This is a genomic window from Enterobacter cloacae complex sp. SHL020 (genome assembly GCF_049236945.1).
Classification (GTDB): domain Bacteria; phylum Pseudomonadota; class Gammaproteobacteria; order Enterobacterales; family Enterobacteriaceae; genus Enterobacter; species Enterobacter dykesii.
Genome location: NZ_JBMKJF010000007.1, coordinates 111,695 through 192,716, shown reverse-complemented (window position 1 = coordinate 192,716; position 81,022 = coordinate 111,695). Strand labels below are relative to the sequence as shown.

Annotated in this window: 80 protein-coding genes, 1 tRNA gene, 1 pseudogene and 1 riboswitch (1 of these 83 only partly in view); of the genes and pseudogenes, 43 read left to right on the top strand and 39 right to left on the bottom strand. The window is 57.5% G+C overall.

Going from position 1 to position 81,022, the window contains the following annotated elements:
- From ACOTZB_RS17655 to ACOTZB_RS17640, 4 genes and pseudogenes are all read left to right on the top strand, one after another.
- Window positions 1-453, top strand: a pseudogene (locus ACOTZB_RS17655) (phage tail tape measure protein); the annotation flags it as partial.
- Window positions 454-464: 11 nt separating this feature from the next.
- Window positions 465-929 carry a phage tail protein gene (locus tag ACOTZB_RS17650; RefSeq protein ID WP_029741758.1) on the top strand — a complete coding sequence of 155 codons (465 nt, stop codon included), beginning with the start codon at window positions 465-467 and terminating at the stop codon, window positions 927-929.
- The gene (locus tag ACOTZB_RS17645) at window positions 926-2,080 is read left to right on the top strand and encodes a phage late control D family protein (protein ID WP_421627953.1); all 1,155 of its coding nucleotides are present in this window, start codon (window positions 926-928) and stop codon (window positions 2,078-2,080) included. Before ACOTZB_RS17650 ends, ACOTZB_RS17645 begins: the two co-directional genes overlap by 4 nt.
- Window positions 2,081-2,147: 67 nt before the next feature.
- Entirely contained in the window at window positions 2,148-2,348 is a 201-nt protein-coding gene (locus ACOTZB_RS17640) for an ogr/Delta-like zinc finger family protein (protein ID WP_023309230.1), read from the top strand.
- A gap of 68 nt (window positions 2,349-2,416) precedes the next feature.
- Here ACOTZB_RS17640 and ACOTZB_RS17635 read toward each other — a convergent pair.
- Window positions 2,417-2,492: transfer RNA gene (locus ACOTZB_RS17635), tRNA-Ile, on the bottom strand.
- 125 nt (window positions 2,493-2,617) lie between these two features.
- Between ACOTZB_RS17635 and mug the strand changes: the two genes are divergently transcribed.
- Entirely contained in the window at window positions 2,618-3,124 is a 507-nt protein-coding gene (mug, locus tag ACOTZB_RS17630; RefSeq protein ID WP_006812011.1) for a G/U mismatch-specific DNA glycosylase, read from the top strand.
- Window positions 3,125-3,225: 101 nt separating this feature from the next.
- Here the strand turns inward: mug and rpoD are convergent, their stop codons facing one another.
- From rpoD to rpsU, 3 genes are all read right to left on the bottom strand, one after another.
- Window positions 3,226-5,073: an RNA polymerase sigma factor RpoD gene (gene rpoD, locus ACOTZB_RS17625; RefSeq protein ID WP_023309228.1), complete on the bottom strand. Its 1,848-nt coding sequence runs from the start codon at window positions 5,071-5,073 to the stop codon at window positions 3,226-3,228.
- A 153-nt stretch (window positions 5,074-5,226) separates the two neighbouring features.
- Entirely contained in the window at window positions 5,227-6,972 is a 1,746-nt protein-coding gene (gene dnaG / locus ACOTZB_RS17620) for a DNA primase (protein ID WP_047650069.1), read from the bottom strand.
- A 115-nt stretch (window positions 6,973-7,087) separates the two neighbouring features.
- On the bottom strand, window positions 7,088-7,303 hold the full coding sequence (gene rpsU / locus ACOTZB_RS17615) for a 30S ribosomal protein S21 (protein ID WP_001144069.1): 216 nt from the start codon (window positions 7,301-7,303) through the stop codon (window positions 7,088-7,090).
- 236 nt (window positions 7,304-7,539) lie between these two features.
- On the opposite strand from rpsU, the gene tsaD reads away from it, so the two are divergent.
- The gene (gene tsaD / locus ACOTZB_RS17610) at window positions 7,540-8,553 is read left to right on the top strand and encodes a tRNA (adenosine(37)-N6)-threonylcarbamoyltransferase complex transferase subunit TsaD (RefSeq protein ID WP_032650276.1); all 1,014 of its coding nucleotides are present in this window, start codon (window positions 7,540-7,542) and stop codon (window positions 8,551-8,553) included.
- 44 nt (window positions 8,554-8,597) lie between these two features.
- Here tsaD and ureG read toward each other — a convergent pair whose 3' ends face one another.
- The 9 genes from ureG to ACOTZB_RS17565 form a co-directional block, all read right to left on the bottom strand.
- The gene (gene ureG / locus ACOTZB_RS17605) at window positions 8,598-9,215 is read right to left on the bottom strand and encodes an urease accessory protein UreG (RefSeq protein ID WP_014071813.1); all 618 of its coding nucleotides are present in this window, start codon (window positions 9,213-9,215) and stop codon (window positions 8,598-8,600) included.
- A 9-nt stretch (window positions 9,216-9,224) separates the two neighbouring features.
- Window positions 9,225-9,899 (bottom strand): urease accessory protein UreF, encoded by a 675-nt coding sequence (locus tag ACOTZB_RS17600; protein WP_421627950.1) that lies wholly within the window; start codon window positions 9,897-9,899, stop codon window positions 9,225-9,227.
- Complete coding sequence (locus tag ACOTZB_RS17595) at window positions 9,899-10,438, bottom strand: HupE/UreJ family protein (protein ID WP_059347631.1); 540 nt, start codon at window positions 10,436-10,438, stop codon at window positions 9,899-9,901. The genes ACOTZB_RS17600 and ACOTZB_RS17595 overlap by 1 nt, the downstream gene beginning before the upstream one ends.
- Window positions 10,439-10,447: 9 nt before the next feature.
- A complete protein-coding gene (ureE, locus tag ACOTZB_RS17590) occupies window positions 10,448-10,912 on the bottom strand; it encodes an urease accessory protein UreE (protein WP_421627959.1) in 465 nt (154 codons plus the stop codon).
- Window positions 10,913-10,921: 9 nt separating this feature from the next.
- Window positions 10,922-12,625, bottom strand: a complete 1,704-nt coding sequence (gene ureC, locus ACOTZB_RS17585) for an urease subunit alpha (protein WP_421627947.1) — start codon at window positions 12,623-12,625, stop codon at window positions 10,922-10,924.
- A complete protein-coding gene (locus ACOTZB_RS17580; RefSeq protein ID WP_421627946.1) occupies window positions 12,618-12,932 on the bottom strand; it encodes an urease subunit beta in 315 nt (104 codons plus the stop codon). The genes ureC and ACOTZB_RS17580 overlap by 8 nt, the downstream gene beginning before the upstream one ends.
- A 10-nt stretch (window positions 12,933-12,942) precedes the next feature.
- Window positions 12,943-13,245: an urease subunit gamma gene (locus tag ACOTZB_RS17575; RefSeq protein WP_006811999.1), complete on the bottom strand. Its 303-nt coding sequence runs from the start codon at window positions 13,243-13,245 to the stop codon at window positions 12,943-12,945.
- Window positions 13,246-13,255: 10 nt separating this feature from the next.
- Window positions 13,256-14,083 (bottom strand): urease accessory protein UreD, encoded by an 828-nt coding sequence (locus ACOTZB_RS17570; protein WP_421627944.1) that lies wholly within the window; start codon window positions 14,081-14,083, stop codon window positions 13,256-13,258.
- A gap of 145 nt (window positions 14,084-14,228) precedes the next feature.
- Entirely contained in the window at window positions 14,229-15,242 is a 1,014-nt protein-coding gene (locus ACOTZB_RS17565; protein WP_045404053.1) for an alpha/beta hydrolase, read from the bottom strand.
- 147 nt (window positions 15,243-15,389) lie between these two features.
- Between ACOTZB_RS17565 and ACOTZB_RS17560 the strand changes: the two genes are divergently transcribed.
- On the top strand, window positions 15,390-15,812 hold the full coding sequence (locus ACOTZB_RS17560; protein WP_126329317.1) for a MarR family winged helix-turn-helix transcriptional regulator: 423 nt from the start codon (window positions 15,390-15,392) through the stop codon (window positions 15,810-15,812).
- A gap of 40 nt (window positions 15,813-15,852) precedes the next feature.
- Here the strand turns inward: ACOTZB_RS17560 and ACOTZB_RS17555 are convergent, their stop codons facing one another.
- Together ACOTZB_RS17555 and plsY are read right to left on the bottom strand one after the other, a co-directional pair.
- On the bottom strand, window positions 15,853-17,319 hold the full coding sequence (locus ACOTZB_RS17555; protein WP_421627942.1) for an MFS transporter: 1,467 nt from the start codon (window positions 17,317-17,319) through the stop codon (window positions 15,853-15,855).
- Between the two features lie 84 nt (window positions 17,320-17,403).
- Entirely contained in the window at window positions 17,404-18,024 is a 621-nt protein-coding gene (plsY, locus tag ACOTZB_RS17550; protein ID WP_023309216.1) for a glycerol-3-phosphate 1-O-acyltransferase PlsY, read from the bottom strand.
- A gap of 107 nt (window positions 18,025-18,131) precedes the next feature.
- Here plsY and folB point away from each other — a divergent pair, with 107 nt between their 5' ends.
- The gene (folB, locus tag ACOTZB_RS17545; RefSeq protein ID WP_421627939.1) at window positions 18,132-18,500 is read left to right on the top strand and encodes a bifunctional dihydroneopterin aldolase/7,8-dihydroneopterin epimerase; all 369 of its coding nucleotides are present in this window, start codon (window positions 18,132-18,134) and stop codon (window positions 18,498-18,500) included.
- Between the two features lie 106 nt (window positions 18,501-18,606).
- Complete coding sequence (gene bacA / locus ACOTZB_RS17540; protein WP_008502957.1) at window positions 18,607-19,428, top strand: undecaprenyl-diphosphate phosphatase; 822 nt, start codon at window positions 18,607-18,609, stop codon at window positions 19,426-19,428.
- A 10-nt stretch (window positions 19,429-19,438) separates the two neighbouring features.
- On the opposite strand, the gene ACOTZB_RS17535 is transcribed toward bacA, so the two are convergent.
- Complete coding sequence (locus tag ACOTZB_RS17535; RefSeq protein WP_421627937.1) at window positions 19,439-20,680, bottom strand: multifunctional CCA addition/repair protein; 1,242 nt, start codon at window positions 20,678-20,680, stop codon at window positions 19,439-19,441.
- A gap of 60 nt (window positions 20,681-20,740) precedes the next feature.
- A complete protein-coding gene (locus ACOTZB_RS17530; RefSeq protein WP_024906484.1) occupies window positions 20,741-21,361 on the bottom strand; it encodes a TIGR04211 family SH3 domain-containing protein in 621 nt (206 codons plus the stop codon).
- Window positions 21,362-21,590: 229 nt separating this feature from the next.
- Between ACOTZB_RS17530 and ACOTZB_RS17525 the strand changes: the two genes are divergently transcribed.
- The 3 genes from ACOTZB_RS17525 to hldE are packed head-to-tail and all read left to right on the top strand — an operon-like array spanning window position 21,591 to window position 27,240.
- Window positions 21,591-22,892: an inorganic triphosphatase gene (locus tag ACOTZB_RS17525; protein ID WP_421627935.1), complete on the top strand. Its 1,302-nt coding sequence runs from the start codon at window positions 21,591-21,593 to the stop codon at window positions 22,890-22,892.
- Between the two features lie 21 nt (window positions 22,893-22,913).
- The gene (gene glnE / locus ACOTZB_RS17520) at window positions 22,914-25,769 is read left to right on the top strand and encodes a bifunctional [glutamate--ammonia ligase]-adenylyl-L-tyrosine phosphorylase/[glutamate--ammonia-ligase] adenylyltransferase (protein WP_421627933.1); all 2,856 of its coding nucleotides are present in this window, start codon (window positions 22,914-22,916) and stop codon (window positions 25,767-25,769) included.
- Between the two features lie 40 nt (window positions 25,770-25,809).
- Entirely contained in the window at window positions 25,810-27,240 is a 1,431-nt protein-coding gene (gene hldE / locus ACOTZB_RS17515) for a bifunctional D-glycero-beta-D-manno-heptose-7-phosphate kinase/D-glycero-beta-D-manno-heptose 1-phosphate adenylyltransferase HldE (protein ID WP_214576948.1), read from the top strand.
- Window positions 27,241-27,336: 96 nt separating this feature from the next.
- Here the strand turns inward: hldE and ubiK are convergent, their stop codons facing one another.
- Window positions 27,337-27,633: a ubiquinone biosynthesis accessory factor UbiK gene (ubiK, locus tag ACOTZB_RS17510; protein WP_266179029.1), complete on the bottom strand. Its 297-nt coding sequence runs from the start codon at window positions 27,631-27,633 to the stop codon at window positions 27,337-27,339.
- A gap of 119 nt (window positions 27,634-27,752) precedes the next feature.
- A riboswitch (FMN riboswitch) is annotated at window positions 27,753-27,903 on the top strand.
- Between the two features lie 106 nt (window positions 27,904-28,009).
- On the opposite strand from ubiK, the gene ribB reads away from it, so the two are divergent.
- Window positions 28,010-28,663, top strand: a complete 654-nt coding sequence (gene ribB / locus ACOTZB_RS17505) for a 3,4-dihydroxy-2-butanone-4-phosphate synthase (protein WP_023309208.1) — start codon at window positions 28,010-28,012, stop codon at window positions 28,661-28,663.
- 32 nt (window positions 28,664-28,695) lie between these two features.
- Here ribB and zupT read toward each other — a convergent pair whose 3' ends face one another.
- Entirely contained in the window at window positions 28,696-29,469 is a 774-nt protein-coding gene (zupT, locus tag ACOTZB_RS17500) for a zinc transporter ZupT (protein WP_024906487.1), read from the bottom strand.
- Window positions 29,470-29,665: 196 nt separating this feature from the next.
- Here zupT and ygiD point away from each other — a divergent pair, with 196 nt between their 5' ends.
- On the top strand, window positions 29,666-30,454 hold the full coding sequence (gene ygiD, locus ACOTZB_RS17495; protein WP_421627931.1) for a 4,5-DOPA dioxygenase extradiol: 789 nt from the start codon (window positions 29,666-29,668) through the stop codon (window positions 30,452-30,454).
- A gap of 92 nt (window positions 30,455-30,546) precedes the next feature.
- On the opposite strand, the gene ACOTZB_RS17490 is transcribed toward ygiD, so the two are convergent.
- The 3 genes from ACOTZB_RS17490 to tolC form a co-directional block, all read right to left on the bottom strand.
- The gene (locus ACOTZB_RS17490) at window positions 30,547-31,707 is read right to left on the bottom strand and encodes a glutathionylspermidine synthase family protein (protein ID WP_421627929.1); all 1,161 of its coding nucleotides are present in this window, start codon (window positions 31,705-31,707) and stop codon (window positions 30,547-30,549) included.
- Between the two features lie 2 nt (window positions 31,708-31,709).
- Entirely contained in the window at window positions 31,710-32,378 is a 669-nt protein-coding gene (locus ACOTZB_RS17485) for a DUF1190 family protein (protein WP_023309204.1), read from the bottom strand.
- 160 nt (window positions 32,379-32,538) lie between these two features.
- Window positions 32,539-34,017 (bottom strand): outer membrane channel protein TolC, encoded by a 1,479-nt coding sequence (gene tolC, locus ACOTZB_RS17480; RefSeq protein ID WP_063439524.1) that lies wholly within the window; start codon window positions 34,015-34,017, stop codon window positions 32,539-32,541.
- Between the two features lie 204 nt (window positions 34,018-34,221).
- On the opposite strand from tolC, the gene nudF reads away from it, so the two are divergent.
- Genes nudF through parE form a run of 5 tightly spaced genes read left to right on the top strand, consistent with a single transcriptional unit; the run spans window position 34,222 to window position 38,630 of the window.
- Window positions 34,222-34,854 (top strand): ADP-ribose diphosphatase, encoded by a 633-nt coding sequence (gene nudF, locus ACOTZB_RS17475; protein WP_421627927.1) that lies wholly within the window; start codon window positions 34,222-34,224, stop codon window positions 34,852-34,854.
- Window positions 34,851-35,273 carry a DUF1249 family protein gene (locus tag ACOTZB_RS17470; protein ID WP_003862516.1) on the top strand — a complete coding sequence of 141 codons (423 nt, stop codon included), beginning with the start codon at window positions 34,851-34,853 and terminating at the stop codon, window positions 35,271-35,273. The genes nudF and ACOTZB_RS17470 overlap by 4 nt, the downstream gene beginning before the upstream one ends.
- 27 nt (window positions 35,274-35,300) lie before the next feature.
- The gene (gene cpdA / locus ACOTZB_RS17465) at window positions 35,301-36,128 is read left to right on the top strand and encodes a 3',5'-cyclic-AMP phosphodiesterase (RefSeq protein ID WP_421627925.1); all 828 of its coding nucleotides are present in this window, start codon (window positions 35,301-35,303) and stop codon (window positions 36,126-36,128) included.
- Window positions 36,128-36,709, top strand: coding sequence for an esterase YqiA (yqiA, locus tag ACOTZB_RS17460; protein ID WP_421627924.1), 582 nt, complete (start codon window positions 36,128-36,130; stop codon window positions 36,707-36,709). The genes cpdA and yqiA overlap by 1 nt, the downstream gene beginning before the upstream one ends.
- A 28-nt stretch (window positions 36,710-36,737) precedes the next feature.
- Window positions 36,738-38,630 (top strand): DNA topoisomerase IV subunit B, encoded by a 1,893-nt coding sequence (gene parE / locus ACOTZB_RS17455; protein ID WP_029740698.1) that lies wholly within the window; start codon window positions 36,738-36,740, stop codon window positions 38,628-38,630.
- Window positions 38,631-38,716: 86 nt separating this feature from the next.
- On the opposite strand, the gene ACOTZB_RS17450 is transcribed toward parE, so the two are convergent.
- Window positions 38,717-40,858: a TonB-dependent siderophore receptor gene (locus ACOTZB_RS17450; RefSeq protein WP_368525364.1), complete on the bottom strand. Its 2,142-nt coding sequence runs from the start codon at window positions 40,856-40,858 to the stop codon at window positions 38,717-38,719.
- Window positions 40,859-41,244: 386 nt separating this feature from the next.
- Between ACOTZB_RS17450 and ACOTZB_RS17445 the strand changes: the two genes are divergently transcribed.
- From ACOTZB_RS17445 to ACOTZB_RS17425, 5 genes are read left to right on the top strand one after another with little or no spacing between them, the layout of a single operon-like run.
- Window positions 41,245-42,057, top strand: coding sequence for an ABC transporter ATP-binding protein (locus ACOTZB_RS17445; protein ID WP_337280571.1), 813 nt, complete (start codon window positions 41,245-41,247; stop codon window positions 42,055-42,057).
- Window positions 42,054-43,037 carry a FecCD family ABC transporter permease gene (locus ACOTZB_RS17440; RefSeq protein WP_421627923.1) on the top strand — a complete coding sequence of 328 codons (984 nt, stop codon included), beginning with the start codon at window positions 42,054-42,056 and terminating at the stop codon, window positions 43,035-43,037. The genes ACOTZB_RS17445 and ACOTZB_RS17440 overlap by 4 nt, the downstream gene beginning before the upstream one ends.
- Window positions 43,034-44,074: a FecCD family ABC transporter permease gene (locus tag ACOTZB_RS17435; RefSeq protein ID WP_421627921.1), complete on the top strand. Its 1,041-nt coding sequence runs from the start codon at window positions 43,034-43,036 to the stop codon at window positions 44,072-44,074. Before ACOTZB_RS17440 ends, ACOTZB_RS17435 begins: the two co-directional genes overlap by 4 nt.
- 9 nt (window positions 44,075-44,083) lie before the next feature.
- Window positions 44,084-45,034: an iron-siderophore ABC transporter substrate-binding protein gene (locus ACOTZB_RS17430; protein WP_126329435.1), complete on the top strand. Its 951-nt coding sequence runs from the start codon at window positions 44,084-44,086 to the stop codon at window positions 45,032-45,034.
- Window positions 45,031-45,918 carry a MurR/RpiR family transcriptional regulator gene (locus ACOTZB_RS17425; RefSeq protein WP_033146656.1) on the top strand — a complete coding sequence of 296 codons (888 nt, stop codon included), beginning with the start codon at window positions 45,031-45,033 and terminating at the stop codon, window positions 45,916-45,918. Before ACOTZB_RS17430 ends, ACOTZB_RS17425 begins: the two co-directional genes overlap by 4 nt.
- 84 nt (window positions 45,919-46,002) lie before the next feature.
- On the opposite strand, the gene ACOTZB_RS17420 is transcribed toward ACOTZB_RS17425, so the two are convergent.
- The 4 genes from ACOTZB_RS17420 to qseB all read right to left on the bottom strand — a co-directional run bounded on the left by ACOTZB_RS17420 (window position 46,003) and on the right by qseB (window position 49,040).
- Window positions 46,003-46,317 (bottom strand): putative quinol monooxygenase, encoded by a 315-nt coding sequence (locus tag ACOTZB_RS17420; RefSeq protein WP_023309193.1) that lies wholly within the window; start codon window positions 46,315-46,317, stop codon window positions 46,003-46,005.
- Between the two features lie 31 nt (window positions 46,318-46,348).
- A complete protein-coding gene (locus tag ACOTZB_RS17415; RefSeq protein ID WP_134867152.1) occupies window positions 46,349-46,930 on the bottom strand; it encodes an NAD(P)H-dependent oxidoreductase in 582 nt (193 codons plus the stop codon).
- A 104-nt stretch (window positions 46,931-47,034) separates the two neighbouring features.
- Complete coding sequence (gene qseC, locus ACOTZB_RS17410; protein WP_313149460.1) at window positions 47,035-48,384, bottom strand: quorum sensing histidine kinase QseC; 1,350 nt, start codon at window positions 48,382-48,384, stop codon at window positions 47,035-47,037.
- A complete protein-coding gene (qseB, locus tag ACOTZB_RS17405) occupies window positions 48,381-49,040 on the bottom strand; it encodes a quorum sensing response regulator transcription factor QseB (RefSeq protein WP_313149461.1) in 660 nt (219 codons plus the stop codon). The genes qseC and qseB overlap by 4 nt, the downstream gene beginning before the upstream one ends.
- A gap of 139 nt (window positions 49,041-49,179) precedes the next feature.
- On the opposite strand from qseB, the gene ACOTZB_RS17400 reads away from it, so the two are divergent.
- From ACOTZB_RS17400 to ftsP, 4 genes are all read left to right on the top strand, one after another.
- Window positions 49,180-49,581 (top strand): YgiW/YdeI family stress tolerance OB fold protein, encoded by a 402-nt coding sequence (locus ACOTZB_RS17400; protein WP_193805633.1) that lies wholly within the window; start codon window positions 49,180-49,182, stop codon window positions 49,579-49,581.
- Between the two features lie 118 nt (window positions 49,582-49,699).
- Complete coding sequence (parC, locus tag ACOTZB_RS17395; RefSeq protein ID WP_421627919.1) at window positions 49,700-51,958, top strand: DNA topoisomerase IV subunit A; 2,259 nt, start codon at window positions 49,700-49,702, stop codon at window positions 51,956-51,958.
- Window positions 51,959-52,121: 163 nt separating this feature from the next.
- Window positions 52,122-52,859 carry a 1-acylglycerol-3-phosphate O-acyltransferase gene (plsC, locus tag ACOTZB_RS17390; protein WP_023309187.1) on the top strand — a complete coding sequence of 246 codons (738 nt, stop codon included), beginning with the start codon at window positions 52,122-52,124 and terminating at the stop codon, window positions 52,857-52,859.
- A gap of 58 nt (window positions 52,860-52,917) precedes the next feature.
- On the top strand, window positions 52,918-54,330 hold the full coding sequence (gene ftsP, locus ACOTZB_RS17385; protein ID WP_023309186.1) for a cell division protein FtsP: 1,413 nt from the start codon (window positions 52,918-52,920) through the stop codon (window positions 54,328-54,330).
- 30 nt (window positions 54,331-54,360) lie between these two features.
- On the opposite strand, the gene ACOTZB_RS17380 is transcribed toward ftsP, so the two are convergent.
- Complete coding sequence (locus tag ACOTZB_RS17380; RefSeq protein WP_421627917.1) at window positions 54,361-55,836, bottom strand: TrkH family potassium uptake protein; 1,476 nt, start codon at window positions 55,834-55,836, stop codon at window positions 54,361-54,363.
- Between the two features lie 199 nt (window positions 55,837-56,035).
- Here ACOTZB_RS17380 and ACOTZB_RS17375 point away from each other — a divergent pair, with 199 nt between their 5' ends.
- On the top strand, window positions 56,036-58,210 hold the full coding sequence (locus tag ACOTZB_RS17375; RefSeq protein WP_421627916.1) for a YgiQ family radical SAM protein: 2,175 nt from the start codon (window positions 56,036-56,038) through the stop codon (window positions 58,208-58,210).
- Between the two features lie 141 nt (window positions 58,211-58,351).
- Window positions 58,352-58,726: a carboxypeptidase regulatory-like domain-containing protein gene (locus tag ACOTZB_RS17370; RefSeq protein WP_421627915.1), complete on the top strand. Its 375-nt coding sequence runs from the start codon at window positions 58,352-58,354 to the stop codon at window positions 58,724-58,726.
- Window positions 58,727-58,767: 41 nt separating this feature from the next.
- Here ACOTZB_RS17370 and dkgA read toward each other — a convergent pair whose 3' ends face one another.
- Both dkgA and yqhD read right to left on the bottom strand, forming a co-directional pair.
- Window positions 58,768-59,595, bottom strand: coding sequence for a 2,5-didehydrogluconate reductase DkgA (gene dkgA / locus ACOTZB_RS17365; RefSeq protein WP_421627914.1), 828 nt, complete (start codon window positions 59,593-59,595; stop codon window positions 58,768-58,770).
- 105 nt (window positions 59,596-59,700) lie between these two features.
- Complete coding sequence (gene yqhD, locus ACOTZB_RS17360) at window positions 59,701-60,864, bottom strand: alcohol dehydrogenase (RefSeq protein ID WP_421627913.1); 1,164 nt, start codon at window positions 60,862-60,864, stop codon at window positions 59,701-59,703.
- A 195-nt stretch (window positions 60,865-61,059) separates the two neighbouring features.
- On the opposite strand from yqhD, the gene ACOTZB_RS17355 reads away from it, so the two are divergent.
- Window positions 61,060-61,959, top strand: a complete 900-nt coding sequence (locus ACOTZB_RS17355; RefSeq protein WP_047650129.1) for an AraC family transcriptional regulator — start codon at window positions 61,060-61,062, stop codon at window positions 61,957-61,959.
- 46 nt (window positions 61,960-62,005) lie between these two features.
- Here ACOTZB_RS17355 and yghB read toward each other — a convergent pair whose 3' ends face one another.
- Window positions 62,006-62,665, bottom strand: coding sequence for a DedA family general envelope maintenance protein YghB (yghB, locus tag ACOTZB_RS17350; protein WP_126329362.1), 660 nt, complete (start codon window positions 62,663-62,665; stop codon window positions 62,006-62,008).
- Between the two features lie 143 nt (window positions 62,666-62,808).
- Complete coding sequence (metC, locus tag ACOTZB_RS17345) at window positions 62,809-63,996, bottom strand: cystathionine beta-lyase (RefSeq protein WP_325760632.1); 1,188 nt, start codon at window positions 63,994-63,996, stop codon at window positions 62,809-62,811.
- Window positions 63,997-64,247: 251 nt separating this feature from the next.
- Here metC and exbB point away from each other — a divergent pair, with 251 nt between their 5' ends.
- The gene (gene exbB, locus ACOTZB_RS17340) at window positions 64,248-64,979 is read left to right on the top strand and encodes a tol-pal system-associated acyl-CoA thioesterase (RefSeq protein WP_126329366.1); all 732 of its coding nucleotides are present in this window, start codon (window positions 64,248-64,250) and stop codon (window positions 64,977-64,979) included.
- Window positions 64,980-64,983: 4 nt separating this feature from the next.
- On the top strand, window positions 64,984-65,409 hold the full coding sequence (gene exbD, locus ACOTZB_RS17335) for a TonB system transport protein ExbD (protein ID WP_023309173.1): 426 nt from the start codon (window positions 64,984-64,986) through the stop codon (window positions 65,407-65,409).
- Window positions 65,410-65,450: 41 nt separating this feature from the next.
- Here the strand turns inward: exbD and ACOTZB_RS17330 are convergent, their stop codons facing one another.
- Together ACOTZB_RS17330 and ACOTZB_RS17325 are read right to left on the bottom strand one after the other, a co-directional pair.
- Window positions 65,451-65,900, bottom strand: coding sequence for a cytoplasmic protein (locus tag ACOTZB_RS17330; RefSeq protein WP_421627911.1), 450 nt, complete (start codon window positions 65,898-65,900; stop codon window positions 65,451-65,453).
- A 1-nt stretch (window position 65,901) separates the two neighbouring features.
- Window positions 65,902-66,306, bottom strand: a complete 405-nt coding sequence (locus tag ACOTZB_RS17325) for a hypothetical protein (protein WP_047650136.1) — start codon at window positions 66,304-66,306, stop codon at window positions 65,902-65,904.
- Window positions 66,307-66,409: 103 nt separating this feature from the next.
- On the opposite strand from ACOTZB_RS17325, the gene ACOTZB_RS17320 reads away from it, so the two are divergent.
- From ACOTZB_RS17320 to ACOTZB_RS17305, 4 genes are all read left to right on the top strand, one after another.
- Window positions 66,410-66,913 (top strand): ESA_00282 family adhesion-associated protein, encoded by a 504-nt coding sequence (locus ACOTZB_RS17320; protein WP_023309170.1) that lies wholly within the window; start codon window positions 66,410-66,412, stop codon window positions 66,911-66,913.
- A gap of 81 nt (window positions 66,914-66,994) precedes the next feature.
- The gene (locus ACOTZB_RS17315) at window positions 66,995-67,483 is read left to right on the top strand and encodes a TIGR00645 family protein (protein ID WP_023309169.1); all 489 of its coding nucleotides are present in this window, start codon (window positions 66,995-66,997) and stop codon (window positions 67,481-67,483) included.
- A gap of 305 nt (window positions 67,484-67,788) precedes the next feature.
- Window positions 67,789-69,336, top strand: a complete 1,548-nt coding sequence (locus tag ACOTZB_RS17310) for a methyl-accepting chemotaxis protein (protein ID WP_193805637.1) — start codon at window positions 67,789-67,791, stop codon at window positions 69,334-69,336.
- Window positions 69,337-69,428: 92 nt separating this feature from the next.
- Entirely contained in the window at window positions 69,429-69,683 is a 255-nt protein-coding gene (locus ACOTZB_RS17305) for a hypothetical protein (protein WP_421627908.1), read from the top strand.
- A gap of 107 nt (window positions 69,684-69,790) precedes the next feature.
- On the opposite strand, the gene ACOTZB_RS17300 is transcribed toward ACOTZB_RS17305, so the two are convergent.
- Both ACOTZB_RS17300 and yghU read right to left on the bottom strand, forming a co-directional pair.
- The gene (locus ACOTZB_RS17300; protein ID WP_029740720.1) at window positions 69,791-70,123 is read right to left on the bottom strand and encodes a hypothetical protein; all 333 of its coding nucleotides are present in this window, start codon (window positions 70,121-70,123) and stop codon (window positions 69,791-69,793) included.
- 152 nt (window positions 70,124-70,275) lie between these two features.
- Window positions 70,276-71,142: a glutathione-dependent disulfide-bond oxidoreductase gene (gene yghU / locus ACOTZB_RS17295; protein WP_421627906.1), complete on the bottom strand. Its 867-nt coding sequence runs from the start codon at window positions 71,140-71,142 to the stop codon at window positions 70,276-70,278.
- A gap of 245 nt (window positions 71,143-71,387) precedes the next feature.
- Between yghU and ACOTZB_RS17290 the strand changes: the two genes are divergently transcribed.
- The 6 genes from ACOTZB_RS17290 (at window position 71,388) to gss (ending at window position 78,748) form a co-directional block, all read left to right on the top strand.
- Entirely contained in the window at window positions 71,388-72,977 is a 1,590-nt protein-coding gene (locus ACOTZB_RS17290; protein WP_421627905.1) for an ABC transporter substrate-binding protein, read from the top strand.
- Window positions 72,978-73,022: 45 nt separating this feature from the next.
- Window positions 73,023-73,976 (top strand): ABC transporter permease, encoded by a 954-nt coding sequence (locus ACOTZB_RS17285; RefSeq protein WP_421627903.1) that lies wholly within the window; start codon window positions 73,023-73,025, stop codon window positions 73,974-73,976.
- Between the two features lie 5 nt (window positions 73,977-73,981).
- On the top strand, window positions 73,982-74,827 hold the full coding sequence (locus ACOTZB_RS17280) for an ABC transporter permease (protein ID WP_028014404.1): 846 nt from the start codon (window positions 73,982-73,984) through the stop codon (window positions 74,825-74,827).
- Window positions 74,820-75,797 carry an ABC transporter ATP-binding protein gene (locus ACOTZB_RS17275; protein ID WP_421627901.1) on the top strand — a complete coding sequence of 326 codons (978 nt, stop codon included), beginning with the start codon at window positions 74,820-74,822 and terminating at the stop codon, window positions 75,795-75,797. The genes ACOTZB_RS17280 and ACOTZB_RS17275 overlap by 8 nt, the downstream gene beginning before the upstream one ends.
- Window positions 75,794-76,795 carry an ABC transporter ATP-binding protein gene (locus ACOTZB_RS17270; RefSeq protein WP_421627900.1) on the top strand — a complete coding sequence of 334 codons (1,002 nt, stop codon included), beginning with the start codon at window positions 75,794-75,796 and terminating at the stop codon, window positions 76,793-76,795. The genes ACOTZB_RS17275 and ACOTZB_RS17270 overlap by 4 nt, the downstream gene beginning before the upstream one ends.
- Window positions 76,796-76,882: 87 nt before the next feature.
- Window positions 76,883-78,748: a bifunctional glutathionylspermidine amidase/synthase gene (gss, locus tag ACOTZB_RS17265; RefSeq protein WP_421627899.1), complete on the top strand. Its 1,866-nt coding sequence runs from the start codon at window positions 76,883-76,885 to the stop codon at window positions 78,746-78,748.
- Between the two features lie 173 nt (window positions 78,749-78,921).
- On the opposite strand, the gene pgaD is transcribed toward gss, so the two are convergent.
- The 3 genes in view from pgaD to pgaB are tightly spaced (each overlapping or abutting the next) and all read right to left on the bottom strand, a layout consistent with a single transcriptional unit that may run on beyond the window.
- Entirely contained in the window at window positions 78,922-79,356 is a 435-nt protein-coding gene (gene pgaD / locus ACOTZB_RS17260; protein WP_421627898.1) for a poly-beta-1,6-N-acetyl-D-glucosamine biosynthesis protein PgaD, read from the bottom strand.
- A complete protein-coding gene (pgaC, locus tag ACOTZB_RS17255; protein ID WP_368525342.1) occupies window positions 79,356-80,684 on the bottom strand; it encodes a poly-beta-1,6-N-acetyl-D-glucosamine synthase in 1,329 nt (442 codons plus the stop codon). Before pgaC ends, pgaD begins: the two co-directional genes overlap by 1 nt.
- Window positions 80,677-81,022, bottom strand: the end of a protein-coding gene (pgaB, locus tag ACOTZB_RS17250; RefSeq protein WP_421627896.1) for a poly-beta-1,6-N-acetyl-D-glucosamine N-deacetylase PgaB. Its footprint extends 1,592 nt past the window's final position; 346 of the gene's 1,938 nt are visible here — the last part of the coding sequence; its start codon lies beyond the right edge, outside the window; it ends in the stop codon at window positions 80,677-80,679. Before pgaB ends, pgaC begins: the two co-directional genes overlap by 8 nt.

The following is an 81,022-nucleotide window of genomic DNA, read 5'->3' as shown; positions in this document are numbered from 1 at the left end:
ATTACGCCGATCAAGGCGACGCAGGAAACGCTGGATGGCTGTAAAAACGCTGGCGTGATTTTTGGTCAGGCGCTGGGCGATGCGTTAATGGCACCGCTTGATCTCTTTAATAGCCTGAGCGGCAAGGCCAGCTGGCTGCTGGAGAAGCTCGGCATTATCAAAAACGAGTCGGGCGATCTCGACGCCGCTGCGGCAAAAGCAGAAGCGGCATCCTCACCGTCGGGCAGCGCTTATATTCCAGGCGCGGGGATCTCTGGCGGCAGCCTGGAGTATCAGCCGACCATCGCTACTGGAGGACGCTCTTACGTCGATCAGAGTAAAAGCGAATATAACATCACGCTGCAGGGGGGCACGGCCTCCGGAACGGATCTGACGCGTCAAATCCGGGAGACGATAGATAATATTGAACAGGATAAAGCGAGACGGCAGCAATCCAGCTTTATGTATAGTTGAGGAGAGAGAAAATGTTAATGGTGCTGGGTCTGTTTGTCTTTGAGCGACGAACCTTACCCTATCAGTCAATGATATTCACAAAAGACTACCGCTGGGCATCCAGCGCTCGCATCGGGAAACCCAAAGCCTGGCAGTACCTTGGCGAAGGTGAGACATCCTTTAGCCTCTCCGGCTTACTTTACCCGGAACTCACGGGAGGGCGGCTTTCCCTCAAGGCGGTTGAGCTGATGGCAAATGAAGGGAGGGCATGGCCGTTGATAGACGGTACCGGCATCATTCACGGCATGTTTATCATTGATAAAGTCACGCACACGCATTCGGATTTTTACAGTGACGGTACCGCCCGAAAAATTGAGTTTACCCTGTCGCTAAAACGCGTGGACGAATCGCTGATGACGACGTTTGGCGACCTGCGAACGCAGGCCTCAGAGCTGGTGGAAAGCGCACGGAATAGCATTGGAGGGCTGGTGGGATGATCGCCGAAATGAATATCCGGGCGGGTGGAAAAATCGCCCCTGATTTTATGCTTAAGCTTGACGATCGTGATATCACGCAAAATTTCAGCCATCGTCTTATCAGCCTGACCATGACCGACAAACGGGGGCTGGAAGCCGATCAGCTGGATATTCTGCTGGATGATTCCGACGGGCTGCTGGACTTGCCTGCCCGGGGGGCAAGGCTGTCCTTATGGCTGGGATGGGAGGGAACCCCGCTCCAGCCGAAAGGGGACTTTACGATAGATGCGATTGAATTCCGGGGTGCGCCGGACACGCTGACCATCCGGGGATGCAGCGCAGATTTTCGTGGGAAGCTAAACGTGCGGCGCGAACAGTCTTGGCATGACACGACGATTGGCGCGATAGTCGATACCATTGCTCAGCGTAACCAGTTGACCGCCAGCGTCGCGGCGGGGCTTGCATCCATCGCCATCTCTCATATTGACCAGTCTCAGGAGACTGACGCGGCGTTCCTCTCCCGCCTTGCTGAACGTAATGGAGCATTTGTTTCAATCAAAGCCGGGAAGATTATCTTTATGAAAGCGGGCCAGGCCGTGACGGCCAGCGGCACTCCGCTTTCCTTAATGATGATTGAGCGTGGGGATGGCGATCGGCACCTTTTTTCCGTCGCTGACCGTGAAAATTATTCCGGCGTAACGGCCAAATGGCTGCAAACGCGTGACCCCAAACAACAAAATCCTCAATTGAGTATTAATCATCAGTCCGGAGGGCAGCAGACAGAAGCACTGCAGCACCCGGATGCCGCCGCACCGGTAGCGGGAGCAGGAGGCAAGGAGCAGAAACCGCAAGAGAGGCTGGTGGGATCGGCGGAAAACGTATTTGAGCTCACTACGGTTTATGCTTCTGAAGAGCAGGCGCTCAGGGCCGCAGAGGCGAAGTGGCGCGCGCTTCAGCGGGGAACCGTAGAGTTTTCCATCCAGCTTGCGCTGGGACGCGCCGATCTGTTCCCTGAAACGCCGGTGCTGGTAAACGGTTTTAAACGCGTCATCGACGAGCAGGCGTGGATCATCAGCGAGGTGGTGCATACCCTCAACGATAGCGGATTTACCACGCAGCTTAAGCTTGAGCTGAACGTCAGCGACGAAAAATTTACTGTTGATAGTGAGTAATGTAGTTGCTATTGGTTTTATTTTGGGTATTATTAATTCACAAAATGTGAATTAAATGGAGGGGTACATGTTTCATTGTCCTAAGTGCAAGCACTCTGCGCATGCGCGTACCAGTCGCTATCTAAGTGAAAATACCAAAGAGCGCTATCACCAGTGCACCAATGTGGACTGCAGCTGTACGTTCGTGACGATGGAGTCCGTGGAGCGCCTGATTGCGACCCCTGGCGCCTCTGAGCGTGTCCAAACGGCTTCGCTGAACCACGGTTAGCTGCTCAAAAAAACCAATAAAAAAGCCACTCAGTCGAGTGGCTTAATTATATGATTCTAAAAAAAAATTGGTGGCCCCTGCTGGACTTGAACCAGCGACCAAGCGATTATGAGTCGCCTGCTCTAACCACTGAGCTAAGGGGCCGTGGCGGTGAATTATAAAGTAACTCCCCGCAGCAATCCAGCCATTCACACCTGCCTGCTGTTTTTATAAACAACGCATAATCAATCCTTTATACTTCCCTGACGATGTATCAAGCGGGAGTAGAGATGATCAACGATATTCTGGCCCCAGGCCTGCGGGTGGTGTTCTGCGGAATCAACCCGGGTAAGTCCTCGGCGCACACCGGTTTTCACTTTGCCCATCCGGGGAATCGCTTCTGGAAGGTGATCTACCAGGCCGGGTTTACCGACAGGCTACTCAAGCCCGAAGAGGAACAGCATTTGCTGGACACGCGCTGTGGAATTACCATGCTGGTCGAGCGGCCTACGGTGCAGGCAAGTGAGGTCAACCTGCATGAGCTGCGCAGCGGCGGGCGGGAGCTGGTGAAGAAAATTGAAGACTACCAGCCGGCCGCGCTGGCGATCCTCGGCAAGCAGGCCTACGAGCAGGCGTTTAGCCAGCGCGGGGCTAAGTGGGGTAAGCAGAACATTACTATCGGTGTGACGCAGGTGTGGGTGCTGCCGAACCCGAGCGGGCTCAACAGAGCAACGCTGGATAAGCTGGTGGAGGCGTATCGCGAGCTGGATGAGGCGCTGATGGTGCGGGGGCTGTAATCCTCTGCGGCCTGATGCCCTCACCCTGACCCTCTCTCACAGGGAGAGAGAGTTCACAAAAAAAAGCTCCCGATTGGGAGCTTTTTCACTGTCAGGACAGATTAGTCGTCCAGGAAGCTACGCAGCACTTCAGAGCGGCTTGGATGACGCAGCTTACGCAGCGCCTTCGCTTCGATCTGACGGATACGTTCGCGGGTAACGTCGAACTGTTTACCCACTTCTTCCAGCGTGTGGTCGGTGTTCATATCAATACCGAAACGCATACGCAGGACTTTTGCTTCACGGGCGGTCAGGCCGGCCAGAACGTCGTGCGTCGCAGCGCGCAGGCTCTCGGTAGTGGCAGAATCCAGCGGCAGCTCGAGGGTGGTATCCTCGATGAAATCACCCAGATGCGAATCTTCATCATCACCGATTGGTGTTTCCATTGAGATTGGCTCTTTGGCGATCTTCAGCACTTTACGGATCTTGTCTTCCGGCATCAGCATGCGCTCGGCCAGCTCTTCCGGCGTCGGCTCGCGGCCCATCTCCTGCAGCATCTGGCGGGAAATACGGTTGAGCTTGTTGATGGTCTCAATCATATGCACCGGAATACGGATGGTGCGCGCCTGATCCGCGATAGAGCGGGTGATAGCCTGACGGATCCACCAGGTTGCGTAGGTGGAGAACTTGTAACCACGACGGTATTCAAACTTATCTACCGCTTTCATCAGACCGATGTTGCCTTCCTGAATCAGATCCAGGAACTGCAGGCCACGGTTGGTGTATTTCTTGGCGATAGAGATAACCAGACGCAAGTTAGCTTCAACCATCTCTTTCTTCGCACGGCGGGCTTTCGCTTCACCGATGGACATACGACGGTTGATGTCTTTAACCTGCTCGATGGTCAGGCCGGTCTCTTCTTCAATCTGATGCAGTTTCTGCAGGCCGCGATGCACATCGTCCTTCACGTCGTGCAGTTTTTCAGACCACGGCTTGTTCATCGCGATAGCCGCGTTGAACCAGGTTTCGCTGGTTTCGTTGCCGGTGAAGAGGGTGATGAAGTTCTTCTTCGGCATTTTGCACTGCTCAACGCACAGCTTCATGATGATGCGTTCCTGGGTACGTACGCGATCCATCATCACGCGCATGCTGTTCACCAGGTAGTCGAACTGTTTTGGCACCAGGCGGAACTGTTTGAATACTTCTGACAGCTTCAGGATCTCTTCCTGAGCGGCGGCATGGCTGCGGCCTTTCGCTTTGATGGTGTCACGCGTTACTTCGTACTGGGTACGCAGCTCGGCAAACTTCTCACGCGCCAGCTCCGGGTCGATGCTGTTGTCATCGTCCGCGGTGTCGTCATCGCTCTCTTCCTCATCTTCGTCTTCGTCATCATCCATCTCTTCCTGAGACAGTTCAGAACCGACGTGAGTGGCGGTAGGAGCCATATCTTCTTCAGCGTTCGGGTCGACAAAACCGGTAATCAGGTCAGACAGGCGCGCTTCTTCCGCTTCAACGCGATCGTACTGCTCCAGCAGATAGGTGATCGCTTCCGGGTACTCGGCAACAGAGCACTGAACCTGGTTGATCCCGTCTTCGATGCGTTTTGCGATGTCAATTTCGCCTTCGCGGGTCAACAGTTCAACGGTACCCATTTCGCGCATGTACATGCGGACCGGGTCAGTGGTACGCCCGATTTCAGATTCCACGCTGGACAGTACCTGTGCAGCAGCTTCTTCCGCATCTTCGTCAGTGTTGTTGGAGGTTTCAGCCAGCAACAGATCATCGGCATCCGGTGCTTCTTCCATCACCTGAATGCCCATGTCATTGATCATTTGGATGATATCTTCGATTTGATCTGAATCGACGATATCTTCCGGCAGATGGTCATTGACCTCGGCATAGGTCAGATAGCCTTGCTCCTTACCACGTTGGACAAGAAGTTTCAGCTGTGACTGCGGGTTTTGCTCCATAAGACGGTATCCACACTTAATTCGTTTGATTGGTGTCGGCGATGGGGCTGCCAACCTTTAAAGCGAGGGCGTACTTATATTTTTGCCGCTGCCTCTCAGTGCGGCTGCCGGGGGCTTCCCGATCGATATTCGGCACTTAAGCCGTTAAATTTTTTATTTCTTCGCCAGTTCCTGGTTAATCATCCAGAGCTCCCGGCGTTCTTCGCTGCTTAAACCGTGTGTGCGCTCGCGAGCAATCAACTCTTCCTGGCGCAGCTCAAGCATCGAATCAAACATATGGTTGAGTGAGTCGGTGAACGTTTTTTCTGCAATGTCCTTATCTGCTATATCGTCCCACATCGACAATTTTTCAAGGGTAGCGGCCTCTTTTGTGCCGCGATAATGCTCTAAAAGTTGTCCGGTGGTCAGACCTGGCTGAGACAAACACGTGTTGACCAGTTCTGAAAATAAGCCAAGTCCGGGCAGTTTTTCGTGGTTTAAACCCGCCAGCGACGGCACCTGCGGTGCGAGCTCGGGGTTTTGGACCAGCAACCCTATCAGTATACGCATGGTTGTGCGTTTTAGCTGAGGCGCGGGGCGAACCGCACCGTTTTCAGCCTGTTTTGGCATTAAACGTTCAAGCTGGCTGTCATCCAGAATGCCGAGCTTGTTGCCTAACTCCTGACGCAGATAGATGCGCAGCGTTTCGCCGGGCACCTGGCTGATTAACGGCAGCGCCAGCGTACTGAGCTGCGCGCGCCCGTCAGGGGTACTCAGATCGACCTGCGGCATCAGGCTGTTAAACAAAAACGTGGAGAGCGGCTGAGCCTGCTCCATCCGCGCTTCAAACGCCGCTTTGCCCTCTTTACGCACCAACGTATCCGGGTCTTCACCGTCGGGCAGGAACATAAAGCGCAGCTGGCGTCCGTCGGTCATATAGGGTAGCGCGGTTTCCAGCGCACGCCAGGCGGCGTCGCGTCCTGCGCGGTCACCGTCGTAACAGCAGATGACGTTGTTGGTCACCCGGAACAGCAGTTGAATATGATCGGCGGTGGTGGACGTACCTAACGACGCAACCGCGTAGTTGATGTCGTACTGCGCCAGCGCCACGACGTCCATATAGCCTTCGACGACCAGAAGACGCGGAGGTTCCGCGTTATCCTGCTGCGCCTCATAAAGACCGTACAGCTGGCGGCCCTTATGGAAAATATCGGTTTCCGGGGAGTTGAGGTACTTCGGCAGGGCATCACCCAGCACGCGACCACCAAAACCAATTACCCGGCCTCGCTTGTCGCGGATTGGGAACATCACCCGTTCGCGGAAGCGGTCGTAGCTTCGTCCCTGGTCGTTGGTGACCAGCATGCCTGCATCGATGAGAGACTTACGATCTTCGCTATTGCCGCCAAAACGCTTTAACACGTTGTCCCAGCCGGGCGGGGCGTAACCAATAGCGAAACGCGCAATGACATCGTCGCTCAGTCCGCGCTTGTTCAGATACTGACGCGCAGGCTCAGCCGCAGATTGCTTAAGAGACTGTTGGTAAAACGAATTCAGGCCATCCATCAGTTGATACAGCGTTTGCCGTTGATGGCGCTCGATCTGACTTGGCCCACTGCCTGCTTCATACGGCACTTCAAGATTATGCATTGCCGCCAGCTCTTCGACGGTTTCAACAAACTCGAGCTTGTCGTAGTTCATTAAAAAATCAACGGCATTACCGTGAGCACCACAGCCGAAGCAATGGTAAAACTGCTTTTCACCGTTTACGGTGAAGGAGGGGGTTTTTTCGTTATGGAACGGACAGCACGCATGGTAGTTCTTGCCCTGTTTTTTCAGCTTTACCCGCGCGTCGATGAGATCGACGATGTCGGTTCTGGCAAGCAGGTCATTGATGAAAACGCGTGGGATTCTTCCGGCCATATGCCCCAAAATTTTAAGCGACTTATAAACGAAAACAAGCCGCGCATTCCTTCCGGAAGCACGGCCTTACGACTATTACTCTGTCTGTCAATTGAGGGCTGAGGCCCTCAACCAATTAGTACAGACGAGTACGGCGTGCGTTTTCGCGAGCCAGTTTCTTCGCGTGACGTTTCACAGCGGAAGCTTTAGCGCGCTTACGTTCGGTCGTTGGTTTTTCATAAAACTCACGACGACGAACTTCAGCCAGAACACCTGCTTTCTCGCATGAACGTTTGAAGCGACGCAGTGCTACGTCGAACGGCTCGTTTTCACGTACTTTAATTACCGGCATGTAACTCTCACCTTTAATAAATTCGGTTTGCCGCTGGCATCAACGCCAGCTTATTTCAAAATGGTGCGGAATTTTACTGCAAATGCTGCTGCTTTGTAAAGCACCGATGCGATTTTGAAAGGGACTTTAATAAGGGTGAGGAGTATACACGAGCCTTCTTCCTGGGGCGAACAAAGTTTTACATCAACCCGCCCAGGCTCTACACTGCGCGGTATTGAAACGAGGTAAAACAAGTCATGCGTGTACTGGGTATTGAAACATCCTGCGATGAAACCGGCATCGCCATTTACGACGACGAAAAAGGACTTCTGGCCAACCAGCTGTATAGTCAGGTGAAATTGCACGCTGACTACGGCGGCGTCGTACCTGAACTGGCCTCTCGTGACCACGTGCGTAAAACGGTTCCCCTGATTCAGGCGGCGCTGAAAGAAGCGGGATTAACGGCAAAAGAGATTGATGCAGTGGCGTATACCGCTGGCCCGGGCCTGGTCGGCGCGCTGCTGGTCGGCGCGACGGTTGGCCGTTCGCTGGCGTTTGCGTGGGATGTGCCGGCGATCCCGGTTCACCATATGGAAGGGCATCTTCTGGCGCCGATGCTGGAAGAGAATCCGCCTGAATTCCCGTTTGTGGCGCTGCTGGTCTCCGGTGGCCATACGCAGCTGATTAGCGTAACGGGGATTGGCAAGTACGAGCTGCTGGGCGAATCGATCGACGACGCCGCCGGGGAAGCGTTCGATAAAACCGCCAAGCTGCTGGGCCTGGATTATCCGGGCGGCCCGATGCTGTCCAAAATGGCGTCGCAGGGAACAGAAGGGCGCTTTGTCTTCCCGCGTCCGATGACCGACCGTCCAGGGCTGGATTTCAGCTTCTCCGGGCTGAAAACCTTCGCGGCGAATACGATTCGCAATAACGATGACAGCGAGCAGACCCGCGCCGATATCGCCCGCGCGTTCGAAGATGCGGTGGTGGACACGCTGATGATCAAGTGCAAGCGCGCGCTGGATCAGACCGGCTTTAAGCGTCTGGTGATGGCCGGTGGCGTGAGCGCTAACCGCACGCTGCGCGCGAAGCTCGCCGAGATGATGCAAAAGCGTCGCGGGGAAGTGTTCTATGCGCGTCCGGAGTTCTGCACCGACAACGGCGCGATGATCGCTTACGCGGGAATGGTGCGCCTGAATGCGGGCGCAACGTCCGACCTGAGCGTGTCCGTGCGTCCGCGCTGGCCGCTGGCGGAACTACCGGAGGCGTAATTCCTCACCCTAACCCTCTCCCAAAGGGAGAGGGGATCGTTTGATTACACCCGCAGCATCCCTTTCTCTTCCAGAAACGCAATAATCGTCGCTAACCCGTCACCCGCCTTCAGGTTGGTAAACGTCCACGGGCGCTCGCCGCGCATGCGGTTGGTATCGCGCTCCATTACCTCCAGCGACGCGCCGACGTACGGCGCGAGGTCGGTTTTGTTGATCACCAGGAAATCGGATTTGGTGATCCCCGGCCCGCCCTTGCGCGGGATTTTTTCCCCTTCGGCCACGTCGATCACGTAAATAGTCAGATCCGCCAGCTCAGGGCTGAACGTCGCGCTCAGGTTGTCTCCGCCGCTTTCAACGAAGATCAGATCCAGATTGCCGAACTTCTCGCTTAACGCCTCCACCGCCGCCAGGTTCATCGACGCATCTTCACGAATGGCGGTATGCGGACAGCCGCCCGTCTCCACGCCCACGATGCGTTCTGGCTCCAGCGCGCCCGCCTCGGTCAGGATGCGCTGATCCTCTTTGGTGTAGATATCGTTGGTCACCACCGCAAGGTGATACGTGTCGCGCATCGCCTTGCAGAGCGCTTCCAGCAGCGCGGTTTTGCCCGACCCTACCGGGCCGCCCACGCCCACGCGCAGGGGATGTTTGTAATCAGCCATGTTGACTCCTCAGGAACGGAATAGTCGTGAATATTGGGTTTCGTGGCGCGCGGAAGCGATGGCGGACAGCGGCGTTGCTGCCCCCAGCGCGTCGTCGCTAAGCAAAAATGCCTGTTCAAGCCCGGCGGCGTAATGGTCGCCCAGTTCGATAATCAGCTGCTGCGCGGCCTGTTGCCCAAACGGCACCAGCTTGACGCCCGCCATCACCGCGCTCTCTATCCAGCTGTAGCCAAGGCTCAGCGCCAGCTCGCGCGCGCTAATGCCCCAGCGCACGCCGAGCCAGGCCATGCCGCAGAGCTGGCTTTGCATAAACAGCGGCAGCCATTCGGGCGGACAGTCAGGTTCCCAGCTCTTAATCAGCCGCGTAAACGCCGCCCCGCGGTTGCGCTCCTCTTCGCGCAGCTCGCGCGTTTCCCGACAGGCGAGAAGGTATGCCGTCCAGCGTTTGGCCATCGGCAGATCCTGCTGCTCGCAGGCTCGGAATAGCCGAATAAACAGCGGCAGGTCGACGCAGAAAAAGCTCTGCTCCATCTGCTGGATTTGCCAGCGTTTGAACGCGTCGGCGTTGGTGACCCAGCCTGCCTCAACGGCCCATTCCAGCCCCTGCGACCAGGTAAACGACCCGACCGGCAGGCTGCTGCTGGAGAGCTGCATCAGGCGCAGCCTCTGGCGGGCGTGCTCCATCAGCTCATCAGCGCCAGCAGGGCAGAGACGATCAGCCCGCCGCCGAAGGTTTTACGCAGGCCGTCGTGACGGCGCAGCAGCAGCCCCGCGGCAAAGCTGGCGCACAGCACCGTGGCGCTGGCGAGCATAAAGCCGCTGGTGAAGAGCCAGAAGCTGTGGCCGGACATCTCCACGCCGTGCGCCCAGCCGTGGAACATCGCCAGGGCAGGCACCGCCAGCAGCAGACGGTTTTCAGTTTTAAACATCATCACGCCGGATACCGCCAGCGAGGCGATAATCAGCATCTCCATACCGCTAAAACTGCCGAGCAGGCTGCCCGCAATGGCGCCGACAAGCATCATCCCGAGGGTGGCAAACGGCAGCAGGAGTTTGCGTCCGCTCAGCGCAGAGAGCACGCCCGCACCGGTCAGCATCAGCAGATGATCGAGCCCGGTCAGCGGATGGAGAAAACCGGCCTGAAAGCTGTCGGTGCCGTGGCCGGGGTGGGCGAGCGCCGGAACGGAAAAGGCCAGAAGCAGCAGAGGTAAATACTTACGCATGATTAATCCTTAATGTGAATGGGCGTGAGAGTGGCTATGACTATGGGCATCGCTGGTGTAAGCGCCCGCTTCCGGTTCAAACGGCAGGCTGGCGTAGGCCACTTCCAGCCCGAACTGGCGCAGCATGTCGTCGAGAACGTGGTCGTGGTGATAGCGCAGCTCGCCGGGCATGATCTGCAGCGGCACGTGGCGGTTGCCCAGGTGATAGCAGGCGCGGGCGAGCAGGAACGGATCGGCGCAGCGCACCACGGAAACCGACTCCGGGGCGGCGATAACCTCGACAACTTCGCTGCCGTCTTCGGTAGTCAGCAGGTCGCCCCCGCGCAGCAGCAGGCCGCGCGGCAGCATCAGTCCGGCTTCGCGGCCGTCGTTCAGCGATACGCGAGCGCGGCTTTTCACCCGTACGTCAATCGGCAACGTGACGCTGGCGGTGACGGGGTGGGCATGGTCCAGACGTTGGGTTAAATAGATCATCATCACTCCTCAAAACAGGAAATAGCGTTGCGCCATCGGCAGAACGTCAGCCGGTTCGCTGGTTATCAGTTCACCGTCGACGCGCACCTCGTAGGTTTGCGAGTCGACGGTAATATTCGGCTGCAGGCCGTTGTGGATCATGTCCGCCTTTTTCACCGTCCGGCAGCCTTTCACCACCGCGGTGGCGCTCTTCAGGTTGAGCTGCTGAGGGATGCCGTTCGCACTGGCGGCCTGCGAGATAAACGTCATTCGGGTGGCGTGGCGCGCGGCGCCCAGCGATCCAAACATCGGGCGGTAATGCACCGGCTGCGGCGTAGGGATCGAGGCGTTGATATCGCCCATCGGCGCGCAGGCGATCATCCCGCCCTTGACGATAGTGGCGGGTTTGACGCCAAAGAACGCCGGAGACCAGACCACCAGATCCGCCAGCTTGCCCGCCTCAATCGAACCGACTTCATGGGCGATGCCGTGGGTGAGCGCCGGGTTAATAGTGTATTTGGCGACATAGCGCTTCACGCGGAAGTTGTCGTTATCGCCTGTCTCGTCCGGCAGCGCGCCGCGCTGGACCTTCATGCGGTGCGCCACCTGCCAGGTGCGGATAATCACTTCCCCGACGCGGCCCATCGCCTGTGAATCTGACGAGGTGAGCGAGAACGCGCCGATGTCGTGGAGCACGTCTTCCGCGGCGATGGTCTCCCGGCGAATGCGGGATTCGGCAAACGCCACGTCCTCGGCGATATCCGGATCGAGGTGATGGCAAACCATCAGCATGTCGAGATGCTCGTCGATGGTGTTCACCGTGTAGGGCAAGGTCGGGTTGGTGGAGGAGGGCAGAATATTCGGGTGCGCGCAGGCGGTGATGATATCCGGCGCGTGGCCGCCGCCCGCGCCTTCAGTGTGGAAGGTATGGATGGTGCGCCCAGCGATTGCCGCCAGCGTGTCTTCGACAAAACCGGACTCGTTCAGCGTGTCGCTGTGCAGCGCCACCTGAATATCCATCTCGTCAGCCACCTCCAGCGAGCAGTTAATTGCCGCGGGCGTCGCGCCCCAGTCTTCGTGGATCTTCAGCCCGATGGCGCCCGCGGCGATTTGTTCGCGCAGGGCGTTCGGGTTGGAGCCGTTACCTTTGCCGAGCAGGCCAATATTCACCGGCAGCGTTTCGGCAGCCTGCAGCATGCGGGCGATATACCACGGCCCCGGCGTGCAGGTGGTGGCGTTGGTGCCCGCCGCCGGTCCGGTGCCGCCGCCGATCATGGTGGTGACGCCGGAGACCAGCGCTTCTTCCGCCTGCTGCGGGCAGATCCAGTGGATGTGGGTGTCGATCCCGCCGGCGGTGACGATCTTCCCCTCGGCGGCAATCACCTCCGTTGCCGCGCCAATCGGGATCGTCACGCCGGGCTGAATGTCCGGGTTCCCGGCTTTGCCGACGGCGAAGATCCGCCCGTTCTTGATGCCGATATCGGCCTTCACGATCCCCCAGTGATCGACGATCAGCGCGTTGGTGAGAACCAGATCCACGCAGCCGTCTGCGGTCATCTGCCCCTGACCCATGCCGTCGCGGATCACCTTTCCGCCGCCGAACTTGACCTCTTCGCCGTAGACCGTGAGATCGTCTTCCACTTCGATCCACAGCTCGCTGTCGGCAAGCCGCACTTTATCCCCGGTAGTGGGGCCGAACATATCGGCATAAGCCCGGCGTGAAATCTCAGCCATGTTTCACCTCTCCCATCACCTCGCCGCGAAAACCGAAAATGCGCTGCGCCCCGGTGACCTCAACCAGCGTCACTTCCCGCTTCTGACCGGGCTCAAAGCGCACGGCGGTGCCCGCCGGGATGTTCAGTCGGAAGCCTTTGGTGGCTTCCCGGTCGAACTTCAGGGCCGGGTTGACCTCGTAAAAGTGGTAGTGCGAGCCGACCTGGATCGGCCTGTCGCCGTGATTTTCGACAACCACGCGTTGGGTTTCACGCCCGACGTTGAGGGCAATCGTTCCGGGCTGGATCTGGTATTCACCTGGGATCATCACGCGCTCCTTAGACGATCGGGTTGTGGACGGTGACGAGCTTCGATCCGTCCGGGAAGGTGGCTTCGACCTGAATATCCGGGATCATCTCCGGGACGCCCTCCATTACCTGGTCGCGCCTCAGGACGTGGCGGCCCGCTTCCATCAGCGAGGCGACGGTTTCGCCATCGCGCGCGCCCTCCATAATGAAGGCGCTGATCAGCGCGACCGATTCCGGGTAATTGAGCTTTACCCCGCGCGCAAGGCGGCGTTCGGCAACCAGCGCGGCGGTGAACAGCAACAGCTTGTCTTTTTCTCTGGGGGTCAGTTCCATAACGTTTCTCTTATGTCTGCCAGATACGCGGCGAACAGGCGTTTTTGGTGGTGAGAAGCGGGCGAAGCGACTGCCAGATGTCGCGCATCACCCGCTGGCAAATCAGGTTGTCGTCGGAGAGAAAACGCACCGAAAGCAGATCGTCAGCGAGCGTTGCACCTGCATAATTTTCCAGCGGGGCGAGCCGTTCGCGCACCGCGTCGAGATGTTCTTCTTTGGCCGGATAGAACAGCAGCGTGCCAAGCCACGGATGTCCGGCGACGGGCGTGAGATCGCCGTCGCTAAGATGCTGACGCTCGATCAGGCGCGGTTCGTTTTCAACCCAGATTTCAAGGCGGCTCTCCAGCGTGCCGTGGCTGAAGGTCTCACCGATCACCGGGCGACCCAGACAGTACAGCTCCCACGCCAGCAGCGTGCTGGAGGCCTTCAGATGGAAGACGGAATGCAGCGCGGCATTCGCGCCGGGGAAGATAATGGTGTCCTGCGGCAGCCACTCCAGCGTGGAATCTTCGTCGAGGTAAAAGTGCTGGTTAAGACGCGCCTGCGGGCCGCTGCTGCGATAGAACTTGCTCGCCCCGGGCATGGTGATAAGCGCGTGGCTTTTGGCGTCCAGCCGAACGGAAATGTCCAGCGTATCGCCGCCCACAATCCCGCCGGGCGGGTGCAGCAGGTAAAGGTGGCAGGTTTCCCCTTCGGGGTAAAACGGACGTTGAACGGTGAGCGGCCCGACGTGGTGGGCGGAGTGCAGGAGGGTTTTCTCAGGGGTGTGACAAAACTGCAGGGCAAGCGACGCCTGCCAGCCTTTATACGTATTATCAGTGACCTGAGCTGCTAACATGCTGCATCCATTTCCACACCATCGGGATACGTTTCAGTATGCCCTGGCGGAAATGAAGCCTGTCATACGAGTCGCTTATGGATGGCCAGGCAGGAGAAATAAAAAAGCACGGCCGGGGCCGTGCTCTGTATTAAGAATGACGATCCTACTTCAGGTGTTCATGCAACGCTGCACCTGCCTGCTCAAGGGCAACTTTAACCGTTGGCTCCTGGCTCAGCGGGTTAAGCAGGCCGTAGTCGTGGATCATGCCGTTATAGCGCGTGACGGTCACCGGGACGCCAGCCGCATCCAGTTTACGCCCGAATGCTTCACCTTCATCCCGCAGAACGTCCAGCTCAGCCGTCTGGATCAGCGTCTCGGGGAAGCCTTTCAGCTGCGCGGTGCTGGCGCGAAGCGGAGAGGCAAGGATATTGTTGCGATCGGCAGCGCTGGTGGTGTAGTTATCCCAGAACCATTTCATCATGTTTTTCGACAGGAAATAGCCATTTTCGAACTGGTTATACGAGGCAGTATCAAAGTTCGCATCGGTAACCGGCCAGAGCATGACGTTGTAGCGAATCTTTGGCCCATTGAACTGTTTGGCCTGCAGCGCCACCGAAGCCACCATGTTGCCGCCGACGCTGTTACCCACCAGACCCAGACGGCTACCGTCCACGCCAATTTCCTGACCGTGCTCGGCGACCCATTTTGTCGCTTCATAGGCCTGATTAATGGCCACCGGGAAATGGGCCTCAGGTGACGGGGTGTAATCGACGTAAACCGCAGCGGCACCCGAAGCGCGAACGAGGTCGCGGATTAAGCGCTCGTGGGTAGGGAAGTCACCCAACACCCAACCGCCGCCGTGAAAGAACATAAAGGCGGGGAGCGTGCCGCTGGCGTTTTCAGGTTTCACTATTTTCAGTTTTATCGCCTGGCCATTTACCTGGATCGTTTTTTCAGAAACCTGAGCGGGCGGCAGTTTTGCGCCTTGCTGCGCGCCAATCAGTACCTGGCGGGCCTCCTGCGGGGTCATCTGTTCCATTGGCTTACCCTTGCCGGAATTCAAAACATTAAGAAATGCCTGTACGCCTGCGGTCGGGGTTGGGGTATTGGTGGTTTGAGCGGATGCCGCGGCTGACGCGAAGACGGAAGAAACCAGGATGGCGGTGAGTGTTTTCATGGTAGTGCCTCTTTAAGCGTATTTGATCGGATGAGATGATTAAGTAGTGTGCTACTTAGTTGTTGGTGTAATACTTGCGCGCAAGATACTTTTAGTCAAACATTATTTATAATTTTTTTAGGCAACCGATTTGGAGTTGATAGAAAAATGAAAGAAAACAAAACGCTAGACGATTTACTTTGCTTCTCGCTGTACTCGGTCACCAACGCGTTTGTTCGCCAGTATCGCCCCTTACTGCAAGAGATGGATCTGACCTATCCGCAATTCGTTGTGTTGATGGCGCTTTATGAGAAAGACAACATCCCACTTCGCGATCTCAGCGATAAGACGTTTTTTGATTCGGGCACATTGACCCCGCTTGTACAAAAGCTTGAGGCAAAAGGATTCCTCAACCGTATCGCGGTTGTGGGTGATGAAAGGATGAAAAATGTCGTACTGACCGATAAGGCGAAAGAACTGAAAAAACGGGTGATGGAATTGCCGGACCAGATTCGCTGCAGCATGCGGATGAATGACGATGAGCTTGAGACGCTAAAAAAACTCTCCCGAACGCTGCTCGACGATTTGTAAGAACCCTTCGGTGGGGTGAACCCACCGAAGTAATGTGTCGTTACCGATAGTCCTCCGCATCCACATCATACCCGGACGGCTCCCAGCGGATCGCCAGCAGTGACGCCAGGCCGATAAACGGCGCCAGCGCAATCACCCAGAACACGGCGGTGTCGAGAGACGCGACCAGCAGCGGGAACAGGAACAGCGACAGCGTCGAGCTGCTGCGCATCAGCGTCTGGTTGAGACCCACGCCCACGCCGCGCAGCGAGGTCGGGTAGCTCAGAGAGGCGAACGTCATGGTATGCGCGCCCGGGCCGAAGCCCTGACCGAACAGGAAAAGCGCCAGCATCGCCACGGCAAGCACGCCTTCAGAGGCACCTTCTGGTCGGCCAATCAGCGCCAGGCCAAGCAATGCGACAAGCTGGCAGGCATAACCCGCAAGCGACATTCGCCATGCGCCGAAGCGCGGCACGTAGCGTACCGCCAGCAGTCCGCCGACGAAGGCAAACAGCAGGTTAAGCACCAGAGAAATCAGGATGGTGGTCAGCATTGACTGGACAAAGAAGCTGGAGATGATCACCGGCAGGCCAAACGCCACGGCGTTATAGGCAAACGACGAGACGACGGACAGCAGCGTGGCGAGCGTCGTGCGGCGCAAGTAGATGCCGCGGAACAGGTTCAGATAGTTTGACCATTTCGCTTTATTCACGACAGGTGCGGGCTGGCCGAGCGCGTCCTGCTGCACGTGGGCATTGATGTTATACGACTGGCGTAAAATTGACGCCGCCTCTTTCAGGTTGCCCTGATTCGCCGCCCAGACCGGAGATTCGCTCATATAGCGGCTGCGGATGGCGATAATCACCAGCGCGGGCACCGCGCCAAAGCCGAGAATCAAACGCCAGAGCCAGTCGCTGTGGCTTTCCGGCAGCACGGCGTAGAAGAACAGCACCAGCAGGTAGGAGATGCTGATGGCGGCATACCAGGTGGGGCACCACATGGCGACGCTGGAGGCTTTATTTCCGGGCCCTTTCAGCCTGGCGAACTCGCTTAAAAACGCCATCGCCACGGGAAGGTCGATCCCGACCCCCAGCCCCATCACAAAGCGGGCACCCGCGAGCACATATTCGTTCGGGGCCAGCGCACAGGCGATGGCTGCCACCACGAAGAACACCATATCAGCCATAAAAACGCGGTAGCGCCCGATTTTATCCGTGAGGTAACCGCCGAGCAGCGCCCCGACAATGGCACCAAAGGTAATCGCCGAGGCCACCATACCGGTACCGGCGGGCGTCAGGTTAAATTCGCGGGTGATGTCTTTAATGCCGAACGCCAGCGCGCCCAGATCGTAGGCATCGAGGAAAATTCCGCCCAGCGCGATACCGACCACGATACGGGCGTTTGCCCGGCCCTGAGAGCCGTCATTAACGAGGTGTGATACATCCGATGCGCTGCGCACCCACTGGATGTCGCCATCAGGAGGATTACCTGCCGTTGAAAGGGAAGTGGTGTCTGTGATTTCAGCCATTTTCTTCTTATGTGGTTGTGTTGTGTCCCTAACAGTTACCACAGGCAGAAGGTGACCAAAATCACATTTGGCTATAAGGCATAACTAACCCTTCGGAGCGTCTTTTTTCTTCCTCTTGAGCTTCGTCCAGATTTTGGTCTCCTGACGACGCCACAGGCGCTGGATATTGTCGTGATGACGCAGCAGGATAAGACAGGAGAGCATCGACACCGGGAAGGTGAACTGGGGTTTGAACCACCAGACGTAGAACGGGGCAATCAGCGCGCTGACGATCGCGCCTAGCGACGAGTAGCCGCTCAGAAGAATAGTGAGCAGCCAGGTCCCGGCCATTACGCCGGTTAAGTCCCAGCCGATGGGCGCAATGGCGCCAAAGGCGGTAGCCACACCTTTTCCGCCTTTAAAACCAAAGAAAACGGGCCAGATATGGCCGACGCAGGCGGCGATGGCGATAAGCCCCAGCCAGAACGGCGTGACGCCCAGCGCATAGGCGCCCCAGACGGGCAGCATCCCTTTCAGAACATCAAAAATCAAAACCGCTACGGCTGCTCCCTTGCCGCCAATTCGTAGTACGTTGGTCGCCCCCGGATTCCCGGAACCATTTTCACGCGGGTCAGGTAACCCGGCAATGCGGCAGACCAGAATGGCGCTGGAGATTGAGCCGCAAAGATAGGCGAGGAGGATCATTCCAGGCGCGATTGCACTCATAACGCTGTTCCGTTTTGAAAATGTATCTGTATTCTCAGCATCTGTGGATAATACGCATAATTCGCCGGAAGTGGTATCCGGTTTAGCCAAAAAGCAGGCAGGTCGTGATGGATATTGTATTTATAGAGCAACTTTCGGTAATCACCACAATTGGTGTTTACGACTGGGAACAGACCATCGAACAGAAACTGGTGTTCGATATCGAAATGGGATGGGATAACCGCAAATCGGCAAAAAGCGATGACGTGAAAGACTGTCTGAGTTATGCCGATATCAGTGAAACGGTCATCGCCCACGTTGAAGGGCAACGTTTTGCGCTGGTCGAACGGGTGGCGGAAGAAGTCGCAGAATTGCTGTTGAAAAAATTCAACTCACCGTGGGTGCGCATCAAGCTGAGCAAACCGGGCGCGGTGGCACGCGCCGCCAATGTAGGGGTCATTATCGAGCGTGGCACAAATCTGAAAGGAAAGATTTAACGTCATAATAGCTAAACCATTTTAGGTTATACCGGTCTCAGGAATGTATCTTTATCGGTTGTCCGTATGGGACGCCGTTTTTTTATATCTTTTTAGGGGTTTATAGATGAGCGATATGCACTCGCTGCTGGTGGCGGCAATACTGGGTGTGGTCGAAGGATTGACGGAGTTTTTACCGGTTTCCAGTACCGGCCATATGATTATCGTTGGCCATCTGCTGGGCTTCGAAGGCGATACCGCCAAAACGTTTGAAGTGGTTATCCAACTGGGGTCTATTCTGGCGGTGGTGGTGATGTTCTGGCGCCGTCTGTTTGGTCTGATTGGCATCCATTTTGGCCGTCCGCCTCAGCACGAAGGGATGAGTAAAGGCCGCCTGTCGCTGATCCATATTCTGCTCGGGATGATCCCTGCGGTGGTGCTGGGCCTGGTGTTCCACGATGCCATCAAATCTCTGTTTAACCCGATTAACGTGATGTACGCGCTGGTGGTAGGTGGCTTCCTGCTGATCGCCGCGGAAGTGCTGAAGCCAAAAACGCCGCGCGCGGAAGGGCTGGACGATATGACGTATCGTCAGGCGTTTATCATTGGCTGCTTCCAGTGTCTGGCGCTGTGGCCGGGCTTCTCTCGTTCAGGCGCAACCATCTCCGGCGGGATGCTGATGGGCGTAAGCCGTTACGCCGCGTCAGAGTTCTCGTTCCTGCTGGCGGTGCCGATGATGATGGGCGCCACCGCGCTTGACCTCTATAAAAGCATTGGTTTCCTTACCACGGGCGACATTCCGATGTTCGCCGTCGGCTTCATCACCGCGTTTATCGTGGCGCTGATTGCCATTAAAACCTTTCTTCAGCTGATTAAGCGTATCTCGTTTATTCCGTTCGCGATCTATCGCTTTATCGTGGCGGCTGCGGTGTACGTGGTCTTCTTCTGACCGATAGCCCTCAGTCTTTCGGCTGAGGGCAATGCTTTTCCTTCCAGTCCGACACCGCCTGAATGCGCCGTTTCGTGAGTTCTTCGCGAATTTCCGGCCCTTTGAATCCCGCTTCGACAACATCCTTCGTGGGTACCGCTTTCGCAACGTCCCAGGCTTTACGCAGTAAACGTCCCTGCGGGTAATCGCACGCTTCAAACCCGGTACGACCACGCACGTCAGCTTCGCTGGTGAGCGCGATTTGCTCTACGCGCTGGGGTTTACGCCAGGCGTCGATGTTATCGAAAAGCTTAACGATGGTGGCCGGTTTCAGGATAGGGAAGGTGTGGATCAGATCGTGGAACTCGGCCACCAGTTTCGCCAGATCGCGGATCTCGTTCGGCACGCGCAGACGCTGGCACAGCCCCTCGACCAGCTTCACCCCCGCCGGGCCGTGCCCGTGGTGGCGAGGCCAGAATTCTTTTGGCGTTAGGCCTTTGCCGAGATCGTGGCACAGGGTGGAAAAGCGCACGTCCACGTCAGGGCTGAGCATGGCGGCCATGCTGAGCGTCATCAACGTGTGCACGCCGGTATCAATTTCCGGGTGCCATTTTGCCGGGGCAGGCACACCAAACAGCGCGTCTATTTCGGGGAACAGCACCTTCAGCGCGCCGCAGTCGCGCAGGACCTGGAAAAAGACCTGCGGGTTGCGCGTGGTGAGGGCATTTTCCGTCTCTTTCCAGACGCGCTCTGGCGTCAGGTGTTCAAGCTCGCCCGCCTCGGTCATGGCGGCCATCAGCGCCATGGTCTCATCGGCAATACGGAAACTGAGATGGGCGTAACGCGCGGCAAAGCGCGCCACGCGCAGCACGCGGAGCGGATCTTCAGAAAACGCCGGGGAAACGTGACGTAAAAGACGGTTGCGCAGATCGTCCTGACCGCCATAGGCGTCAACAATCTGGCCGTTCTCGTCCTGCGCCAGCGCGTTGATGGTGAGATCGCGGCGCAGAAGATCTTGCTCCAGCGTGACGTCCGGCGCGGCATAGCAGGTGAAGCCCGTATAGCCCGAGCCCGATTTCCTCTCGGTACGCGCCAGGGCATACTCTTCACGGCTTTTCGGGTGCAGGAATACGGGAAAATCGCGGCCTACCTGCTGGTAGCCCGCGTCGAGCATCTCTTCCGGGGTGGCGCCAACCACCACCCAGTCTTTATCTTTGACCGGCAGACCTAACAACGCATCACGTACCGCACCACCGACCAGATAACTCTTCACGCCCAACTCTCCCGTTTTCTCTTTTCCAGAATGATACGTAAGTCTGGCAGAGAAGACGAATTAGTTCATCCAGCGATCTTTACGCTTGCGGCTTGGGATCAGATGCGGCAGCACCAGACCCAGCACCAGACCTACGCCCAGCACGCCGCCGCCATACATAAACCACTGCATGATGATGGTGCGCTGTTTGTCGTCGAGCTGCAGATTGGCGGCATTCACTTTCTTCTGCGCGACAATCAGCTCGTTTTTCAGTTTCTGGTTCTCTTCTTTCAGACCGTTAATCACACCGTCGCTTTGCGCCACTTTCTGCTGCATTTCAGCGGTGCGCTGGTTCCAGGTGCCGTCGATGTTGTTCAGCTTATCGGTCAGAGTCTTCACCTGGTTTTCCAGATCCGGCACGCGCGTGCGCAGGCTTGGCACGGTGCTCAGCTCTTTCAGTGGGATCCAGGACGTACGGCCGGTACTGTCGCGAACCTGACCGTAATTGGTGTCCGCGTTGGTCTGTAACAGGGTGACTTCCTCGCCGGCATTCACCGTGCCCACGAGGCGATAATTATCTCCGGGGCCACTGCGTACCCAGGTGTTCAGTTCGTCAGAAACGTAACGCTTCTCTTCAGCGTGCACTGCGGTTGCGGCGCTAAAAGCGAGTAAAGTAAGTCCAATCAGGCGTAATTTAAGCATCATTAGTCGTTATTTTCATAAATAGTGGAACGATAGTAGTGGCAACAGTGTCTCTACGCAAAGCATTCGTCAGCAATCAGAATCATCTGTGTCACGACTCTACACATTTACGCCCGACAAATTGCTCATTGCATGGCAATTTGGCGCAAAATACTATGTACTGACAAACAAATGGCGAGGAAGTTCGCCCTCATTGACGCGTCTGTGACGCCCGCAAAAGTACAAGGCTATGGCACAAGAAATTGAATTAAAGTTTATCGTCGAAAAATACAGCGTTGACGCACTCCGCCAGCATCTGCATACGCTTTCCGGCGAACACCATGCACCGGTACAACTGCTTAATATCTATTACGAAACGCCAGACAACTGGCTGCGCCGCCACGATATGGGGCTGCGCATCCGCGGCGCGAGCGGGCGCTACGAGATGACGATGAAAATTGCCGGCCGCGTGGTCGGCGGTTTACATCAGCGCCCGGAATACAATATCGACATCAGCAAGCCAGAACTTGAGCTCGAACGTTTCCCGGCGGAAGTCTGGCCGGAAGGCGAGCTGCCTGCCACGCTGGCAGAACAGGTGCAGCCGCTGTTCAGCACCGATTTTTGGCGCGAGAAATGGCTGGTGACGGAAGGTAAAAGTCGCATCGAAATCGCCCTCGATCTCGGTGAGGTGAAGGCGGGGGAGTTCCAGGAACCCATTTGTGAACTGGAGCTTGAGCTGCTGGAAGGGGACGCGAATGACGTGCTGAAGCTGGCGCGCAGGCTGGTGAGCCAGTCCGGACTGCGTCAGGGAAGCCTGAGTAAAGCCGCGCGGGGTTACCATCTGGCGGCCGGAAATGCGCCGCGCGTCCTGAAAGAGACGACCATTTTGCGCGTTGCGCCGAAAGCCAGCGTTGAGCAGGGGCTGGAAGCCGCGCTGGAGCTGGCGCTTTCGCAGTGGCAGTACCACGAAGAGCTGTGGGTGCGAAATGTGAAAAACGCCAAATCCCACGTGCTGGCGGCGATTGCCCTGGTGCGCCATTCCCTGGCGCTGTTCGGCGGTATCGTTCCTCGCAAAGCGAGCGCTCACTTACGTGATCTGCTGACGCAAACCGAAACGCTGATGCTCTCGGACGTCTCGGCGCAAACGGCGATTTACAGCCCGCAGGCCGCTTCGGCAAAACTGGCGCTGACCGAGTTTCTGGTCACGCGCGGCTGGCGCGCCTTCCTGGATGCGAAAGCGGAGACCAAAATCGCGGAAAACTTCAAGCGTTTCGCGGACATTCATCTTTCCCGTCATGCCGCCGAGCTGAAGAGCACCTTTGCGTATCCGCTCGGCGATAAGTATGGCGATCAGCTTCCCCGTCTTTCGCGCAACATCGACAGCATGCTGCTCCTTTCCGGTGCCTACGACGGGCCACAGGCGCAGGCGTGGCTGGAAAACTGGCAGGGGCTGAAGCATGCCATCGAAACCCGCCAGCATATTGAGATTGAGCATTTCCGTAACGAGGCCATTTCGCAGGAGCCGTTCTGGCTGCACAGCGGAAAACGTTAACTCTGGCAAGGAACCCCTATAATGCCGCTTTCTTCACCGTTACAGCAGCAGTGGCAGACCGTTTGCGAACGTCTGCCTGAGTCATTACCGGCGTCATCGTTAAGCGAGCAGGCAAAGAGCGTGCTCGCCTTCAGTGATTTTGTGCAGGAAAACATCACCGCCAACCCGGACTGGCTTACGGAGCTTGAGAACGCGCCGCCGAAGGCGGACGAGTGGCGGCAGTATGCCGGCTGGCTGCAAACCGCGCTCGAAGACGTTGCGGATGAAGCGACGCTGATGCGCGTCCTGCGCCAGTTCCGCCGTCGGATGATGGTGCGCATTGCCTGGGCTCAGGCGCTGGAGCAAGTGAGCGAAGAGAGCACGCTGCAGCAGTTAAGCGAGCTGGCGCAAACGCTGATTGTCGCCGCGCGCGACTGGCTCTACGCCGCCTGCTGTAAAGAGTGGGGCACGCCTTGCAGCGAGGAAGGGGTTCCTCAGCCGCTGTTGATTCTGGGGATGGGCAAGCTGGGCGGCTGCGAGCTGAACTTCTCCTCCGACATCGACCTGATTTTTGCCTGGCCCGAGAACGGCTCCACGCGCGGCGGCCGTCGCGAACTGGACAACGCCCAGTTCTTTACCCGTCTCGGTCAGCGTCTGATTAAGGCGCTGGATCAGCCGACGCAGGACGGTTTTGTTTACCGCGTGGACATGCGCCTGCGCCCGTTTGGCGACAGCGGACCGCTGGTGCTGAGCTTTGCCGCGCTGGAAGATTACTACCAGGAGCAGGGGCGCGACTGGGAGCGCTATGCGATGGTTAAAGCGCGGATTATGGGCGACAGCGACGACGCTTACGCCAACGAGCTGCGCGCCATGCTGCGCCCGTTCGTGTTCCGTCGCTATATCGACTTCAGCGTCATCCAGTCCCTGCGCAATATGAAAGGGATGATCGCCCGTGAGGTGCGCCGTCGCGGGCTGAAGGACAACATCAAGCTCGGCGCGGGCGGCATTCGCGAAATCGAATTTATCGTTCAGGTTTTCCAGCTGATTCGCGGCGGGCGTGAGCCGTCGTTACAGTCCCGCTCGCTGCTGCCGACCCTTAGCGCCATCGAGCAGCTTCACCTGCTGCCGGACGGCGATGCGCAAACCCTGCGCGAGGCCTATCTGTTCCTGCGTCGTCTGGAAAACCTGCTGCAAAGCATCAACGACGAACAGACCCAGACCCTGCCGGGCGATGATCTTAACCGGGCGCGCCTGGCCTGGGGCATGCGCGTGGACGACTGGTCAACGCTGACCGAACGGCTGGATACCCACATGGCGGGCGTACGCCGCATCTTTAACGAGCTGATCGGTGATGACGAAAGCGAATCGCAGGACGATGCGCTTTCCGAGCACTGGCGCGAGCTGTGGCAGGACGCGCTCCAGGAAGATGACACCACGCCGGTGCTGACGCACTTAACCGACGACGCGCGCCATCGCGTGGTGGCGCTGATCGCTGATTTCCGTCTTGAGCTGAACAAACGCGCCATCGGCCCGCGCGGCCGTCAGGTGCTGGATCACCTGATGCCGCACCTGCTGAGCGAGGTTTGCTCGCGGGCGGATGCGCCGGTGCCGCTGTCGCGCATGATGCCGCTGCTGAGCGGGATTATCACGCGTACCACCTATCTGGAGCTCCTGAGCGAGTTTCCGGGGGCACTCAAGCACCTGATTACGCTCTGCGCCGCGTCGCCGATGGTGGCGAACAAGCTGGCGCGTTACCCGCTGCTGCTGGATGAGCTGCTCGATCCGAATACGCTGTATCAGCCCACGGCGACGGATGCCTACCGGGACGAGCTGCGTCAGTATCTGCTGCGCGTGCCGGAAGAGGACGAAGAGCAGCAGCTGGAGGCGCTGCGCCAGTTTAAGCAGGCTCAGATGCTGCGCGTGGCGGCGGCGGACATCGCCGGAACGCTGCCGGTGATGAAAGTGAGCGATCACTTAACCTGGCTGGCAGAGGCGATCATCGACGCGGTAGTGCAACAGGCATGGGTGCAGATGGTGGCCCGCTACGGCCAGCCGAAGCACCTTGCCGATCGTGAGGGGCGAGGATTTGCCGTGGTGGGTTACGGCAAGCTCGGCGGCTGGGAGCTGGGCTATAGCTCCGATCTGGATTTAATCTTCCTGCACGACTGCCCGGTTGACGTGATGACCGACGGCGAGCGCGAGATTGACGGGCGCCAGTTCTACCTTCGCCTGGCGCAGCGCATCATGCACCTGTTCAGCACCCGCACCTCGTCGGGCATTTTGTATGAAGTCGATGCCCGTCTGCGTCCGTCCGGCGCGGCGGGCATGCTGGTGACCTCAACGGAATCCTTCGCCGATTACCAGAAGAATGAAGCCTGGACATGGGAGCATCAGGCGCTGGTGCGCGCTCGCGTGGTGTATGGCGATCCGCAGCTCAAAACGCAGTTTGACGTCATCCGTAAGGACGTTATGACGACGGTGCGAGAGGGCGCCACATTACAAACAGAAGTGCGGGAAATGCGCGAGAAAATGCGCGCGCATCTCGGCAATAAACACCGCGATCGCTTTGATATTAAAGCCGACGAGGGCGGTATTACCGATATTGAGTTCATTACCCAGTATCTGGTGCTGCTGCACGCCCACGACAAGCCGAAGCTGACGCGCTGGTCCGATAACGTGCGCATTCTGGAGCTGCTGGCGCAAAACGACATCATGGACGAGCAGGAGGCGCAGGCCTTAACCCGCGCCTACACGACGCTGCGCGATGAGCTTCATCACCTGGCGCTGCAGGAGGAGCCGGGGCACGTGGCGCTGGACTGTTTTGCTCATGAACGTGCTCAGGTAACGGCCAGCTGGCAGAAGTGGCTGGTGGAACCGTGCGTAACAAATCAAGTGTGATATTATCGCGCGCAAATTGTGAATCTTTCTGGAGTCAGGAATGAAAGTAACACTGCCAGAGTTTGAACGTGCTGGGGTTATGGTTGTTGGGGATGTGATGCTGGATCGCTACTGGTATGGACCGACCAGCCGCATCTCTCCGGAAGCACCGGTACCGGTGGTCAAGGTCGACACCATTGAAGAGCGTCCCGGCGGCGCGGCAAACGTGGCAATGAACATTGCCTCCCTGGGCGCGCAGTCGCGTCTGGTGGGCTTGACCGGCATCGACGATGCGGCGCGCGCGCTGAGCAAGTCGCTGGCGGACGTGAACGTGAAGTGCGACTTCGTTTCTGTTCCGACCCACCCAACGATTACGAAACTGCGCGTGCTGTCGCGCAACCAGCAGCTGATCCGCCTCGACTTTGAAGAAGGGTTTGAAGGCGTTGATCCCGAGCCGCTGCACGAGCGTATCAACCAGGCGCTGGGCAATATCGGCGCGCTGGTGCTGTCGGACTACGCAAAAGGCGCGCTGGCCAGCGTGCAGACGATGATCCAACTGGCGCGTAAAGCTAACGTGCCGGTGCTGATCGACCCGAAAGGGACCGATTTTGAGCGCTATCGCGGCGCGACGCTACTGACGCCGAACCTCTCCGAGTTTGAAGCGGTGGCGGGCAAGTGCAAAAGCGAGGAAGAGCTGGTTGAGCGCGGCATGAAGATCATTGCTGATTTCGAGCTGTCCGCTCTGCTGGTGACCCGCTCCGAGCAGGGGATGACGCTGCTGCAGCCGGGCAAAGCGCCGCTGCATATGCCAACCCAGGCGCAGGAAGTGTACGACGTGACCGGTGCCGGTGATACGGTGATTGGCGTGCTGGCGGCGACGCTGGCAGCAGGAAACTCGCTGGAAGAGGCGTGCTACTTCGCTAACGCCGCGGCGGGCGTGGTCGTCGGTAAACTCGGTACCTCAACCGTTTCGCCAATCGAGCTGGAAAACGCGGTGCGCGGTCGTGCGGATACCGGTTTTGGCGTCATGACCGAAGACGAGCTGAAGGTGGCCGTCGCCGCCGCGCGCAAGCGCGGTGAAAAAGTGGTGATGACCAACGGCGTGTTCGACATTCTGCACGCGGGCCACGTTTCGTATCTGGCGAACGCGCGCAAGCTGGGCGACCGCCTGATTGTGGCGGTTAACAGCGATGCATCGACGAAACGCCTGAAGGGTGAAACGCGTCCGGTGAACCCGCTCGAGCAGCGCATGATTGTGCTCGGCGCGCTGGAAGCCGTGGACTGGGTGGTGTCGTTTGAAGAAGATACCCCGCAGCGCCTGATTGCCGGCATTCTGCCGGACCTGCTGGTAAAAGGCGGGGATTACAAGCCGGAGCAAATCGCGGGTAGCGAAGAGGTCTGGGCCAACGGCGGTGAAGTGATGGTGCTCAACTTTGAGGACGGGTGCTCAACCACCAACATCATCAAGAAGATCCAGAAAGACAGTCAGTAGTTCGTGCGGGCTGATGCCCTCACCCCAACCCTCTCCCATAGGGAGAGGGAGTAAAGATAAAAAAACGGCAACCAAGGTTGCCGTTTTGCATTAACTTCACGCCTGGTCGTCCACCGGTGGAATGGCCGGTGCCGGCTTCACGTCTTCCGGCGCATTGCGGTTTTCCAGCTCGCTCAGACGCTGTTCCAGCAGCGCCAGCTTCTCGCGGGTGCGCAGCAGAACCTGGGTCTGCACGTCGAACTCTTCGCGGCTGACTAAATCAAGGCGAACCAACTGCGCCTGCAGCGTCTGGCGGATTTTCTTTTCTACGTCATCACCAAATTCACGAATGCCTTTTGGCATAGATTCATGAACCTGACGCGCGATCTGCTCAATTTTTTTCGGGTCAATCATTGGCGTTTCCCTTGATGGAAAAGTGTTAGTGTCCATTGTAGCGCGTCATGCCCGGGGTAAACAAAATTGTTTGATGCTTATGCATTGCCCAGGATAATCAATAGCGTTATAGTTATCTCGCTTATTCTCAGGGCGGGGCGAAATTCCCCACCGGCGGTAAATCAGCGTGACGCTGAAAGCCCGCGAGCGCTTTGGGTGAATACTCAAAGGTCAGCAGATCCGGTGTAATTCCGGGGCCGACGGTTAGAGTCCGGATGGGAGAGAGTAACGATCAAGTCGGGCATGGGCCCGCTCACGTTATCTTTTTGCCGCTTATACGGCGCTCCTAAGACTGCCCTGATTCTGGTAACCATAATGTTAATGAGGTTTTTTTACCATGAATCAGACGCTACTTTCCTCTTTTGGCACTTCAACTCAACGTGTTGAACATGCACTGGATGCACTGCGCGAAGGCCGCGGTGTGATGGTGCTTGACGATGAAAACCGTGAAAACGAAGGCGACATGATTTTCGCCGCCGAAAACATGACCGTTGAACAGATGGCGCTGACCATCCGTCACGGCAGCGGTATCGTATGCCTGTGTATTAATGAAGATCGTCGTAAGCAGCTCGATCTGCCGATGATGGTCGAAAACAACACTAGCGCCTTTGGTACCGGTTTTACCGTGACCATTGAAGCGGCGCATGGTGTGACCACCGGTGTGTCTGCGGCTGACCGTCTGACCACCGTACGTGCCGCGATTGCAGATGGTGCGAAGCCATCCGATCTGCACCGTCCAGGCCACGTCTTCCCACTGCGTGCGCAGGCGGGCGGCGTGTTGACCCGCGGTGGTCATACCGAAGCGACGATCGACCTGGTGACGCTGGCTGGCTTCAAACCTGCTGGCGTGCTGTGCGAACTGACCAACGATGACGGCACTATGGCGCGCGCGCCGGAGTGCATCACCTTTGCCCGCCTGCACAACATGCCGGTGGTAACGATTGAAGATCTGGTTGAGTATCGCCAGGCGCACGAGCGCAAAGCCAGCTGATAATAAAAACGCCGGGATGTCCCGGCGTTTTTTTACCCGATTCCTGCGGTCTGCAGGAGAACCAGACTTAATCCCATCACCGACATTCCGCACAGCACGCCATAGCTGGGGTTGTTGTTAGGATCGATCTCCTTCGCCAGCGGCATCAGTTCATCCACCGAAAGCGCAACCATGATCCCGGCGACCGCGGCCATAATCGCCGCCATCACTACCGGAGAGACCAGGCTACCAAGGATCAGCCAGGCCAGCACGCCACCGAGGATTTCGGCCATCCCGGAAATGCCCGCCCAGAAAACCGCGGTGCGTTTCGATCCCGTTGCGGCATACACGGGTCCGGCGACGGCCAGTCCTTCAGGAATATTGTGTAAGGCGACCGCCAGCGCGATGCCAAAGCCCATCTCCAGATTGCTGCTGGCCGTCACGTAGGTCGCGACCCCTTCCGGGAAGTTGTGCAGGCTGATGCCAAGGGTTAACAACACGGCGGTACGCTTGATATTGCGCGGCATGGGCGTCACGTTTTTCTGCATTAAATCCTGCGGATGCGCGTGCGGTAGCATCCGATCGAGGGCAAAGTATCCCAGCAGGCCAAAGACAAACATGCCATAGCCCAGCAGCGGAGACATGCCTTCTGTGCCCAACGCGGCAGGCAGCATCTCCATCAGGGAGATGAGCAGCATGATCCCGGCAGCAAAGCCCAGTGAAAAGGCCAGTACGCGGTTAGAGGGCTTTTGGCCGAGCACGCCGAGGATCGCACCGATGAAGGTCGCGGCGCCCGCCAGTATGGTCAGGATCAAGGGGACTGACATGCATTGCTCCTTTTGATAATCATTCTCATTAATATAAATGATCCATTTCTGGCAAAGCGAGGGTGAAAACCCGGCTTTACACATTCCTTACATTCAAATTTCCTGATGATGATCTTCACGCTTATCTGCGTTCATCTTTGCCGGATTGCGCGTAATGTAGCACCATTAAATTGACACCTTCTGTGAGGATATCACCATGACTTCTTCCCGTATGCCAGCCCTGTTTTTAGGCCACGGTAGCCCTATGAACGTTCTGGAAGACAACGTCTATACCCGCGCCTGGCGTCACCTGGGCGAGACGCTGCCGCGGCCGAAAGCGATCGTGGTGGTGTCTGCGCACTGGTTTACCCGTGGGACGGGCGTGACGGCCATGGAAGCGCCAAAAACCATTCATGATTTTGGCGGCTTCCCGCAGGCGCTGTACGACACGCATTATCCGGCCCCCGGCTCGCCTGAGCTGGCACAAAAGCTGGTGGAGCTGCTGGCACCTGTCCCTGTGACGCTGGATAAAGAGGCCTGGGGCTTTGACCATGGCTCCTGGGGCGTGCTGATCAAAATGTATCCTGACGCGGATATCCCGATGGTGCAGCTGAGCATCGACAGCACCAAACCGGCGGCCTGGCATCTGGAGATGGGGCGTAAGCTGGCAACCCTGCGTAATGAAGGCATCATGCTGGTGGCAAGCGGCAACGTGGTGCACAACCTGCGTACCGCACGCTGGCACGGTGAGAACACGCCGTACCCGTGGGCAACCTCTTTTAACGACTACGTCAAAGCGAACCTGGCCTGGCAAGGTCCGGCTGAGAAGCATCCGCTGGTGAACTATCTGGATCACGAAGGCGGTTCGCTCTCTAACCCGACGGCGGAACACTTCCTGCCGCTGCTTTATGTATTAGGCGCATGGGACGGTCAGGAGCCAATTACCATTCCGGTCGACGGTATTGAGATGGGAAGTCTGAGTATGCTGTCGGTGCAGGTGGGATAATAAAAGCAAAACGGCAACCTCAGGTTGCCGTTTTTAGTGTTTGCACCCTCTCCCTGTGGGAGAGGGGCGGGGTGAGGGCATCAGGCTGCGGCCTATTCGACAAAAATATGCGGATAGAACCGCGACAGATCCTGCGTGATCAGCGCGCGATCTTCGCGAATACCAATCCCGGCCGGTTGATCGTTGATAAGCCAGCTGCCAATCAGGGTATAGCTGTCGCCAAATTTCGGCAGCTGATAGAACTCCTGGACGATCATCCCTTCTTCGCCGTACGGCCCTTCAACCGCTTCCAGCGTCTTACCGTTTTCGATAATCGAGACGTTTGCGCCTTCGCGGGAGAAGATCGGCTTAACGACGTATTTCTCCATTTGCGGGTAATCATCTTCCGCAAAATATGCTGGCAGCAGGTTCGGATGGTTCGGGAACATCTCCCAGAGCATCGGCAGCAGGGCTTTGTTAGAGATAATGCTCTTCCATGCCGGCTCCAGCCAGCGCACACCAGCATCTTCCAGCTTGGTGGAAAACATCTCGCGCAGCATGTATTCCCACGGGTATAGCTTGAACAGGTTGCTGATCACCTGGTCCTGCATATCCGTAAACTGACCTTTTTCACCCAGGCCGATATCCTCGATATAGAGGAACTCGGTCGCCACTTCCGCTTCTGCGGCGCAGTCCTGCAGATACTGAACCGTGCCACGGTCTTCTTCCGTGTCGCGGCAGCAGGCGAGATGGAGCAGGTTAAAGCCATGCTGTTCACGCAGCTCGGCAAAACGCTCAATCAGCTTTTCCTGGAGGCTGTTAAACTGGTCGCTGCCTTCCGGCAGGTTTCCGGCATTGGCCTGGTCTTCCAGCCAGATCCACTGGAAGAACGCCGCTTCGTACAGAGAGGTTGGCGTATCGGCGTTGTTTTCCAGAAGCTTCGGTTCACCTTTGCCGTCCCACGCCAGATCCAGGCGAGAGTAAAGCGAAGGTTGATTCGTTTTCCACGACTGGCGCACAAAGCCCCAGGTGTGCTTCGGAATGCGGAACTTTGCCATCAGCTCGTCGCTGTCGATGACCTTTTCCACAACCTTCAGGCACATCTGGTGCAGCTCGGCCGTCACCTCTTCCAGTTTTTCCACCTGAGCCAGCGTGAGCCTGTAATAGGCGTCTTCACACCAGTACGGCTCGCCGTACATGGTGTGAAAGTTAAAACCGTACTCGGTGGCTTTTTCGCGCCAGTCCGGGCGCTCGGTGATACTGACTCGTTCCATGATCAGCCGCCCATTGAGCGAGTAGAGGAGGTGCCTGTCGCACTACGCTGCATGCTGGTCTGCTTCGCCACTGATTCACCAAACCCGCCGCGGGTGATGGTGCTGGTGGTGGCAGGCTTCGGCGCCATCGCCGTTTTCGGTACGGTCACGGTGCGGCCAGGGGTCGCTGCGCCGTAGCCTTTGCCGCTGGCATCGGTATATTGACCGTAAGCCGGGCTGGCCGGGTTTTTCGAGCTAAACAGCGGCTGCTGCTGGTAGCCCGCACCGCCGCCCATCAGGCGACCCATCATGTAGCCTGCCATCAACGGCATCCAGAAGCTGCCGCTGGACTGCGCCTGCGCCTGATTTTCAGGTGCGGTGCCTGCCTGAGCCGGTGCCTGCTGGCACTGACCTTCACCGAACTCCGCCACGCAGTCTTCGCGTGAGGCATATTTCGGCGCGGTACGTTCCGCTTCTTTCAGCGCGCTGGTGTAAGCCGTTTTACATTCAGCGGCTTTGCCGGTTGCGGCGGAGCAGTCGTCTGCGTTTTGATACAGCGATACCGTTTCGTCATTTTTCTCACAGCCTGCCAGCATAAAGACAGCCGTGACCGCCAGCGCAACAGGGGTGAGGTGACGCGCGTTCCAGCTCTTACGGAACGAAGCGTGATTTATGGATTTTGTCCGTTTCATCTTTGTCTTCCAGGACCCAGTGGTAATAACGCTCAGGATAGAGGATGAGTGGTTGAAAATGAAGCGAAGAGGGGCGGAATCAGGGGGATCTTTACGTTGGCTTACGTTCGGATGTGATTCAGATGCGCCCTCTCCCTGTGGGAGAGGGCCTGGTCATAACTTAATTACGGAACGGATTATTGCCTTTGCTGGCGGATGTAGTGGTACGCGCAGCGGCTGGCTGTGCCGCGGGGGTATTGCCGTTAGCGTTGAAGTTATCAACCGCAGCAACCTGCTCCGGGTTCTCCGGCGCAACGCTGTCCGGAGAGGTGGAGACCGGTTTGCCCAGCGCGCTGTTCAGCATCTGCAGGTCTTGCTCGTTCAGCGTACCCAGAGCCTGTTTGATGTTCAGCTGGTTAATCAGGTACTGGTAACGCGCGCTGGAGAGCTGCTGTTTCGCGTTGTACAGCGTGGTGGTCGCGTCAAGCACGTCCACGATAGTACGCGTACCGACCGAATAGCCCGCTTCCATCGCGTCCAGGGAGCTCTGTGCAGACACCACGGCTTGTTTATAGGCGTTGATGCTGCTGATCGAGGCGTTCACGTTGTTGAAGGAGGAACGCACGGTCTGCACCACGTTGCGGTGGGCGCTTTCCAGCTGCTCGCTCGCGCCAACAAAGTTGTACTGCGCCTGTTTCACCTGAGAGTTGACCTGACCGCCCTGGTAAAGCGGCAGGGAGAAGCTCAGACCCACTTTGTTCTGACCCATATTGCTGTCGTCGTACTGGGACGTATTGGTTTTAGAGCCGCTGTAGGTCGTGTCGGAAACGCCGGTAGACGCGCTCAGGCTCAGGGTTGGCAGGTGGCCGTCCTGCGCCTGACGAATTTGCTCGCGGGCCAGGTCCTGGCTCAGACGCGCCTGCAGCAAACTCAGGTTGCGGTTTTCCGCCTCTTTCAGCAGGGCGTTAACGGCCTGCGGTTTATCCGTTTTAAAGCTGTCCACGTTCAGCGACGCCAGCTCAGGATAGTAATTCCCGGTGACCTGACGCAGGGATTCCAGCGCGTTGTCGAGATTGTTACGCGCGGTCACTTCGTTAGCCAGCACGGTGTCGTACTGTGAACGGGCGTTCTGCACGTCGGTGATCGCGACCAGGCCCACGTTGAAACGCTGGGTGGTTTGATCTAACTGGCGGTAAATGGCCTGTTTCTGCGCTTCGGTGTAGGAGAGTGCGTCAATTGCGCTCAGTACGTTGAAGTACGCCGTGGCAGTGTTCAGGATCAGCGTCTGCTGATCGGTCTGATAGGTCACATCCTGGATGCCCGCGCTCTTTTCCTGCAGGGTCAGGGCGCGCCATTTGGACATATCAAACAGCGTCTGTGTCAATTGCAGTGAGGCGCTGGTAGCATTGGAGTTTACGCCGTTAGCGTCGCGGAAACCGTTGCTGTAGGTATAATCTGCACCTAAACCTAACTGTGGCAGCAAGGGGCTACGCGCTTCGTTAATCTTTTCAAACGCAGCATCACGATCGGCCGCTGATTTACGTAAATCAGGGTTGCCCAGACGTGCCTGCTGGTAGACCTGTAACAGGTTTTCCGCCTGGCTCATTGCACTGAAGCCCGTCAGGCTCAGGCCGATAAGGATGGGGAGCAATTTCTTCATTTGCATTCCTTGTTGTGAAGCAGTATTAGCGCTGATCTAATTAAAAAATAATTGCCGATTCTAACAGAATCTTCCATACCAAAAGGTTGGCGTAACGTGCCATCTGGCGGTAATTTGCACCAATCTACCATATAGCCTTACAAACGGCAGCCAAACAGCCTTGAAATTCACAATTTCATCACCATTGCTACCAGGACTCGACTCATGCAAAAACCAGAAAAGTTGCCCGTGACATTCGCCAAAAACGATGTAGAAATTATTGCACGAGAAACGCTTTATAGCGGTTTTTTTTCAATGGATCTTTACCGTTTCAGGCATCGCCTGTTTAACGGGGAAATGAGCAGCGAAATCAGACGCGAAATTTTTGAGCGCGGGCATGCGGCAGTCTTGCTACCCTTTGACCCAGTGCGTGACGAAGTTGTGCTGGTGGAGCAGATCCGCATCGCCGCTTATGACGTCAGTGAGAGCCCGTGGCTGCTGGAGATGGTGGCCGGGATGATCGAAGAAGGTGAGACGGTTGAAGACGTCGCCCGACGCGAGGCGCTGGAAGAGGCCGGGCTGGTGGTGGGCCGCACTAAACCGGTGCTGAGCTATCTGGCAAGCCCTGGGGGCACCAGCGAGCGCTTGTCCATTATGGTGGGCGAAGTGGACGCCACGACGGCGGAAGGGATCCACGGTCTGGCAGATGAAAACGAAGATATTCGGGTTCATGTGGTGAGCCGGGAACAGGCTTATCAGTGGGTAGAAGAGGGGAAAATCGACAACGCAGCGTCTGTCATCGCCCTGCAATGGCTACAGCTGCATTATCAGACATTACGAAACGAGTGGAAAAAATGAAGCGCTATACGCCTGACTTCCCAGAAATGATGCGCCTGTGCGAAACCAATTTCGCACAGTTGCGCCGCCTGCTGCCGCGAAACGACGCACCCGGCGAAACGGTAAGCTATCAGGTGAGCAACGCGCAGTATCGGTTAACGATAACAGAATCAACGCGCTACACTACTCTGGTGGAGATTGAGCAAACGGCACCCAGCATTAGCTACTGGAGCCTGCCGTCAATGACGGTGCGCCTCTATCACGACGCGATGGTCGCTGAAGTGTGTTCAAGCCAGCAGATCTTTCGCTTCAAGGCGCGGTATGATTACCCGAATAAAAAGTTGCATCAACGCGACGAAAAGCATCAAATTAACCAGTTTTTAGCCGACTGGCTAAGATATTGTTTAGCACATGGAGCAATGGCGATTCCGGTTTGTTAGCGTCATAAACCTACCTAAGGACACCATTTGGAAAGCCTGTTGAACCTGACTGTTGCTGGTGGGGCGCCAGTCAGGATATTACAAATCACCGATACCCACCTTTTTGCCGAAAAGCATGAAACGCTGCTGGGGGTGAATACCTGGGAGAGTTATCAGGCGGTACTTAGCGCCATTCACGCCGAAAACCGTGCATGCGATCTGATTGTCGCAACGGGCGATCTGGCGCAGGATCAGTCCTCCGCGGCCTACCAGCATTTTGCTGAAGGCATCGCGAGCTTTAGCGTGCCTTGCGTCTGGCTGCCAGGCAACCATGACTTCCAGCCTGCTATGTACAGTTCTCTTCAGGATGCGGGGATTTCTCCGGCGAAATCTGTTTTTGCGGGTGAACAGTGGCAGATCCTGCTGCTCGATAGCCAGGTGTTCGGCGTCCCGCACGGTGAGTTAAGCGAGTTTCAGCTCGACTGGCTTGAGACCAAACTGGCTGCTGAACCTGAACGTCACACGCTGCTGTTGCTGCATCATCATCCTCTGCCTGCGGGCTGCAGCTGGCTCGATCAGCACAGTCTGCGCAACTCCGCAGCGCTGGATCGCGTGCTGGCTAAATTCCCACGGGTGAAAAATCTGCTGTGTGGACATATTCATCAGGAACAGGATCTCGACTGGAACGGGCGCCGCATGCTGGCGACGCCGTCGACCTGCGTTCAGTTTAAGCCGCACTGCGCCAACTTTACGCTGGATACCATCGCGCCAGGCTGGCGCTGGCTGGAACTGCATGCCGACGGCACGCTGACCACGGAAGTCTGCCGTTTGACCGGTGCAAAATTCCGCCCGGATACCGCTTCAGAAGGCTATTGATGTCTACGCTCCTTTATCTGCACGGATTCAACAGCTCGCCGCGCTCCGCAAAAGCGACACAGTTTCGCCAGTGGCTGAGCGAGCATCACCCCGACCTTGAGATGATTATCCCGCAGCTGCCGCCTTACCCGGCAGAGGCCGCGGAGATGCTGGAATCTATTGTGCTTGCGCACGGCGGCGAAACCTTCGGTGTGGTCGGTTCATCGCTGGGCGGGTATTACGCCACCTGGCTCTCGCAATGCTTCATGCTGCCCGCCGTTGTGGTTAATCCGGCGGTACGGCCATTTGAGCTGCTGCGGGACTTTCTTGGCGAAAACGAGAACCCCTACACCGGGCAGCAATATGTGCTAGAGTCACGCCATATTTACGATCTCAAAGTTATGCAGGTCGACCCGCTTGAGGCACCGGATCTCATCTGGCTGCTGCAACAGACGGGTGATGAAGTGCTGGATTACCGCCAGGCAGTGGCGTATTACGCCTCCTGCCGCCAGACTATAGAAGAGGGCGGAAACCATGCTTTCACGGGCTTTGAGAATCATTTCACCCAGATTGTCGATTTTCTTGGACTGCACAGCCACTGACAATCAATGCGAATTGCTAGTTTAAATCATGACGCAAACCTATAACGCTGATGCCATTGAGGTCCTCACCGGGCTTGAGCCGGTTCGCCGCCGCCCGGGGATGTACACCGATACGACGCGCCCAAACCATCTGGGCCAGGAAGTTATTGATAACAGTGTGGACGAAGCGCTGGCGGGCCATGCCAAACGCGTTGACGTCATTCTGCACGCCGATCAGTCGCTGGAAGTCATCGACGACGGGCGCGGCATGCCGGTGGATATCCACCCGGAAGAGGGCGTGCCTGCCGTTGAGCTGATCCTCTGTCGTCTGCATGCGGGCGGTAAGTTCTCCAACAAGAACTACCAGTTCTCCGGTGGTCTGCACGGCGTGGGCATTTCCGTGGTCAACGCCCTGTCCAAACGCGTGGAAGTGAACGTCCGTCGCGACGGTCAGGTCTACAACATCGCGTTTGAAAACGGCGATAAGGTGCAGGATCTGCAGGTTGTCGGCACGTGCGGCAAACGCAACACCGGCACCAGCGTCCACTTCTGGCCTGACGAAAGCTTCTTCGACAGCCCGCGCTTTTCCGTTTCTCGCCTGACGCACCTGCTGAAAGCCAAAGCGGTGCTGTGTCCGGGCGTGGAAATAACCTTTACCGATCACGTTAACAATACCGCACAAACCTGGTGCTACGCCGACGGTCTGAACGATTACCTGTGCGAAGCGGTAAACGGCCTGCCGACGCTGCCGGAAAAACCGTTCGTCGGTAACTTTAGCGGTGATACCGAAGCGGTGGACTGGGCGCTGCTGTGGCTACCTGAAGGTGGCGAGCTGCTGACGGAAAGCTACGTCAACCTGATCCCGACCATGCTCGGCGGTACCCACGTCAACGGCCTGCGTCAGGGGCTGCTGGACGCGATGCGTGAGTTCTGCGAATACCGCAATATTCTGCCGCGCGGCGTGAAGCTGTCGGCGGAAGATATCTGGGATCGCTGCGCCTACGTGCTCTCCGTGAAGATGCAGGATCCGCAATTTGCCGGTCAGACCAAAGAGCGCCTGTCGTCACGTCAGTGCGCGGCGTTCGTCTCCGGCGTGGTGAAAGATGCGTTTACCCTGTGGCTGAACCAGAACGTGCAGGCGGCAGAGATGCTGGCCGAAATGGCGATTTCCAGCGCCCAGCGTCGTCTGCGTGCCGCGAAGAAAGTGGTGCGTAAAAAGCTGACCAGCGGCCCTGCGCTGCCGGGCAAGCTGGCGGACTGTACCGCGCAGGATCTCAACCGTACCGAGCTGTTCCTCGTGGAAGGGGACTCGGCGGGCGGATCGGCCAAGCAGGCGCGCGATCGTGAATATCAGGCGATCATGCCGCTCAAGGGTAAGATCCTGAATACCTGGGAAGTCTCGTCCGATGAAGTGCTGGCCTCGCAGGAAGTCCACGATATTTCGGTCGCGATCGGCATCGATCCGGACAGCGACGATCTGAGCCAGCTGCGCTACGGCAAGATCTGTATCCTCGCGGATGCGGACTCCGACGGTCTGCACATCGCCACGCTGCTCTGCGCGCTGTTCGTGAAGCACTTCAAAACGCTGGTGAAAAACGGTCACGTCCACGTGGCGCTGCCGCCGCTGTACCGTATCGACCTCGGCAAAGAGGTTTACTACGCGCTGACGGAAGAAGAGAAAGCGGGCGTGCTGGAACAGCTGAAGCGTAAGAAGGGCAAACCGAACGTACAGCGCTTTAAAGGGCTGGGCGAGATGAACCCGATGCAGCTTCGCGAAACGACGCTGGATCCGAACACGCGCCGTCTGGTGCAGCTGACGATCAGCGATGAAGACGAGCAGCAAACCAACGCCATGATGGATATGCTCCTTGCCAAGAAACGTTCGGAAGACCGACGTAACTGGCTTCAGGAGAAAGGCGATATGGCGGATATTGAGGCCTGATGCCCTCACCCCTCTAACCCTCTCCTGCCGGGAGAGGGAATGGATCGTAGGCCCGGTAAGCGCTAGCGCCACCGGGCTTTTTTACGTCAAAACTCCATCTTCACCGTAAACTGCACTTCGCGCGGATCGCCAATCTGGTTGCCCAGGTTGTTGGTCGCAATGGACGACGTGTAGTAGGTCTTATCAAACAGGTTTTTCACGTTCACCTGCAGCGTCACCGGATACTGCAGCTTCATCTTATACGCCGCAAACGCATCCGCTACGAAATAGCCCGGCAGATAGTAATCCGCACCGTTGGTTGCGGAACGACGGCTCACGCCGTGCCCGCCGCCGCCCAGCGTCAGGGTATTCCCGGCAAACGCATTGTGAATATCGTAGGTCAGGAACAGGGAGCCGGTATGGCGCGGCACGTTCGGTAGCGGTTTGCCCGCGTAGTCCGGATCTTCCAGCACTTTCGCGTCGGTATAGCCATAGCTGGCGATAATGTTGGTGTTCTCGGTCAGCGATCCGGCGAGATCCACTTCCACGCCCTGCGAGCGTACGCGGCCCGCGGTTTTGGCGACGGTTTCATCTCCAATGCTTTCGGTGTACAACACGTTGCGTTTATGGATATCAAAAAGCGCGATGTTAGCGGTAATGCCGTCGAAAATGTCAAACTTAGCGCCGATTTCATACGCGTTTGACGTTTCTGGCGGCAGGTCGCCAATGTAGCTCGCAATGGAAGACTGCGGCATAAACGTCTGGGAATAGTTGGCAAACAGCGAGACCGCCGGGGTGAGCTTATAAACAAGACCCAGCTTTGGCGTCCACTGATCGTCGCGGCTGTCGGTGTTCACGTTAAACGGACGGCCCTTCCCCGCGTACTGGGTGTAATACTGATAGCGCATGCCTGCGACGGCGATCCACTTATCGGTCAGGTACAGCGCGTCCTGCGCATAGGCGGAGTAACTCTCCTGCTTAATGGTTTGATCGCTGTCGGATGCCGAGACGGTGGTGCACTTGCCGAGGCTGCCGTAGCTCGGGTGGTAAATATTGAAACCCTTAACGTTCTTACAGCGGATCATGTCCGTACGCAGCAGATCGTAATTCTCATACGACACGCCGGTCAGGATCTCATTGTAAAAGCCCGCGATGTCCACGTTCCCTTGCAGATCCGCGCGCGTCGTGTGCATACGCTGGGTCGAGCCCTGGGTCGCATCCACGCGGCGGGTCAGGTTGCCGGTTTTGGAATCGTAGGCCATCACGCGGGCCTGGTTATCGCTGTATTTATCCTGGCTGTAGCTATAGTCGAACTTTGCGGTCCACTCACTGTTGAGGCGATACTCCGCGTTGAGCTGAGCGAGATCGGACTGGCCGTCGGTCACGTTAAACGGTTCGTCAAAGCGGGTTTTGCGATCGACGTCGACGGCTTTTTTAGTGTTGAGATCGAAGATCGTTCCGCGATCGAACGGCGTTTTATAGTCGCGATGCGAATAGAGCACGGTTACGGTGGCATCGTCGCCAAACCAGGTCAGCGACGGGGCGATAAAGGTGCTACGTTCGTTGCCGAAATTACGCCAGTAATCCTCATCCTGATACTCACCCGTGAGGCGATACGCCAGGCGCGTACCGTCAATCGGGCCGGTAACATCGATCTGTCCGGTGCCGCCGCCAAAGCTGGAAGAGGTGGCGGAGAGGGAACCGCCGAAGGTTTTCTCCGGGCGTTTGGTGACGACGTTGATCAGACCACCCGGATCGAGAATGCCGTAGAGCGTCGAGGCCGGGCCTTTCAGCACCTCCACGCGCTCGGTTGCGGCATTAAAGCTGCGCGGCAGGACGGTGCGCAGGCCGTTGGTCATGATCGAGCCGTCGCGGTTCGCGCCAAACCCGCGGCGCACGAAGGCATCCTGCGTACCGCCCAGGGTGTTGGTCTGCACCACGTTGCTAACGTTATAGAGCGCTTCATCCAGCGTGGTGGCATGCTGATCCTCCAGCACTTTATCGCTGACGGTATTGACCACCTGCGGTATATCCAGCATCGGCATGTTGGTTAACGTCGCGGTGGAGGTGTTCAGCGGCTGATAGCCATTCGTGGCCTCCGCCGTCGTATTTGGATCGGCGGTGACGGTAAGCGTTTCGCCGTCTTTAGCCGCGGTGTTATCTGCTGCCTGCACCAGCGGCGCCATGAACAGCAGTGAAAAGAGCGCGCGCCCTTTTATCCCAGAGAGCGAAGGTGTGAACGTAGCCATTACATCTGTTATCCCGAAATATCCCGCGAATGACGTTTCGCGGAAAAATGTGTGAGTCATTGCCCTTTACGGTCTGTCCGTTAGCCACGGCGGGCATCGGACATGTAATTGAGAATCATTCAATCATGCACGAATGTAGTAGTAAATGGAAAAAAGAAAAAATCGACTACAACGTTTAACCGGGCAGACAAGCGCCACGGAATAATGATTAACTTATTGAAATAAATGTTTTTGCAAGCCGTTACGTATTCATTTTCCCTCAGTCTTATCCCTGGCTTTATCAGGGTGTTTCTTCTCTTGACTACTACATGGCGCAGCGTCAAACTCTCAAAAGAGAATGATTTTTATTTATATTTGTTGCGCTTTTTTATTACGTTGGCATTCACGTGGCTCACAACACAAAAAAACCGGGACTGGTTCTGGAGAACCTTTCTGCGGGCTATCAGAAAAAAATCATCGTTGATGATATCTCCCTTGCGATCCCACAGCAGAAAATGACCGTGCTGGTAGGGGCGAACGGCTGCGGAAAATCCACGCTGCTGAGCACCATTGCGCGCTTGCTTCAGCCGCTTGGCGGCGCGGCAGTTCTCGACGGTAAGGCGATCCACGAGCAGCCGACCAAAGCTGTCGCCCGCCAGCTGGGTATCCTGCCGCAGTCTCCGCTGCTGCCGGAAGGGTTAACCGTTTTTGAGCTGGTCTCGCGCGGGCGTTTTCCCTGGCAAAACTTTATGCGCCAGTGGAGCGACGAGGACGAGCTGGCGGTGGAAGAGGCCCTGCGCCTGACCGGCACGGCAGAGTTTGCCCATATGCCGGTGGAAAGCTTATCCGGCGGCCAGCGTCAGCGCTGCTGGATCGCTATGGCGCTGGCGCAGCAAACGCCGTATATCCTGCTTGACGAGCCCACGACGTTTCTTGATCTTCGCTATCAGGTGGAGATCCTGGAACTGCTGCACGCCCTGACCCGCCAGCACGGACGTACCGTCGTGGTGGTGCTGCACGATCTCAACTTCGCCGTAAACTACGGCGATTCGCTGGTCTTTTTACGCCAGGGGAAAGTTGAAGGCGTATTGCATGAGGGCGATGCCTGCACGCCGGAGCTGATTAAAGCGGTGTTTGATGTGGATGTGCATATGTCCATCAACCCGTTGACCGGCAAGCCGTTCTTTATGCCGTTTCGCCAGAGCATCGTTCAGCCATGATGCGCTCCTCTCTGGCCTTCCCGATCTTCGCATTGCTGCTGGCGCTGGGCGCGATAATGCATCTGGGCATCGGCGCACGCTTCATTGCCCCGCAGACGGTGGTGGAGGCATTTTTCCATTTCGATCCGCGCAATTTCGACCATAACGTCATTATCAAATTAAGACTGCTGCGCCTCTGCGCCGCGATGGTGACGGGCGCCTCGCTCGGCGTGGCGGGCGTGCTGCTGCAGTCTGTGATCCGCAACCCGCTCGGCGAGCCGCATATTCTGGGACTCAACGCCGGGGCCGCGCTGGCGGTCGTGATTACCAGCGCGCTTGGGCTGTCGCTGCCGTTTGGTCGCCCGCTCGTTGCCGCCGCCGGTGCCGCCGCGCTGTTTTTGCTGGTGCTGATGTTCTCCTCGTCCGGTCGCACCGGGCTTACGCCGATGAAGGTCACGCTGTGCGGCGTGGCTATGTCGGCGTTTGCCTCGTCGATTACCGCCGCGGTGTTAATCCTCGATGAACAGACGCTGCTCGCCATGCGCACCTGGCTGGCAGGGGACCTGGCCGGGATCAGCATACAGACGCTCCGGAGCGCCCTGTGGGCTGCGACAGCCGGTTTTGTTCTCGCCATCGCGCTGTCGCCCTCGCTCAATACGCTGGCGCTGGGAGACCGAATGGCGCAGGGGCTTGGGGTGTCGCTGCTGAAAACTCGCCTGCTCGCCCTGCTGGCTATCGCGCTGCTCTGCGGCGCGGCCGTCTCCATTGCCGGGCCGATTGGCTTTATCGGCCTCGTCGTGCCGCAGCTCATCCGCCGTCTGGTGTCGGTCGATTTACGCGTGATGGTGCCGCTGTCTGCCCTGTGTGGCGCGCTGGTTCTGCTGCTGGCGGATATCGCCGCCCGCACGTTGTTTACGCCCTGGGAGCTGGCAACCGGCATCATGACGGCCCTGGTCGGCGCACCCGTATTCATCTTTATGGCGTCGAGGATGTTCAAATGAACCGGGCCGGATTCCGCGCGATCCGTATTGGCCGTTTATCGGCGCTGGTTCGCCCGAGGGCGCTGGCGTGCCTGACGCTTTTATCTCTGGTGGCGCTAAGCCTGCTGGGCTTTGGCCTGATGCACGGTTCTCTGCCTGTTCCCTCCTCCGCCATCGGGCGGGCGCTGTTTTCGCCTGAGAGCCTGACGGCGGAGACGCGCTACATCGTGATGGATATCCGCCTGCCGCGCCTGCTGATGGCGGTGCTGTGCGGCGCGATGCTCGGCATGGCGGGGGCGGCAATGCAGTCCATCACCCGTAATGGTCTGGCTGACCCCGGGCTTATCGGCGTGAAGGAGGGCTGTAGCGCGGCGGTACTGCTGCTGATTTTTCAGTTCCCGGCGCTGGGCCTGGCCTGGCGTCCGCTGGTCGGCATGGCCGGTGGGCTGCTTACCGCGCTGCTGGTCATTGCCCTGGCACGCGATATCTCGCGCCCGCGGTTCATCCTGATCGGCATCGGCGTGTCGTGGGCGTTTGCCGCCGCAATGGGCGTCTTTATCACCACCGCCGACGTGCGCGACGTGCAGACGGCGATGCTGTGGCTGGCGGGAAGCCTGCATGCGGCAAACTGGACGCTGGTGGGGTTAGCCGCGCTCTGGGCTGCCCCCGCGTTTGCGCTGCTGCTGTTTACCGCACGGGCTGCGGACGTGGCTTTGCTCGGCAATCAGGCCGCCGTGGGCCTTGGCGTGCGCACAACCCGGCTGGCGCTGCTGCGGGTTCTCGCCCCGGTGGTGCTGACGGCGGCCTGCGTCTCGTGCGTGGGCAGTATAGGTTTCGTGGGGCTGATTGCCCCTCATATGGCGCGCCTGCTGCTGCGCGGTGGGCAAACCGCGTTCCTGACTGGAAGCGCCTTGCTGGGCGCGCTGCTGGTGCTGCTGGCGGATAACGTCGGACGTCTGGCATTCCTCCCGCTGCAGCTGCCGGCGGGAATTGTGATTTCATTGATTGGCGGACCGTTTTTCCTGCTGCTGCTCTGGCAGCGTCGGGACAGATTTTAGGAGACTATGATGCGCGTACTGTTTTCGATGCTGTTGCTGGTGGGGTTCGCGGTGGGGGCGGCGGAGCCGACGCAGACGTTTACTGACGATCTGAACCGAAAAGTGGTGGTGCCGGTTCATCCGAAGCGGATTGTTTCATTACACGATCTGGATATCACCATTCCGCTGATTGAGCTTGGCGTGCCGCCGGTGGCGAGCCATGGCCGCACGCGGCCGGACGGCAGCCACTTTCTGCGCTCAAGCGGCATGTTGACCGGCGTCGACTTCGATAATTCCGACATTAAATTTATCGGTACGGCCGATATCGACATTGAAGCCATCGCCGCCGCAAAGCCTGACCTGATCGTTACCGAGCCGACCCGCAACACTCCGGTGGAACAGCTGGCGAAAATTGCCCCGACGGTGAGCATCGATCATCTCGACGGCGGCGCGCCGGAGATCTACCGCAAGCTGGCTCAGCTCACGGGCACGCAGGCAAGGCTAGACATTCTGGAACGCCGCTATCAGGAGCAAATCAAGGCGCTGAAGGCGACTATTGATACCCGCAAGGTGACCGTGTCCGTGATTCAGGCGAATCAGGGGAAGATTAACGCCATGCACAGCTACCACTCGCTGGGCCGCGTTCTGCGCGACGCAGGATTCAAATTCCCGCCGCTGATTGAGTCCATCCCGGAAGGGGGACGGATTGACGTCAGCGCCGAGCGCCTGCCGGAGCTGGATGCCGATTTCGTCTTCGCCACCTGGCGCGGGGATACGGGCGGTAAACCGCAGGACGAGCTGGCGGCGATGGATGCGGTCATGCCGGGCTGGTGTCAGTTCCTGAATGCCTGCCGAACCGGGCATTACGTGCTGATCTCGCGTGAAGAGGCCATCTCGAATTCGTACGCCTCGTTAGGGCTGATGGCCGCGCAGGTGCAGTCGCAGATTGCCGGGCGTCCGCTGCCGGAGGCGTCACGGTGATCCGCAAAGAGAAAGGGCGCGTGGATGTCTATGGCGACCGCTTTCGCGCGCGTGCGCATCAGCTGACGCCGCGTCTGCTGCAGGTTGCACGCTATATTCATGACAACCGCGAAGCTGTAATGGAACAGACCGCAATGGAGATCGCGACGCTGTTGAAAACCTCTGATGCCACGGTGGTCCGCGCCATTCAGGCGCTGGGTTTCGCCGGGCTGCGCGATCTCAAGCAAACGCTGGAGCAGTGGTTTGGTCCGGTGGTCACCTCCAGCGAAAAGATGTCCACCACGGTGAATACGCTCGCCAGCGACGTCAACGCGAGCATTGATTTCGTGCTGGAGGGGCATCAGCACACCTGTGAAGTGTTATCCGAGCCCCACAACCGCTACGCAATGGCCCAGGCGGTCTCTCTACTGGCGCAGGCGAGGCAGGTCGCCATATTTGGCATTGGCGCCTCCGGCATTCTGGCCGAGTACACCGCCAGGCTGTTCAGTCGTATGGGGTTACCCGCCACGCCGCTTAACCGTACAGGGATAGGGCTTGCCGAGCAGCTGATTGCGCTTCAGCGCGGCGACGTGCTGGTGATGATGGCGCAGAAATCCGCGCACCGGGAGGGGCAAACCACGCTGCGTGAAGCAAAACGTCTGGGCATTCCCACCATCCTGCTAACCAATGCCCTCGATTCGCGTTTCAGCAAGGAGGCCAGCGTGGTGATCCACGTTCCGCGCGGCGGCGAAAAAGGCAAAATTCCGCTCCACGGCACGGTGCTGCTGTGTCTGGAGATGATCATTTTATCCGTCGCCTCCACCGAGCCGCAGCGCACCATCAAGTCGATGAAGCGCATCAACGAGTTACACCGTGGGTTAAAGCCGGGGAAGAAAAGCACCTAAAAACAAAGCCCGGTAGCGCTGACGCTCACCGGGCCTGGTTCTGTTCGTCCTCTCCCTGTGGGAGAGGGCGGGGTGAGGGGAAACTTAAACCCCTTGCTCCAGAATGCGGATGTGGGTCTCCAGCACGTCACCCTTCACCGCATCGCTCCACGCTTTCATGTGAGGGGTCTGCAGGTGCGCTTCAAGGTGCGCGACGGTTTCCCACTGCTCAACCATGATGATTGAGTCTGGCGCGGTCGCCTGGAAGCTGGCGTCAGTGGCGGCATCCACCATCGGCGCGTAGCCGTGGCAGCCTTCTTCTTTCAGTACGGTCGGGATAATTTTCACGAACTGATCCAGCACCGCCTGACGGTGATGTTGACCTGGACGAGTACGGATTTCTGCGATTACGGTAAGCATGTTTACTACTCCTTTAATTCCAGGCTACCAGTTAAGCAAAAATTTTCGCGAGATGCTTGCGATATTCTGCGATATAGCTCGGGACGTCAGGCATTTTAATCACGTCGTTGACGATAAAGGTCGGCAGCGGATCCATGCCCAGGAACTGGTTAGCCTTGTGGAACGGCAGGTACGCGCCGTCGACGCCCACGCCTTCGAAGAACTGATCTTTATCGGTGAAGGCTTCCAGCGGGGCGTTCCAGGTCAGGGAGAGCATATATTTTTTGCCCTGAATCAGGCCGCCCGAGCCGTATTTTTTGGAGGCGTCAGAGCGGGTGCGGCCATCGCTGGCATACAGTGAACCGTGACCTTCGGTGAACACGTCGTCCATGTATTTTTTTACGGTCCACGGCGCGCCCATCCACCAGCCTGGCATCTGCCAGATCACCACGTCAGCCCACAGGAAGTTCTGCACTTCGGCCTTCACGTCGTAGTTGCTGTCCGCGCGCACGATCTTAACATCATGCCCGGCGTCGCGCAGGAAACCGTCCGCGACCTCGGTCAGGGTGTCATTCAGCTGGCCTTTAGAATGCGCAAATTCTTTTGCACCGTTGATAATCAGGATGTTGCTCATTATTTGTCCTCGATGATGAGAGTATGGCCAGTATTCTACGCGCGAGGACGGTGCGGTAAAATGAGCAAAATGTGCAAAGTCTTTTGCGTTAAACGCAATAATCCCTACCAGCTGACCTTCACTTCAAAACCGCCTTCAGGCGCATTGCTCAGCGAAACGCGCATCCCGTGCAGGGTGGCGATGCGTTTTACAATGGATAACCCCAGCCCGCTGCCCGTGGCATCCTGACCCGGCGGACGATAAAAGCGCTCGCCGACGCGCGCCAGCGCGTCAGGTGAAATGCCTGGGCCGTTGTCGCGCACGGTAAAGCCACGCGCGTCCAGCGTCACGTCCACCACGCTGCCGCGCGGACTGTAGCGAATCGCGTTATCCAGCAGGTTGCGCACCAGCAGGCTCATGAGGAGCTGCTGGCCCGTGCGTGTAACCTCTGGTGCATGGATGTTCAGGCGAAGATCAATGCCCGCCTGCTGCGCCGGATGCCAGATATCCAGCACGGCTGACTGCAGCAAGTCGGCCAGGGGAATCGGTTCGACATCGTCAAGGTTATCCAGCGAGTCCAGGCGCGACAGCGTGAGGAGTTGATCCACCAGCCGGGAGGCGCGGTCGATACCCGCATGTAGCTGCGAAAGGGCTTTGGACTGCGCCTCGGGATCGTCCTGATACAGTTGCGCCACGTCAGTTTGCACCTTCAGGGCCGCCAGCGGGCTGCGTAGCTCGTGGGCGGCATCGGACGTAAAGCGGCGCTCGCGGGTCATCATCTCCTGGGTGCGCGCGAAGAGATGATTCAGCGCGTCGAGCAGGGGGCGCACTTCCGTAGGAAGGCCCTCCGTCGTCAGTTTATCGGTGGCATCCGGCGAGCGGGAGCGCAGGGTCTGCGCCAGCTTTTTCAGCGGCTTCAGCTCCCGACTCAGGAGGACGATCAGCAGCAGCAACATCACGGGCAGCGCCACCAGCCAGGGGGTCAGCTGCGAGCTGACCACGTCCAGCGCCATCTCCTCGCGGTACTCCCACTCCTGGCCGACCACCACGCGGTATTTTCCGTCAGGTGAGGTCAGCCATAAAAAACGCCACTCGTCGTTGTCGCCCTGTAGCTGCCCGTTATCGAACCCGTCGCGGCGATAGTGGTACGGAATATCGCGTCCGTTTTCACCGTCGTTGAGGAGCATTTTGCCGTCGACGGCGTAAATGGCGAAAGCCAGCGCGTCGTCGTCCAGACGACCGTGCTTCACTTTTTTCGGGATCTCGCGCATGCGTTCGGGGGCGCGGATCTCGTCCAGATCCATCGTCAGCAGCCGTTTAGCAAACAGCATCTGCTGGGTATCGAACAGCTTGTCGAGCTTGTGGGTCGTCTGCTGCCAGGCGACCAGGCTGGCGGCAAACCAGGCCGTCAGAGAGAGCAGCAGGAAGAGAAGCGTCAGGCGCAGCTTCAGGCTCAGGCGTTGCGTCAGTTTCATGCGTTACCCAGGGTGTAGCCGATGCCGTGCACGGTGCGGATAAACTCGCTCCCAAGCTTGCGGCGCAAATGATGGACGTGAACCTCGATGGCGTTGCTGGAGACGTCGTCGTCCCAGGTATAGAGTTTTTCCTCGATCAGCTTTCGCGGCAGCACCCGACCGGCGTTACGCATTAACAGCTCCAGCAGCGCGAACTCTTTCGGCTTGAGCGTCAGCGGCTCACCGTCCAGCGTGGCGATGAGACGGGTCGGATCGAGCGTGACCTTCCCGTGACGCAGTTCGCTACGCGCCTGTCCGTGGCTGCGGCGGACCAGCGCTTCGAGGCGGGCACCCACTTCGATCAGCGCGAACGGCTTACAGAGATAATCATCCGCCCCAAGACGCAGCCCTTCGACGCGCTGGTTTAGCGCATCCCGCGCCGTCAGAATTAATACCGGCTCGCTGCGCCCGCTTTCGCGCCACGCGCGCAGAATGTCCAGACCGTCAATTTCCGGCAGCGTCAGATCCAGCACCACGGCATCATAGGGTGCAGAGGAGAGCGCGGCCTGGCCGGTTTTACCGTCGGTAAACCAGTCCACGCTAATGCCCATTTTGCTTAGCCCCGCCTTGATACCGTCGCCGATTAACCTGTCGTCTTCTACCAGTAAAATACGCATGTTCCCTCCTTGATGCCGTCAGTAAACTCTCTGTAAGCGCCTGCTGTACAGCAATAATAAATAAATTTTTCCCTTAAGAAGTTGTTAAGGATTACCCTGTTTAATGGACTACGAAACCACATTAAAGGGAGAGATTAATATGAAAAAATTCGCTGCCGTTGCTGCCATCATGATGATGACCACTGCCCCTGTTTTTGCTGCGCAGGGCGGATTTAGCGGCCCGTCTGCAACCGCGACCCAGACGCAAACCCGGCAGGGCGGTTTTGTCGATAACAACGCCAACCTCACCACCGCGGCAAAAGTGAAGGATCTGAAAGACGATGCCTGGGTGAAGCTGCGCGGGAACATCACCGAGCGCCTGTCCGATGATCGTTACACCTTCCGCGATGAGTCCGGCACGGTAGTGGTTGAGATCGACCACAAGCGCTGGAACGGCGTAACCGTCACCCCGCAGGATAAGGTCGAACTTCAGGGTAAAGTTGATAAAGACTGGAACGAGTTTGAAATCGACGTGAAGCAGGTCATCAAGCTAAACAAATAACCCGAAATGGGCCGCATAAGCGGCCCTTTTTCTTTGTGACTCAACTCGTCAGATAGGGTAGTATCTGCGGCAATATTGCCTGAAACCCTTCGGTTTCTGAGTTGAGGAATCACACGTAATGAGCGATATGGCAGAGCGCCTCGCGCTACATGAATTCACGGAAAACGCCTACCTGAACTACTCCATGTACGTCATCATGGACAGGGCGTTGCCGTTTATCGGGGATGGCCTGAAGCCCGTTCAGCGCCGCATCGTCTATGCGATGTCCGAACTGGGGCTGAACGCCACCGCCAAGTTCAAGAAATCCGCCCGTACCGTCGGTGACGTACTGGGTAAATACCATCCGCACGGCGACAGCGCCTGTTATGAAGCGATGGTGCTGATGGCGCAGCCGTTCTCTTACCGCTATCCGCTGGTGGACGGGCAGGGGAACTGGGGGGCGCCGGACGATCCGAAATCCTTCGCGGCGATGCGTTATACCGAATCCCGCCTCTCTAAATATGCCGAAGTGCTGCTGGGCGAGCTGGGTCAGGGAACCGTTGACTGGGTGCCAAACTTCGACGGTACGATGCAGGAGCCGAAGATGCTGCCTGCGCGTCTGCCGAACATCCTGCTGAACGGCACCACCGGTATCGCGGTCGGTATGGCGACGGACATTCCGCCGCACAACCTGCGTGAAGTGGCGAAAGCCGCCATTACCCTGATCGAGCAGCCGAAAGCGACGCTCGACGAGCTGCTGGATATCGTGCAGGGGCCAGATTTCCCGACCGAAGCCGAGATCATCACCTCGCGCGCGGAAATCCGCAAAATCTACCAGAACGGTCGCGGCTCCGTGCGTATGCGCGCGGTGTGGAATAAAGAGGACGGCGCCGTGGTGATCACCGCGCTGCCGCATCAGGTTTCCGGTGCCAAAGTGCTGGAGCAGATCGCCTCCCAGATGCGCAATAAAAAGCTGCCGATGGTCGACGACCTCCGCGACGAATCGGATCACGAGAACCCGACCCGTCTGGTGATCGTGCCGCGCTCCAACCGCGTGGACATGGAGCAGGTGATGAACCACCTGTTCGCCACCACCGATCTGGAAAAAAGCTACCGCATCAACCTGAACATGATTGGCCTCGACGGACGCCCGGCGGTGAAAAACCTGCTGGAGATCCTGACCGAGTGGCTGACGTTCCGCCGCGATACGGTCCGCCGTCGTCTGAACCACCGTCTGGAGAAAGTGCTTAAGCGCCTGCATATCCTCGAAGGTTTGCTGGTGGCGTTCCTCAATATCGATGAAGTGATTGAGATCATCCGTACCGAGGACGAGCCGAAGCCGGCGCTGATGTCGCGCTTTGGCATCAGCGAAACCCAGGCCGAAGCGATCCTCGAGCTGAAGCTGCGCCATCTCGCCAAACTGGAAGAGATGAAGATCCGCGGCGAGCAGAACGAGCTGGAAAAAGAGCGCGATCAGCTGCAGGCGATCCTCGCGTCCGAGCGCAAGATGAACACCCTGCTGAAGAAAGAGCTGCAGGCTGATGCCGATGCCTTCGGCGACGACCGTCGTTCTCCGCTGCACGAGCGCGAAGAAGCGAAGGCGATGAACGAGCACGACATGCAGCCGTCCGAGCCGGTGACCATTGTTCTGTCGCAGAGCGGCTGGGTGCGCAGCGCCAAAGGCCACGATATCGACGCGCCGGGGCTGAGCTACAAAGCGGGCGACAGCTTCAAAGCGGCGGTGAAAGGCAAGAGCAACCAGCCGGTGGCGTTTATCGACTCCACCGGCCGCAGCTACGCCATCGACCCGATTACGCTGCCTTCCGCGCGCGGGCAGGGCGAGCCGCTCACCGGCAAGCTGACGCTGCCGCCAGGGGCGACGGTTGACCATATGCTGATGGAAGCCGATGACCAGAAGCTGCTGCTGGCGTCCGATGCGGGCTACGGCTTTATCTGTACCTTTAACGATCTGGTCTCCCGTAACCGTGCCGGTAAGGCGCTGATAAGCCTGCCGGACAACGCCCACGTGATGGCGCCGCTGGTGATCGATAACGAAAGCGACATGCTGCTGGCGATCACCACCGCCGGACGTATGCTGATGTTCCCGGTCAGCGATCTGCCGGAGCTGTCGAAAGGCAAGGGCAACAAGATCATCAACATCCCGTCGGCGGAAGCCGCGAAAGGCGAAGATGGCCTGGCGCACCTCTTCCTCCTGCCGCCGCAGAGCACGCTGACCATTCACGTCGGCAAGCGTAAGATCAAGCTTCGTCCGGAAGAGCTGCAGAAAGTGGTGGGTGAGCGCGGTCGCCGCGGCTCGCTGATGCGCGGCCTGCAGCGCATCGACCGCGTGGAGATTGACTCTCCTGCACGCAGCACCGCGGGTGACAGCGAAGAGTAATGTCGTGATATCCCCCTCTGCCCGGAGGGGGAGTTTCAATAAAATTTCCCGTAAAATCGTTGTTAATTCGTGCGTTGCGATTAACAATACGCGCTCGTAATAAAGTCCTTACCTGGCCACAGGTGAAGTATAATTGTCAGCTGTTGGGGCTTCAGAGGTCGCTATGCTATATATTGTTCGTCTTATTCTTACCGTTATCTACTGCATTCTGGTCTGTATTTTCGGCTCTATTTATTGTCTTTTCAGCCCGCGTAATCCGAAGCATGTTGCCACCTTTGGCCATATGTTCGGTCGTCTTGCGCCGCTGTTTGGTCTGAAGGTTGAAAAACGTCTGCCTGAAGGGGCGGAGAATTTCGGTAACGCCATCTATATCGCCAACCATCAGAACAATTACGATATGGTGACCGCCGCAAATATCGTGCTTCCACCGACGGTGACGGTGGGAAAAAAAAGCCTGCTGTGGATCCCGTTTTTTGGCCAGCTGTACTGGCTGACCGGGAACCTGCTGATCGACCGTAACAACCGCGCGAAAGCGCACAGCACCATTGCGGAAGTGGTCAATCATTTTAAAAAGCGCAAAATCTCAATCTGGATGTTCCCGGAAGGAACGCGCAGCCGCGGCCGCGGCCTGCTGCCGTTTAAAACCGGGGCGTTTCATGCCGCAATTGCGGCAGGTGTTCCAATTATTCCTGTGTGCGTTTCCAATACTTCGAATAAGATTAATCTTAACCGCCTGAATAACGGGCTGGTGATTGTCGAAATGCTGCCACCCGTCGATACCAGCAAATACGGTAAAGACCAGGTGCGCGAGCTGGCAGCGCACTGCCGTGAGCTGATGGCTCAGCATATTGCGCAGCTCGACAAAGAAGTCGCAGAGAGAGAAGCCGCCGGTAAGATTTAATCCGGCGTTGAAGGGAAAACGAATTCCCGCGTTGTTAGTCGTTTCAGATGGAGCTTATATGTCACTCAGTCGGCGTCAGTTTATTCAGGCTTCCGGGATCGCCCTTTGTGCGGGTGCGATGCCGCTGACAGCCAGCGCCGCCGGGCAGCAACAGCCGCTGCCTATTCCGCCATTAATTGAATCTCGTCGCGGTCAGCCGCTTTTCCTGACGCTGCAGCGCAGCCACTGGTCCTTCACCCAGGGGACGCGCGCGCCGGTCTGGGGCATTAACGGACGTTACCTTGGGCCGACCATACGCGTGTGGAATGGCGATGACGTAAAGCTCATCTACAGTAACCGCACCCCTGAAAATGTCGCCATGACCATCAGTGGCCTACAGGTGCCCGGCCCTCTGATTGGCGGCGCGGCGCGAATGATGTCACCCAGCGCCGACTGGGCGCCGGTTCTGCCGATTCGCCAGAGTGCGGCCACCCTGTGGTATCACGCCAACACGCCTAACCGTACGGCGCAGCAGGTTTATAACGGCCTGGCAGGAATGTGGCTGGTGGAAGATGAGGTCAGCAAATCCCTGCCGATCCCGAACCACTACGGCGTGGATGACTTCCCGATTATCATCCAGGACAAGCGTCTGGATAATTTCGGTACGCCGGAATACAGCGAGCCGGGCAGCGGTGGCTTCGTCGGCGATACGCTGTTGGTTAACGGCGCGCAAAGCCCGTATGTCGAGGTCTCGCGCGGCTGGGTGCGCCTGCGCCTGCTCAACGCGTCCAACTCGCGCCGCTATCAGCTGCAAATGAGCGATGGTCGTCCGCTGCACGTGATCTCCGGCGACCAGGGCTTTTTACCGGCCCCGGTGTCCGTCAAACAGCTGGCGCTTTCGCCGGGAGAACGTCGCGAAGTTCTCATTGATATGACCAATGGGGATGAAGTGTCTGTCACCTGCGGTGAAGCGGCCAGCATTGTGGACCGCATTCGCGGGTTCTTTGAACCGTCGAGCATTCTTGTCTCGACCCTGGTGCTGACCCTGCGCCCGACCGGTCTGCTGCCGCTGGTGACCGATAGCCTGCCAATGCGCCTGCTGCCGCAGGAGATCATGAGCGGCTCGCCGGTGCGCAGCCGTGATATCAGCCTGGGCGACGATCCGGGCATCAACGGCGCGCTGTGGGACGTCAACCGCATCGACATTACCGCGCAGCAGGGCACCTGGGAGCGCTGGACGGTCCGTTCAGATATGCCGCAGTCGTTCCATATTGAAGGGGTGGCATTCCTGATCCGCAACGTCAACGGTGCGATGCCGTTCCCGGAAGACCGCGGCTGGAAAGATACTGTCTGGGTGGACGGTCAGGTTGAACTGCTTGTCTACTATGGTCAGCCTTCGTGGCCGCACTTCCCGTTCCTGTTCCACAGCCAGACGCTGGAGATGATGGACAGGGGCTCCGTGGGGCAGATGCTGATCAACCCTGCGCCATAATCCTGACATTCCCGGTTCGCCGGGAATGTTTTATGCCCGCCAGAAAAAGCGCGAGAACAGAATCAGCACCGGGTAAATTTCCAGACGCCCTAAGATCATCGCCGCGCACATCAGCAGTTTTGCCCCCTCTGTTAACGTGCCGAACGTCGACGCCGTCTCCCCAAACCCCAGCCCCATGTTGTTGATGCAGGCGGCAACCGTCGCGAATGACGTAAACAGATCGTAGCCCATCAGATTAAGCGCCCAGACAAAAAAGCCCGTGATCATCACGTAGAGAAAGAAGAAGCTCCACACCGAGCGCAGGACGCGTTCATTCACCACGCTTTTGCCCACCTTAATGCTCAGCAGCGCTCGCGGATGCGCCAGCTGGTTCATCTCCTGAATACTCTGCTTGAACATAATGAGAAAACGCAGGGCTTTGATCCCGCCGCAGGTCGAGCCTACGCAGCCGCCAAAAAAGCTGGCGCTCAACAGCAGGAAAATGGTGTGTGCGGGCCATTGGGCATAATCGGCTGTCGAAAGGCCGTTATCGGTCATCATCGAACTGGCAAGGAAGAAGGCGTGCACCAGGCTATCCGTGGCGTTGTACATCCCGGCATGCCAGACCTGCCAGGCGGTGATGACAATAATCACCGCGGCGGCGCTCAGAAAGAATTTAACCTCAGGGCTGCGGCGAATCGGCTTCAGGGTGCGTCGGACAATGGCGACGTACCAGAGGGTGAAGTTGAACGCGGAGAGCAGTGAAAACGCCCCGGCGACCAGTTCAATCGCATGGCTGTCATAAAACCCAATGCTCTCGCTGCGGGTGGAGAACCCGCCCAACGACACGGTCGACAGCCCGTGACAGAGGGCATCAAAAAAGGACATCCCCGCCAGCCAGTAGGCCAGGGTGCAGGCCACCCCCAGCGCGAAGTAGGTCACCCACAGCGTGCGCGCGGTATCGGCAAGGCGGGGCGTCAGGCGCTCCTCCTTGAACGGCCCCGGCATCTCTGACTGATAGAGCTTCATGCCGCCGATGCCCAGCAGCGGCAGGACCGCGACGGCCAGCACGATGACGCCTAACCCGCCAATGAAATTCAGCTGAGCGCGGTAATAAAGGTACGACTTAGGCAGGGCGCTGACGTCCCCGATCACCGTTGCCCCGGTGGTGGTGATCCCGGAAACCCCTTCAAAGAGCGCGTCGGCAAAGGAGAGCTGCAGCCCGTCGTCCATCCAGAGCGGCATGGCGCTAATGAATGAAAACAGCAGCCAGAACAGCACGATAATCACAAACCCGTCGCGGGTGCGCAGCTGTATTCCCGCGTGACGGGTTGCCCGCCAGGTTAGCCCTCCAAGAGTAAAAAAGGTTAAAAAGGTGGTCAGAAAGGCAAAGTAGGTCCGCTCTTTATTCAGCAGGGCGATAACCATCGGCGCCAGCATAGAAAGGCTGTACAGCAGAACCAGAAAACCGCAGAGATGAAGGACAACCCGCAGCTGGGATACATGTAACGAATCGTTGGGCTTCACGACAGAGCTCCGCGCAATAACACGTTCCGGGGCAAATCACCGGAAAATATAGTGAATATTATGATTCAAAATTATCAGGGCGCCGTATTTTAACGACTTCCACGAATATCTGCCTGCTTCCGGCATCCTTTTCTTCAAATCTGGCGGATGAACAGCGTATAATCCCGCTCCTTTTGTCTATTTTTTCTTCGGAAGCATTATGAGCGCAATTTCCCTGATCCAGCCGGATCGTGACCTCTTCTCCTGGCCCCAGTACTGGGCGGCCTGCTTTGGACCGGCGCCATTCCTGCCGATGTCCCGGGAAGAGATGGACCAACTGGGCTGGGACAGCTGCGACATCATTCTGGTCACGGGCGATGCCTACGTTGACCATCCGAGCTTCGGTATGGCCATCTGTGGCCGTATGCTTGAGGCGCAGGGCTTCCGCGTGGGGATCATCTCCCAGCCTGACTGGAACAGCAAAGACGACTTTATGCGTCTGGGTAAACCGAACCTGTTCTTCGGTGTCACCGCAGGCAACATGGACTCGATGATCAACCGCTATACCGCCGACCGCAAGCTGCGTCATGACGACGCCTACACGCCCGATAACGTGGCGGGCAAACGTCCGGACCGTGCGACCCTGGTCTATACACAGCGCTGTAAAGAAGCCTGGAAAGACGTGCCGGTGATCCTGGGCGGCATCGAGGCGAGCCTGCGCCGCACCGCCCACTACGACTACTGGTCAGATACCGTACGCCGCTCGGTGCTGGTGGATTCCAAAGCCGACATGCTGATTTACGGTAACGGCGAGCGTCCGCTGGTGGAAGTGGCGCACCGTCTGTCGCAGGGTGAACCGGTGAGCAGCATCCGCGACGTGCGCAATACCGCCATCATGGTGAAAGAGGCGCTGCCGGGCTGGAGCGGGGTGGATTCCCGCATCATTGATATGCCGGGCAAAATCGACCCGATCCCGCACCCGTACGGCGAAGATCTGCCGTGTGCCGATAACAAGCCGGTTGAGCCGAAAAAAGCGGGAGCGAAGGCTATCGTTGTGCAGCCGCCGCGCCCGAAACCGTGGGAAAAGACCTACGTGCTGCTGCCGTCCTACGAAAAGGTGAAAGCCGACAAGGTGCTCTACGCGCACGCGTCCCGTATTCTGCACCATGAAACCAACCCGGGCTGCGCCCGCGCGCTGATGCAGAAGCACGGCGAGCGCTTTATCTGGATCAACCCGCCGGCGATCCCGCTCTCTACCGAAGAGATGGACAGCGTCTTTGCGCTGCCGTACAAGCGCGTGCCACACCCGGCGTACGGTAACGCCCGTATCCCGGCATATGAGATGATCCGCTTCTCGATCAACATCATGCGCGGCTGCTTCGGCGGCTGTTCCTTCTGCTCCATTACCGAGCACGAAGGGCGTATTATCCAGAGCCGCTCTGAAGATTCGATAATCAATGAGATCGAAGCGATTCGCGACTCGGTGCCGGGCTTTACCGGCGTGATTTCCGACCTTGGCGGCCCAACCGCGAACATGTACATGCTGCGCTGCAAATCGCCGCGCGCGGAGCAAACCTGTCGTCGCCTCTCCTGCGTCTATCCGAGCATTTGCGAGCATATGGACACCAACCATGAGCCGACGATCAACCTCTACCGCCGCGCGCGCGACCTGAAGGGCATCAAGAAGATCCTGATAGCCTCCGGGGTACGTTACGACATCGCCGTGGAAGATCCGCGCTACATCAAAGAGCTGGCAACGCACCACGTCGGTGGCTATCTGAAGATTGCGCCGGAGCACACCGAGGAAGGCCCGCTGTCGAAGATGATGAAGCCGGGCATGGGCAGCTACGATCGCTTTAAAGAGCTGTTCGATACCTATTCGAAGCAGGCGGGTAAAGAGCAGTATCTGATCCCATACTTCATCTCCGCCCACCCGGGCACGCGCGATGAAGACATGGTGAACCTGGCGCTGTGGCTGAAGCAGCGTCGCTTCCGCCTGGATCAGGTGCAGAACTTCTATCCGTCACCGCTCGCCAACTCGACGACCATGTATTATACCGGCAAGAACCCGCTGAGTAAGATTGGCTACAAGAGTGAAGAGGTGGTGGTGCCGAAAGGGGATAAACAGCGTCGTCTGCATAAAGCGCTGCTGCGCTACCACGATCCGAAAAACTGGCCGCTGATCCGTCAGGCGCTGGAAGAGATGGGTAAAAAACACCTGATCGGCTCGCGCCGCGACTGTTTGGTACCGGCCCCGACGCTGGATGAGATGCGCGAAGCGCGTCGCCAGAACCGCAATACGCGCCCGGCGCTGACCAAGCACACGCCGATTGTGCATCAGCGTTCGAACGGTGGGGCGGGAACGAAGAAGAACGTAAAACGTAAGATCGGTTAAACCTGTGACAATGCCCGGTGGCGCTGCGCTTACCGGGCCTACAGGTCGGCGCGTAGGCCGGGTAAGGCGAAGCCGCCACCCGGCTTTTTTCTGCATAAGGGTAGGAGGCCCAGAATGAAATTAAGGAAGTTAACAGGAGTTATGCTGATTGGCCTGACGCTATGCGGTTGTGTAATGCACCGCCAGACGCAGCCAGAAGTGGAAGGACGTCTAGTCGACAGCGCAGGTAAGCCAGTCCCGGACGCAAAAATAATATTAGAGAGGGAGCAGACGCTTTCTGACGACAACGGTCGTTTTGCTTTTAAGAGCCAGCATGAGTGGATCTTTTTTCTGCCAATAGGTCCGATGGACTGGATTTATCACACCCCGCTCCAGATAAGCGTCAACGGAAAGGAATATGAAGCAGATGCAGGCGGCGGTCTCGGTGGGCCACATAACCTTGAAGGGAAAGCGTATAACGTTATTTGCACATTGCCTGACCTTCCCGGAGAAGCGAGATGTCAGTCCGGTTTATAAATTAAAACGAGCCCGGCGGAAGACCGGGCTCGTTTTAGGTATTACCCGCCAAACTGGTCCGGGTCCGGCCCAAGCCGCTTGCCCTTATCCAGCTTCGCAATCTCACCCAGCTCATCTTTATCCAGCCGGAAGTCCCAGACGTCGAAGTTCTCGGCGATGCGCGACGGCGTGACCGATTTCGGAATGACCACCAGACCGTTGTCCAGATGCCAGCGAATGACGATTTGCGCCGGGGTTTTACCGTATTTATCCGCCAGCTCACGGATAATCTTTTGATCAAACACCCCTTCGCCGCCCTGCGCCAGCGGGCTCCAGGACTCGGTCTGGATTTTATGCGTAGCGTTCCAGGCGTGTAACTGGCGCTGCTGCAGCAGCGGGTGCAGCTCGATCTGGTTAATCACCGGCGTAACGCCCGTCTCGTCAATCAGCCGCTGCAGGTGATGAACCTGGAAGTTACAGACGCCGATGCTTTTCACCAGCCCCTCTTTCTGCAGTTCAATCATCCCTTTCCAGGCCTCAACGTAGTGGTCGATAGCCGGAACCGGCCAGTGCATCAGCCAGAGATCGACGAAATCGAGCTGGAGTTTCTCCAGGCTCTCCTCCAGCGCTTCGCGGGGGCGTTTTTGATCGTCGTTCCACAGTTTCGTGGTGATGAATAACTCATCGCGGGGGACGCCAGCGCTGGCAAGTGCCTTACCCACGCCGTCCTCGTTCTTGTATGCGGCAGCGGTATCAATAGACCGATAGCCGACTTCCAGGGCTTTATGAATGGCGGAGACGACCTCGTCGTTACCGGCTTTCCATACACCTAGCCCCAGCTGGGGCATCACGTTGCCGTCCTGCAGCTTGATTACGGTTTGGTTTGCCATTTTTCCTCCTTCAGGTGCGCATCGCCGGAGGGAGACTCCGGCGATGGGGTGTGCATTAAGTCTGGACGAAATGTCAAAAAACGAAAGTCGGGAGGGCAAAAACGCTTAGCGTGCCGCTTCGTAGATGCGACGGCTGACGTCCAGCGTAATGTCGCCGTGCTCGCCCAGGTGGGTCATGCTGTGTTCTTCGAGTTTCGCCAGCAGGGCAGGGATGGAGCTGCCGTCCAGACCGTAGCCAGAGAGACGCGTTGGCACGCCCAGACCTTCAAAGAAGCTGCGGGTCGCTTCGATGGCGGCATCGATACGCGCATCGTCGGAACCCTCGGTGATGTTCCACACGCGTTCTGCGTACTGCAGCAGTTTGGCACGCTTGGTATCCCGCTTTTCGTTCCACAGCGCAGGCAGCACAACGGCCAGCGTCTGAGCGTGGTCCAGACCGTGCATCGCCGTCAGCTCGTGGCCCAGCATATGGGTTGCCCAGTCCTGCGGCACGCCAGCGCCGATCAGGCCGTTCAGCGCCTGGGTTGCGGCCCACATTACGTTGGCACGCACGTCGTAGTTTTCCGGTTCTTTCAGCGCTTTCGGGCCGTCTTCGACGAGCGTCAGCAGAATGCCTTCCGCGAAGCGATCCTGGATTTTGGCATCGACCGGATACGTGACGTACTGCTCAACGGTGTGAACAAAGGCATCGACCACGCCGTTCGCCACCTGACGCGCAGGCAGGGTGTAGGTATACCCCGGATCCAGAATGGCAAACACAGGCTGAACGTGTTCGTTCATAAAGGCCTGTTTGTCACCGGTCGTTTTACGGGAGATCACCGCGCCCTTGTTGGATTCAGAGCCGGTCGCTGGCAGGGTCAGCACGGAGCCCATCGGGATGGCGCTTTTAATGTCGCTGCCGCGGGTTTCCAGAATGTGCCACGGATCGATGCCGTCAGCGTAGTGCGCTGCCGCCGCGATGAATTTGGTGCCGTCCAGCACGGAGCCGCCGCCGACCGCCAGCAGGAAGGTGATGTTGTCTTCGCGGGCGATTTTCACCGCGTTCATCAGCGTTTCGTAAGACGGGTTTGGCTCAATGCCGCCGAACTCACGCACGTCCAGACCGTCCAGGGCGCTGTAAACCTGATCCAGCACGCCGGTTTTTTTCACGCTGCCGCCACCGTAGGTGATCAGCACGCGGGCGTCAGCGGGGATTTGTGCGCGCAGGTCGGCGATGGCGTCTTTACCAAACAGAATGCGGGTTGGGGTGTGAAGATTAAAGTTGTTCATTGCTCGTTCCCTTTAGTGGGTGAAAAACCGTGGTGGCGCTGAGGGCGACCTGATGCTGCACATTGTGGCTGTCCGGGGCTATCCTCTCAATGCACATTCCTGCCGATGTCTTGCCCATTTCTACAGAGCGCTGGAGAAAGCGCGGAAAACGACGCACACTGTCAACGTCGAAAAACGTACCCGGAGTAACGCAAGATGAACCGTGAGGCTATCTGCCAGCAGCTCACTGCGCAGATTAAAAGACTGATAGATAAAGAAAATGGCGTCAGCGATCTGCTTCCTGACATTCGCCTGCTTTATGGCACGCAGCCCGGGACGCGCACGCCGGTGATGTACCAGCCGGGCATCGTTTTTCTCTTCTCGGGCCATAAAATTGGCTATATCAACGAACGCGTGTTCCGTTACGACACCAATGAATATCTGCTCCTGACGGTACCTTTACCCTTCGAATGTGAAACCTTCGCGACAGAGGCCGTTCCGCTGGCCGGTATTCGCGTCAACGTCGATATTCTTCAGCTGCAGGAGCTGCTGATGGAGATAGGCGAAGATGAGTTCTTCCAGCCTTCGATGGCGTCGAGCGGGATTAACTCGGCGACGCTTTCGGAAGAGATCCTCTGCGCCATCGAACGTCTGCTGGACGTGATGGAAAGGCCGCTGGACGCGCGCATTCTGGGCAAGCAGATTGTCCGCGAAATTCTCTACCATGTGCTGCTGGGCCCGGGCGGCGGGGCGTTACTGGCTCTGGTGAGCCGACAGACCCACTTCAGCCTGATAAGCCGCGTGCTCAAGCGTATCGAAAGCCAGTACACGGAAAACCTCAGCGTCGACCAGCTGGCGGCGGAAGCGAACATGAGCGTTTCGGCGTTTCACCATAACTTCAAGTCGGTGACCAGCACCTCCCCGCTGCAGTACCTTAAAACCTACCGGCTGCATAAGGCGCGGATGCTGATGATCCACGACGGCATGAAGGCCAGCGCGGCGGCGATGCGGGTGGGTTACGAAAGTGCGTCGCAGTTCAGTCGGGAGTTTAAGCGCTATTTTGGCGTCACGCCGGGAGAGGATGCGTCACGTATCAGAACGATGCAGGGTGCCTGAGGGGAAACACAGGCCGGGTAAGCGCAGCGCTACCCGGCAATTGACATCACGCGCTGCAGTACTTCTTCTTAATCACCACCGCGATGGTTCCCACCAGCCCTGCCACCAGCAGGAACATCGGCAGCACCATCAGGAAGGTCATCACCTGATCTTCGTGGTGTTTCACGAAGGGGATCATATTTAGCGCATAGCCGAGCGTCGTGACCACGCCCACCCACAGCAGGGCGCTTAACCAGTTGAAGAACTGGAAGCGGCGGTTCGACAGACCGGAAATGCCCGCCATCGTCGGCAGAAGGGTGCGAACAAACGCCAGGAAACGCCCCGCCAGCAATGCCAGCAGGCCGTGACGATCGAACATGCAGGTCGCACGCTGATGATATTTATGCGGTAACTGCGCCAGCCAGCCTTTTACGACGCGGGTATTCCCGAGCCAGCGGCCCTGAAGATAGCTCAACCAGCAGCCCAGGCTGGCTGCGGAGGTGAGAATAACCATCGTTGGCGTGAAGTCCATGACGCCTTTCCCGATTAACGCCCCGGCAAGTAAAAGCAGGCTGTCACCGGGTAAAAACGAGGCTGGCAGTAATCCATTTTCCAGAAACAGTGTTGCGAACATCACGAGGTAAACGATACCAACGATGTGAGGATCCGCCAGCGCGGCAAAGTCGTGTTGCCAGAGCGCCGCGATAATATCTTGAATAACAGCCATGGACTTTCCTGTGGAACAGCAGATATAGCGCTATTGTACTCCCTTATTCGCCCGTCGGGTTTGATCCCGGGCGCAACTCATGCAGACTTTTCTCATTGCCGTGTCCACAAAAGCGTCCAGAGAGTACATTTTCAGCCAGCACTCTACACGATACGCTCGAACCCTGCTGCTAAATCGGCAATCAGATCGTCAACATTTTCTAAACCGATATGCAGTCGAATCAGGGTGCCGCTGAAGTCTACTTCACCGCCGGGGCGCAGAGCCGCAACCTGTTCCGGCTGATTAGGCAGGATCAGGGATTCAAAACCGCCCCACGAGTAGGCCATGCTGAAGAGGGTAAAATTATCCAGATAGCTCGCCAGCTCGTCGTTATTCAGCCGTTTTTTCAGCACGAATGAGAACAACCCGCTGCTGCCCGTAAAGTCACGTTGCCAGAATTCGTGGCCTTTACTTCCCGGTAACGCGGGATGATTTACGCGCTCAACCTGCGGATGCTGCGCCAGCCATTCGGCTACCTTCAGGCTGCTTTCATGGTGCTGACGCAGGCGAACGCTCAGCGTGCGGAGTCCGCGGCTGGTCATGTAGGCCGTGTCTGCGTCCACCATCTGGCCCATCAGGTAGGCATTTTCACGCAGCTGATCCCAGCAGCGCGCGTTGGAGACCGCCGTGCCAATCATGCCGTCAGAGTGGCCTATCAGGTATTTCGTCGCCGCCTGAATCGAGATATCAATGTCGAATTCCAGGGCTTTAAACAGCACGCCTGCCGCCCAGGTGTTGTCGATCATCACGATCGCCTCTGGCGCTTTGCTGCGTACGGCCTTCACGATGGCCGGCACGTCGTGCACTTCCATGGTGAGCGATCCCGGCGATTCCAGGAACACAATGCGCGTGTTTGGCTGAATAAGTTCGGCAATGCCTTCACCAATCAGCGGGTCGAACCAGCCGGTCGTTACGCCGAGCTTGCTGAGGATTTTGGTGCAGAAGTCCTGGCTGGGTTCATAGGCGGTGTTGGTCATCAGGATATGGTCGCCCTGTTCCACAAACGCCAGAATGGTGTTGGCGACCGCCGCCGCCCCGCACGGGAACAGCGCGCAGCCCGCGCCGCCTTCCAGCTCGCACATCGCCTCCTGCAGCGAAAAATGGGTTAGCGTGCCACGACGGCCATAAAACAGCCCGCCTTTCGCGCGGTTGCGCGTGGCAATTTTTTTCTCCTCAACGGTATCAAACACCAGCGAGGAGGCTCGTTGAATCACGCTGTTGACCGATCCCTGCGTATATTTTTTGCTGCGTCCTGCCTGTACCAGCGTGGTATCAAGATGCTTCTTTGTCATGTTCGCTAACCCTGTTTTTATACGTCTGGACGTCCAGACTACCACGATTGGAAAAAACTGCACCCCGAGGCTTATCGAATAAGCAGAAAATATTAGCAAAAATTCGCATAAGAAATTTTTACTGCGTAAGCGCAAGGAAAGTGAGCGAAAATTACGGCACTATGTAAATACTAATGAGAACTACTATCAATTCGACGACGTTTTGATATTATTACGTTCAGATTTTGTGATTTGCGTCCTGGAGATACAGAGTGGGTAATAATTTGATGCAGACGGATCTCTCCGTTTGGGGCATGTATCAGCATGCTGACATCGTGGTTAAGATTGTGATGATCGGCCTGATTCTGGCGTCCGTTGTCACCTGGGCTATCTTCTTCAGCAAAAGCGCCGAGCTGCTTTCGCAGAAGCGTCGCCTTAAGCGGGAACAGCAGCAGCTTGCAGAAGCCCGCTCTCTGGATCAGGCTTCAGATATGACCTCATCCTTCCACGCGAAAAGCCTGACCACCCTGTTAGTGAATGAAGCACAGAACGAGCTGGAACTCTCCGCTGGCAGTGAAGATAACGAAGGCATCAAAGAACGTACCGGTTTCCGCCTGGAGCGTCGCGTGGCGGCCGTTGGCCGACACATGGGACGCGGCAATGGTTATCTGGCGACCATCGGCGCGATCTCACCGTTCATCGGTCTTTTCGGTACGGTCTGGGGCATCATGAACAGCTTTATCGGCATCGCGCAGACCCAAACCACCAACCTGGCGGTCGTTGCGCCGGGTATCGCAGAAGCGCTGCTGGCGACGGCCATCGGTCTGGTTGCCGCTATCCCGGCGGTGGTCATCTACAACATTTTCGCGCGTATGATTGGCAGCTACAAAGCCACGCTGGGTGACGTTGCCGCGCAGGTTCTGCTGCTGCAAAGTCGCGATCTGGATCTGAATTCCAGCTCGGTTAAGCCGGTGCACGCGGCGTCTAAACTGCGCGCAGGTTAAGAGTATGGCGATGCGTCTAAACGAAAATCTGGACGATAACGGCGAAATGCATGAAATCAACGTGACGCCGTTTATCGACGTCATGCTGGTTCTGCTGATTATCTTCATGGTGGCCGCACCGCTGGCGACGGTGGATGTGAAGGTGAATCTGCCGGCATCTTCCAGCCAGCCCCAGCCGCGCCCGGAGAAGCCTATTTACCTGTCGGTGAAGGCGGATAAATCCATGTTCCTCGGGAACGACCCGGTGACGGCCGACTCTGTCATCCCGGCGCTGGAGCAGCTTACGGGCGGTAAGAAAGACACCACGGTCTTCTTCCGTGCGGATAAAACCGTTGATTATGAAACCATGATGAAGGTAATGGACACGCTGCATCAGGCGGGTTACCTGAAGATTGGACTGGTCGGCGAAGAGAAAGCGGCCTCGAAGTGATAAAGAAGCTGGCGAAAGCCGGCTTTTTTATGCCTGTCGGTTTATGCGTTTTTATTATCCGTCGGTGCGGTAGAAGGGGGTACCAGCGCGTCCTCATCAAGCGCTACGTAGGTGACGTTTGAGGTACGGTACTCACCGTCTGACAGCTTGCGCGTCAGACGCAGGGTGGCGATTTCTCTGGCAAGCAGGTACTGATAATTGGCCTCAAGACGTCCCAGAAGCTTCTCTTTCAGTTCTGGACGCTGTTCAATGATGGCGTTCATCACGGCACCGTAAATTTCTTCTTTGACCTGTAGCGGATAAATTTCACGACGATTCTGCCATTTCAGACGAACCAGCGTCGCCGGGATCGATACCAGGTCTTGTGTAATCCGCGTCATCTCGTCATTTTTTGTGTTTCTCAGCGCATCGAGATTTTGCTTTAAGATAAATTCATCACTTTTTTTATCTTCTAAAGTCAAATAAACGTCGTTGTTTTTAACTTCTTTCACGTTAATCTTCCCCCAGGCTATAAAAAATTGGGTTGTTTTTTTCGCGCGTAATTAAATTAAGCCAAATTTTATTGCCCGCTTCATTAATTTCTTCGGTTTTCTCGGCCATTATTTGACTGAGTTTTTGGGCATCAATTTCACCCTCGGCCTGCAGGTCATTCAGCAGGTGGACAAAGGCTTCAATTTTTATGGCGCGAAATAAGCGGTCTTTTATATGGCGATCGTGCTCTTCCAGCAACATATTTCGGGATTTGCCAGTTCGGGAAACACCAATTAATATATCGGGCTCGAAATCAGAGAGCTTTCTTTTCCCCTGAGTGAAACTGGCCTCTTTTTCTGCTTCCGTCGGTTGCTGTTCCACAGGCGTAATGTGGTACTTAGCCGGGACGAGATAGTCGGGCAGCATTTTTAATTTCCTTTAATTTCAACAGGGTGGGGTTGGTAAAGGCGTGAGATTCGTTGACAATATCATGAGGCAAATTTAAAATCAAAAAAAATGGAGCCTACCCATGAACAGCATTTTTTTTACGGTCATCACATTACTATTACTGACCGCTGGTGTGCTTTTATTGATGCAGGAGTTCAATAAAACGAAAGTGTCGAAAGACACCAGTGAACCCCCGCAACCTGAACTGATGACAAAAGAGGAAGGGGAAGACCATTTCTCTGTATTGATGAACTCCGTTACGCCTGTCTGGTACTGGCGGGTGAACCACGAATATATCGACTTTTTACACGCGACAATTAAGCGCATGAAAATGTCGGAAATTAATGACACGCCCGGACTGTTTGAGGCGCAGCGTCGCTGTAGCGATCTGAATTCAGCAGTCTATAAATATTATGACAATATTAAAAAGCGCTGCCTTAACGGCGAGAAGGTCTCTTATTCCGATCTGGACGTATTAAATTTGCGCCAGTGTTTTCGCGAGTTCAGTCTGGAAGCCTATCCTGAACTGGTGGCGCTTGTCTGGCCGGAGTACGCACGTCCCGAGGTTAACCCAGACAACGTCTGAGTGACGTACCGTTGAGTTATTGCAAACAGCCAGCGCCGTTGAGATATACTGGGCGCTGGTTTCTTTTGCAAACAGGACTTTATGGAACGCTTTTTTGAAAATGCCATGTACGCCTCTCGCTGGATACTGGCCCCCGTCTATTTTGGCCTCTCGCTGGCACTTATCGCGCTGACGATTAAGTTCTTTCAGGAAATCTGGCATGTTCTGCCGAACATTTTTTCTATAGCCGAAGCGGATTTGATTCTGGTACTGCTGTCGCTGGTGGATATGACCCTGGTGGGCGGGCTGCTGGTGATGGTGATGTTCTCCGGCTACGAGAATTTTGTCTCCCAGCTCGATATCGACGAGCGTAAAGAGAAGCTCAGCTGGCTGGGCAAAATGGATGCTTCGTCGCTGAAGAATAAAGTGGCCGCGTCGATTGTGGCGATCTCCTCTATCCACCTGCTACGCGTGTTTATGGACGCGAAGAACGTGCCGGATAACAAACTGATGTGGTACGTCATCATCCACCTGACGTTTGTGCTGTCTGCGTTTGTGATGGGGTATCTGGATAAGATCAGTAAGAAGTAATTCCCCTTACTTAAGCTCCCTCTCCCTGTGGGAGAGGGCCGGGGTGAGGGCATCAGACCGCACTATTTATCCGACGACTTATCCGACGACGCCTGCCACAGATTCAAAGCGCTTTCCCACTCTGCACTTATCACATCACAAATTGCATCCCTAAGCGCGGGCTTAATGATTAACGACTGCTGTGTGACCAGTGAAGCCACGCTAATTAAAAATGATCACAAAACGTTATAATTTCCCTTTTTCCTGCCGATAACGAGAGTAGTACTCGCCTCTGGGCGAACTCACCCTCACGGCAAGGAAGACTTATGAATATGCTCCGTAATTTCACGATCCGCTTCGTCATGCTGACGATTCTCGGGATCTTTTGTTTAATGTGGGCGGGCGTTGGGTTGTACAGCACCTGGTCCCTTTCTCGCGTATCAGATGGCAATGAGGTCGATCGCCAGCTGGTTAAACAGATGACGGTACTCAGCCAGGGTAACGATCAATATTTCCGCTTTGTGACCCGTCTGAGCCGCGCGATGGAAGTCAAAGCCGCAGGCGGCACGCCGGATCTCTCCTCTGCCCAACAGGCGCTGGATAACATGGGCAAGAAACTGGCCGAGATGAAAGCGATCTCCCCAGGCCCGATGGACGAGCAGGTCTCTTCCCGGGTGATCGGCTCCTGGCAGGCGCTGCTTGAACAGGGCGTCACGCCGCAAATGCAGCAGGCGAAGCAGGGGGATCTGGAGGGGTATCGCCAGCAGGCCAACAACGTCACCCCACCGCTGAGCCGCGCGTTCGGTGCGGCCGCTGAGGAGTTCAACAATGCCGCCGCGAAGTCGCTCGACAGCACCCGCGTGGTGGTGGACGGCCTGACAAGCATGACCCGCACGGTGATTATCGCCGCCACGATTATCGGCCTGCTGATCCTGCTCTTCACCGACCGTTACCTGGTGGCGATGCTGGTCAAACCGCTGGCTCGCATTCGCCAGCAGTTCCGCCAGATTGCCCAGGGCGATCTCAGCCAGCCCATTGAGCCGTTCGGTCGTAACTGCGTGGGCCAGCTGGTGCCTCTGCTGAGCGCCATGCAGGACAGCCTGCGCGAAGCGGTCAGCACGATTCGCTCCGGTAGTGAAAATATCTGGCGCGGCGCGACGGAAATCTCCAGCGGCAACAACGATCTCTCTTCCCGTACCGAAGAGCAGGCTGCTGCGCTGGAAGAGACGGCAGCCAGCATGGAACAGCTGACCGCCACGGTGAAACTGAACGCGGAAAGCGCGCGCCAGGCCAGCCAACTGGCAGATGTGGCCTCAACCACCGCCAGCCGCGGCGGCTCGCTGGTGGAAGAGGTAGTGACCACCATGAGCGGTATTTCGGAAAGCTCGAAGAAAATTGCTGAAATCACCAACGTGATCAACAGCATTGCCTTCCAGACCAATATTCTGGCACTCAATGCTGCGGTTGAAGCGGCGCGCGCGGGTGAACAGGGGCGTGGTTTCGCCGTGGTGGCGGGAGAAGTGCGCAATCTTGCAAGCCGCAGCGCCAACGCGGCCAAAGAGATTGAGGGGCTGATTACCGATTCCGTTTCCCGCGTCGAACAGGGGGCGCAGCTGGTGAGCGACACCGGCACCACCATGGATGCGATTTTGCGAGACGTGACGGAAGTGACAACCATCATGAAGCAAATCGCTTCCGCCTCTGAGGAGCAAAGCAAGGGTATTTCGCAGGTCGGGATTGCCATTACCCAGATGGACGGCGTTACCCAGCAAAACGCCTCGCTGGTTGAAGAAGTTTCTGCCGCGGCGGCGGCGCTGGAGCGCCAGACCGAAGAGCTTCAGCGCTCGGTGCAGAAGTTCCGCCTGACGGCATAACGCAGCGTATAAGGCCGCCTTGTGCGGCCTTATATTATTAACGCCTTCCCCATTCAGCCCTTCTGAAACTGCTATTCTTTTGCTAACCCTTCATGAACAGATCGTTATCTGTCATTCCTGTCCTTTCTTTCATTATTCTGATGCTGTTGTCGGTTTCTGCCAGCGCGACCCAGCAGGCGCAGGAGCGGCGTGTAGCGCGTGATGTCAGGCAGGAAACCCGCGACGCGTCGCGGCAGGTGAAGCAGACCTGCGTGGCGAACAATAACCAGAGCAATCACGACTGCCGTCAGGACAAGCGTCAGATGAAACAGTCCGGGAGACAAAAAGCGCGGGACATTAAGTATTAATGCGGTTAACGGAAACTATCCAGGGATGAGACACGAACAATAAACGAAAAGCATCATTGGGGATGTGATTCATGCCGGGCAAACGCAGCGCCGCCCGGCTGTATTTATCAGTGCGTCGCTTCCCCAATCAGCGCACCCGTGCCCGCACCAACGGCTGCACCTTTCAGCACGCTCTTGCCGGTAACCGCCGCGGCACCAGCGCCTACGGCAGCCCCTACCGCGCCGCCCTTACGCGCGGCTTTACCTTTGCCGCCGTTTTTGAACATGGCACCGGTGCCTGCGCCCACGACGGCGCCGCCAACGGTTGATTTCAGATCTTTGCCCGTGGCCGCACCAATGGCCGCGCCTGCTACCGCGCCGGCGGCAGTTTTGTCGATGGCCATTCCCGAGGTGGAAAAAATGAGGGCGCTGATAACCAGCGTTGTTTTAATAAGTTTCATAACAGATCCTTTGTGACTGCTGTCGGTTGAGACATCGTATCTCACGCGAGAAAAACGTCCAGATAGTGCCAGCAATACCGGCTTAACCTTTAAGCTAATCATGCCCTGGGCAGGGATCTCAGTTGCCGGGCGGGGACCCGCCCGGCGGAACATTATGCCTGACGCTTATCTTCCGTATTGGTATCGAAGTCGCTCGCCGCGTGGCGCTCGTGGAGCTGCTCGTTCAGCTCGCCGCTGGTGCGGTTAACGATGCGGCCGCGCTTAACGGCATGGCGATTCGCCACGTCTTTCGCCCAGCGCTGCACGTTCGTGTACTTCTCTGCGTCGAGGAACTCGGCGGCGTTATAGACGCTGCCCAGCGCCACGCAGCCGAACCACGGCCAGATGGCGATATCCGCGATGGTGTACTCCTCACCCGCCACGTAGCGGCCGCGCGCCAGCTGTTTATCCAGCACGTCGAACAGGCGCTTGGCTTCCATGGTGAAGCGGTCAATCGCGTATTCAATTTTTACCGGCGCGTAGTTGTAGAAGTGGCCAAAACCGCCGCCGAGGAACGGCGCTGCGCCCTGCAGCCAGAACAGCCAGTTCAGGGTCTCGGTGCGTCCAGCCGGATCTTTCGGCAGGAAGTGACCGAATTTCTCTGCCAGATAGAGCAGGATATTGCCGGATTCAAATACGCGCGTTGGCGGGTTCGTGGAGTGGTCAAGAAGCGCCGGTATTTTCGAGTTCGGGTTCACCTCAACAAATCCACTGGAGAACTGATCGCCCTCGCCGATTCGGATCAACCATGCGTCATACTCCGCGCCCGTCACGCCCAGCGCCAGCAGCTCTTCGAGCATGATCGTCACTTTCTGGCCGTTCGGTGTTCCGAGAGAGTAAAGCTGCAGCGGGTGGGAGCCTACGGGCAGATCTTTCTCATGGGTCGCGCCGGAAATAGGGCGGTTAATATTGGCGAACGCGCCGCCGCCGTTCTTTTTCCATTCCCACACTTTTGGTGGCTGATACGTGTTGTCTGACATGTTGGCCTGCCTTTTGAGTGATGTGTTGAGGCAGTGTAGCAGGAGATTTGTGAAGCGTTTAACGTTGCGAGCGCAATCAATTAACCGCTATTCCTTCTGGCGCTTATATATAACAAATCCGGCATAAGCTTAATCGAAAATCGCATTTTCATAATTAATGCGAAAACCGATAAAGCTGAATATGATGCTTCAACATAAATAAAAGATGCAGTAATAAAAACTTTATAAGGCAAGGAGTTAGTGAGATGCGCAAGCTTCTGTTATCGGCAGTGGTCGTTTCGCTCGCGTTAGGCCTGGCGGGCTGTGATGATGCGAAAAATAAAGAGACAAACAATGCGGCTGCGGCAAAAAACGACGCGCCAAAAGAGGGCGGTTCGCTAATTATTGGTATTACCTCCGGTGACCCGTTAGCCGTTAATCCGCTCTATGCCAGCGACCGTACGACGTTAACGATCATGCAGGCGCTCTATGCCCCGCTGTACAGCTTTAATAACGGCAACATTGAGTGGGGCCTGGCGGAAAGCCTGACGCCCTCCGCCGACAACCTGAGCTATACCCTGACGTTAAAACCCAACCTGAAATGGCAGGACGGCCAGCCGCTGACGGCGGACGACGTGGTCTTTACGTTCAATAAGCTGCTGGATGCCAAACAGCACAGCTTCTTCCGCAGCATGTTTACCTGGGGCGGCAAGCCTGTTGAGGTGAGCAAGGTTGATGAGCGCGCCGTTAAGTTCACCTTACCGCAGGTCAGCGCGGCCTTTACCGGCACCCTGGTACAGATCTACCCGATTCCGCAGCACGTGTTCGCCGGTGAAGGCGACCTGGAAAAGAGCAGCAAAAACGATGCGCCGGTCGGCTCCGGGCCGTTCAAATTTAAAGAGTACCGCGCCGGTCAGTATTACGCCCTGACCCGTTTTGACGATTACTGGAACGGCAAAGCGAAGCTTGATTCGGTCACCTACCGTTTCGCCAAAGACAGCAACGCCGCCAACCTTGCGCTGCAAAACGGGGAAATCAACCTCAAGATGGTTGACCCGCAGGATGTGAACCGCCTGAAAAATACCGGTAAGTTTGACTTCGTGGTCTATCCGGAAGGTCGTCTGGCCTACATGACGTTCAACCAGAACGTGTCGGTGATGAAGAGCAAAGCGCTGCGCCAGGCCATCGCGTATGCCATCAACAAAGACGAGCTCACCCAGACCGCCTTTACCTCGCTGGACTACGCTAAACCGGCGACTTCGTTCCTGACGCCAGATACGCTTTACAAGACGGATGACGTCGAGCAGTACAAGTTCGATCTGCAAAAAGCCAAAGAGCTGCTGAAGACGTCCGGCGCGCCGGACAATCTCAAGCTGCGCCTGGCGTATGTGAACACCAACAAAACCCAGGAGAGCATGGCGCTCTACATTCAGCAGGCGCTGAAGGGCATTGGGGTGACCGTGGAGCTGATGCCGCTGGACTCCAACGCCATGTCTCAGCGCAGCCTTGATATGAACAACACCGCGTGGGAGCTGAACCTGGGCGGCTATATCATGGGCTCCGAGCCGGACGGTTACAAATCGCTGTTCATGAGCAACGAAGCCTATAACTACGCGCACTACAAAAATCCGCAGTTTGATGCTCTGTGGGATAAAGGCGCAGTGGAAACCGACGCCGCAAAACGGGCCGATATCTATAAGCAAATTCAGCAGACCGTGGCGAACGACATGACGTACTACCCGATTGCCTACACCAATGCGACCGTCGCGGTAGACAAGCGTTTCGGCGGCACCCAGGAAGCAGAGCCAAAACCGGTCTATCTGTTCCAGGATCTGTCAAAAATCTATCAGAAATAAGTGATTGCCCCGACCGTCGGGTCGGGGCTTTTGTAAGGGCTCGTCGTGAACACACTCCTCAAGCGTCGGCTGCTGCAGCTGCTGCCGATGCTGTTTTTTATTTCACTGGTGGCGTTTCTGCTGGTCAAGCTCGCACCCGGCGATCCGGTGGCGGCGTACATTACGCCGCGTATGGCCCCGGAGGATATCGAACGTATTCGCCAGAGCCTGGGGCTGGATAAGCCGCTGGTCACGCAGTACGTCCTGTGGCTGAAAAACGTCCTGCAGGGCGATCTCGGCTATTCGCTGATCTACCACCGCCCGGTGCTGGAGATGATTGGCGAACGCATTCCGGCCACGCTGGGGCTGATGGGCGCGTCGCTGCTGATGGCGATCGTGCTGGCGATCCCGCTGGGCCTGCTGGCCGGGGCATTTAAGCACCGCTGGCTGGATCATCTGCTCAATTTATTCGCCTATATCGGCATTTCTGTTCCGATATTCTGGTTTGGCATTTTGCTCATCACCGTTTTTGCCGTGCAGCTTAACTGGTTCCCCAGCATGGGGATGCGCACCATCGGCATGGAGGATAACGCGCTGGATCTGCTGCGTCACGGCGTGCTGCCGTGTATTGCCCTCACGTTCTACAACCTCTCCAGCTACGTGCGTTACATCCGCTCCAACACCATCTCGCAGCTCTCGGCCGACTACGTGCAGACCCAGCTTGCCTACGGCGCCACGCGCTCCAGTATTCTGTTCCGCCACGTGTTGAAAAACGTGCTGCTGCCGGTGATTACCCTGTTCGGCCTGTCGTTCGGTGAGCTGATTGTGGGGGCCTATGTGACGGAAAGCGTCTTCTCCTGGCCGGGGATGGGGCTGCTCGGGATCCAGTCGATCGCCTCGCTGGACTACCCGCTGATTATGGCGATCATCATGCTCTCGTCGATGATGCTGATCGTCGGAAACCTGATCGCCGACGTGCTTTATCGCTTCGCCGATCCCCGCATTCGTACGCTGAGGTAACCCGGATGAGCAGACGCTGGCAGCAGGTTCGTCACCAGCTGCGCCGCAACCGTCCGGCGCAGTTCTCCCTGTTTGTGCTTTTTATTTTCGTTGTCGCCGCGCTCTGTGCGGGGTTAAGCCCGTACGATCCGGATCGGATGGCGCTCGGCGCGCGCACGTTGCCGCCGGATGCCGCGCACTGGTTTGGCACCGACGAATACGGCCGCGACTACTTCACCCGCGCGCTGTATGGCGGCCAGATCTCCCTGATGGTCGGTTTTCTCGCCATGCTCTTTTCCACGCTTATCGGCACGGTGGTAGGAACGGTGAGCGGCTATTTTGGCGGCTGGCTCGATAACCTGATGATGCGCGCCGTGGATATCCTGATGGCCATTCCGGCCTTCTTCCTGCTGCTGGTGGTGAATGCTTACCTCAAGCCGGGCGTGGATAACATCATTCTGATTATCAGCCTGCTGACGTGGATGAACATGTCGCGTCTGGTGCGTGCTGAAACCCTATCGGTGAAAGAGCGCGAGTACGTGCTTTATGCCCGCGCGTCGGGAGCGCATCCGCTGCGTATTATCGTGCGCCACATCATTCCCGGCGTGCTGCCGACCATTATCGTGGCGGCCACGCTGAATATCGCCTCGGCCATTTTGATGGAATCAACGCTCAGCTTCTTAGGGCTGGGGGTGCAGGCGCCCGCGGCGTCGTGGGGAAGCATGCTTAATAACGCGCAGTCTTATATTGGTGAAGCGTCGTGGCTGGCGATGTTCCCCGGCATTCTGATCCTGCTGACGGTGTTCAGCTTTAACGTGCTGGGCGATGTGTTCCGTACCGCCTTTGAGCCGGGAGCGAATCGCGATGAGTAACTTATTAGCGCTTGAGAACCTGCAAACCACGTTCCGCACCCGCGAGGGTGAGGTTCACGCGGTGCGCGGCGTGAGCTTTCAGGTTCAGCCGGGGGAGGTTGTCGGCATCGTCGGCGAGTCGGGCTGCGGGAAAAGCGTCACCTGTAAATCGATTATCCAGCTTCTGGGGAGCAACGGACGGATAACCGGCGGCAGCATCCGCTTCCAGAATGAGGACCTGGCGCAGAAAACCCCCGGGCAGATGCGTGCCATTCGCGGCAACGAGATCGCGATGATTTTTCAGGATCCGATGACCGCCCTGAACCCGGTGCTGACCATCGGCAAGCAGATGGCAGAGATCCTGATGCGCAACAAAGGGCTGACAAAAAAAGCGGCCAAAGCGGCGGCAATCGCCATGCTGGAACAGGTGGGGATTGCCGAGGCGGAACGCCGATACGACCAGTATCCCCACGAGTTTAGCGGCGGGATGCGCCAGCGGGTGATGATCGCCATTGCGCTCTCCTGCAACCCGAAGCTTCTTATCGCCGATGAACCGACCACCGCGCTGGACGTGACTATTCAGGCGCAGATCCTGCGTTTGCTGAAAAGCCTGCAGCAGCAGACCCAAACCGCGATTTTGCTGATCACCCACGATCTCGGCGTGGTGGCGCAGGTCTGCAGCCGCGTGGTGGTGATGTACGGCGGGCTGGTGATGGAGGAGGGGAGCGTGGAGGACATTTTCTATCGCCCTGCGCATCCTTACACCCGGGGTCTGCTGGCCTCGCTGCCGCGCCCGGATGAGGTGAATCAGCGTTTATCTCCCATTGAAGGCTCGCCGCCTGGCCTGCTGAATCCGCCGCCGGGCTGCCCGTTTGCGGAACGCTGCCCGAAGCGTATGCCCCAGTGTGAACGACAGCCTGCATTTTACACCGCCGGAGAGGGCCATCGCGCCGCCTGCTGGCTATGGGCCGACAAGGAGATTCAGGCATGAGTGAACAACAGGCGCCATTAGTGAGCGTGCGCGATCTGCGCAAGCACTATCAGCTTAACGGCGGTTTGCTGCGTAAAGGCGCGGCCGTGAAGGCGGTTGACGGCGTGAGCTTTGATATCCAGCCCGGCGAGACGTTTGGCCTGGTGGGGGAGTCCGGCTGCGGAAAATCCACCCTCGGGCGCGCCATACTGCGCCTCTTCGATATCACCTCTGGCGAGATCCACTTCGCCGGACAGGCGATCGCCCACGCCCGCGAAAAAGAACTCAAGCCGCTGCGCAAGCGAATGCAGGCGATTTTTCAGGATCCCTACTCCTCGCTCAACCCCGGTATGACGGTGCGACAGCTGGTGGCCGAGCCGATGCAGATCCACGGCTACAGCCGGGAAGAACAGCGGGAACGTACGGAAACGCTGCTCTACAAAGTGGGGCTGAAGCACGAACACCTCGAACGGTTCCCGCATGAGTTCAGCGGCGGGCAGCGTCAGCGCATCAGTATTGCCCGCGCGTTGTCGGTGCATCCTGAATTCGTGCTGTGCGACGAGCCGCTCTCGGCGCTGGACGTCTCGGTGCAGGCGCAGGTGGTGAATATTTTGCAGGATCTGCAGCAGGAGCTGGGGCTAACCTATCTGTTCATCGCCCACGATCTCTCCATGGTTCGGCATATCTCCAGCCGCATTGGGGTGATGTATCTCGGCAAACTGGTGGAGGTAGCCCCGGCGAATGAGTTGTATCAGCGTCCGGCTCACCCTTATACCCGCGCGCTGCTGGCGGCGGTTCCCCAGCCCGATCCGCGCATCCGCAATCTCGAAGACGCCACCCTGCGCGGCGACATTCCCGGCCCCACGTCCGTGCTGCCGGGCTGTAAGTTCTGCAGCCGCTGCCCGCACGCCATGCCGGTTTGCCAGACGCAGGAGCCTGCCATGCAGGAGATTGCGCCAGGGCATTTCGCGGCATGCTGGCTGTTTAACATGTCATTAATGCACCGCGCAGGTGTATGATAAACGCTCCTCTGTCAGGTTAATTACAACGTGCAGACGACGACAACCCTTAAAAAAATTGCCGCCTGCCTGTTTTAGGTTGGATACATGCGTAAAGGAAAGTTAAGCAGTGATGCGCCATTCGGGACGTTGTTAGGCTATGCGCCCGGTGGCGTGGCGATTTACTCTTCAAATTACGGCAGTCTGGACCCGCGCAGCTACCCGCAGGACGCGGATTTTCGCAGCTATATCGGCAACGAATACATGGGCCACAAGTGGCAGTGCGTTGAGTTTGCCCGCCGTTTCCTGTTTCTCAACTATGGCTTTGTGTTTACCGACGTCGGCATGGCGTGGGAAATCTTCTCCCTGCGCTTTTTGCGCCAGGTGGTGAACGATAACATTCTGCCCCTTCAGGCCTTTGCCAACGGTTCGAAACGCGCGCCGCGCGCCGGAGCGCTGCTGATCTGGCAAAAGGGCGGCGAGTTTCACGAGACCGGCCACGTGGCGGTGATCACCCAGCTTCTCGACGATAAGGTGCGTATTGCGGAGCAGAACGTGATTCACTCCCCGCTGCCGCTCGGGCAGCAGTGGACGCGCGAGCTGCGTCTGAGCGTGGAGAACGGGTGTTACACCATCCATGACACCTTCAACGACACGGAGATTCTCGGCTGGATGATCCAGACCGACGACACGGAACACAGCATTCCCCAGCCGGAAATCGACGGCGAACTGCTGAAAATCAGCGGCGCGCGGCTGAAGAACAAGCGTCAGTTCGACGGAAAATGGCTTAACGAAAATGACGCGCTGCAGCAGGCGTATATCCGCGCTAACGGGCATGTGATCAACAAAGATCCCTGCCAGTACTTCACCATTACCGAAAGCGCCGAGCAGGAGCTGATCAAGGCCACCAACGAACTGCACCTGATGTACCTGCACGCGACGGACAAGGTGCTGAAAGACGATAGCCTGCTGGCGCTTTTCGACATCCCGAAAATCCTCTGGCCGCGCCTGCGCCTCTCCTGGCAGTGGCGTCGCCACCATATGATCACCGGTCGTATGGATTTCTGCATGGATGAGCGCGGCATTAAGGTTTACGAGTACAACGCCGACTCCGCCTCCTGCCATACCGAGGGCGGGCTGATTCTCGAAGAGTGGGTGAAAAACGGCTATCGCGGCAACGGGCATAACCCGGCGGAAGGGCTGCTGGAAGAGCTGACCGGGGCGTGGAAGCACAGCCACGCGCGGCCGTTCGTCCACATCATGCAGGACAACGATGTCGAAGAGGACTATCACGCGCTCTTTATTCAGCGTTCGCTGATGCAGGCCGGGTTCGAGACCAAAATCCTGCACGGGCTGGAGGCGCTCAGCTGGGATGCCGCCGGACAGCTGATTGACGATGAAGATCGCCACGTCAACTGCGTATGGAAAACCTGGGCGTGGGAAACGGCGATAGAGCAGATCCGCGAGGTCAGCGAAACCGAATACGCCGCCGTACCGATCCGCACCGGGCATCCCGAGGGCGAGGTGCGCCTGATTGACGTCCTGCTGCGACCGGAGGTGCTGGTCTTCGAACCGCTGTGGACCGTGATTCCCGGCAACAAGGCGATTCTCCCGGTTCTGTGGCAGCTGTTCCCGAACCACCGTTACCTGCTCGACACCGATTTTGAGGTTAACGATCTGCTGAAGCAGACCGGCTACGCTGCCAAGCCGATTGCTGGCCGCTGCGGCAGCAATATCGATCTCATCAGCGCTCAGGACGAACTGCTGGATAAATCCAGCGGCAAGTTTGTCGACCGCAAGAATATCTACCAGCAGCTGTGGTGCCTGCCGAAGGTTGACGGTAAGTACATACAGGTCTGCACCTTCACCGTGGGCGGGAACTACGGCGGCACCTGTCTGCGCGGCGATGACTCGCTGGTGGTGAAGAAAGAGAGCGATATCGAGCCGCTGATTGTGGTGAAAGACTCGCTATAAAAATCCCCCCGCAGGGCTGAGGATTGCCTACAAAATAATGCCTGCACGGACGGCCCCCTCTCCCTTGAGGGAGAGGGCTGGGGTGAGGGGGAACATACGGCTCACGTTATGTTCCTTGCTACAAAATACTTTGGTTCCCTCAGCCCGCATGGTCTCCTGCGGGGGGCTTTACGTTACTGCTCTTCCTCTTCCTGCTGCTCGCTGATCTTCAGATCGATGATGCGGCCAATATGATCGTGGTACACCGTCAGCAGGTTGTACTGGCTCATCTCGGAGATGATCTGCGGTGAGACGTTAAAGCTGCGGGCCAGCTCCTCCTGGTGAAAATAGCCCGGCTGGCGCCGTCTCACGTGGGCGCGGCGGCGGTTGTACTGATACCACAAAATCAGCAGCCAGCCGTTGAGCGCGGCAAACAGCAAGTAGATCAACACCGTATTAAAGGACGCGATAATCACGCTCCAGCGGTGGTCGCTCTCATCGGTTAGCTGCATCCACAGACGGGCATACAGGAAAAACAGAAATCCTCCCCACGCCACCAGCGTCAGCGCGGCATCGAAAAGACGCGGCAAGAGCCGATGCTCGGTCAAAATTAAGGTGTTTTCGTTCATTAAATGCTCCCTTTTCCCCGGTCCGGACTGATCCAGCGCGCGCGGGCGCGCTGGCGTTTAAGCATGACTTTTGGAAATGCGACGAGGGTGGTGAACAGGCCGATCATCCAGTACACCATCGGGAACCAGATCACCCAGAAAAGCGAGCTGGCCACTTTTCGTTCATAGCGCCGCTCGATGTACAAGCTGACCAGGAACTGCAGCAGGCACATCACGCCCAGCAGCAGGCCGGTAAACTCCGGTGGAAAAAGGCTCTCCACGGTTAGCCTGGCGGGAACAGGCGCAACATGGCTGAGGAGGAACAGCAGCACCGTCATCGCGTACGCGAAGGCCCACAGCGTTGACAGCGCGTACTCCAGAAACAGCGGCCACATGCGGTGATGCTCCCAGCGCACAATCCTGCGAAGGTTGACCAGAAACACCTCAGCGCCCCCCTGGGCCCAGCGCAGACGCTGTTTCCACAGGCCCTTCAGCGTCTCTGGCATCAGGATCCAGCACAGCGCCCGCGGCTCAAAAAAGATATCCCAGTGGCGCAGCTGAAGCTTCCAGCTGATGTCGATATCTTCGGTGATCATGTCCGGGCTCCAGTACCCGACGTCCGCCAGCGCCTGTCGGCGAAACGCGGCGATGACGCCGGAGACGGTAAAGACCCGACCATAGATCCGCTGCGTCCGCTTGATGAGCCCAATGATGGATGAGAACTCGCCCACCTGAATGCGGCCAATCAGCGTGGAGCGCGTGCGAATGCGTGGGTTCCCGGTAACCGCCCCGACGTGGGGGTACTGAATCAGCGGTGCCACCAGATAAGCGGCGGTATCGCGGTCGAGCAGGGCGTCGCCGTCAATGCAGACCAGCAGATCGCCCCGGGCCGCCGCTGCCCCGGCTTTAAGCGCCAGCGCTTTCCCCTGATTTTCCGCGAGGTTAATCACCCGCAGGCGCGGCTGTTCCTGCGCCAACTCCTGCAGCACCTCCGCGGTGTTGTCAGAAGACCCGTCGTTGATGGCGATAACTTCTATATTTTCATACCGCTGATCCAGCGCGGCGCTGATGGTCTCCCGGGCATTCCTTCCCTCGTTGAAACAGGGGATAAGAATGGAGATGAGCGGCTCACCCGCGAGCGTCGGGGCGGGCGTGTCTTTATCCCAAGACCAGTGGCGTTCAAGCTGAAACCAGAAATAGAGGCCGCCTGTTATCCAGAGTACCGACATGAACAGCGGCCAGAAGAACACAAAATCCAGAATCAGTTCGCCGGTAAAGAGGGCGGCCACGCCTAACGGCAACCCGAATACCAGACATAAAATAGAGAAGGCGATAATGCGATCAGTCATTGTCAGGGTACCAGTACGAAGAAAATTCAGGCCTGATGCGTGAGATATCAGGTTGATTGTTGAGGAAGTCGTCGGGGTAGTAACCGTAGTTTTTGACGCCGTTCAGCTGGAGCACGCGCATCCACTGCGCAAGCTGGCTATCGGCAACGGCGCGCTGCGGTTTCTGGTCCCAGTCCCTGGCCTGCAGCTCGAAAATGGTTTTATCGAGCGCGCCGGGGCGTGCGGCGACCGCGTTAACCAGACGCGTCAGCCAGGCATCACTTTCATCTGCCGGGACGGACTCCATCAGCGGCATGGCCATCGGCACCGTCCAGTCATACTCCGCCAGAAAATCATCA

Coding starts and splice junctions, on each gene's coding strand:
- ACOTZB_RS17440 (WP_421627923.1), top strand. CDS start 42,054: ATGATGCGCTCCTCTCTGGCCTTCCCGATCTTCGCATTGCTGCTGGCG.
- ACOTZB_RS17640 (WP_023309230.1), top strand. CDS start 2,148: ATGTTTCATTGTCCTAAGTGCAAGCACTCTGCGCATGCGCGTACCAGT.
- ACOTZB_RS17355 (WP_047650129.1), top strand. CDS start 61,060: ATGAACCGTGAGGCTATCTGCCAGCAGCTCACTGCGCAGATTAAAAGA.
- ACOTZB_RS17305 (WP_421627908.1), top strand. CDS start 69,429: ATGAACAGATCGTTATCTGTCATTCCTGTCCTTTCTTTCATTATTCTG.
- ACOTZB_RS17560 (WP_126329317.1), top strand. CDS start 15,390: ATGAAAGAAAACAAAACGCTAGACGATTTACTTTGCTTCTCGCTGTAC.
- ygiD (WP_421627931.1), top strand. CDS start 29,666: ATGACTTCTTCCCGTATGCCAGCCCTGTTTTTAGGCCACGGTAGCCCT.
- ureC (WP_421627947.1), bottom strand. CDS start 12,625: ATGGCTGAGATTTCACGCCGGGCTTATGCCGATATGTTCGGCCCCACT.
- tolC (WP_063439524.1), bottom strand. CDS start 34,017: ATGAAGAAATTGCTCCCCATCCTTATCGGCCTGAGCCTGACGGGCTTC.
- ACOTZB_RS17280 (WP_028014404.1), top strand. CDS start 73,982: ATGAGCAGACGCTGGCAGCAGGTTCGTCACCAGCTGCGCCGCAACCGT.
- ACOTZB_RS17580 (WP_421627946.1), bottom strand. CDS start 12,932: ATGATCCCAGGTGAATACCAGATCCAGCCCGGAACGATTGCCCTCAAC.
- ubiK (WP_266179029.1), bottom strand. CDS start 27,633: ATGATTGACCCGAAAAAAATTGAGCAGATCGCGCGTCAGGTTCATGAA.
- yqiA (WP_421627924.1), top strand. CDS start 36,128: ATGTCTACGCTCCTTTATCTGCACGGATTCAACAGCTCGCCGCGCTCC.
- ribB (WP_023309208.1), top strand. CDS start 28,010: ATGAATCAGACGCTACTTTCCTCTTTTGGCACTTCAACTCAACGTGTT.
- ureE (WP_421627959.1), bottom strand. CDS start 10,912: ATGATCTATTTAACCCAACGTCTGGACCATGCCCACCCCGTCACCGCC.
- ACOTZB_RS17650 (WP_029741758.1), top strand. CDS start 465: ATGTTAATGGTGCTGGGTCTGTTTGTCTTTGAGCGACGAACCTTACCC.
- ACOTZB_RS17555 (WP_421627942.1), bottom strand. CDS start 17,319: ATGGCTGAAATCACAGACACCACTTCCCTTTCAACGGCAGGTAATCCT.
- ACOTZB_RS17430 (WP_126329435.1), top strand. CDS start 44,084: ATGCGCGTACTGTTTTCGATGCTGTTGCTGGTGGGGTTCGCGGTGGGG.
- ACOTZB_RS17435 (WP_421627921.1), top strand. CDS start 43,034: ATGAACCGGGCCGGATTCCGCGCGATCCGTATTGGCCGTTTATCGGCG.
- ACOTZB_RS17420 (WP_023309193.1), bottom strand. CDS start 46,317: ATGCTTACCGTAATCGCAGAAATCCGTACTCGTCCAGGTCAACATCAC.
- ACOTZB_RS17310 (WP_193805637.1), top strand. CDS start 67,789: ATGAATATGCTCCGTAATTTCACGATCCGCTTCGTCATGCTGACGATT.
- yqhD (WP_421627913.1), bottom strand. CDS start 60,864: ATGAACAACTTTAATCTTCACACCCCAACCCGCATTCTGTTTGGTAAA.
- ACOTZB_RS17470 (WP_003862516.1), top strand. CDS start 34,851: ATGAAGCGCTATACGCCTGACTTCCCAGAAATGATGCGCCTGTGCGAA.
- qseB (WP_313149461.1), bottom strand. CDS start 49,040: ATGCGTATTTTACTGGTAGAAGACGACAGGTTAATCGGCGACGGTATC.
- plsC (WP_023309187.1), top strand. CDS start 52,122: ATGCTATATATTGTTCGTCTTATTCTTACCGTTATCTACTGCATTCTG.
- ACOTZB_RS17370 (WP_421627915.1), top strand. CDS start 58,352: ATGCTGATTGGCCTGACGCTATGCGGTTGTGTAATGCACCGCCAGACG.
- metC (WP_325760632.1), bottom strand. CDS start 63,996: ATGACAAAGAAGCATCTTGATACCACGCTGGTACAGGCAGGACGCAGC.
- yghB (WP_126329362.1), bottom strand. CDS start 62,665: ATGGCTGTTATTCAAGATATTATCGCGGCGCTCTGGCAACACGACTTT.
- glnE (WP_421627933.1), top strand. CDS start 22,914: ATGCCGCTTTCTTCACCGTTACAGCAGCAGTGGCAGACCGTTTGCGAA.
- ACOTZB_RS17300 (WP_029740720.1), bottom strand. CDS start 70,123: ATGAAACTTATTAAAACAACGCTGGTTATCAGCGCCCTCATTTTTTCC.
- ACOTZB_RS17525 (WP_421627935.1), top strand. CDS start 21,591: ATGGCACAAGAAATTGAATTAAAGTTTATCGTCGAAAAATACAGCGTT.
- ftsP (WP_023309186.1), top strand. CDS start 52,918: ATGTCACTCAGTCGGCGTCAGTTTATTCAGGCTTCCGGGATCGCCCTT.
- dkgA (WP_421627914.1), bottom strand. CDS start 59,595: ATGGCAAACCAAACCGTAATCAAGCTGCAGGACGGCAACGTGATGCCC.
- ACOTZB_RS17315 (WP_023309169.1), top strand. CDS start 66,995: ATGGAACGCTTTTTTGAAAATGCCATGTACGCCTCTCGCTGGATACTG.
- ACOTZB_RS17575 (WP_006811999.1), bottom strand. CDS start 13,245: ATGGAACTGACCCCCAGAGAAAAAGACAAGCTGTTGCTGTTCACCGCC.
- ACOTZB_RS17595 (WP_059347631.1), bottom strand. CDS start 10,438: ATGCGTAAGTATTTACCTCTGCTGCTTCTGGCCTTTTCCGTTCCGGCG.
- nudF (WP_421627927.1), top strand. CDS start 34,222: ATGCAAAAACCAGAAAAGTTGCCCGTGACATTCGCCAAAAACGATGTA.
- hldE (WP_214576948.1), top strand. CDS start 25,810: ATGAAAGTAACACTGCCAGAGTTTGAACGTGCTGGGGTTATGGTTGTT.
- tsaD (WP_032650276.1), top strand. CDS start 7,540: ATGCGTGTACTGGGTATTGAAACATCCTGCGATGAAACCGGCATCGCC.
- ACOTZB_RS17375 (WP_421627916.1), top strand. CDS start 56,036: ATGAGCGCAATTTCCCTGATCCAGCCGGATCGTGACCTCTTCTCCTGG.
- rpsU (WP_001144069.1), bottom strand. CDS start 7,303: ATGCCGGTAATTAAAGTACGTGAAAACGAGCCGTTCGACGTAGCACTG.
- zupT (WP_024906487.1), bottom strand. CDS start 29,469: ATGTCAGTCCCCTTGATCCTGACCATACTGGCGGGCGCCGCGACCTTC.
- exbD (WP_023309173.1), top strand. CDS start 64,984: ATGGCGATGCGTCTAAACGAAAATCTGGACGATAACGGCGAAATGCAT.
- parE (WP_029740698.1), top strand. CDS start 36,738: ATGACGCAAACCTATAACGCTGATGCCATTGAGGTCCTCACCGGGCTT.
- ureG (WP_014071813.1), bottom strand. CDS start 9,215: ATGGCTGATTACAAACATCCCCTGCGCGTGGGCGTGGGCGGCCCGGTA.
- bacA (WP_008502957.1), top strand. CDS start 18,607: ATGAGCGATATGCACTCGCTGCTGGTGGCGGCAATACTGGGTGTGGTC.
- ACOTZB_RS17570 (WP_421627944.1), bottom strand. CDS start 14,083: ATGTTAGCAGCTCAGGTCACTGATAATACGTATAAAGGCTGGCAGGCG.
- ACOTZB_RS17400 (WP_193805633.1), top strand. CDS start 49,180: ATGAAAAAATTCGCTGCCGTTGCTGCCATCATGATGATGACCACTGCC.
- folB (WP_421627939.1), top strand. CDS start 18,132: ATGGATATTGTATTTATAGAGCAACTTTCGGTAATCACCACAATTGGT.
- ACOTZB_RS17600 (WP_421627950.1), bottom strand. CDS start 9,899: ATGGAGCACGCCCGCCAGAGGCTGCGCCTGATGCAGCTCTCCAGCAGC.
- ACOTZB_RS17320 (WP_023309170.1), top strand. CDS start 66,410: ATGAACAGCATTTTTTTTACGGTCATCACATTACTATTACTGACCGCT.
- ACOTZB_RS17450 (WP_368525364.1), bottom strand. CDS start 40,858: ATGGCTACGTTCACACCTTCGCTCTCTGGGATAAAAGGGCGCGCGCTC.
- dnaG (WP_047650069.1), bottom strand. CDS start 6,972: ATGGCCGGAAGAATCCCACGCGTTTTCATCAATGACCTGCTTGCCAGA.
- ACOTZB_RS17490 (WP_421627929.1), bottom strand. CDS start 31,707: ATGGAACGAGTCAGTATCACCGAGCGCCCGGACTGGCGCGAAAAAGCC.
- ACOTZB_RS17645 (WP_421627953.1), top strand. CDS start 926: ATGATCGCCGAAATGAATATCCGGGCGGGTGGAAAAATCGCCCCTGAT.
- yghU (WP_421627906.1), bottom strand. CDS start 71,142: ATGTCAGACAACACGTATCAGCCACCAAAAGTGTGGGAATGGAAAAAG.
- ACOTZB_RS17530 (WP_024906484.1), bottom strand. CDS start 21,361: ATGCTTAAATTACGCCTGATTGGACTTACTTTACTCGCTTTTAGCGCC.
- ACOTZB_RS17325 (WP_047650136.1), bottom strand. CDS start 66,306: ATGCTGCCCGACTATCTCGTCCCGGCTAAGTACCACATTACGCCTGTG.
- pgaD (WP_421627898.1), bottom strand. CDS start 79,356: ATGAACGAAAACACCTTAATTTTGACCGAGCATCGGCTCTTGCCGCGT.
- plsY (WP_023309216.1), bottom strand. CDS start 18,024: ATGAGTGCAATCGCGCCTGGAATGATCCTCCTCGCCTATCTTTGCGGC.
- ACOTZB_RS17270 (WP_421627900.1), top strand. CDS start 75,794: ATGAGTGAACAACAGGCGCCATTAGTGAGCGTGCGCGATCTGCGCAAG.
- pgaC (WP_368525342.1), bottom strand. CDS start 80,684: ATGACTGATCGCATTATCGCCTTCTCTATTTTATGTCTGGTATTCGGG.
- ACOTZB_RS17565 (WP_045404053.1), bottom strand. CDS start 15,242: ATGAAAACACTCACCGCCATCCTGGTTTCTTCCGTCTTCGCGTCAGCC.
- ACOTZB_RS17290 (WP_421627905.1), top strand. CDS start 71,388: ATGCGCAAGCTTCTGTTATCGGCAGTGGTCGTTTCGCTCGCGTTAGGC.
- ACOTZB_RS17275 (WP_421627901.1), top strand. CDS start 74,820: ATGAGTAACTTATTAGCGCTTGAGAACCTGCAAACCACGTTCCGCACC.
- mug (WP_006812011.1), top strand. CDS start 2,618: ATGATCAACGATATTCTGGCCCCAGGCCTGCGGGTGGTGTTCTGCGGA.
- ACOTZB_RS17415 (WP_134867152.1), bottom strand. CDS start 46,930: ATGAGCAACATCCTGATTATCAACGGTGCAAAAGAATTTGCGCATTCT.
- rpoD (WP_023309228.1), bottom strand. CDS start 5,073: ATGGAGCAAAACCCGCAGTCACAGCTGAAACTTCTTGTCCAACGTGGT.
- parC (WP_421627919.1), top strand. CDS start 49,700: ATGAGCGATATGGCAGAGCGCCTCGCGCTACATGAATTCACGGAAAAC.
- qseC (WP_313149460.1), bottom strand. CDS start 48,384: ATGAAACTGACGCAACGCCTGAGCCTGAAGCTGCGCCTGACGCTTCTC.
- ACOTZB_RS17485 (WP_023309204.1), bottom strand. CDS start 32,378: ATGAAACGGACAAAATCCATAAATCACGCTTCGTTCCGTAAGAGCTGG.
- gss (WP_421627899.1), top strand. CDS start 76,883: ATGCGTAAAGGAAAGTTAAGCAGTGATGCGCCATTCGGGACGTTGTTA.